At 62.1% G+C, this 115,343-nt stretch carries 103 protein-coding genes (2 of these 103 only partly in view); 25 read left to right on the forward strand and 78 right to left on the reverse strand.

The features are described from left to right. Positions 1-885, reverse strand: the 5' portion of a protein-coding gene (locus MUU55_RS22425) for an ABC transporter substrate-binding protein (RefSeq protein WP_244762995.1). Its footprint begins 162 nt before the window's first position; the window shows 885 of its 1,047 coding nt (coding positions 1-885); its start codon is at positions 883-885; the stop codon falls past the left edge of the window. A gap of 281 nt (positions 886-1,166) precedes the next feature. Here MUU55_RS22425 and MUU55_RS22430 point away from each other — a divergent pair, with 281 nt between their 5' ends. Continuing rightward, positions 1,167-2,186 carry a LacI family DNA-binding transcriptional regulator gene (locus MUU55_RS22430; protein WP_244762996.1) on the forward strand — a complete coding sequence of 340 codons (1,020 nt, stop codon included), beginning with the start codon at positions 1,167-1,169 and terminating at the stop codon, positions 2,184-2,186. 45 nt (positions 2,187-2,231) lie between these two features. On the opposite strand, the gene MUU55_RS22435 is transcribed toward MUU55_RS22430, so the two are convergent. From MUU55_RS22435 to MUU55_RS22485, 11 genes are all read right to left on the reverse strand, one after another. Then, a complete protein-coding gene (locus tag MUU55_RS22435; RefSeq protein ID WP_244762997.1) occupies positions 2,232-4,925 on the reverse strand; it encodes a sensor histidine kinase in 2,694 nt (897 codons plus the stop codon). 338 nt (positions 4,926-5,263) lie between these two features. Next, on the reverse strand, positions 5,264-6,211 hold the full coding sequence (locus tag MUU55_RS22440; protein ID WP_244762998.1) for an XdhC family protein: 948 nt from the start codon (positions 6,209-6,211) through the stop codon (positions 5,264-5,266). Position 6,212: 1 nt separating this feature from the next. Further along, the gene (locus MUU55_RS22445) at positions 6,213-6,794 is read right to left on the reverse strand and encodes a UbiX family flavin prenyltransferase (protein WP_244762999.1); all 582 of its coding nucleotides are present in this window, start codon (positions 6,792-6,794) and stop codon (positions 6,213-6,215) included. A 5-nt stretch (positions 6,795-6,799) separates the two neighbouring features. After that, on the reverse strand, positions 6,800-8,173 hold the full coding sequence (locus MUU55_RS22450) for a UbiD family decarboxylase (protein ID WP_244763000.1): 1,374 nt from the start codon (positions 8,171-8,173) through the stop codon (positions 6,800-6,802). Between the two features lie 86 nt (positions 8,174-8,259). Beyond that, positions 8,260-9,207, reverse strand: coding sequence for an amidohydrolase family protein (locus MUU55_RS22455; protein WP_244763001.1), 948 nt, complete (start codon positions 9,205-9,207; stop codon positions 8,260-8,262). A gap of 16 nt (positions 9,208-9,223) precedes the next feature. Then, positions 9,224-10,147, reverse strand: coding sequence for an amidohydrolase family protein (locus tag MUU55_RS22460; protein WP_244763002.1), 924 nt, complete (start codon positions 10,145-10,147; stop codon positions 9,224-9,226). Positions 10,148-10,546: 399 nt separating this feature from the next. After that, positions 10,547-11,728: a CobW family GTP-binding protein gene (locus MUU55_RS22465; RefSeq protein WP_244763003.1), complete on the reverse strand. Its 1,182-nt coding sequence runs from the start codon at positions 11,726-11,728 to the stop codon at positions 10,547-10,549. Next, complete coding sequence (locus tag MUU55_RS22470) at positions 11,725-14,031, reverse strand: xanthine dehydrogenase family protein molybdopterin-binding subunit (RefSeq protein WP_244763004.1); 2,307 nt, start codon at positions 14,029-14,031, stop codon at positions 11,725-11,727. The genes MUU55_RS22465 and MUU55_RS22470 overlap by 4 nt, the downstream gene beginning before the upstream one ends. Then, positions 14,028-14,510 (reverse strand): (2Fe-2S)-binding protein, encoded by a 483-nt coding sequence (locus tag MUU55_RS22475; RefSeq protein ID WP_244763005.1) that lies wholly within the window; start codon positions 14,508-14,510, stop codon positions 14,028-14,030. Before MUU55_RS22475 ends, MUU55_RS22470 begins: the two co-directional genes overlap by 4 nt. Further along, a complete protein-coding gene (locus tag MUU55_RS22480; RefSeq protein WP_244763006.1) occupies positions 14,507-15,370 on the reverse strand; it encodes an FAD binding domain-containing protein in 864 nt (287 codons plus the stop codon). The genes MUU55_RS22475 and MUU55_RS22480 overlap by 4 nt, the downstream gene beginning before the upstream one ends. A gap of 91 nt (positions 15,371-15,461) precedes the next feature. Next, complete coding sequence (locus MUU55_RS22485) at positions 15,462-16,856, reverse strand: nucleobase:cation symporter-2 family protein (RefSeq protein WP_244763007.1); 1,395 nt, start codon at positions 16,854-16,856, stop codon at positions 15,462-15,464. Between the two features lie 162 nt (positions 16,857-17,018). Here MUU55_RS22485 and MUU55_RS22490 point away from each other — a divergent pair, with 162 nt between their 5' ends. The 8 genes from MUU55_RS22490 (at position 17,019) to MUU55_RS22525 (ending at position 26,168) form a co-directional block, all read left to right on the forward strand. Then, positions 17,019-17,915, forward strand: coding sequence for a LysR family transcriptional regulator (locus MUU55_RS22490; RefSeq protein ID WP_244763008.1), 897 nt, complete (start codon positions 17,019-17,021; stop codon positions 17,913-17,915). Positions 17,916-18,070: 155 nt separating this feature from the next. Then, positions 18,071-18,871 (forward strand): aldolase, encoded by an 801-nt coding sequence (locus tag MUU55_RS22495; RefSeq protein ID WP_244763009.1) that lies wholly within the window; start codon positions 18,071-18,073, stop codon positions 18,869-18,871. A 219-nt stretch (positions 18,872-19,090) separates the two neighbouring features. Continuing rightward, positions 19,091-20,386, forward strand: coding sequence for an amidohydrolase family protein (locus tag MUU55_RS22500; RefSeq protein ID WP_244763010.1), 1,296 nt, complete (start codon positions 19,091-19,093; stop codon positions 20,384-20,386). 51 nt (positions 20,387-20,437) lie between these two features. Then, a complete protein-coding gene (locus MUU55_RS22505) occupies positions 20,438-21,430 on the forward strand; it encodes a BMP family protein (protein WP_244763011.1) in 993 nt (330 codons plus the stop codon). Between the two features lie 70 nt (positions 21,431-21,500). Next, positions 21,501-22,595, forward strand: coding sequence for an ABC transporter permease (locus MUU55_RS22510; RefSeq protein ID WP_244763012.1), 1,095 nt, complete (start codon positions 21,501-21,503; stop codon positions 22,593-22,595). A 139-nt stretch (positions 22,596-22,734) separates the two neighbouring features. Then, on the forward strand, positions 22,735-23,667 hold the full coding sequence (locus MUU55_RS22515; protein ID WP_244763013.1) for an ABC transporter permease: 933 nt from the start codon (positions 22,735-22,737) through the stop codon (positions 23,665-23,667). A gap of 5 nt (positions 23,668-23,672) precedes the next feature. Continuing rightward, a complete protein-coding gene (locus MUU55_RS22520; protein WP_244763014.1) occupies positions 23,673-25,205 on the forward strand; it encodes an ABC transporter ATP-binding protein in 1,533 nt (510 codons plus the stop codon). 57 nt (positions 25,206-25,262) lie between these two features. After that, a complete protein-coding gene (locus MUU55_RS22525; RefSeq protein ID WP_244763015.1) occupies positions 25,263-26,168 on the forward strand; it encodes a LysR family transcriptional regulator in 906 nt (301 codons plus the stop codon). Between the two features lie 94 nt (positions 26,169-26,262). Here the strand turns inward: MUU55_RS22525 and MUU55_RS22530 are convergent, their stop codons facing one another. The 16 genes from MUU55_RS22530 to MUU55_RS22605 all read right to left on the reverse strand — a co-directional run bounded on the left by MUU55_RS22530 (position 26,263) and on the right by MUU55_RS22605 (position 50,374). Continuing rightward, the gene (locus tag MUU55_RS22530; protein ID WP_244763016.1) at positions 26,263-27,561 is read right to left on the reverse strand and encodes an alpha/beta fold hydrolase; all 1,299 of its coding nucleotides are present in this window, start codon (positions 27,559-27,561) and stop codon (positions 26,263-26,265) included. A gap of 294 nt (positions 27,562-27,855) precedes the next feature. After that, positions 27,856-28,857 carry an ABC transporter ATP-binding protein gene (locus MUU55_RS22535; RefSeq protein ID WP_244763017.1) on the reverse strand — a complete coding sequence of 334 codons (1,002 nt, stop codon included), beginning with the start codon at positions 28,855-28,857 and terminating at the stop codon, positions 27,856-27,858. A gap of 4 nt (positions 28,858-28,861) precedes the next feature. Further along, the gene (locus MUU55_RS22540; protein ID WP_244763018.1) at positions 28,862-30,049 is read right to left on the reverse strand and encodes an amidohydrolase family protein; all 1,188 of its coding nucleotides are present in this window, start codon (positions 30,047-30,049) and stop codon (positions 28,862-28,864) included. Between the two features lie 16 nt (positions 30,050-30,065). Beyond that, positions 30,066-30,989, reverse strand: coding sequence for an ABC transporter permease (locus MUU55_RS22545; RefSeq protein ID WP_244763019.1), 924 nt, complete (start codon positions 30,987-30,989; stop codon positions 30,066-30,068). Continuing rightward, positions 30,986-31,951, reverse strand: a complete 966-nt coding sequence (locus MUU55_RS22550; protein WP_244763020.1) for an ABC transporter permease — start codon at positions 31,949-31,951, stop codon at positions 30,986-30,988. The genes MUU55_RS22545 and MUU55_RS22550 overlap by 4 nt, the downstream gene beginning before the upstream one ends. Before the next feature lie 57 nt (positions 31,952-32,008). Continuing rightward, positions 32,009-33,580, reverse strand: a complete 1,572-nt coding sequence (locus MUU55_RS22555; RefSeq protein WP_244763021.1) for an ABC transporter substrate-binding protein — start codon at positions 33,578-33,580, stop codon at positions 32,009-32,011. Between the two features lie 240 nt (positions 33,581-33,820). Then, complete coding sequence (locus MUU55_RS22560; RefSeq protein WP_244763022.1) at positions 33,821-34,843, reverse strand: ABC transporter ATP-binding protein; 1,023 nt, start codon at positions 34,841-34,843, stop codon at positions 33,821-33,823. Positions 34,844-35,025: 182 nt separating this feature from the next. Further along, positions 35,026-37,977, reverse strand: a complete 2,952-nt coding sequence (locus tag MUU55_RS22565; RefSeq protein ID WP_244763023.1) for a calcium-binding protein — start codon at positions 37,975-37,977, stop codon at positions 35,026-35,028. A gap of 189 nt (positions 37,978-38,166) precedes the next feature. Then, the gene (gene cysG / locus MUU55_RS22570) at positions 38,167-39,648 is read right to left on the reverse strand and encodes a siroheme synthase CysG (protein WP_244763024.1); all 1,482 of its coding nucleotides are present in this window, start codon (positions 39,646-39,648) and stop codon (positions 38,167-38,169) included. After that, positions 39,620-42,277 carry a nitrate reductase gene (locus MUU55_RS22575; RefSeq protein ID WP_244763025.1) on the reverse strand — a complete coding sequence of 886 codons (2,658 nt, stop codon included), beginning with the start codon at positions 42,275-42,277 and terminating at the stop codon, positions 39,620-39,622. The genes cysG and MUU55_RS22575 overlap by 29 nt, the downstream gene beginning before the upstream one ends. A gap of 1 nt (position 42,278) precedes the next feature. Then, positions 42,279-42,608, reverse strand: a complete 330-nt coding sequence (nirD, locus tag MUU55_RS22580; protein WP_244763026.1) for a nitrite reductase small subunit NirD — start codon at positions 42,606-42,608, stop codon at positions 42,279-42,281. A gap of 10 nt (positions 42,609-42,618) precedes the next feature. Next, positions 42,619-45,069 carry a nitrite reductase large subunit NirB gene (nirB, locus tag MUU55_RS22585; protein ID WP_244763027.1) on the reverse strand — a complete coding sequence of 817 codons (2,451 nt, stop codon included), beginning with the start codon at positions 45,067-45,069 and terminating at the stop codon, positions 42,619-42,621. Between the two features lie 15 nt (positions 45,070-45,084). Then, complete coding sequence (locus tag MUU55_RS22590; protein WP_244763028.1) at positions 45,085-46,311, reverse strand: MFS transporter; 1,227 nt, start codon at positions 46,309-46,311, stop codon at positions 45,085-45,087. A 322-nt stretch (positions 46,312-46,633) separates the two neighbouring features. Further along, positions 46,634-47,848 (reverse strand): CmpA/NrtA family ABC transporter substrate-binding protein, encoded by a 1,215-nt coding sequence (locus tag MUU55_RS22595; RefSeq protein WP_244763029.1) that lies wholly within the window; start codon positions 47,846-47,848, stop codon positions 46,634-46,636. Further along, positions 47,845-48,447 carry an ANTAR domain-containing response regulator gene (locus MUU55_RS22600; RefSeq protein ID WP_244763030.1) on the reverse strand — a complete coding sequence of 201 codons (603 nt, stop codon included), beginning with the start codon at positions 48,445-48,447 and terminating at the stop codon, positions 47,845-47,847. Before MUU55_RS22600 ends, MUU55_RS22595 begins: the two co-directional genes overlap by 4 nt. A gap of 169 nt (positions 48,448-48,616) precedes the next feature. Further along, positions 48,617-50,374, reverse strand: coding sequence for an ABC transporter ATP-binding protein (locus MUU55_RS22605; RefSeq protein ID WP_244763031.1), 1,758 nt, complete (start codon positions 50,372-50,374; stop codon positions 48,617-48,619). Between the two features lie 412 nt (positions 50,375-50,786). Here MUU55_RS22605 and MUU55_RS22610 point away from each other — a divergent pair, with 412 nt between their 5' ends. Both MUU55_RS22610 and MUU55_RS22615 read left to right on the forward strand, forming a co-directional pair. Next, positions 50,787-51,296 (forward strand): pyridoxamine 5'-phosphate oxidase family protein, encoded by a 510-nt coding sequence (locus MUU55_RS22610; protein WP_244763032.1) that lies wholly within the window; start codon positions 50,787-50,789, stop codon positions 51,294-51,296. Between the two features lie 354 nt (positions 51,297-51,650). Beyond that, positions 51,651-51,833, forward strand: coding sequence for a hypothetical protein (locus MUU55_RS22615; RefSeq protein WP_244763033.1), 183 nt, complete (start codon positions 51,651-51,653; stop codon positions 51,831-51,833). Between the two features lie 102 nt (positions 51,834-51,935). Here MUU55_RS22615 and MUU55_RS22620 read toward each other — a convergent pair whose 3' ends face one another. The 10 genes from MUU55_RS22620 to MUU55_RS22665 all read right to left on the reverse strand — a co-directional run bounded on the left by MUU55_RS22620 (position 51,936) and on the right by MUU55_RS22665 (position 64,852). Beyond that, a complete protein-coding gene (locus MUU55_RS22620) occupies positions 51,936-53,432 on the reverse strand; it encodes an aldehyde dehydrogenase (RefSeq protein WP_244763034.1) in 1,497 nt (498 codons plus the stop codon). Between the two features lie 64 nt (positions 53,433-53,496). Next, positions 53,497-54,624: a zinc-dependent alcohol dehydrogenase family protein gene (locus MUU55_RS22625; RefSeq protein WP_244763035.1), complete on the reverse strand. Its 1,128-nt coding sequence runs from the start codon at positions 54,622-54,624 to the stop codon at positions 53,497-53,499. A 52-nt stretch (positions 54,625-54,676) separates the two neighbouring features. Then, positions 54,677-56,173 (reverse strand): sugar ABC transporter ATP-binding protein, encoded by a 1,497-nt coding sequence (locus tag MUU55_RS22630; RefSeq protein WP_244763036.1) that lies wholly within the window; start codon positions 56,171-56,173, stop codon positions 54,677-54,679. A gap of 1 nt (position 56,174) precedes the next feature. Then, positions 56,175-57,269: an SMP-30/gluconolactonase/LRE family protein gene (locus tag MUU55_RS22635; RefSeq protein ID WP_244763037.1), complete on the reverse strand. Its 1,095-nt coding sequence runs from the start codon at positions 57,267-57,269 to the stop codon at positions 56,175-56,177. After that, positions 57,250-59,388: an ABC transporter permease gene (locus tag MUU55_RS22640; RefSeq protein WP_244763038.1), complete on the reverse strand. Its 2,139-nt coding sequence runs from the start codon at positions 59,386-59,388 to the stop codon at positions 57,250-57,252. The genes MUU55_RS22635 and MUU55_RS22640 overlap by 20 nt, the downstream gene beginning before the upstream one ends. 79 nt (positions 59,389-59,467) lie before the next feature. Continuing rightward, complete coding sequence (locus tag MUU55_RS22645; RefSeq protein WP_244763039.1) at positions 59,468-60,478, reverse strand: sugar ABC transporter substrate-binding protein; 1,011 nt, start codon at positions 60,476-60,478, stop codon at positions 59,468-59,470. A gap of 59 nt (positions 60,479-60,537) precedes the next feature. Continuing rightward, a complete protein-coding gene (locus tag MUU55_RS22650; RefSeq protein ID WP_244763144.1) occupies positions 60,538-61,506 on the reverse strand; it encodes an ABC transporter permease in 969 nt (322 codons plus the stop codon). A 283-nt stretch (positions 61,507-61,789) separates the two neighbouring features. After that, positions 61,790-62,575, reverse strand: a complete 786-nt coding sequence (locus tag MUU55_RS22655; RefSeq protein ID WP_244763040.1) for a glucose 1-dehydrogenase — start codon at positions 62,573-62,575, stop codon at positions 61,790-61,792. A gap of 106 nt (positions 62,576-62,681) precedes the next feature. Further along, on the reverse strand, positions 62,682-63,623 hold the full coding sequence (locus MUU55_RS22660; protein WP_244763041.1) for a LysR substrate-binding domain-containing protein: 942 nt from the start codon (positions 63,621-63,623) through the stop codon (positions 62,682-62,684). 89 nt (positions 63,624-63,712) lie between these two features. Further along, the gene (locus MUU55_RS22665) at positions 63,713-64,852 is read right to left on the reverse strand and encodes a CaiB/BaiF CoA transferase family protein (protein WP_244763042.1); all 1,140 of its coding nucleotides are present in this window, start codon (positions 64,850-64,852) and stop codon (positions 63,713-63,715) included. A gap of 239 nt (positions 64,853-65,091) precedes the next feature. On the opposite strand from MUU55_RS22665, the gene MUU55_RS22670 reads away from it, so the two are divergent. From MUU55_RS22670 to MUU55_RS22690, 5 genes are all read left to right on the forward strand, one after another. Beyond that, positions 65,092-65,925 carry an HpcH/HpaI aldolase/citrate lyase family protein gene (locus MUU55_RS22670; protein ID WP_244763043.1) on the forward strand — a complete coding sequence of 278 codons (834 nt, stop codon included), beginning with the start codon at positions 65,092-65,094 and terminating at the stop codon, positions 65,923-65,925. Then, on the forward strand, positions 65,922-67,280 hold the full coding sequence (locus MUU55_RS22675) for an MmgE/PrpD family protein (RefSeq protein ID WP_244763044.1): 1,359 nt from the start codon (positions 65,922-65,924) through the stop codon (positions 67,278-67,280). The genes MUU55_RS22670 and MUU55_RS22675 overlap by 4 nt, the downstream gene beginning before the upstream one ends. Before the next feature lie 105 nt (positions 67,281-67,385). After that, entirely contained in the window at positions 67,386-68,540 is a 1,155-nt protein-coding gene (locus tag MUU55_RS22680) for an acyl-CoA dehydrogenase family protein (protein ID WP_244763045.1), read from the forward strand. Positions 68,541-68,552: 12 nt separating this feature from the next. Beyond that, a complete protein-coding gene (locus MUU55_RS22685) occupies positions 68,553-69,392 on the forward strand; it encodes an HTD2 family dehydratase (protein ID WP_244763046.1) in 840 nt (279 codons plus the stop codon). A 390-nt stretch (positions 69,393-69,782) separates the two neighbouring features. Beyond that, the gene (locus tag MUU55_RS22690) at positions 69,783-69,956 is read left to right on the forward strand and encodes a hypothetical protein (RefSeq protein WP_244763047.1); all 174 of its coding nucleotides are present in this window, start codon (positions 69,783-69,785) and stop codon (positions 69,954-69,956) included. Positions 69,957-70,153: 197 nt separating this feature from the next. Here MUU55_RS22690 and MUU55_RS22695 read toward each other — a convergent pair whose 3' ends face one another. Continuing rightward, positions 70,154-70,600, reverse strand: coding sequence for an acetyltransferase (locus tag MUU55_RS22695; RefSeq protein WP_244763048.1), 447 nt, complete (start codon positions 70,598-70,600; stop codon positions 70,154-70,156). Positions 70,601-70,676: 76 nt separating this feature from the next. Then, the gene (locus MUU55_RS22700; protein ID WP_244763049.1) at positions 70,677-71,201 is read right to left on the reverse strand and encodes a dihydrofolate reductase family protein; all 525 of its coding nucleotides are present in this window, start codon (positions 71,199-71,201) and stop codon (positions 70,677-70,679) included. Positions 71,202-71,247: 46 nt separating this feature from the next. Here MUU55_RS22700 and MUU55_RS22705 point away from each other — a divergent pair, with 46 nt between their 5' ends. Continuing rightward, positions 71,248-71,805, forward strand: a complete 558-nt coding sequence (locus MUU55_RS22705; RefSeq protein WP_244763050.1) for a TetR/AcrR family transcriptional regulator — start codon at positions 71,248-71,250, stop codon at positions 71,803-71,805. A 571-nt stretch (positions 71,806-72,376) separates the two neighbouring features. After that, entirely contained in the window at positions 72,377-74,038 is a 1,662-nt protein-coding gene (locus MUU55_RS22710; RefSeq protein WP_244763051.1) for a ComEC/Rec2 family competence protein, read from the forward strand. Positions 74,039-74,417: 379 nt separating this feature from the next. On the opposite strand, the gene MUU55_RS22715 is transcribed toward MUU55_RS22710, so the two are convergent. From MUU55_RS22715 to MUU55_RS22730, 4 genes are all read right to left on the reverse strand, one after another. After that, the gene (locus MUU55_RS22715; protein ID WP_244763052.1) at positions 74,418-78,344 is read right to left on the reverse strand and encodes a M10 family metallopeptidase C-terminal domain-containing protein; all 3,927 of its coding nucleotides are present in this window, start codon (positions 78,342-78,344) and stop codon (positions 74,418-74,420) included. 424 nt (positions 78,345-78,768) lie between these two features. Beyond that, positions 78,769-80,370 carry a copper resistance CopC/CopD family protein gene (locus MUU55_RS22720; RefSeq protein WP_244763053.1) on the reverse strand — a complete coding sequence of 534 codons (1,602 nt, stop codon included), beginning with the start codon at positions 80,368-80,370 and terminating at the stop codon, positions 78,769-78,771. A 59-nt stretch (positions 80,371-80,429) separates the two neighbouring features. After that, positions 80,430-80,960, reverse strand: coding sequence for a YcnI family copper-binding membrane protein (locus MUU55_RS22725; protein ID WP_244763054.1), 531 nt, complete (start codon positions 80,958-80,960; stop codon positions 80,430-80,432). A 169-nt stretch (positions 80,961-81,129) separates the two neighbouring features. Next, positions 81,130-81,522 (reverse strand): hypothetical protein, encoded by a 393-nt coding sequence (locus tag MUU55_RS22730; RefSeq protein ID WP_244763055.1) that lies wholly within the window; start codon positions 81,520-81,522, stop codon positions 81,130-81,132. Between the two features lie 202 nt (positions 81,523-81,724). On the opposite strand from MUU55_RS22730, the gene ric reads away from it, so the two are divergent. Next, a complete protein-coding gene (gene ric, locus MUU55_RS22735) occupies positions 81,725-82,402 on the forward strand; it encodes an iron-sulfur cluster repair di-iron protein (RefSeq protein ID WP_244763056.1) in 678 nt (225 codons plus the stop codon). Positions 82,403-82,458: 56 nt separating this feature from the next. Here ric and MUU55_RS22740 read toward each other — a convergent pair whose 3' ends face one another. From MUU55_RS22740 to MUU55_RS22825, 18 genes are all read right to left on the reverse strand, one after another. Next, complete coding sequence (locus tag MUU55_RS22740; RefSeq protein WP_244763057.1) at positions 82,459-82,608, reverse strand: hypothetical protein; 150 nt, start codon at positions 82,606-82,608, stop codon at positions 82,459-82,461. 36 nt (positions 82,609-82,644) lie between these two features. Next, positions 82,645-83,559: an FAD:protein FMN transferase gene (locus MUU55_RS22745; RefSeq protein WP_244763058.1), complete on the reverse strand. Its 915-nt coding sequence runs from the start codon at positions 83,557-83,559 to the stop codon at positions 82,645-82,647. Between the two features lie 3 nt (positions 83,560-83,562). Then, positions 83,563-84,147 carry a nitrous oxide reductase accessory protein NosL gene (locus MUU55_RS22750; protein ID WP_244763059.1) on the reverse strand — a complete coding sequence of 195 codons (585 nt, stop codon included), beginning with the start codon at positions 84,145-84,147 and terminating at the stop codon, positions 83,563-83,565. Then, positions 84,144-84,965, reverse strand: coding sequence for an ABC transporter permease (locus tag MUU55_RS22755; protein WP_244763060.1), 822 nt, complete (start codon positions 84,963-84,965; stop codon positions 84,144-84,146). Before MUU55_RS22755 ends, MUU55_RS22750 begins: the two co-directional genes overlap by 4 nt. Further along, positions 84,962-85,864 (reverse strand): ABC transporter ATP-binding protein, encoded by a 903-nt coding sequence (locus MUU55_RS22760; RefSeq protein ID WP_342346068.1) that lies wholly within the window; start codon positions 85,862-85,864, stop codon positions 84,962-84,964. Before MUU55_RS22760 ends, MUU55_RS22755 begins: the two co-directional genes overlap by 4 nt. Continuing rightward, positions 85,827-87,155, reverse strand: a complete 1,329-nt coding sequence (locus MUU55_RS22765) for a nitrous oxide reductase family maturation protein NosD (RefSeq protein ID WP_244763061.1) — start codon at positions 87,153-87,155, stop codon at positions 85,827-85,829. Before MUU55_RS22765 ends, MUU55_RS22760 begins: the two co-directional genes overlap by 38 nt. A 3-nt stretch (positions 87,156-87,158) precedes the next feature. After that, complete coding sequence (gene nosZ / locus MUU55_RS22770; protein WP_244763062.1) at positions 87,159-89,087, reverse strand: TAT-dependent nitrous-oxide reductase; 1,929 nt, start codon at positions 89,085-89,087, stop codon at positions 87,159-87,161. 14 nt (positions 89,088-89,101) lie between these two features. Continuing rightward, complete coding sequence (locus MUU55_RS22775; RefSeq protein ID WP_244763063.1) at positions 89,102-91,261, reverse strand: NosR/NirI family protein; 2,160 nt, start codon at positions 91,259-91,261, stop codon at positions 89,102-89,104. Positions 91,262-91,508: 247 nt separating this feature from the next. Next, positions 91,509-92,780, reverse strand: coding sequence for a Zn-dependent hydrolase (locus MUU55_RS22780; protein WP_244763064.1), 1,272 nt, complete (start codon positions 92,778-92,780; stop codon positions 91,509-91,511). Next, the gene (locus MUU55_RS22785) at positions 92,777-93,610 is read right to left on the reverse strand and encodes a BtpA/SgcQ family protein (protein WP_244763065.1); all 834 of its coding nucleotides are present in this window, start codon (positions 93,608-93,610) and stop codon (positions 92,777-92,779) included. Before MUU55_RS22785 ends, MUU55_RS22780 begins: the two co-directional genes overlap by 4 nt. Before the next feature lie 5 nt (positions 93,611-93,615). Further along, entirely contained in the window at positions 93,616-94,521 is a 906-nt protein-coding gene (locus MUU55_RS22790) for a ribokinase (RefSeq protein ID WP_244763066.1), read from the reverse strand. A 19-nt stretch (positions 94,522-94,540) separates the two neighbouring features. Further along, positions 94,541-95,305, reverse strand: coding sequence for a glutamine amidotransferase (locus tag MUU55_RS22795; RefSeq protein ID WP_244763067.1), 765 nt, complete (start codon positions 95,303-95,305; stop codon positions 94,541-94,543). 28 nt (positions 95,306-95,333) lie between these two features. Next, entirely contained in the window at positions 95,334-96,425 is a 1,092-nt protein-coding gene (locus MUU55_RS22800) for a phosphotriesterase family protein (RefSeq protein ID WP_244763068.1), read from the reverse strand. 2 nt (positions 96,426-96,427) lie between these two features. Beyond that, positions 96,428-97,396, reverse strand: a complete 969-nt coding sequence (locus MUU55_RS22805; RefSeq protein WP_244763146.1) for an ABC transporter permease — start codon at positions 97,394-97,396, stop codon at positions 96,428-96,430. Between the two features lie 38 nt (positions 97,397-97,434). After that, positions 97,435-98,232 (reverse strand): ATP-binding cassette domain-containing protein, encoded by a 798-nt coding sequence (locus MUU55_RS22810; RefSeq protein WP_244763069.1) that lies wholly within the window; start codon positions 98,230-98,232, stop codon positions 97,435-97,437. Positions 98,233-98,302: 70 nt separating this feature from the next. Continuing rightward, on the reverse strand, positions 98,303-99,244 hold the full coding sequence (locus tag MUU55_RS22815) for an ABC transporter substrate-binding protein (protein ID WP_244763070.1): 942 nt from the start codon (positions 99,242-99,244) through the stop codon (positions 98,303-98,305). Positions 99,245-99,381: 137 nt separating this feature from the next. Then, the gene (locus MUU55_RS22820) at positions 99,382-100,002 is read right to left on the reverse strand and encodes a cupin domain-containing protein (RefSeq protein ID WP_280519068.1); all 621 of its coding nucleotides are present in this window, start codon (positions 100,000-100,002) and stop codon (positions 99,382-99,384) included. Positions 100,003-100,196: 194 nt separating this feature from the next. Further along, positions 100,197-101,069 (reverse strand): hypothetical protein, encoded by an 873-nt coding sequence (locus MUU55_RS22825; RefSeq protein WP_244763072.1) that lies wholly within the window; start codon positions 101,067-101,069, stop codon positions 100,197-100,199. A gap of 371 nt (positions 101,070-101,440) precedes the next feature. Between MUU55_RS22825 and MUU55_RS22830 the strand changes: the two genes are divergently transcribed. The 3 genes from MUU55_RS22830 to MUU55_RS22840 all read left to right on the forward strand — a co-directional run bounded on the left by MUU55_RS22830 (position 101,441) and on the right by MUU55_RS22840 (position 102,232). Then, complete coding sequence (locus MUU55_RS22830; RefSeq protein WP_244763073.1) at positions 101,441-101,653, forward strand: hypothetical protein; 213 nt, start codon at positions 101,441-101,443, stop codon at positions 101,651-101,653. Then, complete coding sequence (locus MUU55_RS22835; RefSeq protein ID WP_244763074.1) at positions 101,643-101,837, forward strand: hypothetical protein; 195 nt, start codon at positions 101,643-101,645, stop codon at positions 101,835-101,837. Before MUU55_RS22830 ends, MUU55_RS22835 begins: the two co-directional genes overlap by 11 nt. Before the next feature lie 182 nt (positions 101,838-102,019). Then, complete coding sequence (locus tag MUU55_RS22840) at positions 102,020-102,232, forward strand: hypothetical protein (RefSeq protein ID WP_244763151.1); 213 nt, start codon at positions 102,020-102,022, stop codon at positions 102,230-102,232. A 133-nt stretch (positions 102,233-102,365) separates the two neighbouring features. Here the strand turns inward: MUU55_RS22840 and MUU55_RS22845 are convergent, their stop codons facing one another. The 10 genes from MUU55_RS22845 to MUU55_RS22890 form a co-directional block, all read right to left on the reverse strand. Next, complete coding sequence (locus MUU55_RS22845) at positions 102,366-102,629, reverse strand: hypothetical protein (protein ID WP_244763075.1); 264 nt, start codon at positions 102,627-102,629, stop codon at positions 102,366-102,368. 11 nt (positions 102,630-102,640) lie between these two features. Beyond that, the gene (locus tag MUU55_RS22850) at positions 102,641-103,510 is read right to left on the reverse strand and encodes an SDR family oxidoreductase (protein WP_244763076.1); all 870 of its coding nucleotides are present in this window, start codon (positions 103,508-103,510) and stop codon (positions 102,641-102,643) included. A gap of 164 nt (positions 103,511-103,674) precedes the next feature. After that, entirely contained in the window at positions 103,675-104,394 is a 720-nt protein-coding gene (locus tag MUU55_RS22855; RefSeq protein ID WP_244763077.1) for a Crp/Fnr family transcriptional regulator, read from the reverse strand. Positions 104,395-104,609: 215 nt separating this feature from the next. Continuing rightward, on the reverse strand, positions 104,610-105,206 hold the full coding sequence (locus MUU55_RS22860; protein WP_244763078.1) for a general stress protein: 597 nt from the start codon (positions 105,204-105,206) through the stop codon (positions 104,610-104,612). Between the two features lie 12 nt (positions 105,207-105,218). After that, a complete protein-coding gene (locus MUU55_RS22865; RefSeq protein WP_244763079.1) occupies positions 105,219-105,536 on the reverse strand; it encodes a PepSY domain-containing protein in 318 nt (105 codons plus the stop codon). A 176-nt stretch (positions 105,537-105,712) separates the two neighbouring features. Further along, a complete protein-coding gene (locus MUU55_RS22870) occupies positions 105,713-105,889 on the reverse strand; it encodes a hypothetical protein (protein ID WP_244763080.1) in 177 nt (58 codons plus the stop codon). 29 nt (positions 105,890-105,918) lie between these two features. After that, positions 105,919-106,212: a hypothetical protein gene (locus tag MUU55_RS22875; RefSeq protein WP_244763081.1), complete on the reverse strand. Its 294-nt coding sequence runs from the start codon at positions 106,210-106,212 to the stop codon at positions 105,919-105,921. A gap of 68 nt (positions 106,213-106,280) precedes the next feature. After that, on the reverse strand, positions 106,281-106,511 hold the full coding sequence (locus tag MUU55_RS22880; protein WP_244763082.1) for a hypothetical protein: 231 nt from the start codon (positions 106,509-106,511) through the stop codon (positions 106,281-106,283). A gap of 85 nt (positions 106,512-106,596) precedes the next feature. Further along, the gene (locus MUU55_RS22885; RefSeq protein ID WP_244763083.1) at positions 106,597-107,091 is read right to left on the reverse strand and encodes a BON domain-containing protein; all 495 of its coding nucleotides are present in this window, start codon (positions 107,089-107,091) and stop codon (positions 106,597-106,599) included. Positions 107,092-107,157: 66 nt separating this feature from the next. Next, positions 107,158-107,670 (reverse strand): sigma-70 family RNA polymerase sigma factor, encoded by a 513-nt coding sequence (locus MUU55_RS22890; RefSeq protein ID WP_244763084.1) that lies wholly within the window; start codon positions 107,668-107,670, stop codon positions 107,158-107,160. 90 nt (positions 107,671-107,760) lie between these two features. On the opposite strand from MUU55_RS22890, the gene MUU55_RS22895 reads away from it, so the two are divergent. Next, entirely contained in the window at positions 107,761-108,039 is a 279-nt protein-coding gene (locus MUU55_RS22895; protein WP_244763085.1) for a DUF6894 family protein, read from the forward strand. Here MUU55_RS22895 and MUU55_RS22900 read toward each other — a convergent pair. The 4 genes from MUU55_RS22900 to MUU55_RS22915 all read right to left on the reverse strand — a co-directional run bounded on the left by MUU55_RS22900 (position 108,032) and on the right by MUU55_RS22915 (position 110,491). Then, positions 108,032-108,526, reverse strand: a complete 495-nt coding sequence (locus MUU55_RS22900) for a Crp/Fnr family transcriptional regulator (protein ID WP_244763086.1) — start codon at positions 108,524-108,526, stop codon at positions 108,032-108,034. The two genes, MUU55_RS22895 and MUU55_RS22900, sit on opposite strands and share 8 nt — an antisense overlap. Positions 108,527-108,998: 472 nt before the next feature. Then, on the reverse strand, positions 108,999-109,247 hold the full coding sequence (locus MUU55_RS22905; RefSeq protein WP_244763087.1) for a DUF6894 family protein: 249 nt from the start codon (positions 109,245-109,247) through the stop codon (positions 108,999-109,001). 288 nt (positions 109,248-109,535) lie between these two features. Further along, entirely contained in the window at positions 109,536-109,892 is a 357-nt protein-coding gene (locus MUU55_RS22910; RefSeq protein ID WP_244763147.1) for a hypothetical protein, read from the reverse strand. A 335-nt stretch (positions 109,893-110,227) separates the two neighbouring features. Continuing rightward, positions 110,228-110,491: a hypothetical protein gene (locus tag MUU55_RS22915; RefSeq protein ID WP_244763088.1), complete on the reverse strand. Its 264-nt coding sequence runs from the start codon at positions 110,489-110,491 to the stop codon at positions 110,228-110,230. A gap of 175 nt (positions 110,492-110,666) precedes the next feature. Here MUU55_RS22915 and MUU55_RS22920 point away from each other — a divergent pair, with 175 nt between their 5' ends. Beyond that, entirely contained in the window at positions 110,667-112,616 is a 1,950-nt protein-coding gene (locus MUU55_RS22920) for a hybrid sensor histidine kinase/response regulator (protein WP_244763089.1), read from the forward strand. Between the two features lie 142 nt (positions 112,617-112,758). Beyond that, entirely contained in the window at positions 112,759-114,270 is a 1,512-nt protein-coding gene (locus MUU55_RS22925; RefSeq protein WP_244763090.1) for a sensor histidine kinase, read from the forward strand. Here the strand turns inward: MUU55_RS22925 and MUU55_RS22930 are convergent. Together MUU55_RS22930 and MUU55_RS22935 are read right to left on the reverse strand one after the other, a co-directional pair. Further along, on the reverse strand, positions 114,253-114,795 hold the full coding sequence (locus MUU55_RS22930) for a DNA-3-methyladenine glycosylase (RefSeq protein ID WP_244763091.1): 543 nt from the start codon (positions 114,793-114,795) through the stop codon (positions 114,253-114,255). The genes MUU55_RS22925 and MUU55_RS22930 overlap by 18 nt on opposite strands. Beyond that, positions 114,788-115,343: the 3' portion of a DUF72 domain-containing protein gene (locus tag MUU55_RS22935; protein ID WP_244763092.1), read on the reverse strand. The gene runs 167 nt beyond the window's last position; only the last 556 of its 723 coding nucleotides appear in the window; the start codon falls outside the window, past its right edge; it ends in the stop codon at positions 114,788-114,790. Before MUU55_RS22935 ends, MUU55_RS22930 begins: the two co-directional genes overlap by 8 nt.

Consider the following 115,343-nt stretch of genomic DNA (forward strand, 5'->3'; position numbering starts at 1 on the left):
GGCTTCCGGGGTCTCGCCCTTCAGAAGCTTGACGGCAACACCGGCGGCAGCGGCAGCCACGATTTCCGAAGGCTTGGAGATCGTGTTGTACTGGTCGCCGGAGATGATGAGCTGGAGGGCGGCAATCGTCGCGTCGTTGCCGGTCACCGGCGGCATTTCCTTAACGCCGGCAGCCTTGAGAGCCGCGATCGCGCCGCCGCCCGTGCCGTCATTGGCAGCCACGATGCCCTTGATCTCGTCGCCGAAGCGGGTGATCTGGCCGGCGGCCCATTCCTGTGCCTTCGGCGGCGCCCATTCCGGCGTATCGAATTCGGCGAGCGTCTTGTAGGGCGAAGCCGAGAGCGCTTCGTGGATGCCGTCGCGGATCAGGCCGGCGGCCGCATCGGTCGGTGAGCCGTTGATCTCCAGCACGCCGGCGCCATCCGGAACGCCCTTGGCCTTCAGGTGATCGACCAGCGACTGGGCGATAGCCTTGCCGATACCCTGGTTGTCGAAGGAGACGTAGTAGTCAGCCGGCTTGTCGGGGATCGGGCGGTCATAGGCGATGACCTTGACGTCCTGCGACTGGGCGATTTCGACCAGTGCGGCAGCCGCAGCGGAATCGACCGGGTCGAGCACGATGACCTTGGCGCCCTGCGCGATCACCGAGTTGAACTGCTGCTGCTGGAGTGCGACGTCAGCATTGGCGTTCTGATAGATCACCGTGCAGGTGGCGCAGAGTTTTTCCATTTCGGCCTTGAAGCCGGGATAGTCGTGCTGCTCGTAGCGGGTCGAGGCCTGGTCGGGCATCAGGAAGGCGACGGTCGCGTTTTCCTGGGCAAGGGCGGCGCTGCCGAGCGACAGGGCAAGGCCGGTCGAGGCGAGCAGGATGGTAAGCGTCTTCATGGGGTTCCTCCACAGTTGATGTTCAGTTCGTTCGCCGGCGACCTCAAGCCGCCAAGGGCGACAAAGCCGGACCGCCTCCACACGCCGAAAGCGCGCAGATCATCGTTCGCTGCAGCGACGCCGCAACGTCCGGTTCGTCGATGCTCCGTCTGACTCCTCCCTTGGGTCAGCCTTGCTGTTCAGGCAACTTCATCGATGGAGCATATCTGCTCAATCGATGAAGCAAGAATTGTCACCAAACGCTAATGGTGTCAAGGTGGCTTTCGAAATGGAGATGACATGTGAATCGCACGACGCCCGCCAAAAGGACGACCATCTATGATCTGGCGGAGCTGGCAGGAACATCCGCCAGCGCCGTGAGCGCCGTTCTCAACGGCAACTGGAAGAAGCGGCGCATCAGCGCCAAGCTTGCGGAAAAGATCACGAAACTGGCCGAAGAACAGGGCTATGCGGTCAACATGCAGGCGAGCGTGCTGCGCCGCGACCGTTCGAAAATCATCGGCATGATCGTGCCGAAATACGACAACCGCTATTTCGGTTCGATCGTCGAGCAGTTCGAGGCACTCGCCCGCGCGCGCGGCCTCTTCCCGATCATCACCTGCACGATGCGTGACCCGGCGCTGGAGCTGGAAGCGGCGCGCACCATGCTGTCCTATCAGGTCGATTGCCTGGTTGCGACCGGCGCCACGGACCCCGACCGCGTCATGGATCTGTGCGCCGCCGCCGGCGTGCGCACCATCAATCTCGATCTCCCCGGCTCCCGCGCTCCATCCGTCATTTCCGACAACTATGGCGGAGCGCTGGAGCTGACGCGCCGGGTGCTCGCCAATTGCGAGCGGGAATATGGCGAAAAGGCCCCCCTCCTCTTCATCGGCGGCCGCGGTACAGATCACAACACGATGGAGCGCGTTCGCGGTTTTCGCGATGCCCATGCGGAAGCCGGCGTTCCCGTCGACGAGATGCTGGTGCAAACCTGCGGCTACGCACCGGAGAAGGCGGAAAGCGCCATGAGGCAACTCGCAGAACGGACAAGCGATCTGCCGCGCGGCATGTTCGTCAACTCGACGATCTCACTGGAAGGCGTGATGCGCTGGATCCGCCGTTCCGGTCACTATGCCGAGCGCATGCCGCATCTCGGCTGCTTCGACTGGGATCCCTTCGTCGCCATGCTCGGCGACCATATCGAAATGGTGCGGCAGGACGTGCCGAGAATGCTGGAGGCCGTCTTCGGCATCATCGATTCCGGCGCGACGGACATCACCGTGGTGCAGGTGCCGCCGATCATGGAAAAAGCCGGCTGAGCCTGTACTCCGCCGGCACCCGCCATCCACGGACACGCTCGCCGCTCATTTCGCCTTGCCGGGCCTTGCGGTCTCGCCCGCAGGAAAGCGGATGACGACGCGCGTGCCACGCTTCTTCACCGCCGGGCTTTCGGCATGAACCTTGCCGCCCATCGCCTCGACGAAGCCGCGGGCGATGGAGAGGCCGAGACCCGTGCCGGGCGAGCGGCCGTCCGGCTTGCCGCGCCGGTAGAATTTTTCGAATATGCGGTCGATTTCTGCGGGTGCAACACCCTTGCCGAGATCGGTGACGGAGATCAGCACGTCCTGCCCGTCGCGCCGCGCGTAAACATTGACCGGCTCCTCACCGCCGAACTTCACGGCATTGTCCAGCAGGTTGAAGAGCACCTGACCGAGCAGCACCGCGTCACCCTCGATCATCGGCAGGTCCGGCGCGATGCCCGTTTCGATCGTGGTTCCCGGGAAATATTTTCGCGCGCGCTCGACGGCGGCGTGAATAACGTCGGAGACGTCGATCCCCTCGCGCCTTGGCTTCAGCGTGCCCGCTTCGATACGCGTCATGTCAAGCAGATTGGAGACGAAGAGGCTCATGCGGCCTCCTTCCTCCTCGATGGACAGGAGGAGATCGTCTCGGCCTCGCGCTTCCATCTCGTCACCGGCCTGACGGAGGCTGGCGGCGGCGCTCATGATGGTAGATAGCGGGGTGCGCAGATCGTTCGAGATCGACGACAGCAGGGCTTCGCGATAGCGCTCGCCCTCCAGCCGCGCCGCCTGCCGCACGCTTTCCTCCGACAACCGTGCACGGTCGAGCGCAATGGCCGTCTGGTCGAGAATGGCCGAAAGCGCCCGCTCGGCATTCGGTCCCAATTGCTCTTCGCTCACCTGGATGCCGCAAACGCCGACGAGGCCGTGCGGTCCCATCAACGGGCGGAATTCAAAGCGGCTGTTCGGCAGCGTACCGGTTCCCGCGCCCGCCACCTCCTGCTTGTCTCGGGTCCATCGTGCCGCCGTAAAATCGGTGACGTCGAGCTCGGTATCCGGCGGCCAGACGGCGGAAACCTTGAGATCGGTCTTGTCGGGCATCAACAGCACGATGTTGCGCTTGAGGCTGGCCTGGAGATGGGAGACCGCAAGCCAGATCGCATCGTCCGCCTTGTCCGCCGTCGAAAGCTTTCGCGAGAACTCGTAGAGCGATTGCAGCGCGGTGGCGCGCACGCGGGCGACCTCCGCCTGTTCCTTGATGCGCGAGGCAAAACCACCGGCGATGATCGCCACCGACAGGAAGACGACCAGCGCAAACACCTCGTGCGGCGCCGTTATCGTGAAGGTGTGCAGCGGATCGATGAAAAGGAAGTTATAGGCGAGCGCCGAAAGAACCGCCGAAATGAACGCAGAGACATAGCCCCCAAGCACGGCGGAGCCGAGAACGGCGAGCAGGAAGAGCAGTGAAATGTTCGGCAATTCAGCGAACACGAAGACCAGCTTGCCGACAAGCGCGGTCGCACCGGTGAGCGCTGCGGCAATCAGCGCCGACTGCCTGTAGGAGGCAATGCCCGGCAGCGCTAAACGCGCTGGCGCGGGTGGCTTTTCCTTCTTCTCCGGGGTCACGAAATAGACGCCGAGGCCGGCGGCCCGGCGCGACAGCGCATCGGGCAGCGACGGCAGGAGAAATTTACGCCAGCCGCGGTTGCCTCGCGCGCCGATGACGATCTGGGTCGCATGTTCGCGGCGGGCAAGTTTCAGGATTTCCTCGACGAAATCGGTGCCGACGATCCGGCGCGTCTCTGCTCCAAGCTGTTCGGCGAGCCTAAACAGCGCTTCCATGCGCTGCAGACGCGCGGTCGTCTCGGACTCCCGGTCGGCCCGTTCGATGGAAACGACGATCCAGGGAGCATTGAGGCCGGAGGCAAGTCGGCTTGCCACGCGCAGGACCTTTTCCGAAAGATCGTCCGGCCCGATACAGACGAGAAGCCGCTCGCCGCTCGCCCAGGGGCCTTCGATGGCGTTCTGCTTGAGGTAATCGACCACCTGTTCATCCACCCGGTCGGCGGTGCGGCGCAGGGCAAGCTCGCGCAGCGCCGTCAGGTTGCCGAGGCGGAAAAAGCGATCGACGGCGCGGCTGGCGCTCTCGGGCAGGTATACCTTGCCGTCCTTGAGGCGGTCGATCAACTCGGTCGGCGGCAAATCCACGAGTAGAACCTCATCGGCCTTCTTCAACACCACGTCGGGAACGCGTTCGCGCACCGTCACGCCGGTGATCTGCGCCACGACGTCGGACAAACTTTCCAGATGCTGGATGTTGAGCGCGGTCCAAACGTCGATGCCCGCCGCGATCAGCTCCTCGATATCCTGATAGCGCTTCGGATGGCGGCTGCCTTCCGTATTGGAATGGGCCAGTTCATCGACAAGAACAATTTTCGGACGCCGCGCAAGCGCACCGTCGAGATCGAACTCCTCCAGCGTCCTGCCGCGATGTTCGACAAGCGCACGCGGCAACACTTCCAGACCTTCGACAAGAGCTGCCGTCTCGCCCCGCCCGTGGGTCTCCACGAGACCGACGACAACATCCACGCCCTCGGCCTTCAGGCGCCCGGCGCGTGTCAGCATGGCGTAGGTCTTGCCCACACCCGGCGCAGCCCCGAGGAAAACGGTCAACTTGCCCCTGCGGTCCTTCTCCGCCAGGGCCAGCAATGCATCGGGATCGGGCCTCAGACCGTCGTCGCGCTCGTTGTCCGTCATACTCACTCTCATGGTCCGCGCGTAGAGAGCGCGGGGTTTAGCTTCAATATGTCCACCGGCCATTGACCGATGGCTCCCAAAGGACGGCTTTCTATCGATTTTCGGTACGGTCCGCCATCTCCGTTTCTGCGGCCTCCGTCGCCTTCGCGGCCCACTCGTCCGCAGGCGCGCAAAAAGCCGTGGAGCGCGAGGAGAGGTGCAGGATACCGCGGCAGCATTACAGGTCTCGAGGGAGATCGTGGAGGGGGCCGCTCAGGAACAAGGGAAGGAAAGCAGACAGCCTGCCGGTCAGGTCGGGGTCGTGGCGACCGCGTCCCGTTCACCGATGCATGCCGGCATCACCGTTCGGAAGAAGGCGATGGCGACCCGTGCGCCCACGCGACGTCAGCGACGACCGAGAGGGCGAGCGCACGCGAATCCCTTGCCTTGTCAAAGATGCCGATCGGCGCCCTGACGCGGGCAAGAGCCGTCTCGCCATGACCGCGTTGCCGAAGCGCTTCGCAGCGTTTCGCATGGGTTCGGCGGCTGCCAAGGGCGCCGATATAGAAGACAGGAGAGGCGAGCGCGGCCTCCAGCAGCGGCAATTCGCGGTCGAGGTCATGAAAGAGGAGCGCGACGGCGGTATCGGCATCGAGTTCGACCGGCGACAGCGCCCGGCCATGTTCGATGGTCGAGACAGCATAGCCGGAGGCGGCCGCGACCCGCGCCACGGCGCCGGCCTCCATGGGAGTACCGGCAAGCAGAAGACGCGGCTTCGGACGGTAGCTGCGAACGAATGCGTCCCCCTGCCAGCCGCTGGCCCCCTCGCCGGCTTCGAAAGAAAGAGCCTGCATGCCGGGATGGTATAGCAAGCGCACGGCTAACCTTTGTCGAAGCCCGGCCAGGGCGCTGCGCAGCGACGAGGCGTCACGCAGGACATGAATGGCAAGGGTGATCCCGCCTCCGCAGGGCAGGACGATATCGAAGAAGGGCGAGCCTTCGCCAAGGCGTAGGTTGCGATCCAAGCCCCTGTCGAGAGCGATCATCGCGTCGGCGGCGACCGTGGCCTCGGTGCATCCGCCGGATACGAAGCCGCAGTAAAGACCGTCCTCTCGCACCGCCATCTGTGCGCCGAGGGCGCGGGCGGCACCGCCGCGGATCTCGACGAGGGTAATGAGCGCGGTGCGGACACCCTCTTCAAACGATTGCGCGGCAAAGGAGAGAATGTCGATCGCGTCGTCAGACAGGAAGGCCGCGCGAGGTTCCGGCGGCAGCATTTCCAGGTCAGGAGCGATCCGGACGACCATGTCATTCCCCTCCTTGCGTTCCTTCCCAGCGGCGCACAATGCCGGGGTCGAGGTCGAACAGGTCGAGCACGCGGCCGACGGTATGGTCGACCATTTCCTCAAGGCTTTTCGGCTTGGCGTAGAAAGCCGGCACGGGCGGATAGATGATGCCGCCCATTTCCGTAACCTGCGCCATATTCCTGATATGGCCGAGATGCAGCGGCGTTTCGCGCAGCATGAGCACGAGGCGGCGGCGCTCCTTCAACACCACGTCGGCGGCGCGTGAGAGCAGGTTGTCCGTCGTGCCCGTTGCGATTTCGGCCATGGTCTTCACCGAACAGGGCGCGACGATCATGCCGAGCGTCTTGTAGGAACCGGAGGAACAGACCGCGCCGATATCCTTGTTGGAATAGGTGGTCGTCGCCAGCGCTTCCAGGTCCTGTTTGGTGAAATCCGCCTCGGCCGCGAGCGTGATGCAGGCGGCGCGCGACATGATCAGGTGCGTCTCGATTTCGAGGTCGCGCAGCACTTCGAGGATGCGCTTGCCGTAGATGACCCCGGACGCCCCCGAAATGCCGACGATCATGCGTCTTGGCCGCGTCATGACCTTTATCCCGCTGATTTGAGAAGGGCTGCGGCACGGGCGGACGCTTCATCGCTGATACGCGCGCGCACACCATGGAAGTTCGGCCCGCGCGTGGCGTCTAACCCCATGCGCGAGGTCGTGCCGATGCCGCTCGCCGAAGGATCGAGCGCATTGCCCGGCAGGCCCTCGATGATGACAACATCCTTGTGCGGCTGGAAGTGGGTGGCGAGCGCCCAGAGCACTTCCGAATCCTTGGTGATATCGACGTCGGCATCCACCACCACGACATTCTTCAGATACTGGTCCCAGCCGAGAAGGCCGAGCATGACCTGCCGCGCCTCGCCCTCGCGGGTCTGGTTCATCGCGATATAGGCATGGAAATGCGTGCCCGACGACGGGTAGTGCACGGCGGTGATCGAGGGGAAGCGGGCCTTCAGCTTCTCCACCACCTCGGCCTCGCGCGGCACGCGGCCGAGGTTGAGGTGCTCGGCCGAATTGCCGCCCGCGACGGAGACGAGCATGGCATCGCGCCTGCGCATGATGGTTTCGACATTGAAGAGGTTGTTGGTCGAGCGGTCGGAGGAATAGCCGGTGAACTCGCCGAACGGCCCCTCCTCGACATGAGCCTCGGGATCGATCACGCCTTCCAGCACGATCTCGGCATGAGCAGGAACGCGGATGCCGTATTTCGGCGTGCGCACGACCTGCAAGGGTTCGCCCATCAGGCCGCCAGCGACATCGCGCTCGTCCTCGCCGAAGGCCAGACGGGCGGAGGCGGCGATCATGAACAGCGGATGGCCACCGATCACCATGGCGACCGGCATTGGCTTGCCCTTCTCCTTCGCCATGTTCATCAGGCGCCAGAGATGGCCGCGCGAATGGAGCGACGTTGCCAGCGAATTCTTCGAATGAATCATCGCGCGGTGATAGCTGAGATTGCCCGCGCCGGTTTCCGGGTGCTCGCCGATGATGATGCCCGACGTGATGTATTTCGCGCGGTCGGTGTCGAAGTGCTTCAGCATCGGCAGCGTGTTGAGATCCACATCGTCGCCGGAGATGATGACTTCGGTGATCGGGCCGCTTTCCAGCAGTTCCGGCGTGAAGGGTTTGTTCGAGCGGGTCTGATAGGCCTCGTGCAGCTTGTCGGCGGTCGAGCCGAGCAGGTGGGCGATACGATCGCGCGAGGCGAAGATATTGCAGACGACTTCGGCACCGATGCCGCTGACATTCTTCAGGTGCAACATCTGGTGCTGGCCCTTGTCCGCGAGGTTCCAGATCAGCGCCGTGGCGTCCTGATCGTCCGAGACCGGCCGGTCGATGGTGATGACGTCCTCGGGATGCTCCGCCTGGTAATCGGCCAGGAAACGGCGGACGTCTTGCTTGTGGTACTGGCTCATCTCTCGGCCTCGGTGTTCGGGGTTGGCGGCGCGTTGGGCCGCCCGATAGGCAAAGCCCGCCGCCTTTCGACGGCGGGCGTCATTCGTCAGGCCGGCTGCAGCAGGTGCTTGCCGGTGGCGCGGTCGACGCCGGCATAGCTGTCCGTCAGGCGGGCCTGAGCGTCCTGCAGGTTGCGCGGCGGCGGCGACGGGTCGATGCCGACGAGCTTGGCGATGTTGTTGCCGAGATAGCCTTCCAGATCGTCCTCGGAGAGGTTGATGCCGTGCGGCGGATCCTTGCAGAGCACTTCCAGCTCGCGCAGCCACATGCCCGGATCGTTCGGCGGGCTGTCCGTACCGAAGACGATCTTGTTCTTCGGCAGCTGCTGGGCGAACTCCACGATGCGAGACTGGAAGCACCAGCCGGATTCGCAGTAGACGTTCGGCGTATCCATCGCCATCCAGAAGGATTCGAACGAGTAGTTGCCGCCCGTCTGGATGCCGAAGTGACCGATGATGAAGTTGACCATCGGGAACTCGCGGATGATCGGGTAGAACATCGTCGGGATCGTGTAGGGGCCGTCGCCGGTGTGGATGAGGACGACGACGCCGAGTTCGGCGCACTTCTTCATCGCCGGACGCAGCCATTCCAGCGCGCGGTCGGGACGGTAGCCGTGCATGTTGGCATGCAGCTTCAGCATCTTGAAGCCGTATTCCTTGACGTGGAATTCCAGCTCAGCAGCGCCGTTTTCAGGCCCCCAGCGCGGGTTGTAGTTGAAGTTGCCGATGAAGCGGTCCGGATACTTTTCGCACAGCTCGGCGATATAGGCCATGTAGTCGCGAATGCCTTCGCGGCCCTTGCGGTTGCCGTCACGGTAGCCGGTGTTGCCCGGCGGCGGCTGGATGAAGCCCATGTCGATACGGCGCGGCTTGCCGTTGATCATGTAGGGACCGTCCATCAGCTTGAGCATGCGCTCACCGGTGAAGGGCGTACCCGTATGGCGCCACGCCTCGTCGACGAGGTTGGTCGGGTGAAGATGGGTATCGATGATCATTGTTCACTCCGTTCGTTTACGCGGCGAGCGAGATGCCGTGCTGGCGCAGATACGCCTCGGCCTCTTCGACGCTTGCCGGGGCCTTTGTCGGCTCGAGGCCGATCATGCGGGCGACATTGTTGCCGAGGTAATCTTCCAGATCGTCCTCGGAGAGGTTCAGGCCCTGCGGCGGCTCGTGGCAGAGCACTTCCAGAAGGTTGATCCACATGCCCGGCTCGTTCGGCGGCGTATCGGAGCCGAAGAGGATCTTGTGCTTGGGCAGGACCTTGGCGAATTCGACGATGCGCGACTGGAGGCACCAGCCGGATTCGACGTAGACGCTCGGCGTGTCCAACGCCATCTGCATCGGCTCGAACACATAGACGCCGCCCGTCTGGACGCCGAAGTGGGCGAGGATGAAGTTGACTTCCGGGAACTCGCGGATGATCGGGTAGAATTCGGTCGGGATCGAGTACGGACCGTCGCCGGTATGCACCTTCACCATCAGGCCGAGCTCGGCGCACTTCTTCATGGCCGGACGCAGCCAGTCGAGCGCGCGGTCCGGGCGGTAGGCGTGCATGTTCGCCTGCAGCTGGACCATCTTGAAATCGAATTCCTTGGCGTAGCGTTCGATTTCGTCGACGCCGTTCTGCACGCCGTAACGCGGATTATAGACGAAGCAGCCGAGGAAACGGTCGGGATGCTCGGTCACCATCTTTTCCGTGTAGCCCATGTACTGGCGGATGGCGGCCTTGCCTTCCAGGTCCATGATCTCATGGGTGTAAATGGTGTTGCCCTGCGGCGGCTGGATGAAGGCCTTGTCCACACGGCGCGGCTTGCCGTTCACGTAGTACGGGCCGTCCATCATCTTCAAAAGCTTGTCGCCGGTGAAGGGCGGTCCATCGTGGCGCCAAGCCAGGTCCACCAGATCGGTGGGGTAGCAGCTTAGGTCGATTATCATTCCTGTTCTCCTGTCGTAGAGGGTCCGGTCGATGCGGGGCCGCGCGATGAACGCCATGCCGGCTGGTGCCGGGCGTGGATCCGCGAACTCAGGAAACGCCGATGACGGAGAAGAACGGCCGGGGCCCGAAACGGGGCACAAACGGCGGGTGTTCCTTTCGTAGTCAGCATCGACATCGCAGCCTCATCTTCCAACAGACGGTGAGCAATTGTCGGTGCTTATACTCGACGCCAAAAAGACCATGACGGCGGCTTTATGTCAATAAAAATATCAATCTAAGCCATTATTTTTAATAGATATTTTTAGAAAAATGCCAACGACCGCCCGCGCGCTGGAGGGTGCGCGGGCGGTTCAGACAGAAGGTCTTGAGCTAGGCTCCAGGCGGCAGGAGAAGCGCCGCTAGGCGGCCAGGCATGCGCGCAAGTTTCTGTCGATGCCGTCACGGTCGAGGTTGCGGCCGATGAAGACGAATTTCGACTTCGGCGTATCCTCGCCCCAGGCGTGATCCGGGCGGAAATCGACCAGCTTGTGCACCGCCTGGAGCACGAAGAACCGGTCGTCGTTCGCCACCGAGACGATGCCCTTGGTGCGGAAGATGTCGTCGCCGTGTTCGCCGAGGTAGTCCTTCAGGAAGCCCGCCAGCTTCTCGCCGTCGAAGGACTGCGGATAGACGAAGGAATGGGACTTCACCGTCGCATCGTGGCGGTGCGGGCGCAGGGCCGTTACCGGTGCATGATCATGCTTGTCGCCATGATCATGGTGATGGTCCGGGTTGTCGCAGGCCGCATCGTGGCATTCGATGTGATGCCCATGATCGTGGTCCGGGTGGCCGCACGCCGCATCATGGCATTCGTGGCTGTGATGGCCGTGCGCATCGCGATCGTCATCCATGTCGATGTCGAGGATTTCCGCGCGCTCGCGCACGTAGGACGGGCGAAAACCTTTGACGCCGAGGATGTTGGACAGATCCACCTGCCCATAAGTCGAGCGCAGGATCGGCGCCGTCTGGTTGAGCTTGCGCAGCGAGCCCTCCAGCTCACCGAGGCCTTCCTCGGAGGCAAGGTCGACCTTGTTGACGAGAATGCGGTCGGCCGCAACGATCTGGTTGACCGCCTGGTTGTCGCTGCCATCAAGCACGGGATCATAGAGGTGCTGGTCGATATGCATGGCATCGACCAGCGTCACGATAGCGTCGAGTTCCACCTCGTCGGCGACGCTGCGGTCGACGAAGAAGGCGGTGGCGACGGGGGTCGGATCGGCGAGGCCCGAGGTCTCGACGATGATGTGGTCGAACTTGTCCCTGTGGCTAAGCAGCTTCTTCATCACGTCGATGAGGTCGTTGCGCACGTCGACGAAGCAGCAGATGCAGCCGTTCTGCATCTGGAAAATTTCCTCGTCGGAGGCGAGCACCAGATCGCTGTCGACGTCCACTTCGCCGAACTCGTTTTCGATGACGGCGATGCGGTGGCCGTGACGCTCGGTGAGGATATAGTTGAGCAGCGTCGTTTTTCCCGATCCGAGGAAGCCGGTGAGGATCGTGATCGGGAGTTTTTTCGTGGCTGGTTCAATATGCATGTTCATGCGCCCTTCTCCCTCAAGGCTTTCAGAATGTCTTCCGGAGTGATCGGATAGTGGTGGAAGCGGACGCCGATGGCGTCGTAGATGGCATTGGCGATCGACGGGCCGATAGCGATGATCGGGTCTTCGCCGACGCCCTTGGCGCCCCAGGGACCGCCCGGATCGGGTGCGGCTTCCAGGATGATCGTCTCGATGTCGGGCATGTCCATGGAGAGCGGCATCTTGTAGTCGACGAGGCCGGCATTGAGCGAACGGCCGGTCTTCTTGTCGATGATATAGTCCTCGGTCAGCGTATGGCCGATGCCCTGCTGGATGCCGCCCTCGATCTGGCCCTGCGCGGCGATCGGGTGGATGACCCGGCCGATATCGTGCACCGGCACGACGCGCTTGACCTCGACGATGCCCGTTTCCATATCGACATCCACTTCGGTGAAGTGGGCGGCGAAGGAATAGGACTTCGTCGGCTCGTAGGTGCCGTTCGCCACGATGTTGGCGGCGGGAATACCGCGGGACGGCCCCATGGCTTCCGCGACCGACATGAAGCGACCCGGCTCGGCCGTGACGAAGACCTGGCCGTCGGTGAGGTCGAGTTCCTCGGCCTTGACCTGAAGTTTCATCGCGGCGCGTTCGAGAACGGACGCACGAACCTTGGTCGCGGCCATCTTGGCGGCGGTGCCGACAAGATAGGTCGTGTGGCTGGCGAAAGCGCCGATATCCCACGGCACGACGTCCGTATCGCCATGAATGACGCCGACATCCTCGAAGCGCACGCCGAGTTCCTCGGCGACGATCTGTGCTAGCGCGGTATGTGCGCCGGTGCCGAGGCCAGCAGCGCCCGTGAGCAGCGTCACGGTGCCGTCCTCGTTGACCTTCACCGTGGCGTTGCCCTGCTCCTTGATGCCCGGATAGGCGGAGGAGCCGTGCATTTCGCAGCCGGTACCCCAGCCCTTGCGGATATGCGGGCGCTTCGGGTCCGGCGTGCGGTCGCGGTTGCGGATCGATTTCCAGTCGAGCACGTCAATGCCGTGCTGGAGGCAAATTTCCAGGCCGTGGCCGACGATCGGGTGGCCTGAGGGCGCGATGTCGCCGGCCCGCACCACGTTCTTCAGCTTCAATTCCGCCGGATCCATGCCGAGCCGTTCAGCGGCTTCGTCCATCTGGATGTCCAGCGGATAATAGCTCTGCACCACGCCATAGCCGCGGAAGGCCCCGTTGATCGGCGTATTGGTATAGAGGCAGCGGCCTTCCAGCCGGACGTTCTCGCAGCGGTACAGCGAGGTCGCGGCGGTCGTTCCGACGATGGTGACGCCCGGGCCGTGCGAACCATAGGCGCCGGAATCGTAGACCAGCTTCATGTCGCGCGCGACGAGGGTACCGTCGTTCTTAAAACCCTGCTTGAGCCAGATTCTGCAGGGATGGCGCGCGCGGCCTGCGACGAAGGTCTCGTGGCGGGTGAACTCCATCTTCACCGGCCGGCGCGTTTCCTTCGCCAACAGTGCGCAGAGGAATTCGTGCTGGAAACAATCCTGCTTGGCGCCGAAGCCACCGCCCATGTGATCGACCAGCACGCGCACCTTGGTCAGCGGCAGGCCGAGCACTTCGGCCAGGATGCCGCGCACCATGAAGGAGGATTGCGTCGAGGTCCAGAAGGTCAGCTTATTGGAGCCATCCCAGTCGGCGATGCAAACATTCGGCTCCATATAGGCCGGATGCGGACGGCCGCCGGAGAAGGTGCCCTCAAGGATGAAATCCGCCTGGGCGAAACCGGCCTCGACGTCACCGCGGTTGACGCGCACCGGATCGAGCACGAGATTGCCGCCGGGGCCGACATCGTGGATGAGCGGCGCGCCCGGAAGGGCGGCGTCCTCGGGTTCGAAAACGGCCGGCAGGGCCTCGTATTCGACCTCGATCAGGTCGAGCGCCTCATCGGCGATCTCTTCGCTAGTGGCGGCGATGGCAGCGACGCCCTCGCCCCAGAAGCGCACCTTGTCATCGAGGATGTACTGGTCCTTGGTACAGGAGGCCGAGCGCGGATGCGGCGAGCCGTAGTGCAGCACACGCGGCACGTTTTCATGGGTCAGCACGGCCTTGACGCCGGGATAGGCCAGCGCCTTGCTGACATCGATGCTCTTGATGCGGGCATGGGCGATCGCGGCGCGCTTGATCTTGCCGTGCAGCATGCCGGCCAGCTTGACGTCGCCGGTATATTCGGCCTCGCCCGTCACCTTTTCCAGCACGTCGTCGCGCTTGACGCTCTTGCCGACGATCTTGAATTCGCGCTCTTCGATAGGGGTGTTGATGTTCATGATCTTGCAGCCTCCATCTCGAGCGCGGCGGATTTGATCGCATCGAAAATCTTGGTGTAACCGGTGCAGCGGCAGATATTGCCGCTCAGGCCGAAACGGATGTCCTCGTCGGTCGGGCGCGGATTGTCGTCGAGCAGCTTCTTGGCCATCATCAGGATGCCCGGCGTGCAGAAGCCGCATTGCGAGGCGCCGTGGCGCATGAAGGCATCCTGCAGCGGATGCAGCACATCGACGCCCGGCTGAAGCCCCTCGATCGTCTCGACCGTGCGGCCCTCGGCCTCGACGGCGAGCATCAGACAGGCATTGACCGGCTGGCCGTCGACGATGACGGTGCAGGCGCCGCAGTCGCCGACGTCGCAGCCCTTCTTCGTGCCGGTGAGGCCGACATCGTCGCGCAGGGCGTCGAGCAGCGAGCAGCAAGTCTCGACCGTCATGTCGCGCGGTTCGCCGTTGATGGTGAGTTCGACGATCCGTTTCATGCTGATGCCTCCAGTGCCTGGTTGATCGCGCGGCCGGTCAGAACGCCGACCATGTCGCGGCGGTAATCGGCGCTGGCGCGCACGTTGCTGATCGGCGTGCATTCCTCCATTGCCTTGTCCGCGGCGCTCTTGACGGTCGCCGCGTCGAGCCTCGTGCCGCGCAGCATCGCTTCCGCTGCCGGTGCCCGCAGGACGGTCGCACCGACGGCGCCGAGCGCGATGCGAATATCGCTGCACACGCCGTCATCCATGGAGAGGCTGACGGCGACGCCGACGGTGGAAAGCTCCATCGCCTTGCGGCGGCCGTGCTTGATATAGGCCTTGCCGGAATTGTCGCCGGCCGGCGGCACGGTGATGCCGGTGACGATCTCGCCCTTGGCAAGCACGGTCTTGCCGGGACCGGTGAAGAATTCGGCGAGCGGCACGACCCGCATGTTCGTGCGGCTGTAGATATGGATGAAGGCGCCGTCCGCGATCAGCGGCGGGATCGTATCGGCCGATGGCGAGGCGCGACAGACATTGCCGACGACGGTCGCGCGGTTGCGCACCTGGATGGAGCCGAGCGAGGCAAGTGCATCGCGGAGGTTGGGATAACGCTCGCGCACCAGCGCAAGGCGCTCCAGCCGCCCGACAGTCACCAGCGCACCAAAAGTCAGGCCGCGGGTTTCGTCATAGATGATATCGGAGAGGCCGGGGATGCCCTTGATATCGACGACGTTGCGCACGCGGCGCAGCCGCTCGCGGATCTCGACCAGGAGGTCCGTGCCGCCATTGAACAGGAAGGTGTCGTCGCCGAGATCGGTGAGAAGGCGGGAGGCCTGTTCCAGCGTGTCCGCCCGGTGATAGTCAAAGCGCCTCATGGCGTTCCTCTTGGATTCTGGCTTCCGGACGCTTTGGCCGGAAGCTCTGGGCTCCGGCGGCGCATCGCCGCCGGACTAATAGGTTTTGTGTTCAGGCTAGGTCGGCGGCGGCAGGCACACCCTGCCGGTCCTCGGCCTCCTCAGGCTCTTTCGCGGGCACGCCGTTGAAGAGGATGTTGAGGAGTGCCGCCGCGAAGGTGCCGACCAGCACGCCGCTGTGCAGGAACTTGCCGGCGGCGGCGGGCAGCTGATCGAAGATGTTGTCGGCGACAACAGGCACCATGGCGAGGCCGACGCTGACCGCGACGATGTAGAGGTTGCAGCGGTTGGTGGAGAAATCGACCTTCGACAGGATTTTCACGCCGGTCGCCGAAACCATGCCGAACATCACGATGGCGGCACCGCCGACGACATAGCTCGGGATCGACGCGCTGATGAAGGCCACCTTCGGTAGCACGCCGAGCAGAATCAGGATGCCGCCGCCGGCTGCGACCACGAAACGGCTCAGCACACCGGTGATCTGGAGCAGGCCGACATTCTGCGCATAGGTCGTGTAGGTGAAGGTGTTGAGCAGGCCGCCGATGATATTGCCGACACCATCGGTGCGCAGGCCGCGGGTAAGATCACGCTGGGTGATCTTGCGGCCCGCCATGTCGCCGACCGCCAGGAACTGCCCGGTCGATTCGATCATCATGACCACCATGACCGCACAGAGCGACAGGATGGACCAGAATTCGAAGACCGGCCAGCCGAAGGCGAGCGGGTGGATGACACGCAGCCAGTCGGCATCCGCCACGCCATGGAAATCCACCTTGCCGGCGGCAATGGCGATGGCAAAACCGATGCCGATGCCCATCAGCACCGCGAGATTGGAGAGAAAGCCCTTGAGAACGCGGGTGAGCAGCAGGATCGACAGGAGTACAATGGCCGCGACGGCAAGTCCGAAGGGTGCGCCATAGGCCGGGTTCGGGATCATACCCTCAGGGGCCTTGATCATCGGCTGGCCACCGGCCGCCCAGTTGACGCCAACGCGCATCAGCGAAAGGCCGATGATCAGCATGACCGTGCCGGTGACGACGGGCGGGAAAAAGCGAACCCATCGGCCGAAGAACGGTGCGACGAGAAGGACGAAGATACCGGATCCGATGACCGCGCCGATAACACCGGGCATGCCCAAGTCCGGATTGGTACCGGTCGCGATGATCGAGGGCACGGCGGTGAAGGAGACGCCCATCATGATGGGCAGGCGAATGCCGATTTTCCAGATGCCAAGCGCCTGGATGATAGTGACGATGCCACAGGCGAACAGGTCGGCGCTGACGAGAAACGCGATCTGCTCCTTGGGCAGGTGAAGCGCCGTGCCGACGATCAGCGGCACCGCGACCGCGCCGGCATACATGACGAGAACGTGTTGCAGACCGAGCGCGAAAAGGCTCGGCACGGGATACTTCTTCTCGACGGGATCCGTCGTATCGGGATTGGACATTCGCTTTCCTCCCAGCGAACAGTGTTCCGGCGCGGTGGGGGGCATCTTGGCCTCATGTTGTGTCACCGCACGCCGTACAAGGCCGATCATGCTGTTGACCAAATCAGCAAACAATCGGCATAATTAGATTTATTCATCTGGTTATTGAATGAATTGGACGACATGGACATCACGCTGAAACAGCTTCGCGCCTTCGTCACCGTGGCCAATCTCGGGCAATTCACGCTTGCCGCCGACAAGCTCGGCTCCTCGCAATCGGCGGTCAGCACGCTGGTGCGCCAGCTGGAGACGAACCTCAATCTGCGTCTGTTCGACCGGCATACGCGGCTGCTGCGCCTCACCCAGGCGGGCATGGACATCCTGCCGATCGCGGCGCGCGCCGTCGCCGATATCGAGGGCATGGTGGAAAGTTCACAGGAGCTGACGGCGCTGCGCCGCGGCAAGGTCACCATGGCGGCCGGCACCGTGCAGGCGGCGCTGATGCTGCCGCAGCTCGTGCACGGCTTCACCAAGCTCTATCCGGAAATCGCGGTCGCGCTGCATGACGTGGCGGAGAAGAGCGTTCTGGAGCAGGTGGCGAACGGTTCCGTCGATCTCGGCCTCGGCACGGTGCCGGAGGATGATCCCGAGCTCGTCGGCACGCGGCTCACCACGGACGAATTCCTCGTCGTGCTCCATCCCGACGATCCGCTGGTCAAACGCTCCGAACTGCGCTGGACGGACCTTGTCGATTGCAAGCTGATCGGCCCACAGCGCGGCAATCCGATCCGCGACCGGCTGGAGAACGAGCTGGCGCGTAACGGCATCATCCTGCCGCTCGACAAGTCGATGCAGGAGGTGGCGCTGCCGCTAACCATCATCGGCATGGTCGAAGGCGGCCTCGGCGTCGCGATCATGACCTCGGCCGTCACGCGGCTTGCCACCTCGATGGGCCTCGTCGTGCGCACGCCGAAGGAACCGCACATCAAGCGCGAGGTCAGCCTGATCCAGAAACGCGGCCGTTCGCTATCGCCGGCTGCGCGGCGCTTTCGCGATTTCCTGCTGAAGTCGGTCCATTGACCCGGAAAAAATTCCGGCGTTATCTGATGGCGCTGCTGGACCGCGCCAGGCGCGGGCAGGCAGGGCGTAGCGGCTCGACGCTGCGCGCGGAGGCCGGCGCATGATGCGCCTTCCGGCCCGCCGCCGCTCCCAGCCACGCCAGACCAGGAGCACCCATGGCTCATTCCCTGAACGACCGCGCCGCCAATTCCGGCGAGACCACAAGGTCGAATCGCCCCGACCTTTCCACCGATGCCATCCGCACGGCGAAAGAAGAACTCGCCGCCTGTTTCCGCATGGCGGCGCGCAACGGCTTCGAGGAGGGTATCTGCAATCACTTCTCCGCCGTCGTGCCCGGCCATGACGATCTCTTCCTCGTCAATCCCTACGGCTACGCGTTCCGGGAACTCACCGCCTCCAAGCTGCTGATCTGCGATTTCAACGGCGGCGTCATCGACGGCGACGGCGCGCCCGAGGCGACCGCCTTCTACATCCATGCCGAAATCCACCGCCGCCTGCCGCGCGCCAAGGTCGCCTTCCACACGCACATGCCCTATGCAACGGCGCTCTCCATGACGGACGGGCCGCCGATGATCTGGGCCGGACAGACCGCTCTCAAATTCTACGGCCGCACCGCCGTCGACGAGAACTACAACGGCCTGGCGCTCGACTATGCCGAGGGCGCGCGCATCGCCGGCACGGTCGGCGATGCCGACATCGTCTTCCTGAAACACCATGGCGTGCTGGTGCTCGCCCCCACCATCGCGGAGGCTTGGGACGACCTCTACTATCTCGAGCGCGCCGCCGAGGTGCAGGTGCTCGCCATGTCGACCGGCCGCACGGTCTCGCCGGTCGACCCCGCCATCGCGGAAGCCGCCTACCGGCAGATGCGCGAAGGCGATCCGAAGTCCGCCAGGGCCCATCTTGCAGCCATTCGCCGGCAATTGGACGCGGAAGAACCACAATATCGGCATTGAATTTCTGAAGAATGGCCGCCATTGCATCGAGTGCCAGCGGCTACTCTTCGAGACAGCAATGCGTTGATTTTCTGTGTTTTTCTTCGAACGATTTTGCGAATGCGAGAGAACTTAGCACCTGCGATTAGTGCTGATATTTTATCAAACAATTGAAATAATGAATTTGTTTGAACTAATCGCCCGTGCTTTGTTTTCACCACAACAAGAAGGTGGGAACGAATGGTACGAGACACTGCAACAGCGTCGCTCGCAAATCTTGCCGCCGGTCGGTCCTTTGCGCTTACGGGTGGAACCGTCATTCTGGACGACGGCTCGCAGTCGGCCAGCGACATCCTTGTGGGAGCGGACGGGCGCATCCTTGCGGTCGAGCCCTATCTCGACCCCTCGGCCTGCGGCGCCTGCGTCGATATCACCGGCATGCTGGTGACCGCCGGTTTCCTCGATGCCCATCAGCATCTCGACAAGACCGGCGTGCTGCGCTTCACGCCCAATCCGTCCGGCACGCTGCAGGGCGCACGCGACGCCTTCGCCAAATATGCCCGCACCGCCGGCCCCGACGACATTCACAAGCGCGCCACGCGCACCGTCGAGCGATGTCTCTCCCGCGGCACGACGGGCATCCGCAGCCATATCAACGTCGACAAGGATGCCGGCTTCCACGGCATCGAAACGCTGGCCGGTATCCGCGATGCCGAAAAGGACCGCATCACCCTCCAGCTCGTCGCCTTCATGACGCCCCATCCGGGCCAGGATTTCGACTGGCTCGGCAAGAATATCGATGGCGCGGTGGCGCTGGCCGATGCCGTCGGCGGAACGCCGGCCGTTTCGGAAGACCCGCCGCGCTACCTCGACATCCTGTTCTCCGCCGCCGTGAAGGCCGGCAAGCCGATCGACCTGCATCTCGATGAGCACCTCAAGGCCGACGTCCACCTGCTGGATGCCGCCCTCGAACGGATCGAACGCTTCGGCATGCAGGGCCGCACCGTATTCAGCCACGTCTCGGTGCTGAGTGCCCTACCCCGCCAGGAATTCCAACGCATCGCCGAACGCCTGCTGGCGCTCGATGTCGGCGTCGTGACATTGCCGGCAGCAAACCTCTACCTGCAAGGGCGCGATGCCGAGATGCTGCCGCCGCGCGGTTTAACGCGCGTCGCCGAGCTCTACCGTGCCGGCGTCACCATCGCGACCGCTTCCGACAATATCCAGGACCCGTTCGTGCCGACCGGCTCCGGCGACATGCTGGAAATCGCGCGCTGGACGCTGCTGGCCGGTCATCTGCGCGGCGACGAGCTGGCCGCCGCCCATCGCATGATCACGACGGCCCCTGCCCGCCTGATGGGCCTAGGCAAGGAGCACGGTCTTAAGGCCGGCGCGCGCGCCGATTTCGTCGTCACCGATTGCATCGACACGGACACGCTGGTTGCCGGCGGACCGGACCGCGCCTTCGTCTTCTCGAAGGGCCGTCTCGTCTCGCAGAGCACCACTGAAAATATCCACCTTAGGGAGAACGCATAAGGGAACGGCGCTCCGAGGGGGATTGGGTATCAATCTAATGGGAGGAATGAAATGAAGAAGACTGAAATTTCACGTCGTTCGCTGCTTGCATCCGCTGTTGGACTGGCCCTTGTCGGGATGACCTGGCAGGACCCTGCATATGCCGACGACTTCAAGATGGGCCTTCTCGTGCCCGGCAGCGTCTCGGAAGAGGGCTGGAACCGTATCGGCTTCAACGCGCTGAAGGGCGTGGAAAGCCAGCTTGGCGCCAAGATCAGCTATGTCGAGCTGCAGCAGAACCCCGCCTCGTTCGAAAAGGCGTTTCGCGATTATGCGAGCCAGGGCTACAAGGTCATTCTCGGCCATGGCTTCGAGTTCCAGGATGCGGCGCTGGAGGTCGCGCTCGACTATCCCGACACCTACTTCCTGATTTCGTCGAGCAGCATCCATGAAGGCAACGTCATCGGCCTCAACACCGATACCAGCCAACCCTTCTACCTGATGGGGGTGATCGCGGCGAAGCTGGGCAAGAAGGCCGGCCTCGTCGGCGGCATGGAAATCCCGCCGATCCAGCAGGCCTTTACCGGTTTCAAGAATGGCGCCAAGAGCGTCAACCCGGATTTCCCGATCAGCGAGGCCTATATCGGCAACTTCACCGATACGACGGCGGCCAAGGAAGCGGCGCTGAGCATGATCTCGCAGGGCGCGGATTTCGTCGTGCCCAACGCGTCGGGCGCGACCGTCGGCGGCTATCAGGCGATTGCCGAATCCGGCAAGGACGTCCGCTCATTCTCGATCTTCAGCGATTTCACGCCGGTCGCGCCCAACAATATTCTCGGCCTCTATGTCGCCGATTATGCGCAGGGCGTGGTGCAGGTCGTGCAATCGATCAAGGACGGCAGCCCGCCGGCCGAAAACGTCGTCTTCGGCCTCAAGGACCCGAAGGTCATCTCGTTTACCTTCCGCGACGACGGCCCGGTCTCCGTGCCGGAAGACATCCGCGCGGAAGTGAAGGCGATCAGCGAAAAGATCGCGGCTGGCGAGATCAAGACCGGCGGCGAATAACGGCCTCGCGCTGCGGTCGGCTGTCCGGCCGCAGCACTTTTCCGCGTCCCATCAACATCCGGAACGATCCATGGCACAGGTAAACCAGGGAGTGCGCGAGACCGTGTATCCTCAAGCAGCCCAGCCCCTCTACCGGACGCTCTCGCAGATCGCGATCAGCGCCGTGACTCCGATCGCGGCGGTCCTCGTCGCCCTTGCATGCGGCGCAGCCCTTCTGTGGCTCAACGGCTTCAACGGCAGCGATATCGTCACCGTCATGATCTTCGGATCGTTTCAGGACATGCGTTCCGTCGGCGAGATCCTGCTGAAAGCAACGCCGCTGATCCTCATCGGCGCCGGCCTTTGCGTCGCCTTCCGCTGTTCGATCTGGAACATCGGGGCCGAGGGCCAGCTCTATGTCGGTGCGATTGCAGCGACTCTAGTCGGCACGAATTTCGACGGCCTGTCCGTCTGGGTGCATGCGCCGCTCGTCATGCTGGCCGGCGCGCTGGCGGGTGCCGCCTGGGCCGGCATTGCCGGCTATCTGAAGGTGCGCTTCCAGGCGAGCGAGATCGTCACAACGATCATGCTCAACTATATCGCGCTGATCCTGACGAGCTATCTCGTCACCGGCCCGATGCGCGATGCGAGTGCGGCCTATCCGCAATCCGCCCGCCTGATCCGGGAAGCCTGGACGCCGCGCATCGTCTCCGACATGCGCCTGCATATCGGCATCCTCGTCGCCATTGTGCTGGCCGTCGCACTCTACATCTTCCTGCAAAGGAGCAGCCGCGGTTTTGCGCTGCGCGTGGTCGGCCTCAATCCGCATGCCGCCCGCTATGCCGGCATGCAGGTTGCCCGCAACGTAATGATCGCCATGTGCATTTCGGGTGCCATGGCCGGCCTTGCCGGCGCCTTCGAGGTGGCAGGCGTGACGCATCGGCTCTACCAGAACATCTCGCCCGGCTACGGCTTCGAGGGCATCGCCGTCGCACTGCTCGCCGGCAACAATCCGCTGGCGGCGATCGTCTCGGGCGGGCTCTTCGCGACGCTGCGCTCCGGCTCCGAAGTGCTGCAGATCACCTCGCAGGTGCCGCAGGTCCTCGTGCTGGTCATCCAGGGCATTGTCATCCTCTCGGTCGTCGCCTTCGCCAAGCTGCGCGACATCCTCAGGATCGTGGCTTGAAAGAATGGAAACTCCCGTGGGGCGCCCGCCCCTCGGGAAAACAAAACCTTAGAGCATTTGCCCCGCGCAATTCCGGACAAGAACCGCTCGAGAGCGGCTACCGGACCTGCCGCAGGCGACCTTCCTGAAGGGTACCCCCATGGACGACATGATGTTTCTCACCTTCCTCGCGACGCTCGTCGGCGCCGCCTGGCGGCTTGCGACGCCCCTCATCTTCGCCTCGATCGGCGAGGTGTTTTCCGAACGGGCGGGCGTGCTCAATATCGGGCTGGAAGGCACCATGCTGGTTGGCGCCTTCTGTGGCTTCGCGGCGGCCTTCGCCACCGGCAGCGTGCCGCTTGGGCTCCTGGCCGGCATCGCCGGCGGCATGCTGTTCGGATTGGTCTTCGCCGTCTTCACGATCACCATCAAGGCGGACCAGATCGTCGTGGGCGCGGCACTGAACCTGCTCGGCATGGGCCTCACAGCCTTCCTGTTCCGCACCTATTATGTCTCGACCGGCAAGGGCATCGAGATCGCCCAGCCCGTGCTCATCCCTTTCCTGAGCGATATCCCCTTCCTCGGCGAGGCGTTCTTCCGGCAGAACCTCATCGTCTATTCGACAGTTCTCGTCGCCGTGCTCGCCAGCCTCGTTCTGTTTCGCACCTCCTTCGGGCTTACGCTGCGGGCCGTCGGTGAACATCCGAAGGCTGTCGATGTCGCCGGCCGCAATGTCGCGGCCTATCGCTACGGCGCAGTCATGGTCGGAACCGGACTTGCCGGCCTCGGTGGCGCCTTCCTGACGCTCGGCCATTCAAACCAGTTCGTCGAGGGGATCACGTCAGGCCGGGGCTTCATCGTGCTGGCCGTGGTTGTCTTCGCACGATGGTCGCCGATCGGCGCCTTCTTCGTCTCGCTGCTCTTCGGCCTGTTCTATGCCTTGCAGCTCATGCTCCAGGCGCAGGCGTCCATCATTGTGCCCTACCAGGTCCTGCAGGCGCTTCCCTACATCATGACGATCATCACGCTCGTCGTGCTCCGCGGCAAAGGCGCTGCTCCCAGCAAGCTCGGCCAGCCCTACGAGATGAGGTAACGGACATGTCCCAGAAACCCTTCCTGCGCATCGACAATATCCGCAAGCGCTTCGGCCCGATCATCGCCAGCGACGGCGTCTCGCTTGAGATCGAAGAGGGCGAGATCCACTCGCTGCTCGGCGAGAACGGTGCGGGCAAGAGCGTGCTGATGAGCATGATCTGCGGCATGGTTCGGCCCGACGAGGGCGAAATCGTCTTCAAGGGCCAGTCCGTGCGATTCAACAGCCCGCGCGAGGCGATCCGCCAGCGCATCGGCATGGTTCACCAGCACTTCATGCTCGTGCCGAATCTCACGGTCGCGGAGAACTACATCCTCGGCCAGGGCTCGGCGCTGCGGGTCATCAACGACATGGACAAGGTCCATGCGAGGATCCGCGAACTCTCCGACCGCTACGCCCTCGACGTTCGGCCGGACGCCATCATCGAGGACCTCTCGGTCGGCGAGCAGCAGCGCGTCGAAATCCTGAAAGTGCTCTTCCACGGCATCGACCTGCTCATCCTCGACGAGCCGACCGCGGTGCTCACGCCGCAGGAGACCGACCGGCTGCTCTCGCTGATGGGCGACCTCGTAAAGGACGGCAAGACCGTCGTCTTCATCTCGCACAAGCTGGACGAGGTGATGCGCGTCAGCAACCGCATCAGCGTCATGCGCGACGGCCGCGTGGTGCACACCGTCAATGTCGGCGAGACCAATGCCCGCGAACTTGCCCGCATGATGGTCGGCCGCGACGTTCGCATGGAACTGCCGCGCAGTCCCGAGCCGCCCGGCCGCATCGTGCTGTCGGTCGAAAACATGACCTGCCGCGCGGAGACCGGCCTTCCCGCCGTGCGCCGCGTGAGCCTCGATGTGCGGGCCGGCGAGATCGTCGGCATTGCCGGCGTCTCCGGCAACGGCCAGACGGAGCTGTCGCTGGCGCTTGCCGGCCTGCTTCCGGTCGACAGTGGCCGCGTGATGCTGAACGGCAAGGATATCACCGGCCTCGACCCCGCCCGTATCAATGCCAGCAGCTTTTCCCACATCCCGGAGGACCGGCATAAACACGGCATCGTCGTCTCGATGTCGCTCAGCGAAAATACCGTTCTCCAACGCTACGACCAGAAACCCTTCGCCAGCCGCGGCATGCTGAACCGCCGGGTGATCGGCGAGCATACCCGCGACCTTATCAAACGCTTCCGCGTAAAGAGCCGGGACGAGAACCAGGCGATCGGCGCACTTTCCGGCGGCAACCAGCAGAAGCTGGTCGTGGCGCGCGAACTTGCCCGCAACCCGGATTTCATTCTCGTCAACCAGCTCGCCCGCGGCATCGACATCGGCGCCATGGAGTTCGTTATGGAGGAGATGCTGAAACAGCGGGACAGCGGCCGCGCCATCCTGCTCATCTCGACGGAACTCGAAGAGCTCTTCGCGATCTGCGACCGTATTCTCGTGATGTTTCATGGCGAAATCCTCGGAGACTTGCCACCGGACCGCACCCGCCTCGACGAGCTCGGATTGCTGATGGCCGGCCAGACAGAACAACCAGCACTTGCCGGCTAGACAGGATAGAAGCGGCAGGGTTTGATGAAGACCGCATAACAGGAGGGCCGCGTGTCCATGAACATCACTCTGCGGCAACTCCGGGCCTTCATCGCAGTGGCCGAACTCGGCCAGTTCAATCTTGCCGCCCGCAACCTTCACCTCACCCAGTCGGCGGTCAGCATCCTGATCCGCGACCTGGAATCGGAGATCGGCGTGCGCCTGTTCGACCGGCACACACGCATGGTCTCGCTCACCCTCGTCGGTCAGGAATTCCTGCCGCAGGCACGAAAGATCCTGAAAGATCTGGAGCTTGCCGTCGGCGATGTGCGCGACAACGCCTCTCTGAAACGCGGCCAGGTGACGATTGCCGCCGCCATCGTGCTCGCCGCCACCATCGTGCCGCCGATCATCGCGCGGTTCCTGCGCATGTATCCGGAAATCTCCGTCAACATTCGCGACATGCCGGAAGAGCAGATAAGCCCCGCACTGAAGCGCAACGAAGTGGACATGGCCATCGGCACGCTGTCGGAGGACGATCCCGAGATCGCGGCAACCCCGCTTCTTCGCGACAAGCTGATGCTCTTTTGCCGCGAGGACCATCGGTTTGCCAAACGCAAATCCGTGCGCTGGAGCGAGTTGCAGGACGAAAACCTGATCACGCTCGCCGCCGCCAATCCGCTGCGCAACATTGTTGAGCACAACCTGCTGCGCGTCGTGCCGAACTATCGGCCGAAATACGAGGTTCGCTTCTCGACCACCGCCATCAGCATGATCGCCGCCGGAATGGGCGTCGCCGTGCTTCCGGAGAATTCCAGCCAGCTTGCTTCCGCCGTGCGGGTCACGACCGTGGATCTCGCCGACCCCCACGTCATGCGCGACGTTTCGCTTCTACAACGCCTTCACCACAGTCTTTCCCCGGCCGCCGAGCACCTCAAGGCGGTTTTCATCGCCAGCGCCGTCGAACGAACCAGCCCGCCATGAGGTTCCTCTTCCGCTTCACGAGCGCCTCCCCCCACGCATAGCGGTCCGAGAGAACCGGCGCACGGTCGGTCTTGATCATGTCATTCGTTTTCGTCTAGCGGCCTGCTTTCAGCGGGCCGCCTTTTTCGGCCACCATTGCGACGAGCCGTTCGAAAACCCCGCCGGATTGGCGGATGCCGTCATGCTCGAATTCGTTGGTGATCCAGACGTCGACATTGCCGACGGCACGGGACGTCTCGAGCGACAGGCCCGCATCGACATACATGTCGTCATGATAGACGATCGCCGAAACCGGCACGGCATTTCTGGCAAGGCGGGCCTTGTCATAGAGATAGCTGTGGCGCGGGCGGCGGGCGAGCGCCTCAGCGGCGGCGCGGAAAGGCTTCAACAGCGCGACCTCCTCGAACATCGAGGGATAGATCATCTCGCCGGTAAAGAGCAGCGGTCGCGCTCTGGCGTCGAATTCCGGGAACTCGGAAAGCAGCCGCTCGGCCGACCACGACGTCGCCCCCTCGCCTTGCCCGTAGATCGCCTCGTGGATCGCGGCAAACAGCGGATTGCCGCTATAGGCGGTCAGATGCATGAGCGTGCCGAGGAACTGGTCGGACAGGCGATCCGGCGCGGCGAAGGCCTCATCGAGCAGCCAATGGACGTTTTCGAAACCCGGTCCCATACCGAAATCCAGGCCGAGGCTCTGGAATCGGCGAACCGAGAGGCGGTCGCCATCGGGCAGCGTCACCCGGTTGGCATCGATGAAATCGGCGATGCGGGCAACCAGCGCCCTGTCGTCCGGATAGCGCTTGTAGAACAGGTCGTTCTTGGCACGAACGCGCGGATAGGTGCGACGGTAGACCGTATCGGCCGAGGGGTCGATGCTGGGAAGACCACCCGCAATGTAGCAGGCGGAAAGACCATCCGGCGCACGGCTGAGATAGGTCAGCGTCAGGAAGCCGCCATAGCTCTGGCCGAGCGTCTGCCAGCGCGCGTTGCCAAAGGCGGTCTTGCGCAGATGTTCGAGGTCGTCGACGATGGAATCAGCGCGGAAGCATGCGAGATAGTCGGCGCCCGCCTCGCCATCGAAGCCCGCAATCGTCGCGGCGTCGACGGGTGTTGAGCGTCCGGTGCCGCGTTGGTCGGGCAGGATGATGCGATGGGTCTTCAGCGCCTTGGCGAGCCAGGGCGGGCTGTTTTTCGTCGGGCGCGGTGACTTACCGCCCGGCCCGCCCTGCAGGAAGCAGAGCAGCGGCAACGCCTCGTCCTTGCGGACGGGATCGACGACCTCCCGAGCGAAGAACTCGATTGTCCTGCCTTCGGGGTTGCTCCAGTCGAGCGGCACGGTCACGATATGGTCGCGCACATGCAGGCCGGGGATGGTGTATTCGGAGACGATCATGGACTTTCCTCAACGGACTCGCGGGTCAAGCAGCACGTAAAGCAGGTCGAGCACGATATTGGCAATGACAATGACGCCGCGCGCATGCCATGTTCCCAGGCCACCCGACGCTCCGAAAGCCGGTTGGCGCAGGCTGCTCAGATGCAGTCTTCGCGCATCACCTCCAGCATCTGACCACGCGTGAGGGCCGTCACGAGGACAACCGCGAAATAGTTTTCCAGGTCACTTCCGCAGACAATGTCGTGACCGGTGATATTCCCTGCGACCGACTGCAATTCCCGATCTGATGAGTGGTCAGACAACAGCGTAGCGATTGACCGGCGCGGCCATGGCCGCGCCTTGCGCTACAGCATGACAGGCGACGTTCGAACCGTTCTCCACCACCTGCAATTCGGGCCGTACGGTCGAACAGACCTCCATGGCCAGCGGACAGCGCGGATGGAAGACGCAGCCCGATGGCGGCTTCAGCGGGCTCGGCAGGTCCCCGGTCAGCGGCGCGCGGTCGCGTTTGGGGTTTTCCATGTCGGGGATCGTTTCGAGCAGAAGCTTCGTATAGGGGTGTTGCGGGGTGTCGAAAACAGCCTGCCCCGATCCCTCCTCCACCAGTCGTCCGAGATACATCACGCCGATGCGGTCGGTCAGGAAGCGCACGACGGAGAGGTTGTGACTGATGAAGAGATAGGTAAGGCCGAGCCGTTCCTGCAGATCCTTCAACAGGTTCAGCACCTGCGACTGCACGGAGACGTCAAGTGCCGAGGTCGGCTCGTCGAGCAGCAGAAGCTCGGCATCCGCCGCGAGCGCCCGGGCAATCGAGATCCGCTGGCGCTGGCCACCAGAAAATTCGTGGGGGTATTTTCCGGCATCGGCCGGCGCGAGCCCGACTGTCTTCAGCAACTCGCCAACGCGTTCACGTCGCGCGTTGCCATCCATCGTCCGATCCATCGGCTCGGCGATGCTGCGGCCGATGCGCCAGCGCGGGTTGAGGCTGCCGATCGGGTCCTGAAACACCATCTGCAGGCGCACCGGTGCGGCATCCGGCGTATTGAAGGCGATCTCGCCCGCTGTCGGCCGGTCGAGGCCGGCGACGAGACGGGTGATGGTCGACTTGCCGCAGCCGGACTCGCCGACGATCGAGAAGGTCGTGCCGCGCTCGATGGAAAAGCTGACGCCGTCGACGGCGTTGACGATTTTGCGCCCAGAACGCGTGACGACGCGCTGCAGGAAGGGTTCGGAAACATCAAAGCTCTTGCCGAGATTGACGACCTTGATCAATGCGGTGTCGGCGGCTTTCCCCATGACATCACTCCACCCAGGCGCCATCGCGCGCGACGATGCGGCCGCGTTTAACCACGAGGCTGCGCTTCGGCCGGTCAACGAGGATCTGCGCCCGGTTCTCACCCTCGATCAGCACCAGGCTACCCTCGCAACCGACATCAAGGCCATGGCCTTCGAGTTCCAGCAAAGCAGCGCCACGGCCGGTGCCCATGTCGAGAGCGGCGACCAGCTCCTCGTCGGTGCGGCAGTAGGACCGGTAGGAGAGCAACCAGCAGCGCTCCAGCATGTCGCCATTGCCGTGCGGGTTCCAGGTGTCGCGCAGGGAATCCGAGGCGACCGCGCAGCGCATGCCACGCTGCGCCAGTTCGAACATCGGCGGGAAATTGATCTCGCCCGGCACCGCCGAGATGATCCCGATACCCGCCTCGGCAAGCGTGTCGATCATCGCATCCACCTGGTCCGCCGGCCCGTCGCCGAGGCAGAAGGCGTGGCTGACGACGACGCGGTTCTGCATCCCCAATGCCTTGGTGCGTTCGGCGATCATCTTCAGCTCGGACAGGCCGAGTTCGCCCATTTCGTGCAGATGGATGTCGATCTTGGCGCCCTTGCGGTCGGCGATCGCGAAGATCGTGTCGAGATGCCCTTTCGGATCGCCGTCGATATTGGCCGGGTCGATGCCGCCGATGACGGAGGCGCCCTCGTCGAGCGCAGCCTCCATCAGATCGGCCGTACCGGGATCGATCATCATGCCGAGCTGCGGGAAGGCAACGAGCTCCAGGCCGACGGCATGCTTCGTCTTCTCCCAGGCCTTCAGCACGCCATGCAGGTTGTCGAGCTTGTAACCGGTGGAGATGTCGACATGGCTACGGATATGGGTCGATCCCATGGCGACGCACTGGCGCATGAGATTGCCCGCACGCTCCTCGACATCCCAGGGCAGATTCTTGCGGATATCCACCTCGTTGTCGATCATGGCGCGCAGCGACGGCGGCACGTTGATACTGTGCCATGGCAGGCCCCAAAGGATCTTGTCGAGATGAACATGCGGCTCGACGAAAGGGGCGATGGCGACGGCATTGCGCCCGTCATGCACCGGGATCCCGGCCTCGCGCGGCAGGTTTTTCCCGATGGCGGCGATGCGGCCGGCCTTGATCAGGATATCGGCGGTTTGCCCGGCATCGGGGCGGACGTTTGTTACAAGCAGATCGGTCATCGAAACATTCCTGATATCAGCGCAGGCGAGGGTTCAGAACATCGCGCAGCCAATCGCCGACCATGTTCACGGACAGGACAAGAAGGACGAGGGCAGCGCCGGGGAAGAGCGAAATCCACCACTCGCCTGAGAGCAGAAGGTCATTGCCGGCGCGGATGAGCGTGCCGAGAGAGGGTTGCGCCGGCGGCATGCCGAGGCCGAGGAAAGACAGGATGGCTTCCGTGAGAATCGCAACGCCGAGACCGAGCGTCGCCAGCACCAGTACCGGACCGATCGTGTTGGGCAGGATATGGGTGAGCACAATGCGCGCGCCGCCGACCTTGCTGATGCGGGCCGCCGCAACATAGTCCTTGCGTCGCTCCACCATCGTGGACGCGCGCACGGTGCGGGCGAACTGCACCCAGTCGGCAACGCCGATGGCAAGGATCACGACGTAGAACCGCATCTCCTCACGCATGGCGACCGGCATGACGATCTTGGCGACGCCGTCGATGAAGAAGGCGATCATGATCGTCGGGAAGCTCAGCTGGATATCGCCGAGACGCATGATGACCGCATCGACCCAGCCGCCGAAATAGCCGGCGGCAAGACCGAGCAGCACACCGATTGTCACCGAAAACAGCACCGCGGCAAGGCCGACCAGCAGCGAGATGCGCATGCCGTAGAAGATCGACGACAGGATATCGCGGCCCTGCTCGTCGGTGCCGAGCAGGTATTTTGCCGTTCCGCCGTCCGACCAGACCGGCGGCAGGCGCGAATCCATGATGTCGAGCGTGGCCGGATCGAAGGGGTTGTGCGGCGCGATCCAGTTGGCGGCCGCCGCGCAGAAGACCAGCGCCAGGAACACGACGGTCGCGAAAATCACCGGAGGCGAGGTACGGAAACGCCAGGCGAAATCGCTCGCCGCCCAGTCTTTGAGGAGTCCGGTCAATCGGGTCATTTCACGCGCATCCTCGGATCGACGAGAAGATAGGTCATGTCGACGATCAGGTTGATCGTCACGAAACTGAAGCCAACGAAGGCGAGATAGGCGGCCATGACGGGGAAGTCCGCGAATTCGATCGCCTGCAGAATGAGAAGTCCCATGCCCGGCCATTGGAAGACGGCTTCAACCACGATGGCGAAGGCGATCAGCGAACCGACCTGCAGGCCGACGACCGTGATGACGGGCAGCAGGCTGTTGCGCAGCGCATGCGTAAGATAGACCGCCCGGTCGGAAAGGCCGCGTGCGCGGGTGAACTTGATGAAATCGGCCCGGAACACCTCCAGCATCTCGCCACGGACGAGGCGCATGATCATGGAGATCTGGAAGACCGCGAGCGTGATCGTCGGCATGATCAGCGCCTTCAGCCCGCTCGTTGTCAGGAGTCCGGTCGTCCACCAGCCGATCTGCACCGTCTCCCCTCTCCCGAAGGCTGAAAGCCAGCGCAATTCCACCGAGAAGACGAGGATCAGCAGCATGCCGATCAGAAACTGCGGCATGGAGATGCCGAGCAGGGAAACGAGCTGCACGACCCGGCTGAGCAGGCCCCTCGGACGAAGCGCCGTATAGATGCCCATGGGAATGCCGACGAGAAGCGCCGTCAGGGTGGCTGCCAGCACAAGCTCCAACGTGGCCGGCAGCCGCACCAGCATCAGGTCGATCACCGGCTGCCGGTTGCGATAGGAAACGCCGAAGTCACCGACAGCCGCCCGCTCGACGAAGCGCCAGAACTGCACGATCGTCGGCTGGTCGAGCCCGAGTGCGACGCGCAGCTCCTCGCGCTGTTCCAGCGTGGCGTTCACCCCGAGAATGTTGTTCACGGGATCGCCAAGGAAATTGAAAACACAGAATGACAGACCCGAGACGACCAGCATGACGAGAACGACGCTGGTGAGCCGGGTGGCGAGCAAGGAAATCATCGCAGCCTCTCGCGGAGAAGAGAGGACGGCGCGGGTCTGCGCCGTCCAGCGGTGGCGTCACTTCATCGTGTAGTACCAGAAGCGGGTGTACTCATCGGCCGGCACGATGGCATTGACCTTGTCGCTCATGCCCCAGGTCAGGAACTGCTGGTGCAGCATGATCTTGCCGACCTCGTCGCGATGGATCTTCACCACCTCCGAGATCATCTCCTGGCGCTTGGCCGGGTCGTATTCCGTGCCGATCTTCACGATCAGCTCGTCGACATGCTTGTTGGAATAGCCCTTCGGGTTCCAGGCGCCGAGATCGCCAGTCGGCGTGTGGAAGGTCGCCGACATGATATTGTAGGCATCGATGGTCGGAAGACCGGCCCAGCCGAGCATGTAGAAGGCATATTTGCCGGCCGGAAGTTCGGTGTCGAACTGAACGGGCGTATGCATGTTGAGCTGCGCCTTGATGCCGACCTTGGCCAGCATGCCGACCACCGCCTGGCAGATGCGCTCATCGTTGATGAACGAGCCCGCGGGGCAATCCATCGGCAGGTTGAAGCCGTCCTTGTAGCCTGCCTCCGCAAGGAGTGCTTTCGACGCTTCGATGTCGAAGGGGAAACGCTCGTCGAGGCTGGCATCATAGAAAGGCAGTTCGGGGGCCAGCGGCAGCGCCGTCGGGCGGCTGTTGCCGCGCATGATGGACCGCTTGATGCCCTCGATGTCGATGGCCTGGTAGATCGCCTTGCGCACACGCATGTCGGCGAGCGGATTGCCCTCCACACCGCTGCCTTCCAGCGTCTTGCTCTGCTGGTCCATGCCGAAGAAGATGTTGCGCAGGTGCGGCGCGCGCATCACCTTCATGCCCGGGGTCGCCTCGATGCGCTCGATATCCTGCGAGGGCGCGTTGCGGATGAAATCCACTTCGCCCGACAGCAGCGCTGCGACGCGCGTCGCGGCATTGGCGATCGGCGTATAGGCGATCTCATCGAGATTGTGCTGCGGCTTGTCCCACCAGTCCGGATTCTTGACGAGGACGGTGCGGATGTCGGGTTGGCGTTCGGAAAGCTTGAAGGGTCCGGTACCGACACCCTGCGTGCTCATCGCGCCGCCCGTATTGGTGGAAAGGTCGATCGGCTTGTCGGCACCCACCGATTCCTGGAACTCTTTGTCGAGAATGTACCAGCCGGCAAAGTCGTTGAGCAGGAGGGCGTATTTGCGCTTCAGCGTCACCTCGATCGTGTGGTCGTCGATCTTGGTGATCTCCTTGACCGGCTCCAGCAGACCGGCGAAGGGCGAACCCGGCGAGCCGGCGCGCACGAAAGAGAAAATGACATCGTCGGCGGTGAACGGGTTGCCGTTGTGGAACTTCACATTCTTGCGGAGATTGAACTTCCACTTGGTATCGGAGATCGCTTCCCAGCTTTCGGCAAGCGCCGGCTCGAGCTTCAGCTCGGCATTCCAGCGCACCAGGCCTTCATAAACGTTGGAGAGCAGGCTGAGCGTGAAATCGTCGCGCGCGGCGTGCGGATCCATGGAGCTGATTTCTTGCGCCTCGGCGAAACGAAGCGTGTTGGCATTCGCGGCCCCCGTCACAACGACGGCACAGGACGCGGCCAAAAGGACTTTCAGATAGCGGTTCATAAGCTACTCCCAGCTTTATGCGCTTCCCGGCCAGTGGTCCCCCTCAAAGGGATGGTCTTGTTTTATTCACTCGCCGACATCGCAGGATTGAATGTTGCCGATCAGCGAGCGTGTCCGCGCCATGCCCGTCCGCCTCGCTACCCGAGGAAGCTCGGGCATCAGCATAGTTTCACAAGCCTTTTGGATAGTCCACATATTTGTACTCTAAATTTCCACCTATTGTGTACAATTATGGATATGTCATCCTTCCACGCCACCCTGGTGCAGGAAGCAGGATGCCTCCGTATCGCCAGCCGGCTTCAGCACCGGCGTCTCGGTACGGCAACGAGGCCCGGCCTTCGTACAGCGCGGATGGAAGGTACAGCCCGTCGGCCAGCTGCCGAGGCGAGGCATGGAGCCGCTGATCTGGGCGAGCCGCTCCGGCTGGCGGCTGAGGGGCGGAATGGAGGCCATGAGGCCAGCCGTGTAGGGATGATTGGCGCGCCGCACGACATCCTCGACAGGCCCGATTTCCACGAGTCGGCCGGCATACATCACCGCCACCCGGTCGGCGACCTCGGCGATCACGCCCATATCGTGCGTGACCAGCATGATCGCGGTATCGCGGGTCCTTGCCAGACGCTTCAGCAGCGCAAGGATCTGGGCCTGAATGGAAACGTCGAGTGCCGTCGTGGGCTCGTCCGCAATGATCAGTTCCGGCTCCCCCGCCAGCGCCAGGGCAATGACGATGCGCTGGCGCATGCCGCCGGAAAACTGGTGCGGATACTGGTTGAACCGCGTGGATGGATCCGCAATGCCGACTTCAGCGAGGAGTTCGATGGCCCGTTGACGCGCTTGAGCAGAGGACATCGCCGGGAAATGCGTGCGGATCGTCTCGGTCAGTTGCCGCCCGACGGTGAACAATGGATCGAGACTGGTCAACGGGTCCTGAAATATGGCGCCGATGCGTTTCCCGCGCAGCCGACGCTGTTCCTTTTCGGGCAGGTTGTCGATGCGCTCGCCAGCGAGGTGAATGGTGCCCGCTGCAATCCGCCCCGGTGCTTCCAAGAGGCCGATGAGCGCGCTACCCGTCAGCGACTTGCCGGCACCGGATTCGCCGACGACGCCGAGGATTTCGCCGCGCCCGATCGAAAAGGATACGGCGTCGATGGCAACGAGTGCCTTCGCGCGGATGGGAAACTCGATCCGCAAGCCGCGAACATCCAGAACGGCGGTCGCCGGCTCCGGCGGTCTTGCTGTCGCGAATGCACTTGCGCTGGTCATCACAGCCTCCAGGTTTACGCAACCCTGGCCTCGGCCGTGGGTGCCGGATAATATACAATACAGAATACAATAGAGATTCATTCTTGTGTCAAACACAAAGATTGGACGGGTACCGCTCAAACGAAAACCGGCCGCCGAGAGATCGGCGACCGGTCTGGCAAACCCGTGTATGGAACGAACGATCAGATCAGCAGGAAATCCGAAGTCGAAAGCGTCGTCACCTTGTCGAGCGTGGCGACAAGGACGGCGTCGGCCTCGTTGCCGGTACCGTCGGCGTCATACCAGAGGCGGCCGTTGTCCTTTTCGAAGAAGAACTGCGCCGCCGCGCCGGTCGCCTTCAGGTCGTTGCCGGAATAGAGCACGAGCTTGGAAAAGCCGAAGACATCATTGTCGATGGCGAGCTTGTCCTCGCCGCGCTTGAAGTCGGTGATGAAATCGCCCGAACCGACCGCTTCGCCTGAAGCGTAGATGAACTGGTCGAGACCGGCACCACCCGTCAGCGTGTCACCATGGCCACCCCCCTCCAGCTTGTCGTTGCCGGCACGGCCGTCCAGCTTGTCGTCGCCAAGACCGCCTTGCAGATAGTTCGCGACGCTGCTGCCGAGGATGGTGTCGTCGCTGTTGCGGCCGATGACATTCTCGATACTCTCCAGGCTGAGGCCCGTCGCCACGCCACCGTTCTTCGTATTGTCGGCGAGGTCGAGAATGACGGACTGGTCGGAGACGATATTGAACTCCAGGGTGTCGATGCCCGCACCGCCATTGAAATAGTCTTTGCCGGTCTCGTCCGAGTGGCGGACGAATTCGTCGTTTCCGGCGTCGCCATAGAGCTTGTCGTTGCCCTTGCCGTCGATGAGATAGTCATCGGCCGCTCCGCCCCGCAGCGTATCGTTGCCGGCCGCTCCGTCGAGATAATCCTCTTCGCCACTCGCGGTCACCGTGTCACTGCCGGCGCTGCCCATGTAGTCGAGCGCTTCCATGCCGGTGAAGGCGGTGTTCGCGTTGATCTGGACCAATCCTTTGGAAAAGACGAAGGAGGCGTTGAACGTCTCTTCGGAGAAGTCGATGACCACACGGTCGGCACCTGAACCGCCGGAGGCGTAGTCGCCGGCGTTCATGTGGAGGACGTCGTTGCCGTTTTCACCGTAGAGCCGGTCGCGATGGGTATCCTTGATACCCCCACTGCCCCAGATGATATCGTTGCCGTCGCCGCCGTTGATCGTGTCGGCGCCGTACCAGCCTATCAGCTCGTCATCGCCGCCGAGCCCCTTGAGCGTATCGTTGCCGGCCATGCCGTTGATGTAGTCGTTGAGGCTACCCGCCGTGATCGTATCGTTGCCCTGGCCGGCCGAGATATGCACGCGCTCGAAACCTTTGGCCGTGACGTCGCCGTTGACCATCGTCGCATTGGCCGAAAGGGTGAAGGAGAGGTTCTTCGTGCTGTCGTAACGGTTGATCCAGAGCGTATCCGTACCCGACCCGCCGTCTGCGACATAGCGCCCGGCGACGGAGCCGCTTGCATTGTTGATGGTGACGATATCGTCGCCGGCGCCGCCGATGATCGTCGTCAGGCCCGTGCCCGTGCGGGCATCCGCGGAAATATTGTCGTGACCGTTGCCGCCATCGAGACGGTTGGCCCCACCGGCGTCGATGATGCGATCATTGCCGTCGCCGCCGGTCACCTTGTCGTCGCCGGTGGTCGAGTAGAACTGGTCGTCGCCCTTGCCGCCGGTCATGGTGTTGTTGCCGCTGCCGGCATCGAAATCGACATGGCCGGCCGTGCCGGCCGATAGCACGTCATTGCCGCTGCCCGTTTCGATCGTGAAGCTTTCGGCATCGGTAATGACGGTCCCGTCGGAAAGCTTTGCCGTTGCGCCGGAAACGCTGAAGGTGAGGTTCGTCGTGATGTCGCCGCGATCGACCCACACGGTGTCGAACCCCTTGCCACCCTTGATCGTATCCTTGCCGCCGCTGCCGACGATCAGAAGGTCGTCGCCGTCGCCGCCATCGAGCACATCGACACCCATACCGCCATTCAGATGGTCGTTGCCGCCGAGACCGATCAGCGTGTCGTTGCCCGACATGCCAGAAAGCGTATCGTTGCCGGTCCAGCCGGTGAAGCGGTCGGCGGTTTCCAAGCCGGTGATGTCATAAGTCTCGAAATTGACGATCGTCGTCCCGTTCGACAGCGTCTGCTTCGTCGTGGATGCCTTGGCTGTGAACGTGCCCGAAACACCGCTCAGCGAAAGCTCGTCGATGTCGGCACCGCCATCCAGGATATCCTTGCCCTCGCCCCACCAGGCCTCCATGTTGTGCAGGATCACGTCGTTGCCTGCGCCACCAAGAACCGTATCGTCGTCGCCATTGCCGCTGAGATAATCGTCACCGCTGCCGCCGTCGATCACATCGCGGCCGCGACCGCCCTGGATCGTATCGCCACCGGATTCGCCATAAATCTTGTCGTTGCCGTCGTGACCGTAGAGGTAGTCGCCGCCGGCGCCACCATAGAGCGTATCGTTTCCGTCGTCGGCCGAAAGCCAGTCGACGCCGTATCCGCCCGACATGTAGTCGTCACCCGCACCGCCGAGAAGCGAGTCGTTGCCATTGCCGCCATAGAGTTTGTCGTTGCCGTTGTCGCCCGACAGCCAATCCTTGCCGATGCCGCCGCTCAGCGTGTCACCGCCGTCGCCGCCCTCGAACCAGTCGTCCCAGCGACCACCGGTGAACGTATCGGCAAATTTGCTGCCTTCCAGCCGGAAGCTTTCGACATTGAGGATCGTCGCGCCAAGCACGGATTTGGAAATGATCGGATCGAAGGCGGTGAAGCTCACACCCTTGGTGGAGGCGCCGAAATTGATTTCAAGCTCGTCGAAACCGAGGCCGCCGTCGATCTTGTCACCGGCAAGTTCCGCCACGCTCAGGTTGCGGATTTCGTCATCGCCCGTTCCGGCTTTGATGGTATCGGCGCCGAGCCCTCCGGTGATCGTGTCATCGCCCGAACCGGTGCTGATGGAGTTGTTGGCGCCGGTACCGGTGACCGTCTGGTTGCCGACACCGGGGATGGTGTAGGCGGCAAGCGCTTCTAGGGAAAGAGGCGCCTGAAGCGGCGCGATGGAAATCGTTTTTGAGCTCATGGCTTCCTCGGAATTGGAACTTACGCTTGATGCGCGTGTAGTGATTGCTAACCGGGCCAATAACGCAAAAGTGTTCCCGCGGTAACACCTGCATAGCGCGAAGCGTGCGAACGCGCGCCATACGCTCGTGCTTTTTATACACACGAGCCAAAGCGCGCGGCCGCCCCGTCCAGGTGGCGATCACCGAGGCTATTTGCAGAGACTGCGCCTGTCCGTCTCGAAAGCGGGATGCCCGGCATTGGTGGCGATGCGGGCATCCCGCGCGGCGAGCGCGTCGCCAACCGCGATCAGGACCGGATTGTCGTATCCGATCTGCCCAACGCCCTCGGTTAGCGCTGAGAGCGTACCACGCCAGCTGCGCTCCGTGGGACGACTGATGTCGCTCATGATGACGACAGGCGTCGTGGGCGGCAGGCCGTGCTCGATGAGTTTTTCAGCGATCCGCGACGCCGTTCGGCCGGCCATGTAGAAGATCGTGGTGGTGCGGCGATCCGCGACGCGCACCCAGTCGACACTGTCAGGCAGACCGCCGTGCCGGGAATGGCCCGTAACGAGACGAAGCGATTGCGCGTGGTCGCGATGGGTCAGCGACAGCCCCAGGCGCGCGGCCATGGCGCTTGCCGCCGTGATGCCGGGAACGATATCGACAGGGATGTTTTCGCGGTCGAGATGGGCAATCTCTTCGCCGGCCCGGCCGAAGACCATGGGGTCGCCGGACTTCAGCCGCACCACGCGTTTGCCGGCCTTGGCGAGCTTGACCATCAGGGTATTGATATCCTCCTGGCGGCAGCTCTCGCGGCCACCACGTTTTCCGACCAGCATGCGTTTCGCCTCCCGCCGCGCGAGTTCCAGCACGTCGGCAGAGACGAGATCATCGAAAAGAATGACGTCAGCCGCCTGCAGCGCGCGCACAGCCTTCAACGTCAGCAGTTCCGCATCGCCCGGCCCCGCGCCAACCAGCGTCACGCGACCGATGGCGGGGGCTTCCGCGAGCCTTGCGGCATCAGCGAGAAGCACCCCGCCGACGCCCTCCTCCGGCGTATCCAGCGTCGAAAATGCCTGGTCGGAAAACCGCTCCCAGAAGGCACGGCGCTGCGGGCCGGGCGCAAGGCGCAGGTTGACCGCCTCGCGCAGCGAATGTGCCAACGCCGCCCAGGTTTTCAGGCTGTGCGGCAGCAATGTCTCAATCTTGCGGCGGATCGTTTGCGCCAGGATCGGTGCTGCACCGTCCGTCGAGATCGCCACGACGACGGGCGAGCGGTTGACGATGGAGCCGAATTGGAACTGACAGAAGGCCGGTTTGTCGATGACGTTGACCGGCACGCCCGCATCTCGGGCGGCCGCGGCGAACGTGCCCGCATCGTCCTCGCAATCGCCGATCGCCAGCACCGCGCCCGAGAGATCGGACGGCGTCCAGCAGCGGGCATGCCGCGTCAGGCACGCGGCGGGATGATCCGGCGTGCGGGCGAAGAGCGCCTCGAAAGCCTCGCCGAAGGTTTCTGCATAGACATCGACGCGGGCGCCGCAGGCGGCCAGCAGTTCCGCCTTCCACATCGCGGCATCCGTGCCGCCGGCCACAACGACGCGCCTGCCCTCCAACGTCCAGAAGACGGGCAGCTTGGCGAGCGGCTCCATGCGGGCTTCACTCCGCGGCGGCTGCAAGGCATCCATCGACGACCCCCCTGATCTCGGCGCGGCAGGAGCCGCAATTGGTTCCGGCATTGAGCGCCTTGCCGACGGCCTCGACGCTATGGCAGCCGCCGCGCACGGCGGCGACGATCTGATTGACGCCGACGCCGAAGCAGGAACAGACGGTGGCGCCGGGATCCGGCTTGTCCGCGCCCGGACGGCCGGCGACGAGCGCGAAGCGCTTGCGCAGGTTGGCGTGTTCGGCGGTCAATTGCGCAATCGCCCAGTTGCGGGCGACAGCGACGGGCTCACGCGCCAGGAAAAAGGCGACGAGAAGCCGCGTACCATCGAAGAAGGCGAGCCTGACATCACCGGTCTGCGCATCCGCATAGCCGAGCGGCTCGACACCATCGGGTATGGCGAAGGTGCGGCGGCACCAGTCCGCCCAGTGTTCAGCCGGCGCGGTAAAGGCCAGTTCCAGCCGCCAGCCGCCGTCGGCCTTGGCGAGCGCCCAGTAGGCAGCATCCGGCATGGCCGGCTTCGCCTGCGAGACGGCGAAAGCATAGTGCTGCGCCTTGAACCGGCGGGCAGCGACGGCAACATTCTTCGAGGCGGGCTGGCCGGAAAAACGGTCGACGATGGAGGGTACAACGGCATCGATACGAGCCTTGGCGGCAAACTGGTCGTTCCAGTGCATGGGGGCGAAGATGCTGCCGCGCGCCTGGCGCTCGGTGATCAACGCACGCACCACGGCGCTGCCCAGCGGGCTCTCGATCTCGACCAGACCGGCATTGCCGACGCCGATCTCGATGGCATCACGCGGATGCAGCTCGGCGAAGGGCTCGGCGATGTGGGACGACAGGCGTGCGCTTTTGCCCGTGCGCGTCATGGTGTGCCACTGGTCGCGGATACGGCCAGTGTTCAGCGTGAAAGGATAGTCGGGATTGGTGCGGTCGGTCTCTGCCGGCTCAACGGCGATGAAACGGGCCTTGCCATCCGCGTGGTAGAAACCGCCATCGGCGAAGAAGCGTGTTTCCATGCTCACCTGCCCCGCCGGCTGCGGCCATTGGAAGGGGGTAAGCGCATCATACGTATGATGCCCGATGCCTTGATGGATGCCGATGTCGAAATCCCGGCTTCCGGCGTTCTCGAAGGCCGAGAGAGCGGCATGTTCGGAGAAGATTTCCGCTGGTGTTTCATAGGCGAAAGCATCGGCAAAACCCATGCGATGTGCGACTTCGGCGAGCTGCCACCAATCCGCCCGCGCTGCACCAGGTGCTGCAAGGAAGGCGCGCTGGCGGGAAATGCGGCGCTCGGAATTGGTGACGGTCCCGCTCTTCTCCCCCCAGCCAAGCGACGGCAACAGGACATGGGCGTGGCGTGCTGTGTCCGTCTCCTTCAGGATGTCGGAGACGACGACAAAGTGACAGGCCTTGATCGCAGCCTCGACGGCACCGGCATCGGGCATCGAGACCACGGGATTGGTCGCCATGATCCACAGCGCCTTGATGCGCCCGTCCGCCACGGCCTGAAAGAGATCGACGGCCTTGAGGCCCGGCTTTTCCGCGATAACGGGCGAGGCCCAGAAGCGCTGCACCCGGTCGCGGTCCTCCGCGCTTTCGATGGCCATATGGGCGGCCAGCATGTTGGCGAGCCCGCCGACCTCGCGGCCGCCCATGGCGTTGGGCTGCCCCGTCAATGAGAACGGCCCCATGCCCGGCTTTCCGATCCGGCCGGTGGCGAGGTGGCAATTGAGGATGGCGTTGACCTTGTCGGTTCCGGACGAGGACTGGTTGACGCCCTGGCTGTAGCAGGTCACGATCTTCTTGGTCGTCGTGAACAGGCGGTAGAATTCGCGAAGCTGCATGGCCGGAAGCCCAGTCCGTTCGAGCACGTCGCCAAAGGAAACGCCCGCCGCCATCGCGAAGGCTTCGGCAAAACCTGACGTATGCGCCGCCACATAGTTCTGGTCGACGGCATTGTTCGAGACGAGATGCGCAAACAGGCCGACGAACAGCGCCACATCCGTATCGGGGCGGATGGCGAGGTGCAGGTCGGCGATATCGGCCGTCATAGTACGGCGCGGATCGATGACGACGACCTTCATGCCCGGACGCCGCTCTTTGGCCGCGGCAAGGCGTTGGTAGAGCACGGGATGGCACCAGGCCAAGTTGGAACCGGTCAGGATAACGAGATCGGCAAGCTCCAGGTCCTCGTAGGTCCCCGGCACCGTATCAGAGCCGAAGGCGCGGCGATGGCCGGCGACGGAGGAGGACATGCAGAGCCGGGAATTCGTGTCGATATTGGCCGAGCCGAAAAAACCCTTCATCAGCTTGTTGGCGACGTAGTAATCCTCCGTCAGCAGCTGGCCGGAGACATAGAACGCCACGGACTCGGGGCCGTGCCCGGCAATCGCAGCGGAAAACTTTGCCGCGACAAGGTCGAGCGCGCTGTCCCAGGACGCCGGTTCGCCACCGATCTCGGGATGCAGGATACGGCCGTCGAGATCAATCGTCTCGGCAAGCGCCGAGCCCTTCGAGCAGAGCCGGCCGTAGTTCGACGGATGGTCCGGATCGCCCTTGACGGAGACGACACCGCCGTCTCCAACCGTCGCGATGACGCCGCAGCCGACGCCACAATAGGGGCAGGTTGTCTTGACCGCCTGTTCCATCCTATTCGGCCGCCACCATCAGGCTTTCAAGCGCGATGAACAGCGCGCCGCCGTCATTCTTCAGCGCGATGGTCTTCACCGCACCCTCGTCCGCGCCGAGCGCCTTGCCGGTCTCCAGCGAGATCACCCAGTTGTGCAGCGGGCAGGTCACGGCCTTGGCATGGACGATGCCTTGCGAGAGTGGCCCGCCCTTGTGCGGGCAATGGTCCTCGATGGCAAAAACCTCGTTTTCCGCGGTGCGGAACACGGCGATCTTGCCCTGCGGAGTTTTCACGCAGCGCGCGCCGCGCAGCGGAATGTCGGCAATGTTTCCGATGGCAAACCAGTTCATGTCCGAGCTCCTATTCCGCTGCCTGTCCGTAGCCGATGCTCGCCATCGGCAGGAATTCATGTTTGTCCTTGCCGGAGACACGCTCCGACCAGGGATCGACCTGGGCGAATTTCTGGGAGAAGACGAAACGGTCATAATAGGCCTTGCGCTTGCCGGCATCGCCGATGATCTGACGGCGGATCTCATCGAGACCAATGCGTTTCGCCCATTTGTAGATGCGCTCGAGATAACGCGCCTGCTCGCGATACATCTGCGTCAGCGCCACGATATGCTCCAGCGCCTCGTCCTCGCTCTTCACCAAGCCGAGCACTTCCGTACCCTTGATGTCGAGGCCCGCCGCACCCGCGAAATGGATCTCGAAACCGCTGTCGACGCAGATCACGCCGATATCCTTGCAGGTCGCTTCCGCGCAGTTGCGCGGACAGCCGGAGACGGCGAGCTTCAGCTTGGCCGGCGTCCACGAGCCCCACATGAACTTTTCGATACGGATGCCAAGACCGGTCGAATCCTGCGTGCCGAAGCGGCACCAGTCGGAACCGACACAGGTTTTGACCGTACGCAGGCCTTTCGCGTAAGCCTGCCCCGAGATGAAGCCGGCCTTGCCGAGATCGGCCCAGACGGCCGGCAGGTCTTCCTTCTCGATGCCGAGCAGGTCGATGCGCTGGCCGCCGGTGACCTTCACCAGAGGAATCTCGAACTTGTCGACCACATCGGCGATGGCGCGCAGTTCACCGGAATTGGTGACCCCACCCCACATGCGCGGCACGACGGAATAGGTGCCGTCCTTCTGGATATTGGCGTGCACACGCTCGTTGATGAAGCGCGACTGGTAATCGTCGGCATAGTCGTCCGGCCAGTCACAGACGAGGTAGTAGTTCAGCGCCGGGCGGCACTTGGCGCAGCCGCAGGAGGTCTTCCATTCCAGCTCCTGCATGACCGCCGGAATGGTCTTCAGCCCCTTCGCCTTGATCAGGCGGCGCACATCGTCATGGCCGAGGTCGGTGCAGCGGCACATCGGCTGGACGGCGGCGGGATTGTAGCTGTCACCGAGCGTCAGCGTCATCAGCTGCTCGACCAAGCCGGTGCAGGAACCGCAGGAGGCCGATGCCTTGGTGTGGGCGCGCACCTCGTCGAGCGCGGTCAGGCCCTTTTCCGTTATGGTCGAGACGATCCTGCCCTTGCAGACGCCGTTGCAGCCGCAGATTTCCGCATCATCCGGCAAGGCTGCAACGGCCGCCATAGGGTCCAGCGGAGCGCCCCCCTGATAGGCCTGGCCGAAGATCAGCGTCTCGCGCATTTCGGAAATGTCGGTCTGCTTCTTCTTCAGATCATTGAACCAGGCGCCATCGGCGGTTTCGCCATAGAGTACCGTGCCGATGATCTTGTTGCCCTTCAGCACCAGCCGCTTGTAGACGCCGGCCGAGGCATCGCGCAGCACGATCTCCTCGCGATCGTCGCCATCGGCGAAATCACCGAGCGAAAAGAGCTCGATGCCCGTCACCTTCAGCTTGGTCGGCGTGTCCGAATGCACGAAGCTCGCACCCTGCTCGCCGGCAAGATGCGAAGCCGCGACACGCGCCATTTCGTAGAGCGGTGCGACGAGGCCATAGACCATGCCGCCGACCTCAGCGCATTCGCCGAGTGCCCAGATGCTGCCGTCGGAGGTCTGCATGCCGTGATCCACAACGATGCCGCGGTTGATGGCGAGCCCTGCCTCCCTGGCAAGTCCGACGCTCGGACGGATGCCGACGGCCATGACGACCAGCGTCGCCGGGATGATGCGGCCATCCTCCAGTTCGATACCCTCGACCTTGCCGTTGCCAACAATGGCCCTGGTATTGGCCTTGCAGAGGACCTTGATACCGCGCCCTTCCAGTTCCTTCTGCAGCAGATAGCCGGCGGCCGGATCTAGCTGGCGGTCCATCAGCGTCGGCATGACATGGAGCACGGTGACATCCATGCCGCGACCGGCAAGGCCGGCGGCGGCTTCGAGGCCGAGCAGGCCACCACCGATGACGACGGCCTTTTCGCGCGACTGGGCGGCGAGCAGCATGGCCTGCACGTCATCGAGATCGCGGTAGGTGATGACGCCGGGCAGGTCCTTGCCCGGCACCGGCAGGATGAAGGGCACCGAGCCGGTGGCGATAACCAGCTTGTCGTAGCTCTCGGTCACGCCGTGATCGGATGTCACCGTCCTGGCATCGCGGTCGATGGCGACGATGCGGTGGCCCTTGTAGAGCGTGATGCCGTGCTTGATGTACCAGCCGTCGCCATGGATGATGATCTCTTCATAATCCTTCTCGCCCGACAGCACCGGCGAGAGCATGATGCGGTCGTAGTTGACGCGCGGCTCGGCGTTGAAAATGGTGACCGCGTATTGGCCCGGGGCCTTTTCGAGGAGGTGCTCCAGCATGCGCCCTGGCGCCATGCCATTGCCGATGATGACGAGTTTCTCGGTCATAGTCTTTCCTTGCGATTATGCTGCGACGGCAGAGACGGAGGGGCGCTCCATCTGGCGGATGGAGAGGTGCATCCAGATCAGCGAGACGGCGACGACGGCGAAGAGCAGCAGGAAACAGCTCGACCAGAGGCCCGTCGCATCCTTAAGCAGACCGAAGGCGATGGGCAGGATGAAGCCGCCGAGACCACCGACCATGCCGACGATGCCGCCGACCGGGCCGACGCTATCGGGATAATAGGCCGGGATATGCTTGTAGACGGCAGCCTTGCCGAGGCTCATGACGAAGCCGAGCACGAAGACCACGACGATGAAGACGGCGGGCGTGATGCCTGATGGCAGCGCCAGGATGAGCGTTGCGACGGCCGAGACCGCGAACATGCAATACATAACGGAGCGAGCGCCCTTGCGGTCCGAAAGCATGCCGCCAAGCGCGCGGAAAATGCTGCCGGGAATGGAATAGGCGGCAGCGACCATGCCGGCGGTGGCGATGTCGAAGCCGTAGACGCCGACGAGGTAACGCGGCAGCCAGAGCGCTAGAGCGACGAAGCCGCCGAAAGCGAAGAAATAGTAGAGCGAAAAACGCCAGACCTGGGCCTTCTTCAGGGGGGCAAATTCCTCCCGCAGGCTGCGCTTCGGCGCCTTGCCGTCACGACGGCTCTTGAAAGCCGGATCGTCGCTCGTCGTGAACCAGAAGAGGCAGGCCGTGAGGATCAGCGCAGCCGGCCAGATTTCCGCAACCATCTGCCAGCCGGCCGCGACCAGCACGAAGGGCGCGACGAATTTCGTGAGCGCCGCACCGACATTGCCCGCTCCGAAGATGCCGAGCACCGTACCCTGCTTTTCCGCCGGGAAGAACGGTGAGACATAGGCAACACCCACGGCGAAGGAGCCTCCGGCAAGCCCGACGCCCAGACCGGCAAGCAGCATCTGCGGGAAGGTCGTGGCATGCGACAGCAGGAGCGTCGACAGCGCCGCCGCCAGCATGGTCAGCGTATAGACGAGGCGGCCGCCGAAGCGCGGCGTCCAGACGCCAAGCAGGATGCGCACCAACGACCCGGTCAGGATCGGCGTGCCGACGAGAAGACCGAACTGCGCTTCCGACAGGCCGAGGTCTTCCTTGATGCGGATGCCGATGATCGCGAAGATCGTCCAGACGGCAAAACAGATGGTAAAGGCAAAGGTGGACATCCAGAGCGCGATGGCGGGTTCGCGCGGGGATGAGGACTGCTTGATCTCAGACATGGCTTCTCCGAGGCCCGACAAGGTCGTGCCGCTCCATCTTGGGGGTGAAAAACAAAAAGCCGCTGGCCAGGCACATGCTGCACGGTCACGTCCGTACACGCAGAATCCTGATCAGCGGCTTTGCTGGTGAGGCGCCCGTCGTTGGACGCCGATTTCGTGGCCTTGAGGCCTAATCACTTAAAAGCAATCGGCATGCCAGTTTTTCAAGTTATTGTTTTAAAAAGAATAAATAAGACATAAGCCCGGAACACCTGACTGGCGGCTCTCACTCTGTGCAACGCAAAGCCAATTTTGTGCAGCGCGCATAAATTAAGCGCCGGATTCAACCGGTGGATTGGGAGGCGATATAGGCTTCCACATCGTCTGGGTCGAAGCGCCCGCCATCGAAGAACCCGTCCGGCCCGAGTGTCAGGGCACCGGATGAACCGACCGGCGTCGCAGCGGTCAAGGCGCCCTCGACCTTGGCGCTTGCGGACGGCATGGCTATCCCGAGCCCCTTCAGCGCGGCGCGGTAGAGATCCGGCCGATAGGTTTCCGCCGCGATGCGCTGGCGCTCGGCGGTATGCTCGATCTGCCGCCAACGGATCATCTGGGTGTAGAACCACAGAGCGTGGCTCTTCCAGGGGAAGGTTGCGGCCTTGGCGTTCGGCACAAAGAAATCGCTGATGGACTGCACCACTCCGCCGCCGACCGGCAAATTGCCCCCGAGCGCCGGCAGAAGCAGCTCCACATCCCGCCCGACATAGGCGGATTTTGCCAGAAGCTTCGCAAGCGCCTCGTGATTGTCCGGGCGGGCACACCAGAGCGACGCCTGATGCAGGGCAACCAGCAGCGCCGCCATCGCTTCCGGGTTTGCCTCACCCCAGCGTGCATTGACGCCAAGCACTTTTTCCGGGCTCGACCGCCAGATCGCCGCCTTGACGGTCGCAAGATGCCCGCCGCGGCGAAGCACGCCAAAGGTGTTCCAGGGCTCGCCCGCGCAATAGCCGTCGATGACGTTCCCGGCGAGCGCATCGCCCATATCGGGCGGCGGCAGCACGAGGATCTCCATATCGCGATCCGGATCGATGCCACTCGCCGCCAGCCAGTAGCGCAGTTCGTAATTGTGCCCGGAATAGGGATGCACGACACCGAAGCGCAACGGCGCCGTTTTCCGAGCATCGATGGCCTTGCGCAGCGCCACACCATTCCTGTGCGCATCAAGATCCATCGTCGCGCCATGCTCCGCCATCGCGTGCCAGAGCGCCGCCGACACCGTCACCGCATTGCCGCCGAGACCGAGCGCCATCGGCACGATCATCTCGGGGGCGGGAACGTTGAGGCCGAGATTGCCGGCGATCGGCATGGGCCCGAGGATATGCGCGACGTCGATATGGCGCACGGCAAGCCGGTCGCGGATGCTCGCCCAGGAACGCTCGCGCACCAGCGTGAGGTCGATCGCCTGCTCCTCGGCGAAGCCCATTTCGCGGGCGACGACCAGAAGCGCGCTGTCGAGCAGCGGCACGAAGCCGGCGGTGATGGCGTGGCGCGTCGTCATTGCGTCCCTCCGGGATCGAGCAGGCTGGCCGCGGTGACGAGGCTCTGGGCGATCTCGACGATCTTGCGGTTCTGGTTCATCGCCGTGCGGCGCAGCAGCGCATAGGCCTCGTCTTCCGAAAGCCCGCGCGAGCGCATCAGCAGCCCCTTGGCGCGATCGATCACTTTACGGTTTTCAAGCTCGCCGCGCGTTTCCTCGAGTTCCCGGTTGAGCCTGGAGAATGCATTGAAGCGGCTGATCGCCATTTTCAGGATCGGCCGCACCCGCTCCTGCTTCAATCCGTCGACGATATAGGCCGAAACGCCAGCCTCGACCGCCGCCTCGATGGAGGCTTCGTCTGATCTGTCGACAAACATGGCAATGGGGCGTTTTACGGCGCGGGAAAGCTGGAACATGCTTTCCAGCATATCGCGATTGGGGTTTTCGAGGTCGATGACGATGACATCGGGGTTGAGGTCGGCGATGCGGCGCGCGAGGCCGTGCATGATATCGATGACCGTGACCTGGTCATAACCGGCATCGCGCAGCCCTTCTTCGATGATAGCGGCCCGGATCCGATTCTCGTCGATAACCAGTACGTTCAGTCCGCTCGGTTTCATCCATCCACCGCATTGCCGTCGTCTAGACCCCATTGCACATGCGTCAAGCGGCCCGCGAAAGCAAGCGCCTCGTGCCCGTGCAGGGCCTGACCGGACGGTCGAGTACTTCAACCGGCCTCAGCGTGATAATGGCGAACCCGCAATGCCGATGCAGTCAAACACCGCGTGATCAACCCCTTACCGGGAAGGGATGGACAGACCCGCCTTCCGTCTGCGCCGCCTGGAGATTGCGATATCGTCCATTCTTTCGGGCGATGAGCTCGGCATGATTGCCGCTCTCGACGATGCGCCCGTCATCGACCACGAGAATGCGATCGGCATTGGCGATGGTGGCGAGCCGGTGGGCGATGACCAGCGTGGTACGGCCGGCCGATAGCTCGGCCAGCGACTGCTGGATCGCCCGCTCCGTCTCCGTGTCGAGCGCCGAGGTCGCCTCGTCGAGAATCAGGATCGGCGGGTTCTTCAGGAAGATGCGGGCGATGGCGAGACGCTGCTTCTGGCCGCCCGAGAGTTTCACGCCGCGCTCGCCGATGATGGTGTCGAGCCCGTCGGCTAGATTGGCGATCACATCGTCGAGGCGGGCGCGTTTCGCCGCATCAAGAATTTCCGCCTCGGTGGCATCGAGCCGACCATAGGCGATGTTCTCGCGAATCGTGCCGGCAAAGAGAAAGACATCCTGCTGCACGATGCCGATATTGGAGCGCAACGACCGGAGCGTCATGTCTCTGACATCGACGCCATCGATGGCGATCGTGCCGGATGTAATCTCGTAGAACCGCGGCAAAAGCGAGCAGATCGTCGTCTTCCCGGCACCCGAGGGACCGACGAAGGCGATGGTCTCGCCAGCCTTGATCGAGACATCGAGCCCATCGAACACCGCCTTGTCGGCGCTGTAGCCGAAGCCGACGCCGCGGTATTCGATATCGCCGTTGAGACGGCTCACCTCTTTTGCATCCGCCCCGTCACGGATATCGGGCTCGGTGTCGAGGAACTGCGTATAGCGCGTAAAGCCGGCAATACCCTTCGGATAGGTCTCGATGATCGAATTGATCTTGTCGATCGGCCGGAAGAACACGTTGACGAGCAGCAGGAACCCGACGAAGCCACCGGCCGAAAGCTCGCCATGCACCACGAACCAGGCACCAGCCAGCATCACGACGACCTGCACGAAGCGCATGGAGAGGTAGGACAGCGAGGCGGATGCCGCCATCACCTTGTAGGCCTGCATCTTGGTCGTGAGATAGTTTTTGTTGCTCTCGGCAAACAGCTTGCGCTCGTGGTCCTCGTTGGCGAAGGCCTGCACGACCCGGATGCCGCCGACATTCTCCTCGATGCGGGCATTGAAATCGGCGACACGGCCATAGAGCGCGTGCCAGGTGGAGGTCATGCGGGCACCGTAATGCGTGGTGACCCAGGCCGTCAGCGGCACGATGACGGCGGTGATCAACGCCAGCGGCACATGCACCCAGAGCATCAGGATGAAAGCGCCGATCAGCGTCATGATGGCGATGAAGAGGTCTTCCGGTCCGTGATGGGCGACCTCTCCGATCTCCTCGAGATCCTTGGTCAGCCTTGCCACGAGATGGCCGGTTTTCTGGTTGTCGAAATAGCCGAAGGACAGCTTCTGCAAGTGATCGAAGGCCTTGCGACGCATCTCAGCCTCGATGCGCACGCCCAGCATGTGGCCCCAGTAGGTGACGATGACCTGCAGGCCGGCACTGAAAAGGTAGATCAGGAACAGCCCCGCGGCGGCAAGCGCGATCACGTCGAGCTGGCCGGTCGGCAGCAGGCGGTCGATGAACAGCGTCACAGCGACCGGAAAGGCGAGCTCCAGAAGCCCCGCCACGACGGCGGACGAGAAATCCAGTGCAAACAAGCCACGGTGCGGGCGGTAGTAGGACGCAAAACGCTTCAGGAGATCGGACATGAATTATGCTTTCAGTATCGGCGCTGCGACTATGACGATCAACTAACCGGTCTCTTCCACATCCGCGACAAATTTTTGTTCGCGAAACGGCTTTCCTCCGTTCAGCCGCAGGACCTTATGCTTGCCATCGCACACAACATGATGGTTTTCATCATATTAATCCCCCTGCCCACAATTGTCAGGACGTCCTCGATGACTGATGGCGCAAGGATCCGGTTCCGCGACAAGGCATAGTTCCGCCTCTGTCGGCCAAGGATGCCGCGTCCGATTTTGCCATCAATCAGCTTAAGGCAGACCTACGGCAAGCTCGTCAACCCTGATGGCATGCCCCCTCACACGAATAAACGTGAAGTCTTGGAACGTCCGCAGGCTCATTGGAGTTTGGCTTACCCGAACCAAACGAGGATTTTCCATGTCGAAACGCGAAGAACAGACGTCCGAACTCGATCAATCCGAAGCGGCAGATCGTGTATGGGAACTCGCCAAGGACATCGACATCTGCATGTTTGTCACGTGGGATGGAGAGTATTCCCGAGCCAGACCTCTTTCAGCGCGTGTCCATCGCGCCGAAAACGCCATCTACTTTCTCGTCAATGCAGAGGGCGCCAAGAACGCTCAGCTTGAGCGGTTTCCGAAAGTCACAATGGCGTGGAGCGACAACAGTGGCTACAAGTACGTGACCGTATCCGGGCACGCAGCGGTCAGCAATGACCGCTCGAAGATCGAGCGGCTTTGGGAGAAGACGGACGAGGCTTGGTGGGATACGCCTGAGGATCCGGAAATTCGACTGATCACCGTTGTTCCTGATGAGGCTGAACTATGGGATAGTCCGGGAAAAATTGTAGCGACAGTAAAAATGGTGATAGCGGCTGTAACTGGCGCAACACCCGACGTTGGCGACAACGTCAAGCTGGACCTCTAGATTGCACGGGTCAACGACCGCCACTCTTTCCCGCGATGCCTTAACCACGCAGGCAGGGCCCAATATAGTCGGGGCGTGGGTGTTATCGACTAGGACAATAAATCAGTCTTGAGAGTCACGAGTGTGGCTCGCACGCTGATCTAAACGTTCACCTTGATTGTAGGCAGGCGCCTTTTGGGATCCAGGAAGAGCGAGACGGATCCGATCAAGCCCTGCCGACCGGATCCCTTTCTATCGAAAGATAGGCTGATACGTTTCTACATCCATTCCCCGTTGGCGCTTGTCATGCCTGCCGATCGGCGAAGGGAACATTCCCTGGATTATCACGGTTGGTCGATGTGAAAGGAACTCACTATGACCGACGATCCGAAAGACCCGAAGAAACCTCAGGAGATCCCACCGGGAGAGACGCCGGACTCGCTTCCCGATATTCCCGAACGCCCGATTGAGGAACCTGGGCCGGATGTCGTTCCGGAGGAAGCGCCTGATGTCACGCCCGTCCCGGGGGAGGAAGTCCCCACGAAGATGGGCGGGTAGGCCCGCGCGTTTTCGATCGGGTTCCCGCGAAACCCATGTTCGTGCTGGCGCTGGGATGGTGCGGCCTGTCTACAGACGCTGCAATTTCGCTGCTGATCTCAACTACCGCATCACGAACGGGTTTGGCACATCCTTGTTGAAGGCGAGCCAAACGCTCTTGGTTTCGAGGAAATCATAGATCGCGTCCTGGCCGCTTTCGCGGCCGATGCCGGAATTCTTGAAGCCGCCGAAGGGCATCATGTAGGAAACCGCACGGTAGGTGTTGGTCCAGACCGTACCCGCGCGCAACCGCTTGGCGGCGGTAAAGGCGCGGCCCATGTCGGAGGTCCAGACACCGGCGGCAAGGCCGTAGGGCGTGTCGTTGGCGATGTGGTAGGCTTCCTCGTCATCACTGAATTTGATGACCGACAGCACCGGGCCGAATACCTCTTCCTGTGCGATGCGCATTTCGTTGCGGACGCCGGAAAATACGGTCGGCTCGATAAACCAGCCGTCCCCGCATTCCGGCCGGTCGGCCGGTTTGCCACCCATCGCCACGGTTGCTCCGTCGGATTTCGCCATGTCGATCATCGACAGCACCCGCTGGAACTGCGGCTGGGTCGTCACAGGGCCGACCTGGGTGCTCATCTCCATTGGGTCGCCCATCCTGGCCGTTCGGGCAAGATCCAGGAATTTCTCCAGAAACTGGTCGTGAATCGTTTCGTGCACGAGAAGCCTGGAGCCGGCGATGCAGGTCTGGCCGGTTGCGGCAAAGATACCGGAGACCACGCCCTTGACGGCATTGTCGAGAACGGCATCGGCAAAGACGAGCTGGGCCGACTTGCCGCCAAGCTCCAGCGTCAGTCGCTTGAAGTTTCCGGTCGCCTGCTGTGCGATGCGGCGGCCGGAAACTTCGCCGCCGGTAAAGGCGATCTTGTCGATACCGTTATGCGTCGAGATCGCCTCGCCGACATCCTGGCCGAAACCGGTGATGACATTGACGACACCCTTGGGGAAACCGGCCTCCTCGACCAGCCGCATCAGTTCCAGCGTCGAGGCGGAGGTGAATTCGGACGGCTTGATGACCATGGTGCAGCCGGCCGCCAGCGCTGGCGCCATTTTCCACGTCAGCAGCAGAAGCGGTGAATTCCACGGCGTGATCGCGGCGACCACACCCACCGGCTCGTGGCGGGTGTAGGTGAACATGTCCGGCTTGTCGATCGGGGGAACACCGCCCTCGATCTTGTCGGCCATGCCGGCGAAATAATAAAACCATTGCGGAATATAACCGACCTGACCGCGCATCTCCGCAATCAGCTTGCCGTTGTCGCGCACCTCGGTCGTGGCGAGACGATCGGCATCGCGGGCAATGAGATCGCCAAGCCGCCGCAGCAGATGGCCGCGCTGGGTGGCGTTGAGTGTCGACCATTCGCCCGTATCGAAGGCGCGACGGGCAGCCGACACGGCGCGGTCGACATCGCGCGCATCGCATTTCGGCATCCGGGCCCAGACCTTCGCCGTGAACGGATCATGCGATTCGAACGTCTCGCCCGATTGCGCGGCGACCCATTCGCCATCGATGAAGCAGAGAAAATCGGTGATGCCTTCGGGTCTGGCCATGTCGGTTACTCCATATGTCTAGCAACGGTTGCCGCGCCTCAAAAAGGACCGGCGCCAAAGAAAATCAGTCAAATTCGACGATCTGGCGCACAGCCGAACCGTCGGCCAGCCGGTCAAAACCTTCATTGATGTCGTCGAGCCTCAGGCGGTGCGTCAAAAGTTTGTCGACCGGCAGCTTGCCGCGCTTGTAGAGACCAAGGAACCGCGGAATATCCCGCGAAGGAACGCCGGAACCGATATAGCTGCCCTTCAGCGTGCGCTCCTCGGCCACCAGCGTCACGGCCGGCAGGGACAGCATGGCCTTCGGATTGGGCAGGCCGGCGGTGATCGTGGTACCGCCACGACGGGTGATGGCGTAGCCGAATTCCAGTGCCTTGACCGAACCGGCAAACTCCATCGCCGCCTCGACGCCACCGTTCGTGGCCTCCCTGACCTTGGCGACGACATCGGGATCATCGGCGTTGAAGGTGTGGGTCGCGCCCAATGCCTTTGCGAACTCCAGCTTGGAATCGAGCCTGTCGACGGCGACGATCGTTTCGGCGCCCGCGGCGGCGGCACCGATAAGGGCTGCGAGCCCGACGCCGCCGAGCCCGATGACTGCCGTCGATCCGCCGGGCTTGACATCGCCAGTGTTGAAAACGGCGCCCGCCCCGGTCAGCACCGCACAACCGATCAGGCCCGCGATATCGAGCGGCACGTCACAATCGACCTTGACCAATGAGCGGCGCGAAACTGTCGCATATTCGGCAAAGGAGGAGACGCCCACATGATGATGGACCTTCTTTCCTTTCCAGTGCAGCCGGTTGGTGCCACCCAGCAATTCGCCATGGCCGTTCGAAACGGCACCGGGCTCGCACAGCGCGGGACGACCTTCCGAGCAGGGCGCGCAATGGCCGCAGCTCGGGACGAAAACGAAGACCACATGATCGCCGGGCGAGAGATCATCGACATAAGGGCCGACCTCCTCGACGACGCCGGAGGCTTCATGACCCAGAACCATCGGCACGGGGCGTGGTCGGTTGCCGTCGATGACCGAGAGGTCGGAATGGCAGAGCCCGGCAACCGCGATCTTCACCAGAACCTCGCCCGGTCCCGGACCTTCCAGCTCGACCTCCCGCACCTTGAGCGGCTGGCTCTTTGCATAGGGACGTTCGAGGCCGATTTCCTCGAGAACGGCTGCCCTGATCTTCATTGTACCATTCCTCATTCCACCGGGCAGGCCGGCATTTCAACGCTCGGAAGGCTCAGTGAACCGCCGCGTACATGATCTTTTCCTCGGTCGCCTCTTCCGTCGAGAATTCCTCGACCACCCGCCCTTGGCGCGAAACGAGGATACGATCGGCCAGATTGAGGATCTCGGGCAAGTAGGAAGAAATCACCACGACCGCGAGACCGGCATCGGCAAGCTCGTTGATGACCTGGTGCAGTTCGGCGATGGCCCCGACATCGACGCCGCGCGTCGGCTCGTCGAAGATTACCAGCTTGGGCTTCTGTATCAGCGCCTTGGCGATCACCACCTTCTGCTGGTTGCCGCCGGAAAGCTCGATCACGCGGGCATTGCCATCGATCGCCTTGACGTTGAGCCGCCTGGTCCAGTCCCTGGCAAGATCCATCATCTCGGAATGCGACACCACGACGCCCCGGTTGAGATCGGCGGACAGCAGGTTCAGGTAGATGTTTTCGGCAATCGACTTGGTCTCGAAGAAGCCCTCGATCTTGCGATCCTCGGTGACGTAGACGATGCCATCCTTCACGGCCGGCCGCGGCACCCGGTAACGCACGGATTTGCCTTCCAGCCGAACCTCGCCGCCATGGAAGAAATCACGCTTCACCACGCCCGAGATGATTTTAGCCGTCTCAGTACGGCCCGAGCCGATCAGCCCGAAAATACCGGTAATCTGCCCGGCATAAACGGAAAACGAGGTGTTGCGCACCATTTTGCCCATCGAAAGGTTCTGCACCGACAGGACCTTGTGGCCGTATGGGCGAGCCTTGCGCGTCTTGTCGCGGCTATAGAGCTCGGCGGAGAGCGACCGGCCGACCATCGAGGCGATGATCTTGTCGCGATCGAAATTTCTGGCATCGTCGGTGATCACATGCTGGCCATCCCGCAGGATGGTGATGCGGTCCGAGATCGCCAGCGCCTCTTCGAGCGCGTGGCTGATGAAGATGATCGATACACCCTCACGCTTCAGCCGGTTCACCAGCGAGAAGAAATGGTGCTTCTCCTCCGGCGTCAATGTCGCGGTCGGCTCATCGAAGATGATGACCTTGGCCTTGTGATGCACGGCGCGGGCGATCTCGACCATCTGCTTTTGCGCCGCGCCCAGCTGCGAGACGTAGAGTGTCGGATCGACACCGAAATTCAGCGATTGCAGGAATTGCTGGGCAGCGATGTAGATACCCCGCAACCGGTTCAGGAACTTCTCGTTTCCGAGGTAGATGTTCTGGGCCACGGTCAGGGAGGGCACCAGGCTGGTTTCCTGAAACACCATGGCGATGCCCTTGCCGAGCGCATCCGCCGGGCGACCGAACGTCATCGGCTCACCGTTGAAGACCACCTCGCCCTGCGTCGGCTCATAGACGCCGGCCATGATCTTGGTCAGGGTGGATTTGCCGGCGCCGTTTTCCCCGAGCAGTGAATGCACTTCGCCCGGATACAGGGTGAAATTGACATTCCTCAAGGCGGCGACCCCGTGAAACTCCTTGGTGACGTTCTTCAGTTCGAGAATGGGGTTCATCTCACTTGCCCTCCGCCGGCAGCGCGACGGCCACCAACTCATCGCCGCCCTTGGCTGTCGCCCAGAGCTTTCCTCCCGCTTCAAGCGCCGAGGTGATGCCATGGCGACGGCCACCGGCGCGGCTGTGGAAACTGCGCAAGGGCACGAAATCGGCACTCAATTCCACAACGAGACCGTAGGAGCGCGTCGGCGCCCAGGGCTTTAAGATGCCCATCTGCTTGAGTGCTCCACCCTGCATCGGTTCCCGGAACGAATAGCCGCTGCGCAGCGCCGGGGCGATCCAGAACTCCTTTTCGACCTCCGCCATCATCGCCCGACGATAGGCCGGTTCCCGAAGTACGAATTCGATCAGTTGGCTGCGGGGCGCAAAGATCGAGAGCCAATAGCCGCCCCGTGCAGAGCGGCTGATGCGCGCGGGATAGCCCGGCAGATCCTCGATCACCTGACCCGCAATCCGCCCCGTCGGCGTTAGCTGCACCAGACGCTTCTGCCAGGCTTCGCTGACAATGATATTGCCGTCCGGCGCAAAAGCGATGCCATTCGGGTAGGCGAGCCTTTCGGCGAACCTGTCGACCCTTCCTGTGGCGGGATCGAGCCGCCAGATCGACCCCGTCTGGCCGCCATCCAGCAGGTCGCGCTGCCACTCATCGAGAGCGTTTTTCGAGGAACCGATGGCGACGAACAGCGTGCCGTCATGGGCGAAATCCATGGCGGTAATGCCGGTCCAGTCGTGATTGCCCGCGGAGAGTCCCGCAGCGTCCCGCCCTGCGGTATCGGTAAAGACGATGGTTCTTCCCGTCGCCGCCGCCAGAATACCGGCTGACGAAACGGCAAGCGCGGAGACCGGCGCGCCCAGTGTGCGAAACGCCATTCCCGGCCCGCCGCACGGCGGCTGACGATGGAGATCGGCGCCGCTGGAGTAGACAAGCCCCTCTCCGGTTGCGACGAGATTGTCCGCTGCCGGGACACGAAGGCCGAAGGCGGCATCTTCCAGCAGGCTGTTGGGCTTCAGCGCGCCATCGAGCGGCGGCACCGTAACCGCCGCCTCGCCGCGACCAAGAAACCGATCGACGAAATTACGCAGCGCGTTCGCCATCACGACCTCCCCAATAGTTGCTGTAGCCGGACCAGGCCTCGTTTCGCCCCTCGAGCCGGATACGGCCGATACGGTTATTCGTGATGCCGCCGAGATAAAGGTAACCCTTGTGCTCGCGCATGGAGGTGATCATCGGGTGGTTTTCAGCCCCCTGATCCCACAGCGATTCCAGCACCTCGCCCTTGTCATTGAAGCGGATGACGCAGCCGATATTGAGGTTCGGATAGAGCCACTGGTCCGGCGCGATGCGGCGGGCCATGCGCTTGCGGAAGCCCGGCATGCGCAGCGCCACGTCGAGCGCCGGCGAACGCATGCCCATGATCGCCGCCCAATAGGTGCCGTCGGACGCGCGGTTGATATTGTCCGGGTAACCGGGAAGGCGATCGAGCACCCGCTCGAGCGTGCCTGCTTTCGGGCCGCTGATGTAGTAGCGGTTGATGCGGCAGGCCCAGCTTTCGGCAAACAGGATCGATTGGCCATCATGCGCCGTGCAGACGCCGTTCGGGAAGATCAGGTTGCGCAGCGCCGTGTGGGTCTTGCCGGTCTTCGGGTCGTGGCAGATGATCCGGCCATTCCCGCGGCTTTCCAATGCGTCGACCGGCCAATCATGCATCTCGTAGCGGATCGTGGCTTCGGAGAAGAATATCCGGCCATCGGGTGCAATATCGAGGTCGTCGGCGAGCCGAAGACGGGAATCGTCGACGATCGAGAGCTTCGAGCGATTGGTCTCGTCGGTGACCTTCGTGACGTTGCGGTTACGGTCGATCTTGTAGAGCCCCATACCGCCGACGCAGACGACGAGGTTTTTGTCCCGATCCCAGCTCATGCCGAGGGGCGAGCCTCCGATATGGGCATAGACTTCGTGGGACGTGTAGTCCGGCGGGGCAAAGCGCACGATATCGCCGTGACGCGTGCCGCAATAGAGGTAGTCGTCCTCATCCAGGATGACGTCTTCCGGCGATTCAACCGCCGCAAGGCCGATGATCTCGACATGTTTGAGCCGGTCGTTGAGCGCAAAGGCCGTTCCGGAAGAGGCGCTTGTGGCGACCGGTTCGGGAAGCTCGATATAGGTGGGCGAAACATAGACCTTGTTCAGCAGCTTGTCGCGGTTCTTGAGCCAGCGCACATCGACGAACACGGCGAAGATCAGCGTAAGGCCCAGCACCATCGGGCCGGAGCCGGAATTGAGGCCGAGGCGCAGCACGCCATTGGTCATGATCAGCACGATCACTGCACCGATCAGCGCCTTGACGATCGACCCGCGGCCGCCGCCGAGGCTGTTGCCGCCGAGCACGGCCGCCGTAAGCGCCGAAATTTCAAGGCCCATACCGGTATCCGTGCCGGCGCCCGAAAGCCGGGCGGCATAGAGCACGCCCGCGAGCCCACAAAGCATGCCGGAAATGGTATAGGCGGCGCAGACCGTGCCGCGAACGGAAAGGCCGATGTTGTGGGCGGAACGGCGCGAACCGCCGATCGCCATCAGCCGCCAGCCGGGGCGCGAGCGGGTCAGCAACACATGGCCGACAATCGCGACGACGACGAGCACGCAGAATGAAAAGGGAATGCCGAAGAAACCGCCGAGGCCCATCAGATCCCAGAGATCGGACTGATAGAAGCTCATCGACATCGCCTGCGCATATTTGAGCAGCAGCATGTCGACAATCGCGCGAACGATGATCAGCGTCACCAGCGTCGTCAGAAAGGCGCGAAGCCTCAGGTAACCGACGAGGACGCCGTTGAGCAGGCCGACGGAGCCACAGATCAGGATGACGGCAGGTACCGCTGCCCAGACCGACCAGCCGGCGAGATTGAGCAGCGCCAGCGTCATGAAATTGCCGAGCGCGAAATTCGAGCCGACGGAAAGATCGATACCGCCGACGACGATGACAACCATCATGGCAATACCGACCAGCGCGAATTCACCGAGCTGGCGCGAGGTGATCGACAGATTGCTGGCGGAAAAGAAGTTCGGGATCAGCGTGCCGAATACTGCGATCACGCAGAGCAGCACCAGGAAGGGAATGGCGTTGTCGATCCACTTCTTGGAGAGGATTTCGCCGATCACATGGTCTGGAATGAAGCGGTATCTCAGCTTCGTTAGGTTGCTCGCCGACGCCAAGACATGCCTCCTGCTGCGAATTCGGTATGGATGAACTCAGGATGGGCATGGCCGGAAAACCGGCCATGCCCTGCGCGCATCAGCGCAGGATCTTGGCGTATTGCTGGGGATCCCAGCAGCTGCCTTCCTTGACGTCTTCCTTCGTCATGACACGGGTGGGCGAATAGATCTGGGTCTTGATCGCACCGGCGCCCTGATTGTTCTGAAGGGCGATCATGATCGAGGTCCAGGCGTCGCGGCCCATGCCCGGCGCGTTGTAGTTAATCGCCGCCGAATAAGTACCGTCGGCAAGGCCGTCGCACATGCTCTGTGCGCCACCACCGGAGGTGATGAAGTAGACCTGGCCCTGCTTGCCGGCCTGCTTGATGGCAGCGCCGGTGCCTATGCCCTGGCCGTCCCAAACGTCGATGACACCGCAGAGATCAGGATGCTGCTGCAGGGCCGTCTCGGTGATCGCACGGGCCTTGGAAGCATCCCAGTCGGCTGCCTGGCTCGACACAATCTGGATTTCCGGGTGCTCGTTGAACACCTTCATCATGCCCTGAACCTGATAATAGCTGACGCCGCCGGTAAGCACGCCCTGAACGATCGCCACCTTGTGCGATGTCTGGGTTTCGGCGCCGCATTTCTTCAGCATCATGTTGGCGGCCTGCTCGCCCATGGCGATGAAATCCGGGCCGACGAAGGCGTCGGTCTGGATCGCGCCCTGCATGTTGAGCTGCACGACGACGATGCCTTCGGCATTGGCCTGCTTGAGCAAGCGGGCCAGCGACTGCATGTCCGGGTTCTGCGTCACGATCACGTCGGGATGCTCGGCGATGAGCGCCGTCATGCCCTGCGCCATAGCATCGGTGTTCCAGTTCGGATCCTGCGACGAGAAGCTCATGCCGTAGCGCTCGGCTTCCGTCTTGACCACACCGCCCCAGGCCTGTGCCAGATCGAAGCCGATGGAGATCGGCAGATAGGCGATCTTCTTGCCGGCCAGCGAGCTGAGCGCCGGATCGCGATACGGATCATTCATGTCATCGGCGGCCTTGACGGCGGATGCACCGATAGCGAGAGCGGCGACAGCGGTCGCCGCCAGTTTCATCAAACCATTCCTGCCCATATTTCACTCCTCCTAAGTGCATGATTTAATTTTTGTTATGCTTATATGTCGCCCTGCTGGCCGGTTTGTTCGTCGCGCGGGTTCACAATGCTATCGACCACGATGGCAAGAAGCAGGATCAGGCTCTTGATCACGTTCTGCACCGTGTACTGGACATCCATGATGGTCATTCCGTTCATCAGCACGCCGATCAGCAACGTCCCCACGATGACGTTGCGGACATTGCCGCGTCCGCCCGACAGGCCAACGCCGCCGAGCACCACGACCAGAATGACGTCGTAGATCATGTTGGAATTGACGATGCGGGTGTTCATCGCCTCGACCGAGGTCGCGGTGATGATGCCGGCGACGAAGGCGATGCCGCCGGAAAGCACGTATTGCAGCACCAGCATTGGCCTGACGGCGATGCCGCTGATGCGCGACGCCGCCAGATTGTCGCCGATCGCATAGATGAAGCTGCCGATCTTGGTGAACCTCAGGAACAGGAAGACGACCAGCGCCATGCCGGCGGCAACGACGATCGGCATCGGCACGCCGAGAAGCTTTCCCTGCCCCAAGCTGACAACCCAGCCCATGGTCTTCGGCATGTAGACGACGTCCGTACCGACGATCAGATGCGCGCGGCCGAAGCCATAGACGAAGGTGGCCATGGCCAGCGTCGCAAACAGCGGCGGAATTTCGGCATAGGCGACGAGGATGCCGGTGCAGAGCGCGATGCCGAGAGCAAACAGAAGCCCGATCGTCAGCGCGACAGAGACCGGCAGGCCTTCATGGATCAGCTGCATCGACCAAGCGACCGAAATCGCCATGACCGCCACCAGCGAAAGATCGATACCGCGACCGAGAACCACGACCAGCATTCCGAGCCCGAGAATGCCGAGCACGGCGACACTGCGCATCAGCGACAGGATGTTGTCTCCGGCAAGGAAGTTGTTGAGCGTCAGCGAAAAGACGACGAACAGCAACGCCGTCAGCAGCAGGACGATCTTCTCCTGATTGAGATGGCGCATGAAACCCAGGCTACGCACGTCTGTCCCCTCTCCCTCGCTCCGGCGGAATATCCCGCCTCCTGCTACATGGCCCAAACGGCTTTTGCGGGCTTTGAACCGCCGCTCCTCCGCGACGAATTTCAATGGAAGCTACTGTAAAGAATATGGAAATCCCAGCAGTTGAAATGAACTATAGCAGCAGGTCGTATTAATTAAATTATCAAATTGCGTTAAGCGCCATACAGGGATGTTATGACAAAGCGCTGCTCTCCCACAGCCTGTCTGACGCTTGCCGCAACCTTTTTCATATCGTTCGGCCGCCATCGACGGGCAGCAGCACGCCGGTCACGAAGGATGCTTCGTCGGAGGCGAGGTAAAGGGCGGCATTGGCGATGTCGGCGGGGCGCGACAGCCGGCCCATCGGTATCGTCGCCAGGAACCGGCTGCGGTTTTCCGGTGTGTCCGCCACGCCCATGAAGCTTTCCAGCAGGCCGGTTTCGCCGAGCACCGGGCAGATGCAGTTGACGCGGATGCCGGAGGGCGCGAGCTCCACCGCCATCGATTGCGACAGGATGTTCACGGCACCCTTGCTGCCATTGTACCAGGTAAGCCCCGGCCGCGGCCGGATACCTGCAACGGAGCCGATATTGATGATCGTGCCGCCACCGTTTTCCTGCATCGCCGGCACGACGGCCTGCGTCATGAGATAGATCGACTTGACGTTGACGCGGTACACGCGGTCGAACGTCTCCTCGTCGACATCGAGCATGGACTGGTTGCGGTGGGTCCAGCCGGCATTGTTGACGACGATATCCGGCGTGCCGAAATGCCGGCTGACCTCTGCCACCGCCCGTTCGACTTCAGCCTTGTCACCGACATCGACCGAGGTCGCGAAGGCATTTCCGCCGATGCTGTCCGCCACGCGTTGTGCCGCATCCGTACGGATATCGAGAAGGGCGATCCTGCCGCCTTCTGCGGCAAACAACCGGGCGATGCCCTCTCCGAAGCCGCCGCCGGCGCCGGTCACGATTGCCACCTTTCCTTGCAGCCGGCCTCCGGCCTGCGCCCGTATCACGGTCTCCTGATTCACGGAAAACCCTCCCCTCCCGCGTTTCGATGGCGAGACGTTGCGGCGAGGCAGGCCATATTTCAAAGAGAATATTCAGCTTGCAGCTATAGCCTTCCGCTATGGCTGCTCAGCGAAGCGCCTTGGCGCCGCTCCATTGCCCTGTGGCAGCCAGTTCGAGCAGCGTGTCGCGGCAAAGCGACTCGATCGCCGAGACGGCGTTGGTCATCGGGCGATCGGCGAGATGGACAAGGTGAACATCTCGCTTGAGCTCCGGCTTGCTGATCCGCCAGGAGCGAAGCCGCCCATCGCGAACCTCACGCGCGATCGCGTTGAACGGCAGGATCGAGTAGCCCATGCCCTTTTCGACAAGTTCCTTGATGTTGCCGTAGGAATCGACGTCGATCACGGTGTTCAGATCGAGTTTGCCGGCAGAGGCCTCCCGCTCGAGCAGTTCACGCAGGCCATGGCTGGAGCTCGGCAGGATCAACGGCAGCGGCGCAACCTGTTTCAACGTCACCTGCCCGAAGGCCGGCGTCTTCACATCCTCCATCGCCGTAACAGGGCCCAGCAGGCAAAGCTCTTCGGTCAGAACCGGGTAGGATGTCAGTACCCGGTCCTCCACCGGTATATAAAGCACGGCGACATCGACACGGCTCTCCCGGATCCATTCGGTGATGAAGCCGCTCATCGCTTCCGCAATCCGCAGCTTGATCTTTGGATAGCGCTTGCGAGCGGCGATGATCAGCGGAACCGACAGGATCTGGCTGATGGTGCCCGGCAGGCCAAGGCGCACCTCCCCGGTCGGCTCGGCCTCATGTCCGCGGATTTCCTCCTGCGCAATCGAAAACTGGTCGATGATGATACGGGCGTTGCGTAGCAGGATCTCGCCGGCTTCCGTCGCCATCACCCCCTGCGGGCTGCGAAACAGCAACGCCGTGCCGAGATCGGCCTCCATGTTGCGCACATGCAGGCTGAGCGCCGGCTGCGCCACGTTGAGCGTTGCCGCCGCCTTCGAGAAAGACCCCTGCTCGACAATGGCCACGAAATAGCGAAGCTGGCGAAGATCCACCCCATTCTCCCAATATTATCTTATAGCGAATATCTCCGTATTCGCTTTTTATTATAGATGGAGAAGTGTGTGGCCCGTCAAGCGCGGCGTCAGACGGCCGCCCGCAAAGCGGAAAATTCCTGCCGGATCCTCACCGTGTCGGCACCTAGGGCCGGTACCGCGCCGAAAGATGGCACGACACCATCGGCAAGCGCTCCGGGAGCCATCAGCTGCACCGGTCCGGTCGGCGTATCAACGGACATATAGCGGTTCTGCGGATGGGCTGCGACATCGTCCAGCGTGCTGACCCTGCCATAGGCGATGCGTGCTGAATGAAGCCGTTCGGCCATGACATCCCGTGCCACCGAGCCGAAGCTCGGTACGATTTCGGCATCGAGCGCCTCGCGGTTGCGCACCCGTTCGCTGTTGGATGAGAAGCGCGGGTCGAGAGCGAGATCCGCACGGCCAAGCACATCCCGGCAGAACATCGCCCATTCCCGCTCGTTCTGGATCGAAAACAGGACAGACTTGCCGTCCGCACAAACATAGGAGCCATAAGGTGCAATGGTCGGGTGATTGAGACCGCTGCGTGCCGGCGTCTTGCCGCCATAGGCAAATTGGAGATAGGGCACGTTCATCCAGTCTGAGAGCGCATGATAGAGCGACACGGCGATATGCCGCCCCTCGCCGGTGGATGCGCGCGCGATCAGCGCCTGCAGCACAGCCTGCGTCGCCGTCATGCCAGCGGCAATATCGCAAACCGAAACACCCACGCGTGCCGATCCATGCTCATTCCCCGTGATTGCCGAGAGGCCGCTTTCGGCCTGAACGAGCAGATCATAGGCCTTGAGGTCGCGCAGCGGGCCCTCATCACCATATCCGGAAATCGAGCATGTGATCAGCCGCGGATTTTTCCGGCGCAGCGCCTCCGACCCGAAACCCAGGCGCTCGACGGCGCCCGGCGCCAGATTCTGGATGAAGACATCAGCACGAGCGACCATGTTCATCAGGATCGCACGATCTTCTTCCTTCTTGAGGTCGAGACAGACCGATTCCTTGCCGCGATTGAGCCAGACGAAATAGGCGCTCTCCCCATGGACGAGTTGATCATAGTCGCGGGCGAAGTCACCTTCTGGCCGCTCGACCTTGATCACGCGCGCCCCAGCATCCGCCAGTTTGCACGACAAATAGGGCGCTGCGACCGCCTGCTCGACCGACACGACAAGCACGCCTTCAAGATCTCGTTTCATTGCTCTCCGCCAGCCATTGCGCATTACGTCAGGGGCCGCTTACCTCAGCTTGAACGGAGCATTGCCGATTTTCGCCATCACATCAAATAACACTCTAATGGGGAGGCTATACGGTAATGTTATCGGTCGGGGCGGCCGCCAGCATATGGGCAAACTATAGACCCGCGCGCAAAATTATATTGGCGCATCGTGGGATAGCCGGCCAGAATGCCGTCAAAGCATCCTCTTGATGGATCATTATGCCGCTCGATATCGCAGATCATGCCCTCTTTCTTTTCGTGCCCGCCGACCGCCCCGATCGGGTGATGAAAGCCGGCGTTTCCGGTGCGGATGCGATCATCATCGACCTCGAAGATGCCATCGCAACCGATGCCAAGCCGATGGCGCGGAAGAGCCTCGTAGAAGGGCTTGCGGGAGGATCGCCCGCTTTGCCGGTGTTCGTACGGGTCAATGGTGTCGGCACACCCTGGCATGCCGAGGACCTTGCTACGGCATCGGCACTCGACATCGATGGCGTCCTGCTGCCGAAAGCGGAAACGGCCGCCGATCTGGTGGCCGTGCGCGCGAAGTTGCCCTTGGGGATGGCGGTACTTGCCATCGTCGAGTCAGCGAAAGGTTTTTCGAACTGCGATGCGATCGCCGAAGCAAGTGATCGCATCGTCTTCGGGTCGCTGGATTTCGCATTGGATATCGGCGCGCAGCATGGCCGCGAAGCACTGCTGATGGCCCGCAGCCGCATTGTGCTTTCCGCCCGGCTGGCAAACAAGCCACCCCCGATCGATGGCGTGACGATGGCGATCAAGGACGAAACGATCGTCGAGGCTGATGCCCGCTACGGCGCTTCCCTCGGTTTCGGTGGCAAGCTTCTCATTCATCCAGCGCAGGTTTTCCCGGCCCGCTGTGGCCTCGCACCCGGCGATGACGAAGTCGCCTGGGCATTGAAGATCACCGCTGCGGCCGGTGATGGCGCCGCCCGCGCCGTCGATGGCCTCATGGTCGATGCACCTGTGCTCGCCCGCGCCCGCCAGATCGTCCGCGCCCACCAACGCTTTGCAAACGGAACCCCGACATGACCGGCATCACCGAAACGCTCGCCCGCTATGCCGCCGACCTTGCCTATGCCGACCTGCCACCGGAAGTGCCGGTACGCGCCAAGCATCTGGCGATCGATCTTGTCGGCAGCATCGTCCGCGCAGGCAAGGAGGCGGATTCGACGCCCAGCATTCTCGGCATGCTGCAACGCCTCGGCCTCGATGCCCCCGGCACTTCAACGGTTTTCGGCCTGCCACGCCGCTATGTTGCCGCGACGGCCACCTTGCTCAATGGCGCGCTCGGCCACTCGCTGGATTTCGACGACACCCATGCCGACAGTTCGCTGCATCCGAGCGCGCCGGTCGTCCCGGCAGCCTTTGCGGCGGCCGAGCTTGTCGGTGCGTCCGGCAAGGATCTGCTCGCCGCTATCGTTGCCGGTTATGAAGTCTGTTGCCGGCTTGGCAACGCGCTCGATCCCACGGCACACTACGCACGCGGGTTCCATCCCACCGCAACCGCCGGCACATTCGGCGCCGCCGCTGCTGCCAGCAAATTGCTCGGGCTCGATGCGGCGGGGATCGCCTCGGCCTTCGGCATTGCGGCGAGCCAGGCAGCCGGTTCGCTGCAATTTCTCGTCAACGGCGCCTGGAACAAGCGTTACCAGGTGGGCGCGGCCGCGATGAACGGTCTGATTGCTGCCACTCTCGCCAGCGAAGGGTTCATTGGCGCGGCCGATGCCATCGAAGGCAAACATGGCCTGCTCGTTGGCTACACCGACAATCCGCGCCCCAAACGGGCGGTCGCCGATCTCGGCACGGTCTATGAAACGATGAAAATCGGCATGAAACCCTATCCGGCCTGCCGCTACACCCATGCGGCCGTCGATGGCCTTCTGGCGCTGAAGCGCGAACACGGCTGGACGCCGGCCGATATTCTGGGTGTGGACATCGGCCTGCACAAGAACGGCATCGTGCTGACGGGCGCGCCGCTCGAGGATAAGCGACGGCCGAAAACCGTGGTCGATGGCCAGTTCTCCATGCCGTTTGCCGCTGCGGTCGCGCTCTATCAGGGCAGTTTCAGCTGGGATGATTACGCGCTGCTCGGCAACTCTGATATCGAAGCCATCGCGGCCCGTGTCGATGTTCGCCGCGAGGAGCAGCTCGAGGGCCTGCGCCACCCCTTTGGCGCCCGAATTGCGGTGCGCACAGCGGCAGGCACGGTCGAACGCAGCATTCCCGATCCATCCGGCGAGCCGGACTCCTTCCCTGCAAGGCCCGAGATCGAAGCGAAATTCATGACCTTGACGACGCCGGTTCTCGGCAATGCGGCGTCGTCTCTGTTCTCACGGCTGGAGGGCATTGAGGCACTGCGGAATATCAGGGAAATCATCGCCTAAGTCATCTCTTTTCTATATGGAGAACCTCACCAATCTGTATTTGTAGTTATAACATGGAACTCCTAAAGTTTGGCTCGCCCTCCCTTCCTATCGAAAGGAAAAGACGTGCCGATTCAAGACTATGCCGAGATCCGCGACGAAGTTTCCAAGCTGTGTGCGGGGTTTCCCGGCGAATATTGGCAGAAGCTGGAGCGGGACGGCGCCTATCCGGCCGAGTTCGTCGCGGCATTGACAGAGGCCGGCTATCTTTCGGCGCTGATCCCCGAGGAATTCGGCGGTTCTGGCCTACCGCTTTCCGCGGCGGCGGCCATTCTCGAGGAAATCCAGCGCTCCGGGTGCAACGGCGGCGCCTGCCATGCGCAGATGTATATCATGGGCGCGATCCTGCGGCATGGCAGCGATGCCCAGAAGCAGAAATACCTGCCGAAGATCGCCACTGGTGAACTGCGCCTGCAGGCCTTCGGCGTCACCGAGCCTTCGAGCGGGACCGACACGACCTCGCTCAAGACCTTCGCCCGGCGAGAAGGCGATCACTATGTCATCAACGGCCAGAAGATCTGGACATCGCGCGCCGAATATTCCGACCTGATGCTACTTTTGGCGCGCACCACGCCAAAGGAGCAGGCGGCGAAGAAGACCGATGGGCTTTCGGTATTCATCCTGGACATGCAGGAGGCTCGCAACGCCGGCATGACCATCCGGCCGATCCGCACCATGATGAACCATGCCACGACCGAAGTGTTCTTCGACAATGTGAAGGTGCCAGCGGAAAATCTGCTGGGGGAGGAAGGCAAGGGGTTCCGATACATTCTGTCGGGCATGAATGCCGAACGCATCCTTATCGCCGCCGAATGCGTCGGCGATGCGAAGTGGTTTATCCGCAAGGCAAGCGATTACTCAAAGGAGCGCATCGTCTTTGGTCGGCCTATCGGCCAGAACCAGGGCGTGCAGTTCCCCATCGCCCGCGCCTATTCGCAGATGCGCGCGGCCGAACTGATGGTGCGGGAAGCAGCCCGACTTTACGAGCAGGGAGAAAATTGCGGCGAGGAGGCAAACATAGCCAAAATGCTGGCGGCCGAGGCCTCCTGGGCGGCGGCCGAGGCCTGCGTGCAGACCCATGGCGGCTTTGCCTTCGCGGAGGAATACGACGTCGAACGCAAGTTCCGCGAAACCCGTCTCTATCAGGTGGCGCCGATTTCCACCAATCTGATCCTCAGCTTCATCTCCGAGCATGTGCTCGGCATGCCTCGATCCTATTGAAAGATACTTTCGATGACCGAAGTCGACATCGACTACCTCAGAAGCTGGATCGGCCGCGAGCGCAGCGTCAGCGACATCATCACGCCGCGCCTTGCCGCGAGCCTTGATGCTGTTCTCGACATCGACCGGGCGGCGAGCCCGGGCGCGCCGGCGCCGATCGGCATTCACTGGTGCCTCGCTCCCGATATCGTGCCGATGCGCAGCATCGGCGCGGACGGCCACCCGGCTCGTGGCAACTTCCTGCCGCCCGTACCGTTTCCAAGGCGCATGTGGGCCGGCGGAGAATTGACGTTTCTCGATGATTTCCGCATTGGCGATGATGTTTCGCGCGTCTCGACCGTCGAAAACGTCCAGTTGAAAACCGGCCGCAGCGGCAACTTGATTTTCGTCACGGTGCGGCATCGCTATGCAACGTCCCGTGGCCCGGCGCTCGATGAAAGACAGGATATTGTCTACAGGGAGCTTGAAAGCACGCCGCGCGTTCCCGAGCACACCCCTGCCCTCAAGGTTGGCGATCAGACGCGGCATGTCGAGGCAAGCCCGGTGCTGCTCTTCCGTTACTCGGCCATTACCTTCAACGGCCATCGCATTCACTACGATGAGCCTTATGTCACGGGTGAAGAAGGTTATCCGGGCCTGATCTTTCATGGCCCGTTGCAGGCGACGCTTCTTCTCGGTCTTGCGAGCGAACATCGCAACGGCGGCTCGCCTCAAACCTTCGCATTTCGCGCGACCCGGCCGCTTTTCAGCGGCGGAAGGATTTCGCTTCATGCCATTTCAAAAGAGGCCCAAACTTCCACTTGGATCGCAGATCAGCATGGCATCGTGACAATGGAAGCCGTCGCGTCCTAGGCTCCGGCTCGGCCGGATGCTCCACGAGGATACGGAACACGCGATGTGGATTAAGAAGCGCCTCAAGGAATTCCGTATTCTTCGAAACTCATCCCGAGGTTCCCCACGACGCTTGAAGAAACGGACGAGCTGAAGTCTTCATGCGTGGCCCCCTGCTGGTGGTGAAAGCCGGTGCTCCCTGCGGATTATCAGCGCCACATCGAGGCAGCGCGCCGGACGTTGTGCAGACATTCGCGCTAGAGAGTACTCAACGTGCACACCAGAGGCGGCAGTCTCACTATCTTGGGAAACTGGCACGACCATTGGTCCGAGTGAACGAAGGTGACGAATTCAGATTGAAGCCTGGGAGCTTAATGGACTGGGGAAAGCACAGTTCGCTCCGAAGGCGGCATGGCGATGAATGATGTCTGGCAAGGCATTGCCGTCGAAGGCTCAAGAGGACTTATCAGGTTTTCCCGGGTGCCGGGCATCAGCGTCTGGCAATGGGACGAAGCGCCATTTCAGATTGCCGATCGAAATCCGGCAGCCCCGAATGCCATTCGGGTACGTTGGCCCCAACCCTGATTGTACGGTCGGGAGATGCTGAGCGATCTTGGACATAACGATCGTACTGGCGACCCCAAGGATCAAAGATAGCTGTCGCCTCTGATCTTTCATTTTAGCGCGAAGGCGTGTGAGCCGATTGGGCCATTGCCGTGGCCATCGACAGTATCTGTAACAACACCCGCTTGATTTTGCGGGGCAACACCATTGCCGCCAGACTATCCGTTGGCCGAACGATAGCGGAGATGGATAAGCGGATAGGGGCGGCCCTGTCCGTCGCACTCGGAACGTCCCGTGCGCTCGAATCCGATTGCCTCATAGAATGCCAGCGCGCCGAGGTTCTGCTCGTTTACGTCGGTCGTCAGGTTCGGCGCCGCCACCAGGGCCGCCTGAATCAGCGATTTTCCGATACCCTTGCCGTGGCAAGCCGGATCGACGAAGAGCGCCTCCATATGTCCATTGTCGAGGTACATAAGGGCGAGCGGAGTATCGTTCTGGTCCACGGCAAGGTGAAGCGTGGTCTGGGGGAAGAATGCCGACACCTCGGCGTCTATCGCGGCGCGGTCTTCCGGTGTCAGAAATGCATGGGTGGCGTCGACGGCCCGCCGCCAGATTTCCACGGCAGCAGCCATGTCCTTGGACGTCGAAAGGCGAATGTTGTGCATGTGGCCTCCTACCATTGCCGGCCTCTGGCGGCTAGCACTATCGTCATCGGACCTGTGCATCACACGCGGATGCCATTCAAAGCTGATAGTGGAGCCGCACGCAGCCCTTATCTATCGCTGTGGCGCTGATCAATGTCGGGCTTGCCTTGAACCCGGTCAGCGGAAACAGCGGCAGGCCGGAGCCGATGATCTCCGGAATGACATAGATCTCGATCTCGTCCAGGGCGCCGCGCTCCATGAACGCCATCTGCAACTGCCCACCGCCCAGCATCCAGACATCGCCATCCTCGAGCGCGCGCAGTTCGGTGACCAGACCATCGACATTGCTGCGGGTTTCAAGAGGCCCTTTGGGATTCTCGATCGGACGAGACGTGACGACGATGACCCGCTGCTCGCTATAGGCCCAAGGACTGTCCTCATTCGCGATGAAGTCGTAGGTGCCACGGCCCATAACGACGGTACGGATACGCTTGATGAACCGTCTGTAGTCGTGCTCTCCTAAATCCATGTCATCGTATTTGAACAGCCAATCGAGGGACCCCTCCCCTGACACAATCATCCCGTCCAGGCTCGCCGCTATGTATCCCAGAATCCTTGCCATGCAGGCCACCCTTGATTAATAACCAAACATATGTTTATATAAATAGATGCCAAGACACAAGACCGTTTCCGACGAGCAGGTGCTCGACATCCTTCTCGTCACCATCACTGAAGTTGGACCTGACGCCCTGACCTTTGCTCTCGCTGCAAAGGCATGCGGGCTTTCCCCCGCAACACTCGTCCAGCGCCATGGAGATCGATCGAGGCTCGTGGAAGCGGTTTTGTTGCGAGCTTGGGATCGGCTTCAAACCGCCACGGAGCTGGCTGATCGCGAAGAACCGGCAACACCGGAAGGCGCTGTCGGTCTGCTCATGCGGCTTATGTCGCCGGAGGACGCCGAGCGCAACGCAAGCGACGGATTGCTGCTGTTGAGAGAAGACATACGTAATCCCGTTCTTCGCGCCAGAGGTTCAGCATGGGGACAGACACTCGCCCTTGCTTTGGGCAGGCGGCTTTCGACCGATGCAAACAAGGCACAGGAGCTGGGTTGGGAGATGGCGGCCGTGTGGCAGGGAGCGCACACTTGGTGGGCCTTCAGACGAAACGGAACAGCAGAGCAGGCAATCGGCCATATGTTGCGGGTATGGCTAGCATCGAAACGATAGTTCGCATGCCGGTCGTCCGATCGACTTTGCTTGCTATCGCCTGAGCAATGGCGACTTGCCCGCGTCCGTCCATGACGGATGCGATGTGATCCAAAAACTCACCTGCCCGCGCGTGAAATCATCTGGCATCTCCACGCGTCCAGAATGGCCTTGGTCATCCGCGCGTAAGCGCACGCCGCGGGCATGGAGAAACCAAACTCCGTGAAGTTGCCGCAGACAGCGGCACCTTCCAGAAATCGCCTGTCGTTTAAAGCGTTCGTTTCTTCGATGTGTGCATCCCTGCAACGACCCGGCACCATCCCTGACCAGTCCGCGGATGACATGCCGGCCGATTTGGCCGGTCCTACCCAGGACAACATACATCGTGATCTCTGTTTCCGAATGCGCTCACACAAGGCGGACAACCAACCATGCTCCACCGCGATCGTCCAATGCCGACGAGTTGCTTGCCGACTGGTTGTTTTAAAAAAGACAGCGAGGGCGTGCAGGCGCCAGATGATACAGCAGCCGGGATGGTTATTTACTATAAATTGTGCTACTTAACCAACCAATCGCAATGGGGGCAAAAGGCATGCCTATTCAGGAGAATGCGATTGCATTTATCGACGACTGCAACGGCAAATACCAGATGATGGCGAAGGTTCTTGGAAAGGAACCGCCGGTCAAGGGACGGCGCAAGCGCGAAACCTGGGAAAAGGCCGCCATGGTGTGGGGCGATGTCGTCTTCGTCCGCAAGCTTGCCGGAAGCAAGGCAGAGGTTTCTGCAAAGGGCCATGTTCTCGAGATACCGAAGGCTCGCCTGACCGATCAGCCCATTCTCAACATATGGCAGATCGATGTCGGACAGGGCGATGCGAGCCTCATTCGCTTTCCCGATGGGAGATGGGCAGCCATCGATCTTGGCCCGGCGCGTAGCGGCTTCATCAACACCAACAGTGGCAGAACAGCGGTGGACTTCATGGCCTGGATGGCCTTCGAGGATCACGGCTGGATGTTCCACGGTGCGGAGAATGCTGGCCGCACATTCCATTTCGACTGGATCGCGTTTACGCATCCCGACGAAGACCATATCGGAGCCGGCAAACAGTTCGCCGACATGCTCGGCAAATATTGGAGCGTGGGAACCGTTTATCACAACGGCATGGGCCGGTTCGATGGAACGCCACGGGAGTGGGCGCCTTCAGCCACCGGAATGTCGCAGCTCGGCGAAATCGTCGGCGACGACGAAGGCGAGCTCTATCTGAACACGCTCATCGACACATTCGACGATGTCGACGCTTACGAGAAACCCGCCGCCCGACGGCCGTGGAAGCTTTCAGGCAACTGGGCAAACATTCTCAAGAAACTACGCGACCACCGCGGACGCAACGTGGCGGCGCTTGGAAGGTTATCCGACAAATCCACCAACCCAGCGCTTGGCTCGGCACCCGTATCGGTCAAGGTTCTGGGCCCGATAGAAAGCACCATCCCTGGCCGTGGCATGGCGGGCCTGCGCTATCTCGATGAGAACGCGACGAGCGGTTTTTATAATCTCGGCTCGCCGTCACTGTCTAGAAACGGCCACTCCGTCGTACTGCGTTTAGATTTCAATGATGTCCGGGTCCTCATGACCGGCGACCTCAATTTTCGCTCGCAAGCCCTTCTCTTGAAGCGATGGGGTGCCGGTGAGTTCGCCTGCCATGTCGGCAAGGCGTGCCATCACGGTTCCGATGACATCTCATGGAAGTTCCTCAAAGCCATGTCGCCGATCGCGACGCTCTATTCGAGTGGGGACCAGGAGACGCATGTTCATCCAAGAGCACTCGTTCTGGGCATGACGGGAGCATTCGCACCCCGCCTCAAATGGAACCGGCCTTTGCCGGGCGGCGGGGTCGAGACCGTCAAGCAGAGTTTTGCAGGACATAGCGAAGAAGAACTCTTTGCGCCTCTGCTCTATTCAACCGAGCTCTCGCGATCTGTCGCCATGCGCGCCGGGTTCAAGGCATTCACACGCACTGCGGGGTCTGACGGCACGCCAGTGCATACCCTGGTGGACAACTGCTGGCTGGCAACAGACGACAAGGGTCCATTTCTACGCCTCGGGGATACCCGCGTTGTCGAGAACCTCACCTATGGGCTCATCAACATCCGAACCGACGGAAAGACAGTTGTCATCGCCGTGCTGGAGGAGTCCGCAAAAAATCCAGCCTTCCACGTCGAGGTCTTCACACCATCCGAACTGGAAGAGATTTAGCAGCAGGGAAGCGGCCAGACGACGACAAGGGTCGCCTGGCAGCGCTCAAGGAGCAAAAAACGGCTGGAGTTGCGACCCCCATGATCTCGCAGCAACTACAGATGCCTAACGTCTGGTGCGGAAAATCAGGTGATCGCCCTGGCGAAGATTGAACCTGTGCGGTCGCCGCAATGGCGCGGGCCTTGGAGGGGCGGTTTACCGCACGGCGTCTTGCCCCTCCTCGCGCAATAAATACATGGTCCTTCCATGCACGACGCTGAGCCCCGAGCAATAAACTTGCTGCAGAGCCTCACCTGATCGAAGTCCCGTCCACGTCCCAGAGGAGCAGACCTTCCCTGTTGGCACGGCTCTGACCAGAACCCGTGAGCCTTCCCATGGCCTAGATGATCTGAAAATCCGAAGCTGAGAGTAGGTATTTGTTTGAGAGGACGGCAAACTGGACGGCAGAAGAACCACTGCCGCCGCCGTCACCATCGTAGAAGAGCATGCCATCGTCCGTGTCGTAGAAAATGCGGTCATCGGCCTGCATTGCGGAGACATTCTTGCCTGCGGAGAAATTCACCGCGTTAAGGGCCACCGGATAGACGGTTCCTGTCGTATCGGCGGGCCATGCCGTGAAGGTGTCGTGGTTGAGCTGGATTTTGTCGCCCTTGGCAAAATCCTTGATGATATCGATGCCCATGGAACTCACGGTCAGCGGTCCGGGTGCCCAGTAGTCCGCATTGTATCCACCGAACTGGAATGTATCGGCACCCGCTCCACCGCTCAGTGTATCCACGCCGCCGCGGCCGTTCAGCACATCGGCACCACCACCGCCATTCAATGTGTTCGCGAAGCTGTCGCCGGTGAATGTATCGTTGCTGTTGCCGCCGTTGACCTGCTCGAACCCGTAGACATAGTCCTCGACGGCCGCGGATACACCGCCCCGTCGCGCTTCGTAATAGGCGAGATCCACAGACCAGCCGCCGCTTTCCGTGCGCAAATCCAGCGTGTCGAAGCCGTTGGCGCCATCAAGGAAATCGCTGCCGCCCCCACCGGTGATCGTATCATTGCCATAGGAGCCGTTCAGCGAATTATACCCGGCATCGCCGACGAGCGTGTCGTTGCCGCTCCCGGCGTAGATGGACTCGATGGCCGTCAGCTTGTCGTTTGCCACGCTGTTGATGAACGCCGTCACCGTTGCCCCGTTGTTGAGGGTAACGGAAAGATTTTCCGTGATCCCGAGCAGGCTATACATCGCCATGTCGTTTTCACTGCCGCCGTCCAGCGTGTCGATGCCCGCGCCGCCTTCGAGTGTATCGTAACCCGCGCCGCCCTTGAGCGTATCGTTGCCGCCATTGCCCGTCAGCACGTTATTGCCGGAATTTCCCGTCAACTGATCGGCGGCCGATCCACCCGTCAGGTTTTCAATGCGGACGAGCGTATCCTCGGCCGTCGTGCTGTTGTTGATGTAGGAATAGGACCGCGTATCACCATCACCCAGCGTCACCTTGACGCTCAGGGTCTTGTCGGAGAAGTCGGCCGTATCGGTGCCGGTGCCGCCATCCAGGAAATCGCGACCGACGCCCCCCTGCAACAGGTCATTGCCCGATCCGCCCAGCAAGCCATCATCGCCCAGGCCACCGTAGAACTTATTGGCAACGCCAATGCCGTCGCCAGACTCGTAGCCCGTGATCTTGTCCGCGCCCGAGGTGCCGATCACGCCTTCCATGTTGTAGAGCGAGTCGCTCTCAACAGGATTGGCGTCCACTGCGGTGCTGTAGTGGAACGCCACGCTTTGCTTGGTGTTGTCGCTGTTGAACACCAGCACGATGCGGTTAGCGCTCTGGGAGAAATCGGCAATATCCGTTTCGGGATAATAGCCACCGGTTGTCGTCCCTCCATCAAGCGTATCGTTGCCGGTGCCGCCAGCGAGGGTATCATCGCCCGAGCCGCCTTTCAGCGTGTCCTGGCCGGCTCCACCCCAGAACTTGTTCATCTGAATGTCGCCGGTCAAAACATCGTTGCCGCTGCCGCCCTTGATGTTTTCGACGCCATATATCTCATCGGCGGCGATACCGTTCACCGTGACCGTCCGATAGGTCCCGCCGGAGTTGACCTTGGTCATATCGACCTTCACGGCGGCCGTCTCGGCGGAGTAGTCGATGGTGTCTGAACCGTAACCGCCGATGAGCGTATCGAAACCGGCGCCGCCCTTTAGCGTGTCGTCACCGTCGCCACCGTCGATCTTGTTCTTCAGGCTGTCCCCATAGAGGAAATCGTTGCCGCTGCCGCCGACGACGTTTTCGAAGCCGGAAATCCTGTCCTCGGCTAGGAGGTCGACGAGCACGGTGACTTCGGTCGATTCCTTGAGCTGAACCGAGACGGACTTGCTATAGTTTGAGAAATCCACGGTGTCATGGTCGCCGTTCTGGCCGCGCAGAATGTCCTTGCCACCACCACCGGAAATGTAGTCGTCTCCGAAGCCACCCTCGATGATGTTCGCATCGTTGTTGCCGTAGATGTAGTCGGCCTTCGTGCCGCCAAGCACGTTCTCGATATTGACAAGGATATCCTCGAAAACCCCGCCGATGTAAGCGGAACCGTTCGATCCCGCCGCCACGAGATAGCAGTACAAGCTCACCACGAGATCAGTGAAATCCGCGGTATCAGAGCCCGCGCCGCCATCGAGCGTATCCTTGCCGGCGCCACCCTTCAACGTGTCGTCGCCACCTTCGCCGTAAAGGATGTTCACGCCTGAATTGCCCGTCAGCCTGTCGGCACCGGCGCCGCCTTGCAGGTTCTCGACGCCGATGAAGGTGTCATCGTTCACGCCATTGACCGTCGCCGTACCGGTTCCCAACGTGTCGAGCGTGGCAATGACCTTTTGCGAGGATGTCTTGTCGAGGAACACCGCCCAGTCGTTACCGGCACCGCCGACGAGAATGTCGATGCCGCCCTTGCCCCAGAGCGTATCGTTTCCACCGTTGCCGGTCAGCGTGTTCTTGCCCGCGTCACCATAGAGATGGTCGCCACCACTTCCACCCGAGACATTCTCGAAATTGCGAACCTTGTCCTGCAATATCCCTGATGCGTGCAGTGTCACATTCGAATAGGTGCTGCCATTGAGCGAGACGAAAAGTCCGGCTGTCGCGCCGTAGGCGGTGTAGTCGAGCGTATCGACGTCACCCTCGCCGTCCAACGTGTCCACGGCGTCCCCGCCGGCAATACGGTCGTTGCCGGCGCCGCCGAGAATGGTGTCAATGCCGCCCTCGCCTTTCAGCGTGTCGCCACCTTCATTGCCTTCGATCCGGTTTGCAAAGTCATCGCCCGTCAGCGTATCGCCGACATCGCTGCCGCTGATATTCTCGATGTCGACGAGCGTGTCCTTGTCACCCGAAGCGATCGTCGCGGTCGTCGTGCCGTTGGAGCTCAAGATCACCGTTACGGCATGCTTGGTGCCCTGGTAATCGGCCGTATCCGTATGATCGCCACCGTCCAGCGTGTCGCTTCCCGCACCGCCCGAAAGCGTATCGTCGCCACCCTTGCCGTAAAGCTTGTCATTGGAGGCGCCACCATCGAGATTGTTGGCGACGGCATTACCGGTAATCGTGTCTTCGCCCGATCCACCGACGGCGTTTTCCATCGTCACGCCCTTGGCGATGGCGATGTTGAGTTTCAGGCCGCCGACACTGGAAAAGCTCTCTGCATTGAGATTGATGGTCTGGCGATCGCCGTAGCCGGAAAAATTGAGCGTATCGCTCTTGCCGCCGGCATCCCAGATCGTGAAGACCACCTTGTGCGCCGCCGAATTGATCTTGTAGACACCCGTGCCGCCGAAGCCATAAGTGTCGTTGCCGGTACGTGTCTCCATGTTGGCGCCATACAGGCGCTGGAGTGCAGCAATGTCATGCAGCATCAGCGTGCTGGAGTAGATCGTCGTGGTTCCATCGACGTGGTCAGCGCCGCTGTTGACGGCTTCGAAGTAACTCATCACAGAGTATTGGAGAGTGTCTTCCTTGTAAGCCGCATTTTTGTTGTAGCTCAGGTTGACACCAGGGCCGGCATTGTAACTTCCGGGATGCGCAAGCCCAAGGGAATGGCCAAGCTCATGCATCATGGTTTTGAAATCGAACCCGCCGACGGCTACGGCAGGATTTGTGCCCGTCTCCGTGTCATTCGTCAGGTTGTACCAGAAGTCGCCGTCATTCGAGCCAGAAGTGCGGTTCTCGGCACCGACACCGTATGAAAACCCTGCCGCGTTATCTTTGGAGCTCTTGTAGTTGCCGAGCAGGACAGTCGCATTGTTCGAGTAAGCTGTTCCCACGCGGTTGAGTTTAACGCCGCAAACTTCCTCGAAAAGCGCCAGAATAATCTCGGTTTGCTTTATCTGGGTCGCAGTGAACCTGGAAAACGTCGTTCCTTCCTTGCTTGTCGCATCGCCTTGATACCCGTCCGGAATCGAACTCCTGTATGCGTAGGTGATGGTTGTGCCATCCCCCATTTTCGTTCCCCAGAACTCATTATCGCGCGTGATTTGAAGGGCAGCCTGATCCGTCGTCTTCGATTTTGTGGGCGCCATTTGTTCCCCCCGGCCGTAAGCGCTCAAATATTAACACATTATTAAATTAACAGATTGCAATACACAAAGGATATGTTCGGGTGGAGACGGCAGGGACGCGGCGCGAACGGGCCATGGCCGGCTTTGCTTTTCAGGCCTCGCCGTCCGCAAATATGTCATGGCAAAGTGGTTACGGTTGGATCTCGACCACGTCCTGCAGTCTGACCAAGTCGAAATCGCTGATGAGCACGTCGACCCTCAGCTGCCACTGCCCCGGCAACGGAAGAACGACACCTTCGCTTCGCCATGCTCCGTCTCGGAGGGCCGCCTTGCGCCGCATCGGCTCGACGCCGGCCTGAGGGTTGGAGAATACGAAGACCACCTCTTTCGGCACCATAGCGGAAAAATCCGGCGCCATGACGAAGGCGGAAACCTCGACGGGGCCGGCACGGCCGGGCGTTATCGTGACCTCTGCCATGGCCTTTTCGGCGTGAATGTGAACGGAGACCGGCTGCGCGGCGATGACGGCGAGCGCCCGCGGCGGGGGCGTGAACCGCCAGGTCGAGGCGACCGCCAGGATTGCCAAGACCAGAATGGTTTCCACGACAACGACGCGCGCAAGCCTGTGCCTTGCTTTCCCATCTCCAGCCTGTGCGGGTTTGGTCAATGCCCACCGATTGAACGAGACCACCAGGAACAGCACCAGGATGAGGCCCAGCTTGGCGAGCAGGACGTTTCCATAGGCGGTGTCGAGCAAGGCTGCCGGCCTCTCGACCTGAACGATTGCCAGCACAATGCCGGCGATGACAAGGATGCCGACGGCGACCGGAATCAAGCGAGCAAATCTCGCGAGCGCCGCCCGCCCGGCCTCGACGTGATGCCGCAAGGCGTGTATCAGCGGAAGAAGGGCGCCGGCCCAGATGGCGATCGTCAATGAATGCAGGAACACCGCGGGCCGCATCAGCAACTGAGGCGCGGCTGCACTGGCATGGCCACTCAGCGCCAACGCGGCGGCACCTGCGATCAGCGCAATTGCCGCGAGGGTTCGGCCCATAGCCGGGCCTTGGACCCACAGCGCCACTACCGACAAGAAGAAAGCACCGATCAGGAGAAGGACAGTGCGGCCAAAACTCGTCTCGAACCCTGTTGCCCAGGCCGCCCGCGTGACCAATTCGCGAAGTGGAAGGCCAAGCGCGTCAAGACCCTGCAAGCCTGCAGACGCCAGGGTAGCGATAATGCCGATTGCGATCAGCGCGAATGTCGCGTGTCTCACACTGCCTGTTGGCGATATGAGCCAACGAAGTGTGAAGGTTCCGCCAATGCCAAGGAACAGCCCGGCGTATAGACCAATCCTCGAGATCCATAAGGCCGAGCGCACGAGCCAGTCGGCGCTCTCCATCGCTGCCGGCTGTGACGCACTCGGTGCTCCTATGGAGAAAATACTGGAACCGCCGACCGGATGGCCGTCCTCCGAAACAACCCGCCATGTCATGACATAGGTGCCGTTCCCGAGATCATCGGGCGACGTGATCTCAAGCGTCTTGTCGCGAAGAGCGAAGCGTTCAAGGTTTGTCGTGGTGCCATCGGGGCGCACGAGCTTCAGGACGAGTGGCGAGACGGGCTCGCTGAAGGATAGCGAAAGCATCGCCGGAGGTGTCGCCACCACTGCGCCATCCGACGGCGTTGCCGATGTCAGCGACGCATGCGCCAGCGCAGCTATCGTCAGACAGGACCAGATCAGGCCTGCGATCAAAGCCAGAAGGCCGAACCGACCGAGGTGATGGTTTCGCATATGCATTCTTCCGACCGGGCAGTTCTGGCTGGCGCCACGACAGCGCCAGCCAAAGTTATTCAGTGGCCGCTTACCGCATCGAGCAGCTTGACGCCCGGAGCTGGGAGTTCGAGATCGTCTTCAGACTGGCCTGCGGCCGGGATCTCGATCCAACGCTCGGCAGCACCGTCCGGGCATTCCTGCACGACCGGGAAATGGAGCGTTTCGCCAGCCTTCAGATCCTTCGTCAGGTAAACGCGCAGCACGAATTCGTCGTATTCGTCATCACCGAGATTGCCGCCGCTCCAGACGATCTCCTTAACGCCTTCGCTCGTCGGGGTGCCGTAGTAGTCGTAGGACTTCGTATAGGCCCCCTTGACCTTTTCCAGCGCCCAGCCGGCCTTCGGCTGCGGCTTGACCGCAATCACGCCTTCGGGGATCTGCACGCGCACCACATTGGTCGGCTTGCCCTCGCAGCCATGCGGCACCTGGAAGATCGCGCGATAGGTCGAACCAACAGGCGCCTCCTTCAGCTGCAACGAAACATGGGCAAGGGCGGCGCTGGAACCGAGCGCAAGGGCGGCAACGGTTGCAAGTGTTCTTTTCAGCATTGTCAGTCTCCAAGAGAGCCGGTCATCCCTGCCGGCAAAATATGATGGAAAAGGGAAAGGACATAGGATCGCAAGGGCGCACAGCAGGTGGTCCACGCGTGCAGAGATCAGGGCGGGGAAACCCGCATGATGCACGCACACGATGACCCTGCCGGTACGAGGCCAGCGATCAGGCGATCGTCGGGGGACCGCGAGGATGTCCGGGCAGAGCCTCATGCGCCGAAGGCGCGTGGTCGTCATAGCCGTCGAAAATCCGCTGCGAGGGTTGTGCAAGCGGATTGAACAGGATGAGGACAGGGCGATAGGGCGGAACGAGGCCTGCCGCCATGCCGCAGGCCAGCGTGCAGCAATCGGGAGCGAGCGAGCGTTCCTTGCCCGGCGTCGAGGCCGGTTTCTGCTCGTCGAGATGGGTGATGCAGAGCGGGTTGCCATAGGCATCCACCGCCGAACTGCCAGCCGTGGCAGCCTGGGCCAGGGGGCTCAGAAGAACCTGCAACGCCATCAGCACGGCGACGGCGAAAGCCACCCATCCGTTCCGGCGTTGTTGCATGTGCATCGTCATCAAAACCTCTCGCACCGAGGCTTACCAAGCGCGCCGCGTAATGAAAAGGCTCTCGCGCCGCCGAATTGTCGCACTCTTTGCGGCGCAGCAAGCAGCGCCACGATAGCCTTTGCCACATGCGCTCATTTGTTCGGCTGGGCGCAAAGACGGCGCATGCCGATCCTGCAAAATGAGGCCCCTTCCCTCCTTCAAAGGATCAAGCATGCAAACGCTTTCTCTCGAAACCACCGTGACCACCATTGCCGCCGAACTGCCGGGTGCGGCCGAGCTTTTTCGCCGCTCTGCCATCAATTTCTGCTGTGCGGGTGACATCCCTCTGCGCCAAGCGGCCGAAAGGGCCGGCCTTTCGCCAGCGGACCTGCTTGCCGAACTGGAAACGCTCCAGCGGATGGCAGGCCTTGAAGCACCGCAGGAGACCGGGCCGCTCATCGATCACCTTCTGTCGCGCTACCATGAGACCCATCGCCGCGAACTGACCTTCCTGATACCGCTTGCCGAGAAGGTCGAACGTGTTCACGGCGACCATCCCGTCGCTCCGTCCGGGCTGGCCCGCGCACTGGTCGCGCTGCAGGCGGAACTGGAAGACCACATGACGAGCGAGGAGCAAATCCTCTTCCCGCTGATGCGGCAGGGGCAAAATACGCGGATCTCCCGCCCGATCGCGCAAATGCGCCATGAACATGCCGATACCGTCAGGCTTCTTCAGGATATCGAGCATGCAGCCCATGGCATGGCGCTGCCTGAGGGCGCTTGCGGGTCGTGGACGGCGCTCTATACGGGACTGCGCAAGCTCACCGATGATCTCGTCGTGCACATGCATCTGGAGAATGCCGTGCTTTTCCCGCGCTTCGAGACGCTGGAAGCCGCCATCGGTGCCTGAGCGAGAGACTGAAAGCGGCATCCGGATTTTCCGGGTGCCGCTCCGCCACACATTCGTCAGACGAAGACCATCACGACCACATAGCCGACCGCGATCAGGACAAGCCCGGCGATCAGCATCGGCATCAGGCTGCTGCCGTTGATTTCCCTGCCGCTGACCTGCTCGCCGGAAAACACCAGGGGTTTGCGCGGTTCTCTCTTGTTCATGAGAGCCTCTCGTCGTTGCGGGGATCGAATGCCTGGCTAGGCGCTGGCTTCCAGACGCGCGCCTTCAAAATGTCCGAGCATGATCCGGATCTCCTCCGGATCGGACATCAGACAGACCGCGGTTGCGAGCGCATCGGCAATGGCGGCCGACGGCGCCGAGACCGACACGGAACGCCATGCTGATGCCGCCGGCATGCCAGTCGCGGGGTCGAGGATATGGCCGTCGTGGCCTGCCTGATCGAAGGTCGTACCGAGTGGGGCAGAGGTGGCGAGTGCGCGCTGGCGCAGCGACAGGCGTTCGCCCGTCTCCAGGCGTACCGGCCAGTTCCCGCCCTCCGGCTTACCGCCAAGCGCCCGCAGCTCACCCGTATCGATCAGGATATTGCTCAGCCCCTCCGCCTCCAGCAGGGCGGCGACCCGATCGGCAACATAGCCCTGGCCGATACCATTCAATGTCAGCGCCGTGCCGGGTTGCAGGGTGATGGCGGCCGCGTCGAGTTCCACCTTCGCCCAGCCGGTCCCGCGGCGGACCGTCTCGACCGCTTGCGCATCGGGCCTTGTACCGCCTGCCGCCGCTTCGGCCCAGAGCGCCCAGAGCGGCTGCACGGTCGGGTCGAACCGTCCGCCGCTCGCGCGGTGGACGGCACCGGCCAGCGACAGGCAGTCGAGCAATTCGAAAGGCGGGGCGGCAAGATAACCATCGCGGTTCAGGCGAGACAGCGCGCTCTGCGGCCGGTAGAGGCTGAGCATATCTTCCAGCCGGTCGATCTCGGCCATGACGCGGGCGGCGATGGCCTCCTCGTCGGGATGGTCGAGCCGGATCGAGGCGCGCGCGCCCAGCGCCTGCCCCGTCCATTGGCGGGTCGTGCCCGTCATGGAGGCTCGGGCGGCAACGGGCAGGATGGCCAGAGCGGCGGAAATCGTGATCAGGCGGCGTCGGGTGATGGGCATGGGTCAGCCTCCGGCTTTGTTTTGCAGGACGCGCAGGCGGCCGTCGAAATCCGCATCGTCTTCGTCCCCCTGGTCCGCTCCGGCTTCGACCGGCGCGAGAACCATGTCATTGGTGATGTCGGCGAGCGTCAGCACCTGGCCGCCCTCGGCGCGAACGAAATCCTCGGCGCGCTCCCGGCTGGAAAACGGCACCGCCTCCGGCGCGCCCATGCCACCCGCACGCGCTGAACCGAGGACATAGAAGGCTGTGTCGGCGGCGATCCAGTTGCCATCGCCGGGCCGGTCCCAGGCCGCACCCGCCTTGCCCATGTCGTTGACATAGACGGCGAGGATCGGCGCGACCTGCTCGGGGCCGCGCATATAGGCGATGGCGTCGCGCACCTGGCTGAAGAACAGCGGCGCGGCGTTGCCCTCCAGGAAAACCTGCGCCTTCGGCCCGGGATGCTCCAGCAGATTCATCTGACAATAGTGGCCGAGAGTTTCGGGCGTCATATCCTGCGGGGCCGTGGCCTGAACCACCTCCTCCTTGCAGCCGGCAAGCAGAGCGAATGCGCCAACGAACAGGGCCGAACGAAGCGAGATCCTCATGGCGTCACCTTCCGGAAAGCAGCAACCGCAAGCGCGATGGCAGCAAGCGGCCAGACGAAGAGCGAAGCGGCCGATTGCCAGAGTGGAATGGCCCCCGCCGCGCTGCCGATACCGCCGGCCGCTGCAACGGCTTGCGCCGCCGAGAGATTGAAGACGCGGAAGGCATCGGCGGGATTGGCAAGCAGAGCCACGGGCAGCGCCTGCGTGGTGAAGGCACCACCTCCATCCGAGACGATCAGCGCAAGCAGCGCGAGATCGTAGAGCACCACCGCCACGAGCCAGAGCGCGATGGCAAAACCAGCCGCCCCGGACGGCCGGCGCGCCAGGGCCGAGAGCGCATAGCCCGCGCCGAGGAAAGTGGCTCCGAGCAGCACCGAGGACCAGATCAGCCGCCACAAAGATCCCAGCCCCCTGATCGCCTCGGCATCGGACCAGACGGCGACCAGCGCCGCCGCGCCGTAACCGAGCGTGACTGCGAGGGCGAGAATCACGAGATGGGCGAGCAGCTTGCCGAGCAGGATCTGCAGGCGCGAGACAGGATAGGTGAGCAGCAGCGGCAGCGTGCCGCGCTCCACCTCCCCCGCCACCGCATCGAAGCTCATCAGGAGCGCCAGAAGCGGCACGAGATAGACGGCGAGCGAGGTGAGCGAGGCGACCGTTACCGAGAGCCGGTCCACACCGACATCCCCCGTTGGTGCAGCGCCGGCGGCGGCGAGCACCAGCGCGAACAGCACCATCATACCCGTCGCGATGGAGACCCAGCGATTGCGAAAGGCGATGCGGAATTCCGAGATCGCGGTGGCGAGGATGCGGTTCATTGTCCGTCCCTCCGGCTGAAATGGCTGTAGATGTCCTCAAGGCTCGGCGGGATCACATCGAGATCGGCGACATCGCCCCCGAGCGCGGATATGCGGGCCAACAGTGGCAGCTTGTCCGCCTGCGCGCAGGAAAGGCGCAGAAGCCCATCCCCGCTCGCGACCGCTTCCGGAAAAGCCGCCGCCAGCGATGGCTCACGACCGCAAGCAGGGCGCACGAGAAGCGAGACGGGCAGTGATGCGCGAGCCCGCAGATCGGCGAGCGTGCCTTCCGCGACCAGTTCGCCACCAGAAAGAATGAGGATACGATCGGTGCGCGCCTCCACCTCGGTCAGCACGTGGGAGGACAGCAGGATCGCGGTTCCCTCGGCGGCGAGGCCATCGAGAAGATCGTAGAAATCGCGCCGCGATACCGGGTCGAGACCCGAGGTGGGCTCGTCCAGCACGAGGAGACGCGGGCGGCCGATCAGCGTCTGCGCGAGGCCGACGCGCTGGCGCATGCCCTTGGAATAGGTGCCGATGCGTCGGCGCGCCGCCTTCTCCAGCCCGACACGGGCAAGAAGCGCCATGGCCTGCTTCGGATTTTCCCCACGCAGAGCAAGATAGTGGCGAAGCTGCTCTTCTCCGGTTAAAGCCGGGTGGAAGGCGGCATTCTCCGGCAGATAGGCAACGCGCGCGCGCGCCGCCGGCGAACCGGGCGCCATGCCGCAAACCGTGATGTCGCCGCCATCATGGGGGATGAGGCCGAGCACGATCTTCATCAGTGTCGATTTGCCCGCACCGTTGTGGCCGAGCAGCGCCGCGCGCCGCCCCGCTTCCAACGTCAGCGAAACGGCCTTCAGCACCTCCACCTCGCCGAAGCGCTTAGTGAGCCGCGAGATTGTCAGGGTCGGTGTCATCATGATTTCCTTCGGCCCAGCGACCGGCGGCTTCGGCCTCAAAGCCGAGGATTTCGGGCGGGACGGATATGGTAAGCGGCCGCATCAGCGGCGCGCTGTCGCGCACGCCGCCGGGCAGCGTTGCGGGGAAGTCCCGCTGGCTCCAGCGCACGAGCTGCACGGCGGGCGAACCGATGAGCAGGCTTGCCGCCGGCTGCGACCAGAGGATCTGGTCCATCAGATCGTTCGGGCGATAGAAACTGTCGGCGATGCCGTCGCCGTTGAGGTCGAAGGCGGGGTGATCGGACCAGAAATTGCCCCTGCCCTCATGGCTCCATTCCATGTTGCGCGTGCCGACATATTTCACCTGCTCGCGGTTGGCGATGAAGGCATTGCCGGTCAGCACGTTCTTCTCGGACCCGGCGGTGAAATGGATGCCGATACCGCAGCCCTCGAAGCGGTTGTTCCAGATCAGGTTCTTGTGGGCATTGTAGATGAAGAGGCATTTCTTCGTGCCGCCGCGCACCAGATTGCCGGTGACGTCGGCATTGTTGGCATAGTTCAGCATCAGCCCGTGCTCGCGGTCGCCGAGGCTCAAATTGTCGAGGATCTTCGCCTTGTTGGAGAACATGATGGCGAAGCCGAGATGGTTGCCGATCGAGATATTGCCGGAAACCTCGGTGTTGCGGGTGTACATGAAATGCACGGCAAAACGCAGGTCGCGCATGACATTGCCACGGTAGATGCTGTCGGCACTGGCATTGGAGAAGATGCCGTCACGGCCATAGCGGATGACGTTGTTCTCCAGGAGCGTGCCGGGGCTGTTCCAGACATAGATGCCGTTGCCGCGCTCGTTCATGCGCGGGCTGTCGGTCCCGATGATCTCGTTTCCGCTGATGGCGGCATCGTGGCCGCCATGCACGTCGATGCCGTGCATGTTTCCGGTGACGAGCAGCTTTTCAACGCGTGCCCGGTCGGCACCCTCCAGGATTTTCACCCCGGCATCGAGATCCTGGTTGACGCGGCCCGAGCCGGTGACGGTAAAACCCGTCAGGGTCACGTCGGCAGCGGAAATCGTCATCACGCTGCCCCGCCCCTGCCCGTCCACCACCGCGCCACGAGGGCCGGAAATGGTGAGCGACCGGTCGATGACGACGGGGCCGGCATAGACCCCGTCGGCAAGAACGAGCACATCGCCGGGTGCAGCCCCGGCGATGGCGGCTGCGAGGCTGCCCGTACCCGGCGCGACGGCACGCTCCCCCGCCGCAAGCGGCGAAGCGAGTAGTAGGCCGATCAGGAAAACGGACAGCCGCATCGCTCAGGCGCCCTTCGGTTCCACGAACATGCGCCCGCGCATTTCCATGTGCAGCGCATGGCAAAACCACTGGCAATAGTACCAGTAGACGCCTGCATTGGCCGCGACGAAGGTGACCGAACTCGTCATCTGCGGTCCGACCTCCATGGCGACGCCGTGGTTGCCCATGGTGAAGCCGTGCGTCAGGTCGTCGATCTCGTCGAGATTGGTGACGATGACCGTAACCTCGTCACCCTCCTTAACCGTGAAGCTTTCCTGGCTGAAGCTCGGTGCGACCGAGGTCATATAGACGCGCACCTTGTTACCGTCGCGAATGACGGCATCGGTCCACTCGTCGATATTGACGCCGTCCGCCTCGGCCTGTTTGCGGGTTTCGGCCCAGAGCGGATCCTTGCGGTCCCATACCGACTTGATGTTCGGCAGGATCGACGGGGCGACGGCGATCGCGTCGTGCGGCTCGGCGAAGTTCGGGCCGTCATGCACCAGCACCATCTTGTCGCCGGAGATGTCGATCAGCTGGTCGTTCTCCGGCTTCAGCGGACCGACATTCAGGAAGCGGTCCTTGGAGAACTTGCATAGGCATACCAGCCAGTCGTTGGTGGCATCCAGCGTCTCGCCCATCACCGTCTTCAGGTGGCCGGGCTGATACTGAACATCAAGTTTGTCCTTGATCGGGTTGATCTTCTCACCGGCATAGGCCCGGATGGCCTCGTCGATGTTCCACTTCACCACCTGGCTGTCGAGGAAGAGCGACGTATAGGCATTGCCGCGACCGTCGAAGGCGGTATGCAGCGGGCCAAGACCGAGTTCCGGTTCCGCCACCACGGCGCTGCGCGGTTCGGCATTGTCGTAGAAGATCGCGTCGAACTTGGTAACGTCGAGCACCGTGACGGTCGGCGAGAGCTTGCCGGCCACGCACAGGTGCTTCTTGTCCGGTGCCATGTTGCAGCCGTGCGGGTTGTTGGCGATCGGGATGTAGCGGGTGAAGAGCGACTTGGCATCCTTGCGGCCGTCCACGACCTTCACGCCGTTGATCTCTTCATATTGACCGGCGGCGATCGCCTTTTCGATCTCGGCGAGATTGAAGACGACGACATGGTCCATCTCCGACTTGGTCATCTCCTCCAGCGACATGCCCATTTCCGAGTTGTAGCAGGTCGAGAAGGCCCACTTGCCCTCGTAGTCGGCATCGCAATTGTCGAGGTTGCCGGAAACCTTCACCTGCCAGGCGACCTCCCACTTGTCGGCATCGACGGCGGTGAAGATGTTCACATAGGTCGAGACGTCGGTCATGGTCGAGCCGTCGTTGACCAGCGGCGCTTCGTCCTCGCCGTTGCAGAAGACGTAGTTGGAGCGCGGCCATTTCTGCGGGCGCAGGCCGTGGATGCCCTTGGCGTTCGGGATTTCCAGAATGGCGTCGGTCTTCATCACGTCGCAGCGCACGCGCGCCACACGGGTGTTGGCCTTGTCGTTCATGAAGAGATAGCGGCCGTCATACTTGCCCTCGGTGAAGGACATGTGGACGTGGTGAAGATCGCCGTTGTCGTGGATGTGCTTGCCGTTCGCGGCGAGCTGCTTCTTGGTCTTCTCCGTCATCGTGCGCTGGTGGATGCGGATCGATTCATTCGTCTGGCCCCAGCCGGTAGCCGAGCAGCGGTTGAACACCGGAACCCGCATCAGTTCGCGCATCGAGGGGATGCCGAGAATGCGCATCTCGCCCGACTGTCCGGAGGACCAGAAGCCGTAATAGTCGTCCAGCTTGCCGGGCGCGACGGAGCCGTCAGCTCCGGCAGCGGCGCGCGCCGGGGTCGCGAGACCCGCAGCCCCCAGGCCAAGGGCCGCCGGCCCCATCGTGCCGGCAAGAACGGCCGTCCCTGCCGTGGCGCTGAAGAGCGCGCGGCGGCTCAGCCCCTTGTTTTCCTTCGATTCCATGATCGACTCCTTCTTCAGTTAACTTTTGCTGCGGGTTGATGGATCGGTGCACCGCCCGGGCTCGCCGCGAGCTTGGCCCGCGACTTCATCTTCTTGATCACGACGGGGCACATTGTTTCGGACTGGTAGAGAACCTGGCAGTGCAGACAGTTGATGCACTCGTTCGGATTGATCTCGCCGGTCTTGTGGATCGCCTGCACCGGACATTGGATCGCGCAGGTCTGGCAGGGACTTCCGCATTCGTGATAGCGCTTGAGCCAGTCGAACATGCGGATGCGCGCGGGTATGGCGAGTGCGGCGCCGAGCGGGCAGAGGTAGCGGCAATAGAACCGCTCGACGAAGAGCCCGGCGACCAGAAGCGCCACCGCATAGGCCACGAACGGCCAGGCGCGGATGAACTTCAGGATGATCGCGGTCTTGAACGGCTCGATCTCGGCCAGGTGCTCGGCCTGCTCGACGCTCATCAGCGACACGCCGAAAAGGCCGAGGAAGATCATGTATTTGACCGGCCAGAGCCGTTCATGCAGCCCCCAGGGCAAAGTCCATTGCGGGATGCGCAGCTTGCGGGCGATCTGGTTGGTCAGTTCCTGCAGCGCCCCGAAGGGGCAGAGCCAGCCGCAATAGGCGCCGCGCCCCCAGAAGAGCAGTGCGGCGGCAACGGCAAACCACAGGATGAAGGTCAAGGGATCGAGCAGGAACGCCTGCCAGCTGAAGCCGGTGACCAGGCTGCCGAACAGCGCCATCAGGTTGACGACCGAAAGCTGCGCATTGGCATACCAGCCAAGGAACACCAGTGTCACCGTCAGGAAGGCGATGCGGAAGATGTAGAACCCCTTGGCGTTCTTCACCGCATAGGTCTGGAAGAAGAAGACCCCGGTCAGCACCACCAGCATGGCGCCGAGCACGACGATCTTCAGCTTGGAATCCTGCCAGATGCGTTTCCAGAGATCGGCCTGTGCGGCCCCCTCGCCACGGTCGGCGACGGCGACAGCCTCCTTCACCGGCGGCACCACGGCGCGGAGATATTTCTGCGGCAGCTGGTAGCCGAGGTCGAAGGTATGGAAGACCTTCTCGATCGGCCCGACTTCACGCTGCGCCAGAAGCTGGATGCGGAAGGGTTTCGCCGGATCGAAACCGAGACCGGCGGGAATGCGGAATAAATCCATCTCGGTAAATTCAGGCGCGCCGGCAAGCGCGATGCCGCCAAGACGGCGATGGTCGCGGTCGCGGAAGCGCACGGACACGTCATCCTGGATCAGCACGATGCGGTCGAAGATGCCACCGCGCACATAACCCGAGCCCTTGAAGGAATAGAGGCCGCGCGCCATCACGGCGATGGCATTCTCGCCGTCTTTCAGCCAAGCCTTGAGATTGGCGTCTTCGGCCGGGCCGAGCAGCGCACCACCGATTGCCGGAACGGAGACCAGTGCCGCCTGCATGTCGATGAAGGTCGTTTGCGGCGCTTCGGCAATCGCCCGCTCACGCGCCCTTTCGTCGGGGTGTGCGGCGAAGGCAGCATTGACCTGCGCCACGTCGAGCGATAGCCGGCGCAGCGTCCCGTTGCCCTCAGCCTCGGTCCAGTCCGCTGGCGCTGCAGCAGCGGGATCGATCTCGAAACGCGGGCCGGCCTTGTCCGCTTCGGGCGTGAGGCCACCGAGACCAAGAGCGCGTGCAACCTTCAGGCCCGAACGGACGATCGAATCGTCGATCACCATTACCGTCACGGTCGCGCCGGAGATGATGTCGACCTCATGCGCCGTACCGCCCGATTTTGCCTCAGCGACGAGGTCGAGCCCGGCATAGCCGGCCACCAGCGCCTTCACCTTTGCATCGGGAATGCCGATGAGCACGATCGGCTCGGAATGCTTGACCAGCCGCACGCCGATGATCTTCGCATCCGTTCCCACCGCCACGAGGGTGTGGATCGGCTTGCCGGAATAGCCCGTCGTGCCCACGAAATCGGATGTAACGAAGGCCCAGGCAACGGTCTTGCCGGCCTTCAGCACCGGCGCCACTGCGATATCGTCACGCACAGCACCAAAACCATCTGCGCCCTGCACGAGATCGGAAGCAGCCGTGGTCGGCAGATAGTCTTGCAGCACCGTACCGGCATTCGCTGAGAAGGCGAGGCACAGGCTGGCGCAAAAGAAAAAGACAAGGCGGAAGAGTTTCATTCCAGGGCGTTCCCGCAGATCGTTGCAGGAGCATTGGATCTTTCACGCCAAGCGGTCGTTGACTTGCGTCAAACAAGTGGCAACTAGTCAGACCACGTCATTTAATGGTGCAACGCTCGGACACAGATGCTGTGTCATGATGGAATTCCGATTGACGACCGGGCCAAAGCGCGTGGCCTGGTGCTCGTGCTGGGCGACAACCGCCCCGGTTGCCCGCCGCTTGTTATCGACGGCTTCGACGGCATGGTCACAAGCTGGTCGATCGGAACGCCTTGGAATTGGCGCCTAACCGCTCGACCACATCGAGCAAGACCCGGGCGCCGGAAATCATATGATGATCGGCCACGAATTCCGCTTCGTTGTGGCTGATGCCATCCCGGCATGGCACGAAGATCATGGCAGTCGGCGCGACACGATTGACGAAAAGCGCATCGTGAAAAGCACCGGAGACCATTCGGCGGCTCTTGAGACCCAGCCTTTCGCAGCTATTTTCAATGGCCTCGACGATGGATTGTGCAAATCGTCCGGGCGGCATGTCTACGCGCTGTTTTATTGCAAGCTCGCAATCCCATCGTGCACTTGCAGCTTCGCATTCGTCACGAACATGCCGCTCGATCACGGCAAGCGTGGCAGCATCCGGATGACGGATGTCGACCGTGAAGGTAACGCTGTTCGGAATAACGTTGATGGACCCGGGTTCTGCAGCAATACGACCGACCGTCAGCCTCGCGTCCGGGTCCGTTGGCATGATCGCTGATTGGAGACTTGCGATCGCCGCCACCGCCGCACTCATGGGGTCTTTGCGAAATTCAAGCGGGGTGGTGCCGGCATGGGCGGCCTTGCCGGAGAAGGTAACCTCAAGCCATTTCGTACCCTGTACCGCCGTGACGACCCCGATCGGCACATCCTCCCGCTCGAGTATCGGGCCTTGTTCAATATGCAGTTCCACGAATGCGGAAATCGCATGACCAATCGGCCGCATTTTTGCTTCAGGCAGCGCAGCGAGCGTCGTGGCCAGTTCTTCGGCCAGCACAGGGCCGTCCGTTGCATGAATTGATTGCCATTCTGCCAAGGCTCCCGCCCCCGCGAAGGCCATGGAGCCCATGCACCCTGGCGCATAGCGGCTGCCTTCTTCGTTGGTAAAGGCGACAACTTCAACGGCGTGATCGGTCTCGACGCCGGCGTCGGCGAGCGCTTCGAGTGCCTCGAAGGCACTGAGCGTTCCGAGCGCACCGTCGAAGCGACCGCCGTTCGGCTGGCTGTCGAGATGGCTGCCAATGAGGAGCGGCGGCAGGGAGGCATCGCGCCCTTCCCGGCGAATGAACAGATTGGCGATTTCATCCTGGAAGACGGAGAAGCCGCGCGCCAGCGCACGCTCGGCAAGCAGCCGACGGGCCACGCGGTCTTCGACGCCCAGGGCCTGCCGGTTAACGCCACCGGCCGGCGTTGCACCGATCGCCGCAAAATCGGCGACGGACGCAAGAAGGCGCGCGGCGTTGACCTCCGGCTTCATATTCATCGGCCAAGGCCTGCGATGAAACGCTTGACCCGGTCGAGCTCAACCGCATTCCACCAGACGCCATCATATTTGAGAGCGCTTGCGATGATCACGCCGTCGGCGACGGACAGGATATCGTTGGCATTGTCGTGCGTGACGCCGCTGCCCACCAGCGTCGGCAGCGATGCAGCCTCCTTGATCATCCTGATATAACCGAGATCGGCCGCATGGCCGGTGCGCTGGCCGGTGGCGATGACGACATCGGCATCGAAGAATACGAGGTCCTTGACCTGCTCCTCGACCGGCCGATCCGCGACGATGGCATGCGCCCCATGCTTGACGTGGGCATCGGCAAAGATGCGGATGCCACGGGCGCGGAGATGGGCGCGGTAGCGCATCGCCCTTGCCGATTCTCCCTCAACGAAACCCTCGTTGGCGATATAGGCATTGGCCCATTGGTTGACGCGAATGAAGGATGCCGACGAGGCAGACGCGATAGCCAACGCCGGGATCGCCGCATTGGCGAGCACGTTGATGCCGATCGGGCGACCGAGCTCGCGGCGGATACGGTCCGCGATAACGGCCATGTGCGCCGATGTCTCGTGACCGATATCATCGGGCTTGGCAAAGGGCACATCGCCGTGGTTTTCGACGATGACGGCATCGCAGCCGCCCGTGAGATAGGCGCGCGCATCAGACAGACCACGCTCATAGATCGCCTCGACGCCTTCGTCGTCATAACGCGGCGCGCCGGGCAGCGGCATCAGGTGCACCACGCCGATCACCGGTTTGTCGCGCCCGAAAAGCGTCCTCAGCGTATCCTTGTCCTGCCGTCCGATTGGGTTGCTCATGGCGATCACACGTTTTCCAGTTTCAATATATTGGTCAGGGCGGAAAGCTCCGCTCGGGTGGGGAAGGAGGCAAGCGTGCCGATACGGCCGACAGCGAGACCCGCCGCCCGTGTCGCAAGTCTTGCGGCGTCGGAAAGAGAGACGCGCTGCGCGAGAAGCCCCGCCAACGTGCCGGCAAAACAGTCGCCAGCCCCGCTTGCATCCACAGCCTGGCGTTCTTCAGCCCGGATCTGGAGATAAGAGGATGCATCCAGAACAATGGCGCCCTCCGAACCGAGCGTCACGATGACGGTGGCGGCCCCCATCGCCCGCAGGCGGTCGGCGGCACGTTCGGGATCGGTCTCCCCGGTCAAGGCCTCGGCCTCCGGGCGATTGACGATCAGGAGCGATACTGCCGTCAGATCCAGCGCTTCGGCCGGCAGCGGGCTCGGATTGAAAACCGTGAACAGCCCGGCCGCGTGCGCCGCCTTCAGGCATTGTGCCGTCGCATGGAGACCAAGGTTTCCCTGCATCAGCAGCATATCGCCGGCACACCAGGTCGATACGATCGGGCACATCGTCAGCGGATCGAACGCCTCCGCGCAGGCGGCGGCTGTGACGATGACGTTCTCGCCGTGGCGATCGATCAGGATCACCGAGCGGTCGCTGGGCAGGTTCAGGCGTGAGAGGCGCAGGTCGGAAATCTCCGCGGAAAGCAGGTTCTCCATCCCGTCGCCGGCCGCATCCCTTCCGAAAGGCGCCCAGAGCGTGACCGACGCCCCTGTCCGGGCGGCAGCGACGGCCTGGTTTGCCCCCTTGCCGCCCAGGCCTTCACCGGCAGCAGCTGCGTTCAGCGTTTCACCCGGTTGCGGCAACCGCTCCAGGCGAAAGCTCGTATCGACGCAGACATTGCCGACGACGTGGACGGTCATGACCCCGAGACCTTCCCGTTCAGTCCGTTGCCCAGGCGAGCATTTGCTCGAACAGGGTCTTGTAGCCCGGCCATGCGATAAATTCCGGCGGCAGCCAGTGCGGGCCGACATCAGACGTCCAGACGAGCGTACGGCCTTCGCCGTAAGCACCCGTAACGAGCAGCGGCAGCGAACCATATTCCGAGGAAACGGTCATGAGCTGGTTTGCCCCTTCCTTCAGCGTCACTTCGTTGAAGCCGAGCAGATAGGGGAATTCACCGGAAATACCCGAAAGGATCGGATGCGAGGCATCGCCCGAAACAACGGGCGTAAATCCCTCCGGCACTTCGACGCGATCATCGACGGGAAGGCAGGCCACCGGCAGCACCTCTTCGACCGCGGTGTTGCGGAAGCGCGCGCCGCCATTGATGCCCTGGAACGAATAGTAGCCACCGAACATCAGGAGCGCGCCGCCTTGGGCAACGTAATCGCGCAAGAGTTTCAGGCGATTCGGCGTCCGACGCGAGTGGATCCAGGTATCGGGATGCAGAAGGAGCGTGTTGGCGCCGATATCCGAGAGCACGATGGCATCATAGGCCTGAAGACCTTCGAGCGTGCTCGGAAACTCCTTCTGCGCCTCGTGCGCCGGCATGAAGGTGACGTCGAACGGGCTATCCTTCAGAGCCTTCAGCAATTCGTCGGCACCGGTATGGTAGGTCACCGTCGGGAACTGGTCGAAACCCTTGATGTGGGTTGCGGTCGACACCCAGGATTCGCCGGCGAGCAGCACTTTTTTCTTGGTCATGGAAACTCCTTGAACGATGGGCCAGCGCTCAGGCGATGGCGGAGAAGACGGATTTCGGGTTGTCGATCAGCATGTGGTCGATGGCCGTCTGATCGACGCCATGGCGCTTCAGCCGTGGCAGGAAGTGCTTGAGGATGTAGCCGTAACCAAAGCCGCCATAGCGCGTCAGCATGATTTTCAGGAACACATCCTGCGACAAAAGCAGCCGGTCGCCGAAACCCTTGTCGATGAGGGCGGAGATGGCACGGGCATTGTCCTCGTCGGACGGCGACTGGGCGTCCTGATCGGCATAATAGTAGTCCATGCCAATCATGTCGTATTCCAGGAAGGCACCGCGCTTTGCCAAGGCCATCTGGTAATCGAGATCGTTGTGGCTGGGGTTCATGTGGCAAAGGACGGTGTGGCGCAGATCGGCGCCCTCCTCTTCCACCACGTCGAGCACGCGATGCGCCAGACGCTCCCAGCCCGGCAGATGAATGGAGAGCGGCAGACCGGTGATGCGCGATGCCCGCGCCGAAGCGCGCAGCGACTTCTCCTCCTCGGCAGTGAAATGACGGCTGACGCCGACCTCACCGATGATGCCGGCCATGATCTCCGGCTGCGTCTCGCCGCCGCCGACGTCATCGACGATGAACTGCGTGACCGCATCGACGTCCATGGCTTTCAGCCAGTCGGGATGGGTGTGCTCCAGATAGAATCCGGTGCCCATGATGATCCGCAGCCCCGACATGCGCGCGATGCGGGCAAGTCCTGCCGCATCGCGGCCGATGCCGAAATTGGTCGTTTCGACCACGGTGCAACCGCCCAGCGCCTGGAACCGCTTGAGCTCCCCAAGCGCCAGGTCTCCATCGTCCAGCGAGACATTGTCCCGGTTCATATAGGGGTTCATGCGCAACTCGCCGATGATCTCGATCGAGACCTTCTGCTCGGCGATCGCCTTTTCGTCCGGATGGCAGGGGCAGATCCAGCTGGTCGCACCATCGAGGAAGATGTGCTCGTGCATCAGCGTGACGCCGAGATCCTCCACCGGAACGGGGCCGGTGACGGTCATGGCGGCGCCGGTGTTCACCCCAATGGGGTGGCGTTCTTTCGGCGCGTCCTTGAAGAGATCATCGAGCATTGTCAGCGCCCCTTTGCGCCGCCGCGGAACAGACGGAAATTCAGCCAGATTGCGACGAGGATAATGAAGCCGGTGACGATCGGCGTGAAGAAGGGCGACAGATGCGAGAGGATGAGGCCATTTGCGAGCACCGCAACGGTGAGCGCGCCAAGAACGGTCCCCACAAGAGAGCCACGTCCGCCGAAAAGGCTGGTGCCGCCAAGCACGACGGCCGCGATGACGTCGAGTTCGAAGCCCTGTCCCGCATTCGACGAGCCGGAACCGAGACGGGCGGAGAGGATGACGCCGGCTGCTGCTGCAGCCATACCCGAGAGCACATAGACCCAAAGAGTGATCCGGCGCGTGTTGACGCCTGCCCGCCGTGTCGCCTCGGCGTTGGCGCCGACACCCGTGACGTAGCGGCCGAAATGGGTTTCGTTGAACGCAATGTAGGCGACGGCGAGAATGACGATGGCGATCAGCGCCGGAGCGGGAATACCGAATACCCAGGCGCGGCCGAGCGCCACGAAGGGGCTCGTCGGCTCGATCGGGATCGAATATCCACCGGTGATGAGCAGCGCGAAGCCGCGGATCACGGAAAGGCCGGCGAGCGTGACGATGAAGGCGGGGATGCGTTCATAGGCGATGAAGTAACCCTGAATAACACCCACAATGCCGCCGAGCAGCAGCATCAGCACGATAGCCAGCGGCCAGGGAACACCGGCCTGGAGCGCTGCCGCCGAAAGCGTGGCCGTCAAGGCGAGAACGGACCCGACCGAGAGATCGATGCCGCCTGTCGTGATCACGAAGGTCATGGCGGCTGCAACAATGAGCAAGGGGGCCGACTGTCTGATGACGTTGAGAAGGTTCGGTGCGGTCAGGAAGGCATCGGTCGTCACCGCAAAGAACAGGCAACAGGCGACGAAGAACAGCGCGATCGACATGACACCGCCATTGGCCACGACCTTGTCGAGGATGGTCGCCTCGCGCATGCGGGGCGGGTGGCTGGCATAGGCGTTGGGTTCGGAACTCATGATGAGACGCCTTTTTCCCGGTTGTGACCTGCGGACCGGGCGGCAAATTTTCGCCCGACGATGAGATTGACGACGTCTTCGATATTCGTGTCCTCGATCCGGCGCTCGGCGACATTGCGCCCCTCATACATCACCTGGATGCGGTCGCAGACGAGGAAGAGGTCCTGCAGACGGTGCGTGATCAGGATGACCGACACGCCGCGTTGCGAGACGGTGCGGATGAGTTCGAGCACCGCTTCCACCTCGGCGACGGCGAGTGCCGCGGTCGGCTCGTCCATGATCAGCACGGAAGGATTGAAGGATGCGGCGCGGCCGATGGCGATGGACTGGCGCTGGCCGCCCGAAAGATTTTCCACCTTCATGCGCGTGTCGGGAATGACGATGCCGAGATTGGAGAGCATGTCGCGCGCCCGCTCGTGCATCAGCTTTTTGTCGAGCATCGGCACGCCGGCTATCCGCCGTTTCGGCTCGCGACCGAGGAAGAGATTGCCGGCGACATCGATCGTGTCGCAGAGCGCCAAATCCTGATAGACCATCTCGATCCGCGCTGCGCGCGCATCCGCCGGCGAGGTGAAGGCAACCTCCCTGCCATCGATCTCGATGGTTCCGGCATCCGGGATCACCGCGCCGGAGAGAACCTTGCTGATGGTAGACTTGCCGGCGCCGTTGTCGCCCACGAGGCCGAGGACTTCCCCGGGCTTCAGATCGAGTGAGGCGTTGTCGAGCGATTGTAGAGCGCCATAGCGCTTCGAAATGCCGGTCATGCGGACGCGGCTGACTTGCGTGTCGGTCATATTCAATGCCCTTGCTGGAAATCCGGCCGCCCAGCCTGATCGTCAGGCCGGGCGGCGGCGGCAGTTCGGCTTACTTGAACATTTCACGATACTGATCGACATTCGCCTTGGTAACGATGGTGACCGGCACATTGATGATCGGCTCGATCTTTTCGCCCTTCTTGAGCTTGACGAGCGCCTCGACCGCGGCCTTGCCCTCACCGGCAGGATCCTGCTGGATCACAGCCGTAACGAAGCCCTGGTCGATACCATCGATGGCGGATTTCGTCAGATCCCAGCCGAAGACCTTGATGCTATCACCGCGGCCCTGGCTGGCAACGGCGGATACCGCACCGAGCAACGCCGGTTCACCGGTCGCGTAGAGTGCCGTCATGTCGGGGTTGGCAGTCATCAGGTTTTCAGCCGCCGACAGCGCGACGTCCTGGACGTTCTGGCCATCAACGGTGTTGAGGAACTCGACCTTCTGGCCGCCCTCACCCACGGCAGCCTTGAAGCCATCGAGACGCTGGTTCTGGATGAAGGAGTTCAGCGCACCCACGACGCCGACCTTGGCCGCACCACCCATGTCGCTCTTCACATAGTCGGAGAAGAACTTGCCGATCTCGCCACCGGCTGCAGTGTTGTCGACACCGACGAATGCGACGTTGTCGCCTTCCGGAATCTGTGCATCAATGGCGATGACTGGAATGCCGGCATTCTTGGCAGCGGTGATGGCCGGCTTCACGCCGTTGACATCGATGGCAACCAGAATGATGCCGTCGACTTTCTGCGTGATGTAGGTTTCGATCGCATCGTTCTGCGCTGCGGGCACATTGTTGGCGTTGAAGATGACGAGATCGGCGCCTGCAGCTTTGGCGGCAGCATTGGCGCCATCATTGATCTGGTTGAAGAAGAGTGCCTGCTGGTTGATGGTGACGAGGGCGAATGTATCGGCAAAGGCGCTGGAAACGCCCATGGAAAGCGTCATGGCTGCGGCTGCAGCGCAGCCGAGAAGATATTTGGTCCGACCCATTTTCAGGTTCCCCTTGTTAGAAGCCGCGAGCGGCAACTGAATTTACAAGAGGCATTATTCAAGTGACTTGAATTCTTGTCAAGTCACTTGAATATCAACAACCGCAAAAGTTAAATCGGAAATTTTCCTGAACAAAATCAGAATGTTGCCGGGGTATTTACCCAGAAAATCGAGGCGCGCTGGTTTCCGACATTGCGGTACCAATGGGCCAGTTCAGAATTGAAAACGAAACTGTCTCCGGCGGACAGGCGAAAGGTCTTGTCGCCGATCATCAGTTCGATCTCGCCGACGAGCACGTAGCCCACTTCTTCGCCGACATGCTGGATCGGCCCGGCGCTCTCCCCGCCCACATCGATATGATGAATGTTGCACTGAAGCAGGTGACCCTGCGAATAGGGGATGATGCGCTCAAGCGATATACCCTCGCCGCGGCGCAGCGGATCGAGCGAGATCAGCGGTCGCGTTCCGGCGCGAAATACCACGCCCTCGTCAGCATCCGTCTCCTCGAACATCCAGCCGATATTGGAATCCAGCGCCCGCACCAGCCGGTGCAGCATGGGCAATGACGGCGAAGCCTTGCCGTTCTCGATCTTCGACAGCAGGCTTTCGGAACAATCCGCAGCCAGCGCCAGGGCTTTCAACGTCAAGCCGCGCGTCTGCCGCGCAAGCTTTAGACGTGCGCCAAGCCGCACCGGGTTCGACTGGATCTTATCCTCCCGACTGCTTTCAGACGGCAAAGGTGGCTTGACGATATTCATATGAGAGGCATCGCATTAATCGGTGCCACAATCATAAATCCTTCACTCAAGCACTGTCTAGCTGCGACTCTTGTGGCAAGCAAAGCTACGCATACCCGGGATATTCTCGGCAACAACATCCCCGTGGCAAACAATCAAATAGGCGCCGTGCTCCCCTTTTTGAACACGGCGCCCTGTATGCGGCAATACTCGTCTCACTCGTCGCGTTGGCGGCCACCGAGAGCGGCGGCGGCCGAAGCCACGAAGGCGCCGATCAGCAATGACAGGGCGCCGAGCAGCGCCACCGTCGCGGCGGACTTTCGAGCGTCATCGGCAGCCTTGAGGGCTGCGTTCTTCGCATCCTCGATCTGCTGTAGTACCTGGTCCACGCGTGCACGGGCCTCTCCCGCAGGGATATTGGCACGGGAAGCCACGATCGTGGCGATATAGGCACGATCCGCTTCAACGACCTCCCCCTTGGCCGCGCCCTGCACGAGGATGCGAGAGACTTCCGCGGCAGCGGCCGCATCGTCAGATTGTGCCCTCGCCGCCCCATCCTGTGGACGGAGGAGCATGTCCGTAAAGTATCCGGTGGCAGGATCAGGCGCCGCGTCGCTTCCCGCAGCCGTTGCAGCGGCGCCGACGGTTGCGGTCGTCGCGACGGATGATGCCACCTGCGCGCCGCCGCCGAGCAGCGAGGAGAAGGCCGAGCCGGCCAGCCCAGCCACGACGACCGTCGCCAGCGCCCAACTCAAGAAGCCGTGCGCGGTATCGCGAAAGAACACTTCATCGGTATGAACACCGGCCCATTTTGTGCGCAGCCGTCCCGTCAGGTAGCCGCCAAGCGCCGAGGAAAGCCATTGCACGATGACGAACCAGATCGCCGCCGTCACGCTGACGGTCGTGAAGGAGGCGCTTTCACCGCCCCAGGGCGAGACCATGGTGAGCCCCACACCGGAGCCGAGAAGAAGGAGGATAAGGCTGATCGCGCAGGCGGCTGCCGCGCCACCGATAATCGGCCCCCAGCTCAAAGCGGGGACATTGGATTCAACGCCGACGTCGGAGACGCCCGTCGTGTAGTTGGCCATAGCCGCCTCCTATCGCATGAACAGGACAAGCAGGATGACGATCGGCAGGGGAATGCCCAGGAGCCAGAGAAGAATACCGCGACCCATTTGAAATCTCCTTCATGTCGTGAACGCGTCGTGCGCGTAAAAACAACAACTTCGGCCACGATCCGATGTTCCATGCCTTGCTCCGCCATCGTTTTAAGCCCACCGCCAATCTTGAATCCGACGCGCCACCTCACCCCGATGAAGAGGTCTACGGCGTGACCCTGCGGCGGCCGATCGGATTCTGTCGTCCTATAACGCGCGCCCATCGACGCACGCTGCCCGTCCTTTTCGGACGATGGAACATCGGCAGGGCCGGCGGGTTAGCATCGAAAAGGAGATGCGACATGGGTATCAGCAAACCACGGGACGGTGCGCCCGGCACAACCGACCAATCCCCCCGCTGGGAAGGCCCTGAGGAGAGCCGGCCCCGCGGCTACCTTCCGGCCAAGGACGATCCGGACACGACGCGGGACGCGGTTGGCGAGACCAACACAGACCCGGAGCGCAACCGCCCGTCCGACGCCTTGAAGACAAAGGAGCACGGCGATGGAGAATAAGTGCGAAAAAAGCGGCGCATTTGCGCCCTCTCAGGCGAACCGCAAGGCCGATGGCGTCGCAAGCGCCAAGCCGACCGTCATCACCGGCTCGGAGGATGCCACGATCAATCGTGATCCGCCCGGCAAGAAATCTCAAAAGGACTGGGATGTGGGGTTCGACGACAAAGAGCCCGATCGGTCATGAGAAAAAGCGAGCAATCATGAAAAACAATCCGGCACATCTCGGGAACACCGCTGGCGATCGACCAACGCCAGGCCCCGCTCCCTTGGGCACTGTTTCGGATCCGCATCCAGGCAGCGTCTCCGATGGCACACATCCCGAAGCAGACGAGACCAAACTTCCGCGAAAGGAAGGAGATGGGAAACATGGGACAGCAAACTGAATCGCCGGCCGTGCGGTCTTTGCATAAGGAGCAGGCGCGGCAGGCAAGCGCTGGCGCGAAGGGGAAACTTCAAAACGGACTGGAGGATACCTTTCCTGCTTCGGATCCTGTCTCGGCCACAAATACCTCCACCGTGAAGAAGCATGTGGAACCGAGCAATTTGCCTGAAAGCAACGAGCCCGAGAGGAAGGGGTAAAACTCTGACCTCGGATCGCCGACACGCTGAGGTGGCCCCTTTCCTGAAGGGCTTGCGCGCTTCACAACCCCTGCCGAGTGAGCCTTTCGCTCAAGCTTCCCGAACGTGGAACCCCCAGGATTGCCGGGGATTTTCATCTGCCAACCGCAACAACAAACATCAGAAGGGCTGCCAGACCGACGAGGCTTCGCCAGCCCCTCGTTGGATTGCCCTGGCGCCGGGCTTCTACCAGCTCCCGCAATGCCGCGACGTCGACGCGCATCGCCGCGAGGTGTTCGAGAACATTCTGATCGCTCGGCGGGAGATCGCCGATTGGATGCACCGCATCCTCGATCTCCTCCAGGTGTTCGCGCCATTGCGCATCGCTCTCGAAACCATGTCTGCGGATATCGGTCATCGTTTCCTCTCTCAGATCATGATCTCGCCGCCAGTGACGGGGATCACCGCGCCGGTCATGTAGCTGCCGAGATCGGACGCGAGCAGGACAAAGGCCCCAGCCAGTTCGGCCGGCTGGCCGGCGCGGCCAAGCAGGGCTTGCTTGCCGAAATCCTTTGTCTTCTCGGGCGGCATGGTGGAGGGAATGAGTGGCGTCCAGATCGGCCCCGGCGCGACGGCATTCACGCGGATGCCCTTGTCGGCGACCATTTCTGCGAGCCCTGCGGTGAAGTTCGAGATCGCCCCCTTCGTCGCCGCATAGGCGAGAAGATGGGGCGACGGCTGGCGGGACTGGATGGAAGTCGTGTTGATGATGGCACTGCCCGGCTTCATATGCGGGATGGCCGCACGGGACAGGAAGAACGGCGCATAAATGTTGGTTCGGAACGTCCGGTCCCATTCCTCGGAGCTGATATCGCCGATATCCGCATAGGTCCGCTGGAAGGCGGCATTGTTCACGAGGATGTCGAGTTGGCCGAAGTTTTCCAGGCACTGACGCACGAGATGACGGCAGTGATCCTCGCTGGTTATGTCCCCGGGAAGCACGAGAGCCTTGCGACCCACCTGATCGACCCAGCGGGCAGTCTCATTGGCGTCCTGGTCTTCGCTCAGATAGGAAATCACAATGTCGGCGCCTTCGCGCGCGAAGGCGATGGCGACGGCCCGGCCGATCCCGGAATCGGCGCCGGTGATCAGCGCCACCTTCCCTTTCAGCCTTCCTGCCCCGACATAGGTCTCCTCGCCATGGTCTGGTACCGGCTTCATCGCGCCGGTCAACCCAGGGGGAGATTGCTCCTGCACCGGCTGCGGTGGCATCGGGCGGTGCGCATCGGCTTCAGACATCTGGGGCTCCATCGACAACGGGTTTACGCTTCGAACTCGGTGCCGCCTAAGATGTTCCCTCAGTCAAACATCTGGAAAACGGCTCACGAGCCCCGTCGCGCCAACCTTGGAACCGCGGCCTGTCTCGACATCTCGACCAACCAAACCGTCCTTCATTGCAATCTCTATGTGGAGAGGCCGCTCATCAATCGTCGGTACTCTGCCTCGGGCCGGCCGTAACAATCGTGTGCAAAACCCTCCAGAGCCAAGCGGTCGCGGATGAGGACGCTGCCGCGTAGCGAGCGGATGAGGCCCTTGCCTTCCAGGATATGAAGCGCGGTCGTCACGCTGGGGCGCCGGACCCCGAGGAGGACGGAGAGAAGCTCGTGCGTGAGCGCCATCTCATCGCTGCGGGAGCGGTCATGGCACATGAGGAGCCAGCGAGCGAGGCGTTCGTTGACGTCATGCACGGCATTGGACACGGCCGTGTGCGCCAATTGCACGGCAAACCCCTCCATAGAACGGTTCATGATCTGCACGAAAGATTTGCTCTGGTCCATCCAGTGTCGGAAATCGTCGAAGTCCATACTGTAACCCTCAGCGTCAAGCTGGACTGTGACGTCATAGGAACTGATACGGGCGCCGGTAACCGCTGCAGTGGGGATATAGCCGTCAAAGCCGAAGATCCCCGCTTCCGCGCGCCGCCCCCGCGGTGTCATTATCACCACGGACCCGATACCGGATGTGAGGAAATGCACGGCGTCGATCGGCTTGTCGCGATGCGCCAGAGGCATGCCCTTTGGAAAGACATTGTACGTCAGATCGGGCGCCAGCATCTGGAAGTCGATGTCCGGCAACAGCTGCAAAAGATTGTTGAGAGGCGCTGAGCGCAATGGGGCGGTCATGGTCACGCCTCCAGTTTCGGGCCGAGGCTTGCTTCGGTACATTGGCACCAAGAGGACGATGCCGATGACGAGACGAGCTTACGCCATCCGGTCACAAGAACAAAGACGGGCAGCAAGCCGCTCATAAAAAGCCGGAATAGTGTTACAAGGATGGCCGGCCCGTGGCGCGCGGGCCGGCCTTCCATCACGTCGATCAAATACGGCTGACTCAGCAATCAGCGTCGGTAGCGCAAGCGCTCCTGCTCGATTTCAGCGGGACCGTAGGGGTCGAGCGTTTCGTCGAAGCGCGTCCAGCCCTGTTCGGCATAGGCTGCGCGCCGCTCGACCGGATCGACCCAGTTCGACTGGCGCAGAACGGCCTCAGCTTCCGGGTACAGGTTTTCCTCGACCCGGGCGGTGACGAGCGTGCCGCCGCGGCGCACGCCTTCCGCATAGACATGGGCATGTTCCTCCGGCACGCCGGATTCCGTCATGGCGCCGATAATGCCGCCTGCCGCACCGCCAGCCACTGCACCTGCGGCGGCACCGGCCGCAGTTGCGGCAAGCCAACCGGCGGCAACAACAGGACCAACACCCGGAATAGCCATGATGCCGAGACCGGTCAGCAGACCGCCGACACCGCCGACCGCGGCACCGATCCCGGCTCCGGTTCCGGCGCCCTCGGCGGCATTCGTGTCGCCGGTCTGCCGCTCATCCACATTGTTCGAGACAATGCTGATGTCGTCGGAAGGGATGCCCCGCGCTTCGAGGGCACTGACGGCGGCGCGTGCGTCGGAATAGTCGTCAAACAATCCGGTAGCGGTTTTCTTCATGGGAGTATCCTCTTAGTTGGCGACGATGTTGCCCTGATAGTCGAGCGCGACGTTGACGGACTTTCCGTCCTTCACGCCGGTCCCGCGCCAGACGCCCTTGTCGTCGAGCTTGAGACCGGTGACGTCGGCATAGCCCGCCTCGACAATGCGCTCCTTCGCCTGCTCTTCGGTGAAGCTGTTGGCGCCTTCGACCGGCGCGGTGGCGTTCTTGTCGTCCGGGGTCGCGATTGCCGGCGTATCGCCATCCGTGGCAGGGGCCGTGGAGGTCTGAGCGAAGGCGCCGAGGGTCGATGCGCCGACAAACGCGGCGGCAAGCAATAGCTTTTTCATGATGTCTCCTCGTTTTCAGCCGTTGAAGGCAAGGAGCAAACCGGCAGGAGAGCGTTTGGTTCCTCTTTCATTTTCAGATTTTTTAAATGACTTCAGCTTGATGCCGATCCAGCGTTCCAAGCGCGCCGACAGACCTGACAACACACTCTACCTGGCCAGCCTGTTTCGGCCGGCGTTCAACGCAGGAAAGCCTGCTTGGCCGGTTCATCGTTTTCATCGGGATTCGGATTTGGTTCGTCGTCAGGCAGACGATCGGGATCGGGCTCCTTGATCGGAGGGCGCGGTTCGCCGATTGGCGGCAGGCCGGGAACCGGATTTGGGCCGGGATCGGGTTCGGTCGGAATGATAGCCATCGCAAACTCCTCGCGGTTTTGACCGGTATCTATCGCGCCATCACGTTGTGCGCGCCGGCCTGACGGAAAGCCTTTTCGGCGTCTAGAAGATCGGCGTGGGCGATATCGGCGGAAACTCGGATTTCGCCGTGGAGCGGCGCGTCGGCGCGGACGGCATCGCCGCCGGAAGGTTTTATACCGGCCGTATTGAGTCCCGCGTTCGGCTCTATGAACACATCGGTACGGGCGATTCCGCACTGCTGTACGAGATGTTCGACAGCGCGATCTGCGGCCTCCCGGGTCGCAAATGTTGCCCACATGGTTTTCGTACTGTCATCGGACATTGCACCTTCTCCTTTTTTGGGGATCAGGTGTGCAACGCGGCAACGGAGCGATGGTTCAGACGAGAACGCTACGCGCCGTCGCGCGTGTAGAACATGCGGGCGGAGGCCTCGATGATGGAACGGTGCTTGACAGGATCAAAGGTGACGGCGGGAAATGTCTCGAAGAGATACTTGGCAAAGCTCTCCCTAGCATCATCGGACGCATCAAACCAAGGCTGCGCAGTGAGTTCGTCGAAAACCGACTTCAATGCGCCCAGCTCGTCCGGCTCGAACGTTCCCTTGGAAGTGTAGTTGCCCACGCCCGCCTCCTGTATGTACAGGCGGAGTCTAGGGCGCGATAAAAACTATTCAAAGCGGTATCATGGTACGAAATCGTACGAAGCTCTATTCCGTCGCGTCGCGAGGGATATGGCTGTCAACGCCGCGCGAGAGAAGCTCCTCGGCCTGCACGTCGCGCACGCCCTTTACCCGGCGCAGGAAGGCGATGAGGTAGCCACGCTCCTCCTCGCTGTCCACGGCGCCATCAAGCACGGCGACGCCTTCCCGGATCGTGAGGTTCAGCGTCTCGATATCGATTTTGCCGTTCTCTTCGAGAGCCTCAATGATCCGCGCCTCGAGATCGTCGTCTGCGATAATATCATCCATTTCGTCCGCAAACGGCAGCGGTGCGCCATCGACATCCCGGTCAACGGGATCGCGCGTGATCGCGAACCCATCGTCGCCACGCTGATCCAGAGCGGCATCACGGGCGCCATAAGGCGAATTCTGCGTGGCGCGGCGCGCATCGTCATCATCCGGATAGGGCCAGCCATCTCGCGTATCGCGTGCCTCGTAATCCCTAAATTCCTCTTCACGTGAGACGTGTTTGCGATCGGCCATCGTCTTGCTCCATGGTTCAACATGATCATGATGAGAGCCAACCGCTCAGACCGGTCATTGTTCCCGCTATTGCGCGCCGGGGCGACCGATCTCGTCTTCGAGCATCTTTCGCGCGCGATTGACCCGGCTTTTCACCGTTCCGATTTCGCAATCGCAAAGCCGTGCCGTATCGATATAGCTGACCCCCATTGCCACAAGCAGCAATGTGCGGCGCGAGCGCGGGGGGATGCGGCGCAGGGCGCAACGCAGTTCGCTGCGACGAACCGCCCACTCCTGCGGCGCCGATATGCTGGCCCGTTCGAGGAGCCCGTCATCCAGTCCAACAGGTTCCCGGCAGCGCCGACGATATTCCGTGTTGAAGGTATTGCGCATGATCGTGAAAAGCCACGAACGGAGTTTCGTATCAGGGTGAAACTGGTGCGAGGAACGAAGCGCCCGCATGACAGTTTCCTGAACGAGGTCCTCCCGGTCGCTTGCCGAGCGCGTCAGTTGCTGGGCGAACCGCCTCAGTGCGGGCAACTGAGCTTCTATTCCGGTGTGGACTGGCTGAGGCAGGGATAGAGAGACCGCGGCGTTCATTCATTCCTCCATTTCGAAGGGGAACGAGGCGGGGTCGCGGAGGTTGCCGTACGCTAGCGTACAGATGCCTACAGAAAGAAAATGGAACACTTGGCGATTTCGCTGGTCCCTGTGGGATCAAGGACGCTGCGAGGCACGATGACCCACTATTTTTTTCATATCTGCAGCCGAACGGAACGGATCGAGGACCGGGAGGGCGCAGACTTCGAAACACTCGAGTCAGCCGTTACCGAAGCCCGTCTTGCAGCACGCGAGATTCTGGCCGAGGACCTGCGCAAGGGACAGGTCGATGAAACGCGCCTGTTCGAGATTTTTGATGACCAGGGAGAACTGGTGGCGCGGCTGCCCTTCCAGGATGCACTCAGGTAACGGGCTGCGAGACGACGGCACCGATGAGCCGCTCGTATTCCTTCTCGCATTCGCCATAGGCATCGCGCGCAAATGCCTCCAGGCCGGCCCGGTTGCGCACGCTGACGACGCCGCGCTCCGAGTAGATAAGCTTTTTGCCCTCCAGCACATGCAGTGCGGTCGTCACGCTGGGACGCCGCACGGCAAGCATGATCGACATGAATTCGTGCGTCAGGCTGATGTCTGATCCGTCCACCCGGTCGTGGCACATCAAGATCCATCGGGCGAGCCGTTCGTCGATGTGATGCACGGCGTTGGAAAGCGCCGTATAGGCCTGCTGGACGGCCAATGCCTGGGTGTAGCGGGCAAGAAGCCGGTGAACCTCGCGGTCCTCCACCAGAACGGCTTTCAGGTCCGCAACCGGAATACGGTAGGCTTGGCCTTGCATCTGCATGTGGACGGAAAAGGGATCGGCATCGACATCCAGAATAGCCGACACTGGACACATGCCGTCTCTTCCGATGATCCCGATTTCGCTGTGCTGACCCTCCGGGGAGCGGATGACGACGGATGCGATCCCGCTCTCGAAGAAATAGGCGTGCTCCATGGGCTGATGGGGAGAGGAAAGCTGGTGCGAACGAGGCAACTCGATGCATTCCAAGCGTGCGGCGAACCGCTCGATACTCGTTTCCGATAGGCGCCGAAGCAGGGTGTTCCGAAACCTGCCCTGCCCACCGTAGTCCATCCAACAATCCTATGCGGTTCAGCGACCGCATATCTGCCAAGGGCTTCGGTCTGTCCTCAAGTCAATGGCTGTCCATCTATGACCATAAAATGAGTGAGACAACCCAGCGCGAGGCGTCGGTACGGAAGCGGACAGAGGGATGGAATATGCAGCCGGCCGGCATATCCTGGGAGGAATACGTTGCAGTTTTCAGCCGCTTACGTGATCGCGCAGGCGCCGCGGCTGGATCATTCACCTACGCCTGATGCGTGCCGTGCGGAATTGCTTCCAAAACCAGCCGGAACGTGACTATGGGCACACGGTTGGTGTCCTGCAGCTCAACAGAAATGCTGTCTACCGGCTCGTTCGGCAGCCCATCGACCGCCATTTCCGCCAGGAGCATTTTAGCCTCATCCTTGGCCTTTTGCAGATCCAGAAACTCAAAGCCCCTATCGGGCTGCAGCACGCCGTCCTGATCCTGAATCTTGAAATAATACCGTTCCATTGCCGTCTCCCGTTTTGGCAGGACAATGTCAAAGCGGGGCAAACGTTCCCCGGGCGGGCACAGTGTAACGGTTGAGCGGCGGCCAATGCTTGAGGAGCAGCTTTGGCAGCGGGGATTTGAGGCCACAGGCCAACCGCCAAACAGCAATTGCGCCTGCCTTGCAGGAAGGCGAAACGTGTTACGGCAATAACGGAAGAACTGTTGCAGCGGCCCACACCGGTTGGCAGCTTCCGCTATATGCCTGATATCGCGATGTTTTGAGGCAATGCGGACAGACTGGCTACCTCCTCAAAGCTCGGTGGGTCGGATGTTGTCAACGCGGACTGTGCCGGCGACGACTTCGCGTGGGCCGTCAAGCGGATAGGCCGGGTTGTGTTCGTCGATAACGGTGTAGAGCTTCTCGTTGCGGAATGCGCTTGAAGAGGTCGTGGAATTGCCATCGCCCGGCAGAGCGTCGATTTCCATGTAGTCGAGTTCGGCTTGCGCAGCCACAACACGCGCATCGCCGCTGGAGCGAGCGCGCACGACCACCTCGCCCTGGTGGGGTGCAATGTCCCAGTTCGTGTCCGTCGCGGACGCGATCGGCACCAGACGGAACAGCTTCAACTGATCGGGATCGGAATAGTTGGCGACGGCCGTGGGCATATTCTGGCGCCGCGCGTTGTCATCGGAATTCAAGGACCCGTCGCGACTGGTCGGCTTCGATATGCCGTCATTGGTCCGGCCTGTCTGAGAGACCGCAAATTGCGGCACGGCGTCGGCATGAATGATCTTTTCACGACCGGTCTCTGCCAAGGTGACCCTGTCCGCGCCCTGGATCATGGGCGGCGCGACAGGCACAACCTGTTCGTCTTTTTCACGGTAACCGGTCTCAACCTCGCGGAGCCCTTCTTCGTGCAGCGCCGGATTGCCTGTGACCTCGCCTGCCAGCTGTTTGAAGTATCCGGAAATCTTGTCCATCATTCCCATGGTTTCCATCCTCATACCTTGGTTTCAAGACGCGTCATCGCGGCTTTGAGAATTCCTCTGATCTCGTCATCGGCGATCTGCTGGACGGCGAAGGCCACGTCAGGCTCCAAGCCGGGATCCTCCTGATGATCGATGACGGTCTCGTTGTCCCGTGCCATGGCACGCAACGCCTCTTGCGCCTCGGGGATCGTGCCCAGTAGAGAGACGAGTTCGACCATCAGGCGTCGATGCGCGTTGATCCTGCCTTCCAGATGGACTGAATTATCGATCGCCATGGGGTGCCTCCCGAGATACAGGGCAAACGGAAGGTTCTATCGATTGTTCCCTCACACCATCCGAACTCCATGCTCATGCGGATACTCCACACCACAGACATGGCGAATTCAGACGAAGCCCATGGAACATTTTCATATCTTCGGCGTTTGATGCGGTTGGCTACCGGGGGCAAAGATGATTGAAGCTGAGATGCCGGCGCTTGCCGGCGGGGACCGATACAAGCTGCTGGTAGATGCGATTACTGACTACGCCATCTATATGCTGGATCGACAGGGCAATATCGTCAGCTGGAACTCCGGTGCGAGCCGTTTCAAAGGGTATGAGGCGCACGAGGTTCTCAATACGCATTTCTCCCGTTTCTATCGCCCGGCCGACCGTGAGAGCGGCCTCCCCCTTGTCGCCTTGTCGAACGCCGCCGAGACAGGACGGTTCGAAGGCGAAGGCTGGAGGGTGCGCAAGGATGGGTCTGAGTTCTGGGCGCATGTCATTATCGACCCCATCCGCGATGACGCCGGCGATCTCATCGGCTTCGCGAAGATCACGCGCGATCTGACCGAGAGGAAGCAGGCCGAGGAGCAGCTTCGAAAGACGGAGCAGCAGTTCCGCCTCCTCGTGCAAGGTGTCACAGACTATGCCATCTATATGATGGACGCTGATGGCCGGGTTTCCAGCTGGAATTCCGGTGCTGAACGCATCAAGGGTTATCGCCCGGACGAGATCATCGGCAGGCACTTCTCCAGCTTCTTTCCCGAGCTCGACAGGCTTGCCGGGGCTCCGGAGCAAGCGCTGGAAGCCGCTCGCCGCGACGGACGCTACGAGTCAGAAGGCTGGCGGCTACGAAAGGATGGGACGCGCTTCTGGGCCAATGCCATCATTGATGCCATCCGCGGTGACGATGGCTCTCTGATTGGCTTCGCCAAGATAACGCGCGACATCACGGAAAAGCGCGACGCGCAGCAGGCGCTTGAACTGGCACGGGAAGAGCTTTTCCAAGCGCAGAAGATGGAGGCTCTCGGCCAGCTGACGGGCGGCATCGCTCACGACTTCAACAACCTCCTGATGGCGGTTCAAGCGAGTCTCGACCTCCTGAAACGGCGCATCTCGCCAACGCCCGAGGCCCAGTCCTTGATCGACAATGCCTTGCAGGCAACCCGGCGCGGCGCCTCTTTGACCCAGCGCCTTCTCGCCTTCTCGCGCCGCCAGGAACTGGATCTGGCTTCGATCGATCTCTGGGGGCTCATCCGCGGCATGACGGACATGCTGCAACGGTCGATCGGCCCGGCGGTGATCGTTGAAACGCATTTTCCGCTCAGTCTGCCTTCGGTTTGGACCGACCCCAACCAGATGGTGAACGCTCTCCTCAATCTGGCGATCAATGCGCGCGATGCAATGCCGGAAGGCGGCCGCCTTCTGATCGGCGCACGGCTGGAGGCCGATGCGGGAAAGGTTCATCCCGAGTTGCGGGAGAAGGCCTATCTCTGCGTCTATATCCAGGATGAGGGGCACGGCATGGACCCGGACACCCTGAGAAACGCTATCTCGCCCTTCTTCACGACAAAGGGCATCGGGAAAGGCACGGGTCTCGGACTTTCCATGGTGCAAGGCCTGATGGCGCAGTCCAACGGCAAGCTGGTGCTTCACTCCACCGAGGGCGTCGGCACCACGGCCGAGCTATGGCTCCCCGTCGCCGAAGCCGTCCCGGAAGGGAAGCAGGAGGAGCCTTCCGCACCGCCGCCGTTTCCCAATAATATCGGCGCACTCTGCGTGCTTGCCGTGGATGACGATCCGCTCGTTCTGATGAACACCGTGATGATGCTGGAAGACATGGGCCATACCGTCTGCGAAGCCGGGTCAGGAACCAAGGCCCTGGCATTTCTTGCCGAACGGACCATCGACCTCATCGTCACCGATCAGGCCATGCCGCAGATGACCGGCTCCCAGCTTGCCGATATCGTCCGTGAACGCTGGCCGGGCATCCCCATCGTGCTCGCCACAGGCTACTCCGAATTGCCGCCGGAAGCACGCACCGACCTGCTTCGCCTGTCGAAGCCGTTCGGCGAACGGCAGTTGGAGGATATCATAAAGCGGGCGATGTCTGGCGACGCCCACCAGCCAAGGCAATAGGTACGGTAGATGACCGATCGCGGCGGATTTGACGAAAGGCGCGACATAACTCAGCCTTCCGGGTAAGGTTGACGGATGCACTTGGGGGAAAGCAGTGCCGCGCGGGCTGAATATCCATTTCACGATGGCAAGAGCGGCTGCGATGATCATCCTAGCGATGTTCGTCTCGCTTGTCCTCATGCTCGGTCTTTGGCTCAACACGAGCTATCGGGATGCGGTTCGCCGAGCCGAGGAACGGACCATCGCAGCCTCCAAGATCGTCGCCAGCAATGTGTCGCTGCTCGATTCACTCGCGCGTCAGGCCCTTCAGCGCATCGACGAGACGCTTGGCGAGAATATCGTTCCGCCCGCCTCCGCCAAGGTGCGTAACATCGACGAAGCGGTCGCGGACCTGCCGGGCCAGGTCAACGCTTATGTCGTCGATGAAGCAGGCCTGACACTCTATTCGACAGATCCGATGATAAAGCCCATCAGCATTGTCGACCGGCCGTATTTCTCGGAGCTTGCAAAGGGCGCCAATCAGCACATTTCGAGCCTTTTGATCAGCCGCCTCAACGGTGAGCAGATTTTTGCCTTCAGCCGCAGACTGGAGCGCAATGGCCTCTTTGCCGGCGCAGCCGTGGTCTCCTTCGAGGTCAAGGTGCTCGCCGACGTATGGGAAGCCGTCGATCTCGGCCCGAACTCGACCGTTAGCTTCGCTCGCGCCGATGGCCAACTTGTCGCCCGCTACCCGCTGGCCGACGGACCGCTGGACATGAGCCAATACGTACTGTTCACGGATTACCTGCCCAAATCGGCAACTGGCACCTACGAGGCCGTTTCGCCCGTTGATGACGCTCATCGCGTCGTTGCCTATCGAACGGTCGATGACACCGGGCTTATCGCGCTCGCGTCGGCGGATTACGATTTCGGCATCCAGCGCTTCTGGCGGGATGTGACGGTGGCGATCTCGGTGCTGGTCCTGGCAGGCGTCAGCCTTCTTGCCGCGGGCCAATGGATCCGCCATCTTCGGCAACGCGACGCCGCGCAGTCCCAGCTGCTTCGCAATGCGCTCGCGGACAATCAGCTACTGCTTCGCGAGATACACCATCGCGTCAAGAACAACCTGCAAGCCGTGCAGAGCATCATCCAGCTCCAGCGCCTGCCTGTGGAAACCCAGCAGTCTCTGTCCGATCGCATTTCCTCCATGGTTGCCGTGCACGAACAGATCTACCGGCACGACGAATTTTCCTTCCTGTGCGCACAGGACCTCATACGCTCTGTCGTCGAAAAATTGTTAAACGCTTATGGCTCGGCGGTGACCGTCGACTACGATATCGATGAAATCGCCATCTCGACAGACAATGCGACCCCGCTCGCCCTGCTGGTGAGCGAGCTTCTGACCAATATCCTGAAATATGCCTTTACCGATGGTCGCGTGGGGACGTTTTCCATCGCGCTCAAGTCCATCGGGGAACGCCGCGCCCGGCTCACCGTGCACGACAATGGTGTCGGCTTCGATCCGCAGACCATCCAACGCGGCATGGGAAGCCGCCTGATCCAAGGCGTCGTCAACCAGCTGAACGGCACGCACACCTTCGACGGAAGCGATGGAACGACCTTTACCGCCGAGCTCGAAATCGTGGAGCCGCGGGTGTCAGATCAGTCGGCTTAGATAGCGCGATCCCTTGACGGCGAAGCGCCATGGGCGTTCGGCCGCCTTGCTGATGCCGATGCGCACGCCGCTTGCCGACGCAGGCACTTCAGAAGGCGCTTCCAGCGAAAAGGGATCCGCGAGAACCGACAATCCGTTCATATCTCCGGTAATGGCGAGTGCCTTGCACAAATTGCCCGGCCCGGCACAGAGCTTGCGCGCCTCGCCTATCGCCCGTCGCGCCGTCATTGTCTCCAGCCCGTGTGTCGGCTCCAGCGCCCGAATGAGCACGGCGCTTCCACGCTCACATACGATATTGAAGCACCAGTGCAGGCCATAGGAGCGATAGACATAGACGCGGCCCGGTTTCCCGAACATCGCCGCGTTTCCAGCCGTCTGCCCGCGAAAACTGTGCGATGCCTCGTCGTCCTGCCGGTAGGCCTCCGTCTCCACGATGAGCCCGCCGATGCCGCTGACAAGCAGACGAGCTCCGAGAAGATCGACAGCGACGGCAACGACGTCGCGGGCGAAGAAACGCTCATCCATCCTGTTTGTCCGTCATATGGTCCTGCATTGCCAGTGCATTTTCGATGGCGGCGCCGGAGGCTGTGTTGTCAAAAACGCACCAGCTTTCCGTACCGAGGTGCTCCGCAAACCCGCGAATTTCGGCCTCGCTGTAGCTGGAATAATAAATTTTGGGCGTGCCGTGCAACCGGACATATCGAGGCGTTTCGCGAAAATCGGATAGCGGCCAGACGGGAGCGGGATCGGCCAGAACACGATCGATGACATATTCCTGCAGAAGCGTAAGTGCTGGCGGCGAGGCCCAGCTCCTGTGACGTGGCTCGATCACGAGCGTGCCGGGAAACGTACGGCGCATGGCCGAAAAGGCCTTTTCCACTTCGTCAGCATCGAAACCGAGGCTGGGTGGCAACTGGCACAGCAACGGACCCAGCTTGTCCTCCAGCATCGAGACTTCGTCCAGGAAGACGCCGAAGAGCGGACCGATATTGCGCAGGCGCGCCTCATGCGTGATTTCGCGCGGAATCTTCACCGCGAACTTGAAATGCGCCGGCACAGCATTTGCCCAACGC

Source organism: Shinella curvata, from assembly GCF_022899935.1.
Classification (GTDB): Bacteria; Pseudomonadota; Alphaproteobacteria; order Rhizobiales; family Rhizobiaceae; genus Shinella; species Shinella curvata.

Bases quoted from the DNA above. Each gene is read 5' to 3' on its own strand.
- MUU55_RS22435 (WP_244762997.1), bottom strand. From the start codon at position 4,925: ATGACGGACAACGAGCGCGACGACGGTCTGAGGCCCGATCCCGATGCA.
- MUU55_RS22440 (WP_244762998.1), bottom strand. From the start codon at position 6,211: ATGGTCGTCCGGATCGCTCCTGACCTGGAAATGCTGCCGCCGGAACCT.
- MUU55_RS22445 (WP_244762999.1), bottom strand. From the start codon at position 6,794: ATGACGCGGCCAAGACGCATGATCGTCGGCATTTCGGGGGCGTCCGGG.
- MUU55_RS22450 (WP_244763000.1), bottom strand. From the start codon at position 8,173: ATGAGCCAGTACCACAAGCAAGACGTCCGCCGTTTCCTGGCCGATTAC.
- MUU55_RS22455 (WP_244763001.1), bottom strand. From the start codon at position 9,207: ATGATCATCGATACCCATCTTCACCCGACCAACCTCGTCGACGAGGCG.
- MUU55_RS22460 (WP_244763002.1), bottom strand. From the start codon at position 10,147: ATGATAATCGACCTAAGCTGCTACCCCACCGATCTGGTGGACCTGGCT.
- MUU55_RS22465 (WP_244763003.1), bottom strand. From the start codon at position 11,728: ATGAACATGCATATTGAACCAGCCACGAAAAAACTCCCGATCACGATC.
- MUU55_RS22470 (WP_244763004.1), bottom strand. From the start codon at position 14,031: ATGAACATCAACACCCCTATCGAAGAGCGCGAATTCAAGATCGTCGGC.
- MUU55_RS22475 (WP_244763005.1), bottom strand. From the start codon at position 14,510: ATGAAACGGATCGTCGAACTCACCATCAACGGCGAACCGCGCGACATG.
- MUU55_RS22480 (WP_244763006.1), bottom strand. From the start codon at position 15,370: ATGAGGCGCTTTGACTATCACCGGGCGGACACGCTGGAACAGGCCTCC.
- MUU55_RS22485 (WP_244763007.1), bottom strand. From the start codon at position 16,856: ATGTCCAATCCCGATACGACGGATCCCGTCGAGAAGAAGTATCCCGTG.
- MUU55_RS22490 (WP_244763008.1), top strand. From the start codon at position 17,019: ATGGACATCACGCTGAAACAGCTTCGCGCCTTCGTCACCGTGGCCAAT.
- MUU55_RS22495 (WP_244763009.1), top strand. From the start codon at position 18,071: ATGGCTCATTCCCTGAACGACCGCGCCGCCAATTCCGGCGAGACCACA.
- MUU55_RS22500 (WP_244763010.1), top strand. From the start codon at position 19,091: ATGGTACGAGACACTGCAACAGCGTCGCTCGCAAATCTTGCCGCCGGT.
- MUU55_RS22505 (WP_244763011.1), top strand. From the start codon at position 20,438: ATGAAGAAGACTGAAATTTCACGTCGTTCGCTGCTTGCATCCGCTGTT.
- MUU55_RS22510 (WP_244763012.1), top strand. From the start codon at position 21,501: ATGGCACAGGTAAACCAGGGAGTGCGCGAGACCGTGTATCCTCAAGCA.
- MUU55_RS22515 (WP_244763013.1), top strand. From the start codon at position 22,735: ATGGACGACATGATGTTTCTCACCTTCCTCGCGACGCTCGTCGGCGCC.
- MUU55_RS22520 (WP_244763014.1), top strand. From the start codon at position 23,673: ATGTCCCAGAAACCCTTCCTGCGCATCGACAATATCCGCAAGCGCTTC.
- MUU55_RS22525 (WP_244763015.1), top strand. From the start codon at position 25,263: ATGAACATCACTCTGCGGCAACTCCGGGCCTTCATCGCAGTGGCCGAA.
- MUU55_RS22530 (WP_244763016.1), bottom strand. From the start codon at position 27,561: ATGATCGTCTCCGAATACACCATCCCCGGCCTGCATGTGCGCGACCAT.
- MUU55_RS22535 (WP_244763017.1), bottom strand. From the start codon at position 28,857: ATGGGGAAAGCCGCCGACACCGCATTGATCAAGGTCGTCAATCTCGGC.
- MUU55_RS22540 (WP_244763018.1), bottom strand. From the start codon at position 30,049: ATGACCGATCTGCTTGTAACAAACGTCCGCCCCGATGCCGGGCAAACC.
- MUU55_RS22545 (WP_244763019.1), bottom strand. From the start codon at position 30,989: ATGACCCGATTGACCGGACTCCTCAAAGACTGGGCGGCGAGCGATTTC.
- MUU55_RS22550 (WP_244763020.1), bottom strand. From the start codon at position 31,951: ATGATTTCCTTGCTCGCCACCCGGCTCACCAGCGTCGTTCTCGTCATG.
- MUU55_RS22555 (WP_244763021.1), bottom strand. From the start codon at position 33,580: ATGAACCGCTATCTGAAAGTCCTTTTGGCCGCGTCCTGTGCCGTCGTT.
- MUU55_RS22560 (WP_244763022.1), bottom strand. From the start codon at position 34,843: ATGACCAGCGCAAGTGCATTCGCGACAGCAAGACCGCCGGAGCCGGCG.
- MUU55_RS22565 (WP_244763023.1), bottom strand. From the start codon at position 37,977: ATGAGCTCAAAAACGATTTCCATCGCGCCGCTTCAGGCGCCTCTTTCC.
- cysG (WP_244763024.1), bottom strand. From the start codon at position 39,648: ATGGATGCCTTGCAGCCGCCGCGGAGTGAAGCCCGCATGGAGCCGCTC.
- MUU55_RS22575 (WP_244763025.1), bottom strand. From the start codon at position 42,277: ATGGAACAGGCGGTCAAGACAACCTGCCCCTATTGTGGCGTCGGCTGC.
- nirD (WP_244763026.1), bottom strand. From the start codon at position 42,608: ATGAACTGGTTTGCCATCGGAAACATTGCCGACATTCCGCTGCGCGGC.
- nirB (WP_244763027.1), bottom strand. From the start codon at position 45,069: ATGACCGAGAAACTCGTCATCATCGGCAATGGCATGGCGCCAGGGCGC.
- MUU55_RS22590 (WP_244763028.1), bottom strand. From the start codon at position 46,311: ATGTCTGAGATCAAGCAGTCCTCATCCCCGCGCGAACCCGCCATCGCG.
- MUU55_RS22595 (WP_244763029.1), bottom strand. From the start codon at position 47,848: ATGACGACGCGCCACGCCATCACCGCCGGCTTCGTGCCGCTGCTCGAC.
- MUU55_RS22600 (WP_244763030.1), bottom strand. From the start codon at position 48,447: ATGAAACCGAGCGGACTGAACGTACTGGTTATCGACGAGAATCGGATC.
- MUU55_RS22605 (WP_244763031.1), bottom strand. From the start codon at position 50,374: ATGTCCGATCTCCTGAAGCGTTTTGCGTCCTACTACCGCCCGCACCGT.
- MUU55_RS22610 (WP_244763032.1), top strand. From the start codon at position 50,787: ATGTCGAAACGCGAAGAACAGACGTCCGAACTCGATCAATCCGAAGCG.
- MUU55_RS22615 (WP_244763033.1), top strand. From the start codon at position 51,651: ATGACCGACGATCCGAAAGACCCGAAGAAACCTCAGGAGATCCCACCG.
- MUU55_RS22620 (WP_244763034.1), bottom strand. From the start codon at position 53,432: ATGGCCAGACCCGAAGGCATCACCGATTTTCTCTGCTTCATCGATGGC.
- MUU55_RS22625 (WP_244763035.1), bottom strand. From the start codon at position 54,624: ATGAAGATCAGGGCAGCCGTTCTCGAGGAAATCGGCCTCGAACGTCCC.
- MUU55_RS22630 (WP_244763036.1), bottom strand. From the start codon at position 56,173: ATGAACCCCATTCTCGAACTGAAGAACGTCACCAAGGAGTTTCACGGG.
- MUU55_RS22635 (WP_244763037.1), bottom strand. From the start codon at position 57,269: ATGGCGAACGCGCTGCGTAATTTCGTCGATCGGTTTCTTGGTCGCGGC.
- MUU55_RS22645 (WP_244763039.1), bottom strand. From the start codon at position 60,478: ATGAAACTGGCGGCGACCGCTGTCGCCGCTCTCGCTATCGGTGCATCC.
- MUU55_RS22650 (WP_244763144.1), bottom strand. From the start codon at position 61,506: ATGCGCCATCTCAATCAGGAGAAGATCGTCCTGCTGCTGACGGCGTTG.
- MUU55_RS22665 (WP_244763042.1), bottom strand. From the start codon at position 64,852: ATGAAACGAGATCTTGAAGGCGTGCTTGTCGTGTCGGTCGAGCAGGCG.
- MUU55_RS22670 (WP_244763043.1), top strand. From the start codon at position 65,092: ATGCCGCTCGATATCGCAGATCATGCCCTCTTTCTTTTCGTGCCCGCC.
- MUU55_RS22675 (WP_244763044.1), top strand. From the start codon at position 65,922: ATGACCGGCATCACCGAAACGCTCGCCCGCTATGCCGCCGACCTTGCC.
- MUU55_RS22685 (WP_244763046.1), top strand. From the start codon at position 68,553: ATGACCGAAGTCGACATCGACTACCTCAGAAGCTGGATCGGCCGCGAG.
- MUU55_RS22690 (WP_244763047.1), top strand. From the start codon at position 69,783: ATGGCGATGAATGATGTCTGGCAAGGCATTGCCGTCGAAGGCTCAAGA.
- MUU55_RS22695 (WP_244763048.1), bottom strand. From the start codon at position 70,600: ATGCACAACATTCGCCTTTCGACGTCCAAGGACATGGCTGCTGCCGTG.
- MUU55_RS22700 (WP_244763049.1), bottom strand. From the start codon at position 71,201: ATGGCAAGGATTCTGGGATACATAGCGGCGAGCCTGGACGGGATGATT.
- MUU55_RS22705 (WP_244763050.1), top strand. From the start codon at position 71,248: ATGCCAAGACACAAGACCGTTTCCGACGAGCAGGTGCTCGACATCCTT.
- MUU55_RS22710 (WP_244763051.1), top strand. From the start codon at position 72,377: ATGCCTATTCAGGAGAATGCGATTGCATTTATCGACGACTGCAACGGC.
- MUU55_RS22720 (WP_244763053.1), bottom strand. From the start codon at position 80,370: ATGCGAAACCATCACCTCGGTCGGTTCGGCCTTCTGGCTTTGATCGCA.
- MUU55_RS22725 (WP_244763054.1), bottom strand. From the start codon at position 80,960: ATGCTGAAAAGAACACTTGCAACCGTTGCCGCCCTTGCGCTCGGTTCC.
- MUU55_RS22730 (WP_244763055.1), bottom strand. From the start codon at position 81,522: ATGACGATGCACATGCAACAACGCCGGAACGGATGGGTGGCTTTCGCC.
- ric (WP_244763056.1), top strand. From the start codon at position 81,725: ATGCAAACGCTTTCTCTCGAAACCACCGTGACCACCATTGCCGCCGAA.
- MUU55_RS22740 (WP_244763057.1), bottom strand. From the start codon at position 82,608: ATGAACAAGAGAGAACCGCGCAAACCCCTGGTGTTTTCCGGCGAGCAG.
- MUU55_RS22745 (WP_244763058.1), bottom strand. From the start codon at position 83,559: ATGCCCATCACCCGACGCCGCCTGATCACGATTTCCGCCGCTCTGGCC.
- MUU55_RS22750 (WP_244763059.1), bottom strand. From the start codon at position 84,147: ATGAGGATCTCGCTTCGTTCGGCCCTGTTCGTTGGCGCATTCGCTCTG.
- MUU55_RS22755 (WP_244763060.1), bottom strand. From the start codon at position 84,965: ATGAACCGCATCCTCGCCACCGCGATCTCGGAATTCCGCATCGCCTTT.
- MUU55_RS22760 (WP_342346068.1), bottom strand. From the start codon at position 85,864: ATGATGACACCGACCCTGACAATCTCGCGGCTCACTAAGCGCTTCGGC.
- MUU55_RS22765 (WP_244763061.1), bottom strand. From the start codon at position 87,155: ATGCGGCTGTCCGTTTTCCTGATCGGCCTACTACTCGCTTCGCCGCTT.
- nosZ (WP_244763062.1), bottom strand. From the start codon at position 89,087: ATGGAATCGAAGGAAAACAAGGGGCTGAGCCGCCGCGCGCTCTTCAGC.
- MUU55_RS22775 (WP_244763063.1), bottom strand. From the start codon at position 91,261: ATGAAACTCTTCCGCCTTGTCTTTTTCTTTTGCGCCAGCCTGTGCCTC.
- MUU55_RS22780 (WP_244763064.1), bottom strand. From the start codon at position 92,780: ATGAATATGAAGCCGGAGGTCAACGCCGCGCGCCTTCTTGCGTCCGTC.
- MUU55_RS22785 (WP_244763065.1), bottom strand. From the start codon at position 93,610: ATGAGCAACCCAATCGGACGGCAGGACAAGGATACGCTGAGGACGCTT.
- MUU55_RS22790 (WP_244763066.1), bottom strand. From the start codon at position 94,521: ATGACCGTCCACGTCGTCGGCAATGTCTGCGTCGATACGAGCTTTCGC.
- MUU55_RS22795 (WP_244763067.1), bottom strand. From the start codon at position 95,305: ATGACCAAGAAAAAAGTGCTGCTCGCCGGCGAATCCTGGGTGTCGACC.
- MUU55_RS22800 (WP_244763068.1), bottom strand. From the start codon at position 96,425: ATGCTCGATGATCTCTTCAAGGACGCGCCGAAAGAACGCCACCCCATT.
- MUU55_RS22805 (WP_244763146.1), bottom strand. From the start codon at position 97,396: ATGCGCGAGGCGACCATCCTCGACAAGGTCGTGGCCAATGGCGGTGTC.
- MUU55_RS22810 (WP_244763069.1), bottom strand. From the start codon at position 98,232: ATGACCGACACGCAAGTCAGCCGCGTCCGCATGACCGGCATTTCGAAG.
- MUU55_RS22815 (WP_244763070.1), bottom strand. From the start codon at position 99,244: ATGGGTCGGACCAAATATCTTCTCGGCTGCGCTGCAGCCGCAGCCATG.
- MUU55_RS22820 (WP_280519068.1), bottom strand. From the start codon at position 100,002: ATGAATATCGTCAAGCCACCTTTGCCGTCTGAAAGCAGTCGGGAGGAT.
- MUU55_RS22825 (WP_244763072.1), bottom strand. From the start codon at position 101,069: ATGGCCAACTACACGACGGGCGTCTCCGACGTCGGCGTTGAATCCAAT.
- MUU55_RS22830 (WP_244763073.1), top strand. From the start codon at position 101,441: ATGGGTATCAGCAAACCACGGGACGGTGCGCCCGGCACAACCGACCAA.
- MUU55_RS22835 (WP_244763074.1), top strand. From the start codon at position 101,643: ATGGAGAATAAGTGCGAAAAAAGCGGCGCATTTGCGCCCTCTCAGGCG.
- MUU55_RS22840 (WP_244763151.1), top strand. From the start codon at position 102,020: ATGGGACAGCAAACTGAATCGCCGGCCGTGCGGTCTTTGCATAAGGAG.
- MUU55_RS22845 (WP_244763075.1), bottom strand. From the start codon at position 102,629: ATGACCGATATCCGCAGACATGGTTTCGAGAGCGATGCGCAATGGCGC.
- MUU55_RS22850 (WP_244763076.1), bottom strand. From the start codon at position 103,510: ATGTCTGAAGCCGATGCGCACCGCCCGATGCCACCGCAGCCGGTGCAG.
- MUU55_RS22855 (WP_244763077.1), bottom strand. From the start codon at position 104,394: ATGACCGCCCCATTGCGCTCAGCGCCTCTCAACAATCTTTTGCAGCTG.
- MUU55_RS22860 (WP_244763078.1), bottom strand. From the start codon at position 105,206: ATGAAGAAAACCGCTACCGGATTGTTTGACGACTATTCCGACGCACGC.
- MUU55_RS22865 (WP_244763079.1), bottom strand. From the start codon at position 105,536: ATGAAAAAGCTATTGCTTGCCGCCGCGTTTGTCGGCGCATCGACCCTC.
- MUU55_RS22870 (WP_244763080.1), bottom strand. From the start codon at position 105,889: ATGGCTATCATTCCGACCGAACCCGATCCCGGCCCAAATCCGGTTCCC.
- MUU55_RS22875 (WP_244763081.1), bottom strand. From the start codon at position 106,212: ATGTCCGATGACAGTACGAAAACCATGTGGGCAACATTTGCGACCCGG.
- MUU55_RS22885 (WP_244763083.1), bottom strand. From the start codon at position 107,091: ATGGCCGATCGCAAACACGTCTCACGTGAAGAGGAATTTAGGGATTAC.
- MUU55_RS22890 (WP_244763084.1), bottom strand. From the start codon at position 107,670: ATGAACGCCGCGGTCTCTCTATCCCTGCCTCAGCCAGTCCACACCGGA.
- MUU55_RS22900 (WP_244763086.1), bottom strand. From the start codon at position 108,526: ATGTGTCCAGTGTCGGCTATTCTGGATGTCGATGCCGATCCCTTTTCC.
- MUU55_RS22905 (WP_244763087.1), bottom strand. From the start codon at position 109,247: ATGGAACGGTATTATTTCAAGATTCAGGATCAGGACGGCGTGCTGCAG.
- MUU55_RS22910 (WP_244763147.1), bottom strand. From the start codon at position 109,892: ATGCCCACGGCCGTCGCCAACTATTCCGATCCCGATCAGTTGAAGCTG.
- MUU55_RS22915 (WP_244763088.1), bottom strand. From the start codon at position 110,491: ATGGCGATCGATAATTCAGTCCATCTGGAAGGCAGGATCAACGCGCAT.
- MUU55_RS22920 (WP_244763089.1), top strand. From the start codon at position 110,667: ATGATTGAAGCTGAGATGCCGGCGCTTGCCGGCGGGGACCGATACAAG.
- MUU55_RS22925 (WP_244763090.1), top strand. From the start codon at position 112,759: ATGATCATCCTAGCGATGTTCGTCTCGCTTGTCCTCATGCTCGGTCTT.
- MUU55_RS22930 (WP_244763091.1), bottom strand. From the start codon at position 114,795: ATGGATGAGCGTTTCTTCGCCCGCGACGTCGTTGCCGTCGCTGTCGAT.